We start from the raw sequence: 115343 nt of genomic DNA, 5'->3' as shown, positions 1-115343 counted from the left end.
TCCGGGAGCAAGGGTTGCCGCCGCTACCCGTTGCCCCAGCCCAAGACCCGACGCACTACCCAGCCCGAGATCGCGATGGCAGCCTGAAGCGCGACAAAGACGGGGCTCTGGTGCCCGCTTTTACCGGCAAGAACCCCAGTTTTTTGGATCAGCGTGGAATTCCTCACCTGATTCGGCATACCCAGTATCAGAATCGGTTGCCGACTGCGGCAGAGCTTCAGACCTGGTTTGCCCACCCTGATAACGGCATTGGCACCTTAGGTGGTTGGCACAATATTATTTGGATTGATGTGGATGTGAAGCAGTTTGAGTCGCAGCAGGCCTGTGATCAGCGGATTGCCGATTGGCTGGGCCAATCCCTGCTCTTACAGCAAACCTTTACCGAGCGTACCCACAGCGGCGGCTGGCGGTTGGCAGTGCGGGCTCACGAAAAGACCTTTACCAATTTCTCGCTGGATGGGGTGGGCGGCCACCACATGGGGGAGGCTCTGGGGCAGGGACGCTTCACGGTGCTCGCGCCGACAACTGGCCCGAGTGGGAATGCCTATGTCAATGTGCAGCGGGTGCCACCGGTTTGGGTGGAGCGGCTGGATGCAATCGGGCTGTATCCGGTGAGTGGTCGAAGAAAGCAGAAGCCATCCCGTCAGGCTCGCCCCCTAATTCAGTCGCAGCCTGCCCAACTGGGAGTCTTGCGGCTGGAGGAGCTGGCCGCAGCGAAGGCCCAGGCGGTGCTGCATGGAGATAGTCCGTTGGAATCGCGATCGCACTCGCTGACCTTTGCGCTGCGGGAGTTCTACGGGTGGGAAAACTGGACCGCTCAGAACCGGGTGCCGATTAGCGGCAATGCGGAAGAGCTGGCGCGAGCGGGTGGAGCAGCGTTAGGTATTGATGAAGATCGCATTGATCGCATTATCCAAAGTGTTCCAGATCCAGCAAACTGTTCTCCTGCTGTCGTCTTTACGGATGGCGAAGTCAGTGCTTGGAAACGTGTCTGGAAATTAGACCAACAAGCCTATCGTGATTTCTGCCCTAAAACAATTAAGCAAGATATTGTGGCATTTGCTGAGAAAACCTATGACCAGCTTCGGCAGTCTAGGTCGGCAAACAGCTATCAGCGTCAACACGATACCGGCTCTAAGGCAGTTGTGTCGGGAGGCCATGGCAATCAGAACATACTTACTTTATCTGCGGAGATTGAGGTATTTGCGAATTATGCCTGGCAGATTCTAAATCACACCAGAAGTCAATCGACTTCCTATAAAGATTGTTCTAGTTCAGAAAAGCCCAAGCAGTATGTACAGGGGCGAATTTACCAAATAGCAGCAGAAGGACAAGAGTTGACTGTCAAGGCCCAAGGACGGGGAATAATTCTGCGATCGCAGGGTAATGTGATTGCCTCATCGAAGCTGACTATGTCTGATTTGAGCCGATTTCGGGCTGAAACGGTGCGCCTTTGCCGCAAGACATGGGTTAGTCCCATGCATTCTCGTCCTATGAATACTCGAGAGCTAGAGTAAGAGGGATAGGATGATATCCGGAATCTGAAAAAAAGAATAACAGGGCACTGGCAGCAAAGATAGCAGTAGTTTGAGTGATGACAACGTATAGGTGCTGTCAAAAAATGGCTAGCTTCTGTTGTCCCAGGCTTTGTCCGATAGGAGATCTCGCATGATCAAATTTGCTTGCGCTTACTGGTGGGCGATTGTAGCCACATTAAGATGCCACTAATTAGCAGCGTCAAGAGACCCAACGCATTTAGAAATGGGTAAACAAGATCTAGATTGATTTGACCAAATTTGCCCCGATGCAACTCTAAAAGCCAAAGAAAGTCGTTAGCACGATCGCTCGCGACAGCTAGTTGAAACAACATTCCGGTTGTCAACGTCAACAATATCGGCAGTATCATCACTGGAACCAGGGCTCGATGTAGTTGTCGCAGACGAGCTTGATTAAATTTCATAGTCAAAGATAGCTATATGTCCTCAGACCAGAACGATAATACGACTACCACCAAGATCAAGATCGCAGTCGTTTCTTCAGAGACGCTATCAGAAAGGGGCCTGCAATAATGACTCCCAGCAAAGATTCTCCTAAGCCTATAGAAAACCCTTCAGATACACTCGCACGGGAAACGGGTTCTGATGGGGATGCCTGAGTCACTGGAACTTCCTGTTTGGGCGCTTCACTGCCAGCTTCCATGGGCATGTCAGAGGAAGCATCTGCCGCTGCTTCAGACGATGGCATATGATGTTCTCCTGCAGCTGGAGTGGCGGTCTGTTCAGCCTCATCACCATGGGAGCCAACATGAGCTAGAGCCTTCCGAGTCAGCAGCAACTGTGTACCTTGGGCCGTAGCACCGATTCCAGCTATTTTCCAGGACCGATTGTTGTTCTGAGCCATATATAAACTCCTTTACCTGTATATCGTTACACACACTTTACTAACCAGTACAGATCTTGTCTGTCGCTGCTAGATCATGAGCTTGCAGTCATGCCTTATCAAATATCAAAGCATTAACGGAATACCCCATTTGCCAGCCTCCTGCGAAACCGTTCGTACAGAGCTTTGCACCTGAAGATGAAATGGGGATGAAATTCAACTGGGTTCAATGCCATAAACAGTGTGTGAAGAGAACGATGCCTGAGTAACACACTTGAACTAAATCTAAGTGAAAAACTTCAATACTTTCTGCAAACAGTTAATTTATCAAAGCCTTGGAAGGTCTTAAAGACTACTTATATGATTATAGCGTCGCAAGAAAATAAATTTCTGCCATTGCTAAAAGCTCCTGAACAGGTTTTATTTCACTTCCATTTCACTATTGCTGAATATCATGCTTAATTGAACGCTAAAGGTTGTTGAGCCCGAAGCGTTGAATCTCCTAGCTTGATAGGATACTTAGATGGCGTTCCTTAATAGACGTAGTTTTTTGCGCTTTACAGCAGGCGCAGGTTTAGGTGTAGGTTTGAGTTCTCTCTTGCCAGCGTATGCGAGACAAGGAGCATCTCTAAGTGAGATCGGCGAGGACATAGTTTATCCTGGCGTAATCGACCTACAGGTTCAGGAAACGGCCATTAAACTTGGTGGCCAAAATGCAAAAGCCCTTACTACCAATGGCTCTATACCTGGCCCTTTAATTCGCTTACGGGAAGGACAAACCGTTTCTATTAACGTCACCAATCAGCTTAACGAAGATACTTCGATTCACTGGCACGGGATTATTCTGCCTCCTGAGATGGATGGTGTACCTGGAGTTAGTTTTGCTGGCATTAAAGCCAGACAAACTTTTACTTATCAATTTCCGGTCACCCAGAATGGCACATATTGGTACCACAGCCACAGCGGTTTGCAGGAACAACAAGGGCACTTTGGGCCAATTATTATCGATCCAACCGAACCAGAGCCCTTCGAGTATGACCAAGATTATGTGGTTATGCTTTCCGATTGGACCTTCGAAGATCCCCATAGCGTTCTGGCTAACCTGAAACGCATGTCTCCTTATTACAACTATCAAAGACGGACAGTAGCCAACCTGGCTGAAGATGGCGACTGGAGAAGGATGCGCATGGACCCAACAGACATTGCGGATGTCACTGGAGCAACGTATACCTATCTGATGAATGGAATCGAGCCAGATTCTAACTGGACAGCTCTATTTCAGCCAGGAGATAAGGTTCGGCTCCGGTTTATCAATGCCTCTGCAATGACTTATTTCGATGTGCGCATTCCTGGTCTCAAAATGACCGTTGTTCAAGCAGACGGGCAAAATATACAACCCGTAGCCGTCGATGAGTTTAGAATTGCCGTTGCAGAAACCTATGACGTTATTGTAGAGCCCCAAACTGAGCAGGCCTATACGATTTTTGCCGAAACGATGGATCGCAGCGGTTATGCTCGCGGTACTCTAGCCGTGCGTGCAGGGTTGGAAGCATCTCTACCCGAACGACGCGAACGGCCACTGCGTACGATGGCCGACATGGGAATGGATCATGGTTCAATGGGTGCCGATTCGCCGACCATGGATTCCAATATGTCTTGCATGAGTAGCGATGCCCCCATGAATAATGACATGAGTGGGATGAGTAGCGATGCCCCTATGAACCATGACATGAGTGGGATGAGTAGCGATGCTCCCATGAACCATGACATGTCTTGTCCGGGCAACAGTTCTATGGTGCCCCATGGTCCTGATAGCCATGGCTCAGGAAATTCTGGCGTTCCTATGATGGTAGGAAGTCGTTTGCATGAACCGGGGACAGGTCTAGAAAATACTGGAACTCGTGTTTTGGTTTACACCGACTTGCGAAGCGTCAACCCAGGATATGACCAGCGACAGCCAGAGCGAGAACTAGAGTTGCACCTTACCGGCAACATGGAGCGATATATGTGGTCCTTTGACGGTAAAAAATATTCTGAAGAGAAAGAACTTACCTTCTACAACGGCGAACGCCTACGGCTAGTATTTGTGAATGACACCATGATGGAACACCCCATTCACCTACATGGAATGTGGATGGAAGTAGATAATGGTGCAGGGGAATACAAACCTCGCAAGCATACTATTAACGTTAAACCAGCCGAAAGACTTCCCGTAGAGGTTAATGTTGATGCCCCTGGTAGATGGGCTTTTCACTGCCATTTGCTTTATCACATGGAAGTTGGCATGTTCCGCACCGTAGCGGTTATTGACCGCCCAGCGGAGGTGGGCTAAATGTTGAATAATATCCAGCGGAAATTATTTTTTGCTCTAGCTACATCGGTTGGACTCGCAGGTATCGCTGGTTTATCGCTTCAAGCGGTTGCGATGCCTCAGGGCATAAGCGGTACTACTACAGCTACGAGCCATTGTCGCTTCTGCACTCCTGTTCCAGATAAGCCGGACACGAGTGCAGAAGCGACAATGGCTCATGATACATCTTATCCGGCTAATTCCTCAACGGAATCTAATAGCTTCGAAGAGCTTCAATTAGAGAATTCTAGCGAGCTAATAATAACTGTTAGTGAGCAGACTGAAGTACTTAGTATCGATCAGTTTTCGCTGGTGCCTGCGATTGAATTATCTTCAGCAGCAAAGGCTACCATAAGTCAAGATTTAGATGCTCGTGTTCCCGAAATTAATCAGGCTTTACAGCAATCTCCATTATTGGGACAGTCTAATGCTCCAGAAGTAGACACAGACGAATGGCCTGAGCCTGTAGAAGACAGTCAAGTTTTCTCGTATTTCTTAATCGATCAGCTAGAGTATCGATTTAATGAAGGGGAAGATACATTCAATTGGGACGCTATCGGTTGGGTTGGGGGCGACTATCAGAGACTCTGGATTAAAACAGAGGGAGATGTCGGTCTGAACAGTGACGATGGAGAGGCAGAGCTACAGCTTTTATACGGTAGGCTAATTGCTCCTTTTTGGGACTTTCAGGCAGGGATTCGATACGATCAAGTGTACAGTTCCGAAGGTGGTCCGGGGCGTGCGTTTGGCGTAATTGGGTTTCAGGGATTAGCACCCTATCTTTTCGAAATAGATAGCTCTTTATTTGTCAGTCAAGAAGGAGATATTTCTGCAAGATTTACTGCTGAATATCAGTTTCTTTTGACCCAACAACTTATCCTGCAACCCGAGTTTGAAACAAATATTGCGCTTCAGAAGGTGGAGGAGTTTGGTGTCGGTTCAGGTCTTAATGATATTGAGCTAGGGCTGCGTCTACGTTACGAAATCAATCGCAGATTTGCGCCCTATTTAGGCATTAGTTGGACCCAGAAATTTGGTGAAACAGCAAATTTTGCTAGAGAAGATGGCGAAGAAGTGAGCAACTTCGCTGTTGTAGGGGGTTTTAGATTTCTCTTTTGAGAGGCTCTTTTAAGGCATTCAGCAAGCACTCTTGAACCACAGGAATTTCTTCGATAGTACTACTTTAAGATCATGGCACCAGTCTAGGACTCTACAGCTAGCTGCAATATCAAGCTTAGACGCGCTGATTGCCAAATGCGAAGGGTTGACCCTGTAAGTAGCTAGAGCGTTTAACGTGTATCTGGAGGTGTGTAGGAAGATTAACCCATGGATCGTTTTCAAGATCTGTCAAATCAACAACCTATCCAAGACCAACGTGGATGGCTATCTTTTGGAATTGGGATTCTCCTTGCGATCGCAACTGGTATCCTCCTTCATTGGGTACCGCCTCAACCAAGATTGGATGTGTATGCTGTTGCCTTTGCAGCAATTGGAGCCGTATATGTGGGCTCAGCGCTAGCTGAGAAACGAGGGCGAAGCATTTTCCTGGAAGCGGCGATCGCGATCGTCTGCATTGCCCTATCTCTCGTTGCTCTCTGGGTGTCTCCTCTGGCGCTGATGGTAGGCTACCTTCTGCATGGCGTGTGGGACTTCTTTCATCATCCCGTGCAAGTCAGTACGCAGATTACCCAGCGCTGGTATCCGCCGCTGTGCGTAGGGCTTGATTGGGCGATCGCGATCGTGATTTCGCTTCAATACCTTCTCTAAGGTGCCCTGTTCGCCAGTTCTACCGCACCGGATTCTCTGGTCCGCGCCCCCGATACTCATCCACAAACGTGGCTGCCGCCTGAGGAGAAAATTCAGGCATAACGAGCTTCTTGGTCCAGGCGGTGAGGACAATTTCTTCACCCAGTCCTGCTTTAGGCACAACCACAATGCCCTCCCAGGGGCCAGAAAACTGGTTGGCCCAGCTTTCCAACGCTGTCATCGTCTCGATGGCAGGTTGGTCGTAATAAATCACGATGTTGCCGTGCTCCAGAGAATGCACCAGCTGTTCGGGGCGCTGCGCTTCCGTGTAAACTCCCGGCATTGCTGGGGTGGGGTCGTGAGGGCCAGAAGTGGGGAAGTCGCTGTCGTAATTAACAGACTGCCCTGGAGTGACGTGAGTTTGACCCTGGTCAGGGAAGGTTTTAACGGCTGCGAGGGCCGCAGCTCCGGCCTCAGTATTGGGCTCGAAGGCGACTCGCTCAGGGCGATTGCGATACCAGAGCGTGCCAATCACCGCCACCATCAATATAGCCACGCCAATTGGCCCAAAAACGATTGTCCAAACATTTAGACTTTTAGTCGTGCGGCGTCTAGATTTTTTGTGAGATTTTGTTTGTTCAACCATGCATGTGAAATAAGTGTGTAAAACTATTCAGACAATGATGAAAATCGACGTGACTTAGATGTTCGGATTATGGGTTGCAGAAGGACTATGCCGGACATACAAGCTGATTACTGCGATCATAATCGCGATCGCAGACAAGATATGCACCATGTTGAACGGTGTGCCAGGAAAGAACCAGGAGTCAGTCCGCAGAAACTCGATGAAGAAGCGACCTAACGGGTACCAGATTAGATATAGCAGGGCAATATCCCCTTCTTTCAGATCTTTTTGAAACCGTCGCGAAATCCAAAAGAGAACGGCAAATCCTAGAAAATTCCAGAGAGATTCGTACAGAAAAAGGGGATGAAACCGGGTACTTTCGGGATAGGTACTCAAATCGTTGTAGGGTTGAATCCGCTGCTGTGGGTCAATTCGTAAGCCCCACGACAGTGTAGTTGGTGGCCCGTATAATTCCTGGTTGATGAAGTTGCCCCAGCGCCCGATCGCCTGGGCAAGGGGTAATCCCAGGGCGATCGCGTCTAAGTAAGGCAGCGGTCTTAAATGCCGGATACGAGTAAATAGCCAGAGCGCGACTCCGCCAGCAATAAAGCCACCAAAAATGTGGATGCCGCCACCCCAGATCTTGAGGATTTCGCTCGGATTTTGCAGATAGTAGCCAAGGCCCGACTCTCCCCGTGGAGACTGGATGAAGACGTAGTAGAGTCGCGCTCCAATAAATCCTGGAATCAGAATCCAAACAAGCATATCCCAGAGATTTTCGGGATCTTCTCCTTTGCGAGCAACTTCACGACTGGCAACCCAAGCTGCTACCAGAATGGCTGCTAACATTAACACCCCATACCACCGCAGCGCTAAGGGGCCGAATTGAAAAATAATGGGGTCAACAGGCGGATACATGGCCCTTTTTATGAATGTTCAGCGAAGGCAGCGGTGGTGCCATCTTCCAGGAAGGAGAAGACGGTGTAAGGTTCAACGTAGCTGCCAGATTCCATACCGGGAGAGCCAATGGGCATTCCGGGAACGGCGATACCCGTTACGTCAGGCTTTTCAGTTAGCAAACGTTGTACATCGGCTGCTGGAATATGGCCTTCTATCACATACTTATCCACAATTGTCGTGTGGCAGGAGGCTAGATTGGCCGGAACACCATACTGTTCTTTAACCGCTGTCATATCTTCAATGGTGTTGTCCTTCACCTGAAAGCCAGCGGCTTCCATGTGTTCAATCCATTGACCGCAACAGCTGCAGGTGGGGCTACGAAAAACGGTGATTTCAGAGGTTATAGCGGCCCGTTCAACCGAATCGTTGTTGACAGCTGACAATTCTGGGCCTTTGGAAAGGCTACAGCCTGTCACCACAAATCCTGTGACGACTAAACCAATAGCCAAAGCCCTAGACCGATATAAGTGGTGACTCATCCTTTCCTCCTGGGTAAAAATCGGCTTGAAACTCTACGAAGCCTAATAACATAGCGTAGACGTTCCTGTGGGATAGAGAATCAAGATAGTTAGTGTAATATTCAAAATATGGTGGAATCATTGTCGCCATACCTGGATGAAGCGATACTCAAAGCATTCTCGGCACTGTCTACACCTTGCGACAACATAAGGACACTCAGCAACAGTAGTGCTGAGAAGACATCCCCTCCCCAGCCTGCATGAAGCCAATCAAACAGACTGGTTTGGTCGGTACCATGAAAGAAGGTCAACAAGGTATTGCGAATGATGTTGCCAACAACACTGATAACCGCAGCACCAACCAAGAGCATTCCCGTCTTTGTGCGAGAGCGTAAATTACCTGTCCAGTGAAGCAGTATTAACGCTACATACAGAGAAGTCATCAGCATTTTTAGTCCGGCACAGTATGGGGCGACTTCCACAATCCGTTCATTTACCAATATATAAATCTGGTCAACTGTCACAGTCATTCCACCCTGAATCAAAATGAATCCAACAATTGTTGAAATCATTCGCTGTAGCGGCATCAAGTAAGGTGCAATCAAATAGGGCAGATCAGTTGGCGTCGCTAGCACTACCAAAAGGAGAGGGAATCCCATCAGCCTGAGCCCAGCCCAGCCTTTAGAAGTCAACACTAGGCTGCTGAGTAAGATGGGTAGCGATAGGTTTATCAGGTTTTGCAGCGGGCTGAGATAGCTTATGCTGCCTAGAATCAGTAGCGCTAGCCCAAAAAGATTGTTCCGTGCTGGCAGCTGATGCCAGCGTTGTCGCAACTGCCATGTTGCCAAGATTGCATACGGGAAGCCAATCAAGGCATAGGAAAAGTACTCGTGCTCTATGCTAATGGACTTATTCAGCCAGCCATCGACCCAGTACAACACCAGAGGGGCATAGAGCACAGCCAGAAGAACTGCGATCGCAGACTCCATCGAGTAACGCTTAAGCGGCGATAAAATCTTCAGACTCGCTTGCATGGTGGCGAAGAAACTACTTTAGCCAATCAGTATTACTGGTAATCATGAAATGGAAATGAAATAGTCGCGTGTGCAATCGCGTGCACGGTTATCCCTTGACTCTATAGCTAACTAGAAGGTTTAGGATTGAATTTAGAGTCGTCTATGAGGCAAAGCTCATGGTCGTTGCAGTACGGTTAAAAATTGGCGAGATTTCTAAGAAGACCGGAGTGGCTGTCGGAGCGTTGCGGTACTATGAGAGTCTGAGGCTAATTCAGTCAGAACGGGGCGAGAACAGCTATCGCTACTATTCGCCCGAAACGATACAACAGGTCCAGTTCATTAAAAAAGCGCAGTCTTTAGGGTTCTCGCTGGAAGATGTGGGTGAGGTGCTGACGGTGCATCATCGTGGCGATGTGCCCTGTGAGTTTGTGCAGTCGCTGCTGCAAGACAAAATTCAGCAGCTTGAGGCACAGATCCAGCAGATGAATGCCTTCAAAGCTGAACTCGAAAACTATCGCGATCGCTGGGCGATCGATCGCCCCCGGCCTGCGCCAGGGGATATCTGCCCGCTGATCGAGACGATGCTGCTCACGGCATAGGCATCGGCTTATTCTGCTTGTCTAAAGCTGCTGGACGTTTCATCCTGGTTTCACAATTGACTGATAACTTCGCAGAGAAGCTATCTCTCAATCTTGTAATCCGATGTCTTTGGAACCGCCTTCATCTCAATCAGATATTCACGATTCCAGCATCGACGCTTCAGACCAATCTTCTGAAGCGTCATCTTTTACAAATTTTAGTGGTGAGTCTGCAAAAGATAGTGCTTCCCAACCTGCCCACCGTCGATATGGCCGGGCTCTGCTGGGACTCGGAGTCTTTGCGGCGCTGAGCAGTGGCATCTTGCTGGTCACCCAGCAGATTAAACCAGCTAATTCCATGGCGGGCATGGAAGGTCACGATATGGGTGGCATGTCCCACGACGACATGATGCAAGTCGATGGGGCGTTTAATGCCGTTCCGGTCACCGTCGAAGTGGTGCAGCCGGGAGCCTTTGAGGCCGGGGTGTCTTACACGGGCTCGATCATGCCCTACCAGGAAGCGGTGGTGTATCCGCGAGTAGCCGGGCAGTTGACCAACTATTCGGTGTATCCAGGCGATCGCGTGCAGGCGGGTCAGGTCCTCGCAGACCTGATGGCCGATGAGCGTTCGACCGAACTGGCTGAGGCCAACGCCGAGGCCAACGCCATGACGACATCCCTACAGGTCAGCCAGGTAGAAATTGACGAGCAGGCGCAGGAAATCGCTCGCCTGCAAGCGGAGCTGGATTATCTGAAGCTTCAAGAAGAGCGCTTTGCCAAGCTGACGGCAGCAGGCGCAACCTCCCAAAATGAATATGACCTGGCCGCCACTGACGTGGCCGCTCAGGAAGCCGCTTTGGCCGGTGCAAAGGCGACGCTAACGCGCCTGAATTCTCAAGTTGAGCGGGAGCGCGCCCGCGTCGGGCAGGCCCAGGCCAAAGTTAACACGGCGGCGGTGATGCAGGGCTACACCACCCTGCAAGCGCCCATCAGCGGCATCGTGCAGGCCCGCCTGGTTGATCCGGGTGTGGTGGTGCAGCCGGGGATGGGCGTACTGAAGATCGGCGACTATTCGCGGGTGCGGCTCCAGGCCAATGTGGCCCAAAAAGACGCCGGGTACATCCGAGTCGGGACGCCGATTCGGGCTCAGGTGCCGGGGGCGACTGAGGAGCCTCTGACCAGCAGCGTGACCAGCATTTTCCCCCAGACCAACAGTGACACCCGCACCGTCATGGTAGAAGCACTGATCGACAATCCCCAGGGCCGCTTGCTGTCGGGACAGTATTTGGAAATGACGCTGTTAACCGAGAGCAAGGGTAGCACTCTGTCGGTGCCGCGCTCGGCGGTGATGGAGTTCAGCGGCGCACCCTCGGTTTGGGTGATGGCGGGCACGATGGCCGAGCGCCGACCGGTGGAAACGGGGATGGACAGTGGAGACCGGATCGAAATCACCCGCGGGCTGAGCCCTGGCGATCAGGTGATCACCTCGGGCCACAGTCAGCTTGTACCCGGTGTGTCGGTCGCCATCGTGGATGACGCGGGCAGCCCTGTACCGGTGCTGGGCGACAGCAGCCAGGGCAGCGTGGAGGTGGCGATTGTCGAGCCCGATCCAACAAAAAGATTTAAGCCGGGAGCTGCGGAACTCATGCTGGAAGTGCGCGACCCCGCCACTCAGGAACCATTACCGGTTAAGGATGTCGTGGTGGATGCCACCATGCCGATGCCCAACATGGCCCCGATGACCACCCTGGTGCAGCTGGAACCCACTGACCAACCGGGGCAGTTCCGGGTCAAGACTCACTTCGGCATGGCCGGGGATTGGCAAATTAAAGTCGAGGTCAATGACTCTGACCACGCGGGCCAAGCCCTGATCACCGTGCCGGTTGAGTAGTGCTGGGCAGGGCTTCGGTTCAGTTCACTTTTTCTCTACATCATTGAGGATTTCATGAAAAAACTGTTCTTTCTTTTGATTCCGGTTGTTTTTTTCACAGCGGCTTGCGGTGGCAGCAATCAGGCAGAGAGTGAGCCTGCAGCAGATATGGCCCCAATGACGGAGTCGGCAGCAACACCTGCCGATGAAGGCGTTGCGATCTCTCTGGTATCCCCTGAAGATGCCGCCCTGCCAATGGGGGATGCAGAGTTGGTCTTGCAAGTGATGGACCCCGCTACTGGAGACCCTGTGGCGGTAGAAAATTTGCAAGTTGATCTTTCCATGTCCATGGATGGCATGGAGCCGATGACCACGATGGCGCTCGTGGAACCCGGTGAGGAAACAGGGCAGTACAAGGTCATGACCAACCTGGGCATGCAAGGCATGTGGATGATGGAAGTGACCTCCGCAGATCCCGCTATGCAGGGTGAGGCCACCTTCAACCTGGAAGTGAAGTAGATTCCCCTCCCCTCCTCGGAGGGGTGCCCGTAGGGCGGGGTGGGTTCGACCGTGAGTACGCTACTGATAGGTTAGATTGCAGCGCTATGGGCTTGTCCCACCCCTGCCCCTCCCAGGCTACCGCTTATACACATCTCTGTTCTTGGCTAAATCCTCATCATGATCCCCCCAGATGCGCCCTTTCCAAGTTCCTCAATACCCCCCCTTGAGAAAAGGGGGCAGTTTTGCTCAAAAAGGGAGCCATTGCCCCCCTTTTTAAGGGGGGTTGGGGGGATCGACCTAGTGCAATACGGCTGAGATGTATTTGTGTATAAGCGGTGAGCCCTCCCAGAAGGGGATTATGTTTGCGCCCTTTTCCCCTGACTATTCCCCCCTTGTTTTGAGGGCACTTAGACGATGAAAAGTTTCCTAACCAACTGGTCGATCAAGCACCCGGTCATCGTTGCGGCTTTGTACATTGCAGTGCTGGTGCTCTCGATGCTGACGCTGTTCCTATTGCCAGTGCGGATGATGCCGTACGTGGAAAGTCCCCTGGTGTCCATTGTGACCATGGCACCGGGGTCATCTCCGACGGAGGTGGAAACCTACATCAGCAAACCGATCGAGCAGCGGATGACGGTGCTGGACGGCGTGCGGTTCATTCGCTCCAGTTCCCAGCAGGATATGTCGTTGGTGACGATTCAGTTTGCCTGGGGAGACGACATCAGTAAAGCGGTACAGTCCGTGCAGAGTGTGATGACGGCGGCAGAGGGAGACATTGAGCTCGATAGCTTCAACTCGCGCTCCTACTGGGTGCTGCCCATCGACCCCTTGAACCGTCCGGTGTTGACCCTGGCCCTACAGGGGGACGGCTGGGATTCGGTGCAGCTGAGGGAGTTTGCCGACAATGCCCTGGTCGATCGGCTAACCCAGGTGCCCAATGTGCAGGCGGTGTCGATCTTTGGCGGCTATCGGCGGCAGCTGCAGGTGGTGGTGGATCGGCAACAGCTAGCGGCCTATGGACTGTCGATTTTGCAGGTGCGGGATGCGATCGATGGCAACAACATCAGCCAGGGAGCGGGGGTACTCACCCAGGGAGATTCAGAGATTCTGGTGCGGGCAGACAAGCGGGCGCTGAGTGCCGCCGATGTGATGGACTATCCCATCCTGGAGCAGGACGGCCAGGTGGTCTACGTCCGCGATGTGGCGACGGTAAAAGATACCTTTGAGGAGCGCCGCAGCGGCTATCGCTACAACGGCGAGGCCGCCCTGGCGGTAAATATTATTCAAAAGCCGGACTCCAGTTCGCCCCAGGTAATTTGGCAGGTGCGGGCGGAGCTGGAGCAGATTCAGGCCGAAAATCCGGGGCTGAGTTTTGAGGAAGCCTACGACAACTCCTATCTGGTCAATATCATCCTCGACAGCACCTTTCAGGAGCTGATGATTAGTGTGCTGCTGGCCGGGATTGTGATTCTGGTCTTTTTGGAGGACTTCCGGGCGACGGCGATCATTATGATCTCTATCCCCACGTCCCTGGCGCTCTCGACCCTACCTTTCATTCCCATTGACATGTCGCTCAACTCGTCCACGTTGATCGGCATGATGATGGCGATCGGAAAGCTGGTGGATGACTCGATTATCGTCATCGACTCCATTGATCAAAAGCTGAGAGCAGGCTTGCGACCCATGCAGGCGGCGATTAAAGGCACCGGAGAAGTGTTTCTGGCTAGCGCAGCGGCCAGCTGCGTGATGATTGCGGCGCTATTGCCCACGATTCTGGCGGGGGGATTAACCGGGCTGATGTTTGTGGGCATCGTTTGGCCCATGGTGTTTGCCTTCATTGCCTCGCTGGTGGTGTCGGTGACGCTGATTCCGCTGATCGCGGCCTTTGTGCTGAAGCCGCCCCAGGAGCGACGGCAGCGGCAGACCTGGCTACAGTGGCTGATGACCCCGGTGCGGGTCGGGTTTCAGAAGCTGGAGCAGGGCTATAGCTGGCTGCTCGATCGCTGCATGAACAACCGAGAAATCACGCTAGCGATCGCGGGTTCTGCCATCGTCCTCGCCGTTGCCCTCTATCCCTTTGTGCCGCAAGAAATGATGCCTTTGGGAGATTCCGGCCAGTTCATGGCCTCTCTGGAAATGGAGGCCGGCACCTCCTTTGCCAAGACCGATGAGAGCGTTTACCAGCTAGAGCAGCTCTTGCTGGCCCAGCCCGATATTGCCAAGGTGTCTGCCCAGACGGGCTTTGAGCTGACCCGCAACAGCACCTACTTCAGCGGCTACAGCATGGGCAGCGTCAACTCGGCCTCGCTGATCGTGACGCTGGAGAACGATCGCGATCGCGACATCTGGGAAATTATGGACAGCGTTGAGGCCGAAGCCCGCCGCACCATCCCCGGCCTGCGCCGGATTGGGCTCAAAGAAATGGGAGTCGATGTGATGGCCACCTCTGCGGCCCCCATTCAGCTGGCGGTCTATGGCGAAGATTTGGAGGTGCTGCACCGATTAGCAGAAGGCGTGTTGCGCATTGCCGAAGATACCCCCGGCCTGGTGATGGCCCAAACCAGCTCGGCCCTGACTCAGCCGGAATACCAGCTCACAGTGGATCGCCGTCGCGCCGAAGAACTGGGGCTGGATGTGCGCATGGTGGCCCAACAGGCCCGCTATGCGTTGAATGGGGGCTTCACCCAGCGCTACTACAACCGCCCTAACCTGCGGCAGAACTCCATTTTGGTGCGCTACGACCAAGCAGATCGCGGCACCCTGGACAATCTGGCCGGGACTTACATCACCACGTCGATGGGGCAGCAGGTGCCGCTGAACACCGTCGCTACCCTGGAACGTCAGAGCGGCCCCACCCTGGTTGAGCATGTCAACGGTAAGCGGGTCGTCTACGTCAACGGCTACTACCGCAAGGGTGGGCCAGCGTCGATGGATCTTTCGATGGCGATCGCCATGCGAGCGGGGCAAGAACTCAGCTTTCCCCCCGGCTACGGTGTAGATTCCATGGGCGACATGACCGACATGATGATCGAGTTCGATCGCCTGCTGAAAGGGCTGCTGGTATCGCTGGTGCTGATCTACCTAATTCTGGTGATCCAGTTCGGCTCCTTCATTCAGCCGCTGGTGATGATGCTATCGGTGCCGTTGCAGCTCGTGGGCGTCTTCGGTGGTCTCATCCTGGCTCAGCAGACCCTGTCGAGTGTCTCAATTCTAGGCATTGTGATTTTGTCGGGTCTATCCCTATCCGCTGCAATCTTATTGCTAGAGCTGATTTTGGCCAAGCGAGCCGAAGGGGTGCCCCGCGATGTCGCCATTCGCATGGCAGGCCCGGTGCGGCTGAAGGCGATCACGATGACCACGCTCACCACCGTGATCGTGATCGTGCGACTGGCCTTTTTCCCGGAGATCGGCATGGATGCCTACTCGCCCATTGCCACGGTGATTCTGGGTGGGCTGCTGCTTTCAACCCTGCTGACGCTGGTGGTGGTGCCGGTGGTGTATTCCTTTATCGACGATGCCACGGTATGGCTGAAGCGACGGGGGCGACGGCGGACTCCGAAAAAGTTGGAAGCTGTTATCGGTAAGTAAAGTCTGGGATTGTGAGGCTCTCCTGGACTTGGTTTTGAAGAGTCGAAGCTACTAAGTGAAATCCGGAATTTTATGCACATTCATACCCTCGAACAGTGGCAGCATTCTCACGATTTCTCTGTTAACCAGGATCGTGCGGAGAAAAACACCAAGATCGTCATGTTACTGACCGCAATTACGATGATTGCGGAAATTGTAGCTGGAACCATTTTCGGTTCCATGGCCCTGCTAGCAGACGGTTGGCATATGGCAACTCACGTCGCCGCCTTCGGAATTACAATCTTTGCCTATCAGTATGCTCGCCGCCATGCGGTAGATCCTAAATATACCTTTGGGACTGGCAAAGTAAGTGTGCTTGGCGGCTTTGCTAGTGCTGTAGCCCTTGCTGTTATTGCATTTGTCATGGCGTTTGAATCAGTCACCCGTCTTTTCCAACCCCAAGCGATTCAATTCAATGAAGCGATTGGTGTGGCTGTGCTTGGGCTGGCCGTCAATTTAGCCAGTGCATGGTTATTGCGGGATCATCACGATCACGGCCATGATCACCACAGCGATGATCATGACCATCACCAGGATCACAATCTTCGGGCTGCTTACGTTCACGTTTTAGCAGATGCACTCACCTCTGTTCTGGCCATTATTGCCTTATTCGCCGGAAAGTTTTTAGGTTGGGTTTGGCTAGATGCTGTGATGGGCTTAGTCGGTGCAGGTTTGATTACAAGATGGGCTTACGGTTTGGTGAGTGATACGAGTTCAATCTTGCTGGATGGAGGTATTGATAAGCAAATTAAGCTAGATATCATGACCGCTATTGAGGACGATGCTGATAATCGAGTCACCGATTTACACCTCTGGTATGTGAGCCAAAATCATATAGCCGCAACCATCTCACTGGTCAGCCACTATCCTCAGGCTCCAGAACATTACAAAAGACTGCTCAACCATATTCCAGCCCTTTCTCATGTAATTGTTGAAGTCAATCATTGTCATGGTGAGCCTTGTATAGACTTTCAGCGTGACAAATCTTCGCACGTAAAAATCCAAGCTACTGATCGCCATGCGCATTCTGTTGGTTGAAGACGAACCCGACCTGGGCAAGGCCATCAAACGCACCCTCACCCAAGAAGCCTATGTGGTGGACTGGGTGCAATCAGGGGATGAGGCATTGACCTACCTGGAGCATGACCTGTCGCTTTACACCGTGGGCGTGTTCGACTGGATGCTGCCCGGGAAGTCAGGCATTGAGCTGTGCAATTGGCTCAGGTCAAACCGCCATGCCCTACCCGTCCTCATCCTCACCGCTAAAGACCAAATTGAAGACCGCATTACCGGGCTGGATGCCGGAGCCGATGACTATTTGGTGAAACCCTTCAGCATGGACGAACTGCTGGCCCGACTGCGAGCCCTGCGACGGCGATCGCCCGAAATTAAGCCCAGTAAACTACAGGTAGGGCCATTAATGCTAGATTGCGATCGCCGCATCGCCTTCCTCAACTCTAGCGATGCCGAAGAGCTCATCGAACTCACCCAAAAAGAGTTTCAGCTGCTGAAATACTTCATGGAGCACCCGAACCAGATTTTGACTCGCGACCAAGTGCTGAATCAGCTTTGGGAATTTGGAGCCGAACCCAACAGCAACGTTGTCGCGGCTCAGATACGGCTACTGCGACGTAAATTGGCTCAACATAGCTGCGATGATCTAATTGAGACTGTCTATGGCATGGGATACCGCCTCAACACCTAATAAGCTGTTCCGTCGCAGCCGTTGGCAGCTCACAGCCTGGTACACCGGGGTCATGGCTTTGGTGTTAAGTGTTTGTGGGCTGGCGGTTTACGAGGCCATTGCTCATGCCCATCGGGTAACTGCCGATCGTGAACTCAAGTCTGTTGCTGAAACGATTCACGATGCCTTAGAAAAGACGCTTACGACAGATGGGCAAATTGATGCAGTATCGCCTAATTTGTTGCCCAACCTATGTGTTGCGGGCGAAGGGTGCCCGGTCCCTTTTGAACTTTCTCGTGGCCATCACGGCGGGACGTTGTATCGAGGTAGTTATTACATTCGAGTGCTTGATCCGGCAGGAGAATTGATGGCAACTGCTGGAATTTATCCTGCAGGTTTACCGACTATAGATACTGAGCCTGCTTGGCAGACCCTACGAGATGATGAGGACAACGAGTATCGGCAGATCGCATTACCTATCAAGACGCTAGAAGGTGATGCCCTATTAGCCACTCTACTCGTGGGGCGATCTTTTGGTGACTTTGCTCACTACCTGGCAACCATTCGCTGGATTATTTTACTTAGCCTACCAATCACAATGGGCCTAATTGCGATCGCCAGCTGGTGGCTAGCAGAATTAGCACTCAAGCCTGTGCGAGCGTCGTACCAAAAAATTCAGCAATTTACGGCTGATGCGGCCCATGAACTGCGGACGCCGCTTACGGCTGTTCAGGCAACAGCAGAGTCTGTAATGCGACTCTCCACAATTTCGGATGCTGACGCCCGAGAAATGTTGCAGGTTACAACTCGTCAAACTCAGCGTCTGACGACATTAGTCAGCGATCTACTACTGCTCTCCCGATTGGACATTCAGAGACCAGCTAAGATGTCGCCTTGCTGCTTGCAAGACATTCTGAGTGACATTGAAGAAGAACTAGCGGCATTAGCCCTATCCAGTGACATCCGATTGGTCCTTGATCAACCGCTTGAGCCCCGCATAGTTGTCATAGGGCATGAAGCCCATCTTTACCGACTGGTACTCAATATCGTCAGCAATGCTCTGCAACATACTCCAGCAGGTGGCAAGGTGCTTGTTCAGCTACGACACAATGTCCGCAACACATTTCCTGAAGGAGAAAAGCGGCAGGTACTCATCACGGTAGAAGATACGGGGGTTGGCATTACCCCAGAAGAGCAACAGCGAATTTTTGACCGCTTCTACCGGGTCGAAAAAGACCGCTCACGACAAAGCGGTGGCTCAGGATTGGGGCTGTCGATCTCACTGGCGATCGCTCAAGCCCACGGCGGTAGTATTTGGGTACACAGTCAGCTCGGTCAAGGTAGCCTTTTCACAGTTAGCTTACCCATCTCAACAAGGGGGGCTTAACAATAAGGGGGAACTAGACTGTTGATGGATGATGCAGGTCGCAACATCGTACTGCATAAGTCTTTCCGTTTTTAATACTCAATTCTCTAAAATTCTCGTAAGACAGGGCTTTCAGGCTTCATCACCTCTTTGGAAATCAGCGCAAAATAAGAGGCTCAACGTAAATCGTCAGGAATTAGCTGATGAATAGTAATTAATTTCATCATGGTTTCATCACATCCTCTTAACCTGGATAGGAGAGCAAGCATAAAGCCCTGAATCTAGTACTGCTTGGCGGAAGTATCCCTATCATTGCCGCGCAAGTGTCACGCTTGTCGCAGAATAGAAGCTTGCTCAACAAGATGATGGCAAGATTTACGCCGCTGAGTACTAGCAATTTATGTGCTGATCTATTGATTTTTAGGAGTAGACAAAATGGACACTGATATTTTGGTTATTTCTAATGATGAGAAAATGAGTCAGCTCATGCAGATAGAACTTGAGCTAGAAGGTCATAGCGTTCTCACAGACACTGATAGCACGTCTGGCTTTATTATGTTGCGCAAGACTCAACCAAAACTGCTGATTTTAGATGTAGAAGCACCGGGTTTATCCGCGATCGAAGTTTGTCAGCGTCTACGTACTACGAATCCTTGTCTAAAAATCATTCTTATCATTGACAACGAAAGGGTACAAGCTTCTGACTGGGGAGCCGATGACTATATATTTAAGCCTCTAAACTTAACCGAATTCCTGTTGAGAGCTAAGTTAGCGATGTGCTCGAAAATTTCAAGAAAGGAAAACACTCTAACATTCGAAGACTTATCTTTAGATCTCGAAAGTCGCGATGTCTATCGCGGCGATCGCCTGATTGAACTAACCCCTAAGGAATTTGATTTACTAAGCTACTTGCTGCGTCATCCTAAACAGGTGATGGAACAGGATCGTCTGCTTGAGACCATCTGGGATTACGAATTTGTGGGTGGCACTAACGTACTGCATGTGTGCATTAGTAGCCTTAGGCATAAACTAGAAGCAGCTGGAGAACTTCGCTTAATTCAAACTGTTCGAGGGGTTGGTTATGTCCTTAGACTACCTGTTTCACACTGCTCTACTAGTAAGTTATCTCAAGTTAGCTAGAATAAGAGTATTTACAAGACACAGTATTGTTCTGATAGTCAAATTAAGATCAAATAAATAATAGGTTTTAATAGGACATCCTTAGTGGTGCAGAAAACTCCTGAACCCCTTATAAATCAAGGATTCTCACCGAGACAGCGATCTTGAGGTTTATCGGGCAAACGAACCAAGGCAATGGGTTTCAGCTGCTATTCTGACCGTTCAGGTTGTCCATCATGAGACTCAAAAAAGTTTTCTGCACCACTAAGATAGGACATCTAGGAATATCCTAAAATGCAGGAATCCTGCTAAAGATTCCTGCATCTATTTTTCACTTGATCTGCCTAAATCTACTTTTTAGCCACCACGATAATCACGATTGTGTTCTTTTAGTTCAAGCAGAGTGACAACTCCATCTCCATTCAAGTCTGCGCTTGAATTCTGAAGATTAGTTTGGCTAGTAGCACTAGCTAGAGGAGTCATCGCCAATAGGGCCATCGTAGCTGTCAAACTAGATAGTAAAAGCTGTTTCATCATTATTCTCCATAAGAGTAGATTTTTTGCAGAGTTAAGTATCTTTTACTCAACTCATACTCTTATGATAAAACGCCATGCTAAACAGCCCATTAAAGTATCCTGTTCTATACTTAAAAATTAGCTTAAGAACCTAAGGATTAGCTTTCTAAGCTGAGTGCTTAAATACTCCCGTCAGATAGAAAAAACCTGAATTTAATTTAAAAAATTCCAGAATTTTTTGGCAAACTCAATTTTTATTTTCTTTAGCTCATTGATGGCCTTATACTAACCAAATCGCCAAGAAAATTACCCTAGCTTATATCATTTGACTGAACTGACACTCGATAAGTCAGATGAAGTACAACGAGGGTCATAATGCACAATTAAAGGTGACATGCTTCACCTTACTTGCATGAGAATTGCTATATAAAATTTCATGGAGTCTTCCAGAAATCAAGTCGGATTTCAGTATCAGTCAACCAATAACGATGAAACTTGGAATTGCCATGACTTACTGGTTTATCCTTTCAGAGAGCAGTTTCTTAAGCTCAGCTTGCAAGCTTATCAGCGCCTCAATCTGATTATCAAGCATCAAGATTTTATCTTCTAGACGTCTCTTAGTCTCGTCAGTAAGAGTACTCTGCTGGTCATAGATTCTGAATAATTCTTTGATCTCTTGAAGGCTCAATCCAAAGCTCTGACATTGTTTTATAAATTCCAGGTATGACAAAACCTTTAGCGAAAACTGGCGAAAGCCACTATCAGTACGTCCTGATGCTTTGATTAGACCCAAATCTTCATAGTAGCGAATGGTTGTGATCGAGATGCCACTCAGTTTGGCAATTTGACCAATAAAGAAGAGTTTTTTATCTTGAGCTGACATGATATACGCTTGAATTCACTTACAGCTAAATATTCTTCCCTTCCTCTAGAACTCAAGTCAACCAAAGCACTATTTTAGTCAGCCGTGAATAATACTAGAGAATCGCAGCCAGGCAAGCAGCCTAAATACATGGCTGATATTCTCACACCTCTCAACAAAAACTTAAGAATACCACCGCAATAATCTTGGAGATTTGATGTAACCAAATCGACAGAAGATTGTCCGTTCAAATAATTTTTTACTGTCATAATTTAATTATTTTCCTGATTCTGACGCAAACCTCATCCATACATCATAAATCGTTATGAGTATTAACTAAATTGCTTTTTTAGAGACTAGAAATGTACGGGTCACTAATCGGTCGTTTTCAGTTCAACTAAATGATAAAGACTTATTGTCACGTTACTGAATGCTTTCTAAGAAATAAATGCTCTCCTAGGAATGTTAAGAGTAAACCCAATCCGGCGATTAGTAAAATTGTTGGATCAGAGCTTCCCTTTATAGCTAAGAATGCTCCCAATACAAAAATATCCAGTGCAATAGCAGTCAGTAGAATCGCACCACTCGCGTTTACGTCTTGCCTGAGATTACGGAAGATACCCCAGTGGATGGAAATGTCTATTACCAGGTAGAAAATAGCACCCAAGGATGCAATTCGGCTTAGATCGAAGAAGGCTGCTAGCGTTGCTGCCAAAACAACGGTGTAAACCAACGTATGCTTTTGAATATTGCCGGGCATCCCAAAATGCCGGTGAGGAATAAGGTTCATGTCAGTCAGCATTGCTAGCATTCGGGAAACTGCAAAAATGCTAGCAATGATGCCTGAAGCGGTAGCAATGATGGCGATTAACACAGTAAACCAAACACCATACTGACCAAATGCAGGTCTTGCTGCTTCTGCCAAGGCAAAATTCTTTGACTGAATAATCTGATCTAACGATAGATTAGAGGCCACTGCGAAGACCACCAATAGATAAACGACGACACAAATTAGTAGTGAAGCAATAATTGCTCGGCCTACGTTTTTGTGGGGATTTTTTACCTCACCACCACTATTTGTAATTGTTGTAAACCCTTTGTAAGATAAGATTGCGATCGCGACCCCAGCTAAGAAACCGCTTCCCGGAATAGCCCCTTCAGAATTGGTACCCATGCTAGGTTCAAAGGAAAATCCAGCAGCCCAGAGCGTTGCACTGGCAAAGGCAATAATTCCACCAATCTTTAAAGCCGCTGTGAGCTGCGATAAAGAGCTAATAACCTTATTGCCTGAGATATTGACCAAGAAGGCCACTATAACCAGCCCGACGGCTAGAATCGGTACCCAGGAGCTATTTTCTCCGGCATCAAATAGCTGTAGTGCATAGGTGCCAAAGGTGCGACTTACCAAGCTTTGATTGATCACCATGGAAAACACCATGAGCAGTGCACAGACCCCAGTCATAGTGCTGTGCCCGTAAATTTTCCTCAGATACATGGCAATCCCCCCTGCCGAGGGATAGGCATTGGACAGTTTGACATAGGAATAGGCACTGAAGCCGCTGATAATTGCAGCGACTAAGAAGGCTAGGGGGAACAGCGCACCCGCTAGCTCTGCCACCTGCCCCGTCAATGCGAAGATGCCAGCCCCAATCATCACGCCTGTTCCCATGGCGATCGCGCCCATCAGCGATAAACTGCCTGGCTTATATGCGTTATCCATTTTTAATTTCTGCTCCTGAACGTAATTTCTGCTCCTGGTAGCCCTCTTTAGCAAAAGGAGATGGGAGCGCTTGACTGCTGACTCCATCGGTTGTCCGTCCGCTCATTTCGCTGGGGTAAAGGCGATAGATGGCAATGACCTCCGCGCGTCCCCAGGAGTCTATCCAGGTTCGATTGATCGCAGGCGAAAGCTTTGGATTCCGAGCTTTGACCAATAGCATTGCTTGATCGATGTCTCGCTGCTCAGTGAGGCGCTCAACCTGCCCCGTCACAACAACACTGCGCCAGTGTAGGAGGTCGTGAATTTCTTCGATCTGTAAACAAACTTCTGGATTTGCATCCATGTACTGAGTTTTCATGCCGATCGTTGTGAAGATATATATTTCTGAGTCTTTGAGGTAATAGTGCATAGGCACAACGTATGGGCGTCCTTCGCCTATGCAGCCGAGATGTCCATGCCCTACTTTATGTAGCAGTTCGTGTATTTCTTTTTGCCCCATTTCATCTATATCTAGCATTGTTATTCTCCCGAAAGTTTGGTCAATCGTTATTATCAAAAGATTGCTGATGACTTATTTGAACGATCGCTGTTTACGTTCTTTATTTAAACCAATCCATTCGCTTTGGGCAGTCCTACCACCCCTGCATGTGAAATTCACCCAGCCCCAGCAATCCCTGCCTCAAGACTCTCTGACAAAGATCTGTATTGTGAACTTGCAGATCCCAAGGATGATCGCCATTAATCTCTATGTCCGCTGAAGCTAAGCTGTCCTGAATATAGCTTTGAAATTTGGGTTGAAGTAAGTTGATCAGCAGCATCAAAAACCTTGAATGAAAAATTGGTGGTTGAAGCCATAATTCGAAAAACTAGTATCCTACTTGCTGCTTTTTTCTGTTAATCAATTGGATAGAGTCAAGGCTTAACCAATCAATTGAGCAACTCGCAGGGCAGAGGTAATAGCCCCTTCATGAAGACCATCTCCCAGATAGGCTCCGGCATGGTAAGTATTATTCTCTCCGTTCGTGGCCACTATTTCATCTCGATATCGGAAAGCCTCAGTGGTGTACAACGGAGTATGATGTTCTTGAATATGAACAATACGATCCTTGGCAATCAACTCTTCCAGCTGAAACGATAAAAAGTGATGCTGCGGTGAGGAGATGCCGCAAAGCTGATTCAAGCAGCCGTTATATCCCCATTGGGTGTCTGTCTGGAAAAAATCAAATTCAGAGGGTTGGCGGATGCCATAATTGTCATACATAGAAGTATCTGTATGAACCGTAGTCTTGATGTAATTGGCTTGCCAAGCTGAGAAGCGTTTGATTTCAACATCGGTTGGGTCAGCCAACAACGCCATGACTTGGTCAGGTGGTGTGGCAAATACGACTTTACAAAACTCTTGGAGCGCACCTCCGGAAAGCTCAATTTTGATGGCATCTGGGCATCTGGAAATATTGGTAATCTCCACACCAAGTACAACATCACCTTGGAAACGATCCAGAATTTTTTCAATGTAAGTATATACACCGCCTTCCACCCTGAGCCACTTGACTGCGAGGTAGTCGCGCAACATTGGAATTGCCAACTCTGCTGGCACATTATCAATGAGTTCAAAGGGGATTGAGTAGCTATACATGGTCAGCAACTTGAGCCAGAGACTGCCAGTACTATCGTCTTTCAGATAGTGAGACAGCGGCTGGTCGTAAAAATCCTCCAGGTCAGAAAATTGTGCTTTCAGCCATAATCCAGCAGAACGGATATGGATGGCATTGAATCGGAGAAATTCGATCAGACGTTTGATACCCGTGAAATTCTTCTCAACCGCAACCTCAGACAAAAAGGGACTACCTTCTTTGGGAAACAACTCTGACCCAATGTTAACGGGTACGAGTTCGACCTCTAGCTCTTTCATGAACGCGACAAAATTATGAAATGTAGTGGGAAATTCAAGTGGTCCACTTTCCAAAATCTCATGGCACAAAACTTTATTGCATACAAAGTTGCTTGGCTTTACGTTTTTGTTCAAGGTTCGAATGTGTCCCCCTAATATGGGCTGCCGCTCAAATATAGTGACATGGTGCCCTTGTTTATTGAGCCAGTGGGCTGTTGCCATACCAGCCGCTCCGCCACCAATAACTGCAATTCTCATAGTTGACTCCTAAGTTAATGAAATAAAGGGTGCTAGCTTTTTGTTTAGCCATTGCCTAAAATCACGTCGCCAGATAATCGCTGATACAGCAATGTTCCGGTCCAAATGGTGGGAGCAAAGCCTGGATAGCCGGACGAGGCATTACAGAAATAGAAATGGTTGAGAGATGTTTTGTGGTTTAGTCGCCCTAGTCCCATATTGTTTGGTGTCAAACTGGAACCGTAGGAATTTCCATTTGGACTCCAGCAAAATCGCTCATTAGTAGTAGGACTCCCTGTAATATGGAAGACCATATGCTTTCTAAAATTCGGTACATAGTGTTTTTCCACAACATCGAGGATGGAATCTAAGATTTCTTGTTTTTTATGGTTATAAGCTTTGCGATCGCGCTCCCGTAATTGCTTAAAGTAGTCGTAATTTGCCACGGTAAGAAATTCGACAATTTGACAATTCTCTGGGCAATCTCCCCTTGCTTCTGTCAATAAAGTGGGCGTTGTGATAGCAAAACTAGGATTAGAAAAGTCATGTTGCTCATACATCTGCGCGAAGGCTTCATTGAGATCCTGGTGTCCGGTATGCGAGACATTCCACTTTCCAAAGCCGTAGTCTCGCAGGTCGATATCTTTGACGACGCAATAAGCCATAAAGTTAGATGCCGAATATTCATAGTTAAGTTTTCGACGCACTTTTTGAGAGAACTTTTCCTTGCCAATCATTTTGGCAGCCCTTTGAGGGTCAATATTGCAAATCACGCTATTACCTGTGAATTCATGGACCTGATGGGTGGTTAGATCCATAGCCTTCACGCCCATCACCGTTCGGTCTGTGACCTCAAAGTTCGTAACTTCATGGTTGAGCAGTACCTGCCCTCCATGGGATTCAATCACTTTGACCAACGAATTGATAACATGCTCAAAATGCTGAGTTGGGTAAAATGCACCTGTTTGGTAGCCTCTGAATAAGGCAACCCAGGCATAGAAGGACAGTTGATTAGGAGGCAATAAAAAATCAAGCCATTGCAGCGCTAATAGAGTTTGGGCTGCTTGGGGTAACTGAAACTTGTCAAAGACATCTTGAAGTGTGCTGTTAAGATATTGAGCGGCACAAAGCACTTCTCCTGCGTGATTTAGGAGCTCCATGGGCTTAACCGGGGGAGCGATCTTTTTTAAGCCTATACCTGTCTTTTCTACTTCGTTAATGAATTGGCGAACACGATCGCTATGGGCAGGAAACAGCGCAGATAATCGCTGGATTAAGTCCTCTGGCTCTGAGGGAATGTCCAACGCATATCCTGGCATTCTCATGTGGTCAAAGCCGTTCGAGTCATAACGCTCAAAAGTTACTTCTCGATCTAGGCCCAGTTTTTTGAGCACTCGATTCACGGTCTGCCCTTCACCGCAGTCCCAAACATAGTGAAATTGAGCGTTAAACGTATACTTTCTAGCCATCGTAAACGTATGCCCATAACCACCTGGGTGCTCATGGGCTTCAAGGATTTGCACAATCTTGCCAGAGTTTGCCATCAAAGCCCCAAAGGTCAATGCTGATAAACCACTACCGACAATCAGATAATCCGGTTTCATCAGATTGTTCCTCAAATAGTTGAATTGTAAGAGTCTTATCTCTCTGAAGCAGATCTCAATTCTGAAGGCATCAAAGATTTATACATCTTAAAGTTCTGTCAAAAAACTCATATTTCTGACTTCCGTTACGAGAGCTAGAAATAGCCTTGAGGACAAACCCATTACCTATCAAATACCCTACTTTGAAGCCATTCGATTGTAGTAATAGCTGATAAATGCAGCAGAGGCTCCTGTTCCTAGGGCGAAAAAGATCAAACCAACAAAGAAAGCACCCCAGGTAATCGGTTGAGCAATTTTAAGTAAGTCGAGGTGTGAGACATAGCCGAAGAAGGCCATGGTTGTCTGGGGCAGTATCGCAACGAAAAGAGCGCAGATTACATACAGAGCACCTGCAAGCACAGTTGTCGCAGTGAAGAGCGATCGAGTATTGAGTTTTATCACATGGTTTCTGCTACTATGGTGATTTTTTCGAGGATAAGAATTTGATTGCATAATAGGCCTCCTTGCTGAGTAGATTTTCGCATCCTTCTTGGTCTTTGAATCGTTGTTTGTAGGGCATTAAGTCATTGAGCGATGCTATGACTTAGAACTCTTTTCACTGGGCCTAACTATTTCATTGAAATTTGGAAAAAATGCTGGTGTTTTGGCTGTGTATCGAGCATATTCCTCACCAAATTCTGCCAAAGCTTCGCGTTCTTCTTGACGAGCTAGTCGAACATACATCCACACTAAAATTGGGAACATTGGCAACGTCAAGACCGTGGGCCACTGAAGCAAGAAGCCAAGCATAATTAGGATGAAGGCATCATACTGAGGATGCCGTACTTTTGAGTAAGGGCCGGAAACCGCTAGTTTGTGAGTCTGTTGAGCCCTATAAAGTACCCTCCAGGCAGCAGACAACAGAATAAAGCCACCCAAAATCACCAAATTGCTGAGTAGGTGAATTGGGTTGAAGTGGGGATTTCCTCCAAGTCCTAATATAGTCCACCAGAGATGTCCCGCATCGTGGGAAAGGGGATCTAAATTGGGGTAGTGGCTCTGCAACCATCCTGAAAGCAGGTAGATGGTTAAAGGAACACCATACATTTCGGTGAAGAGGGCAACAATGAAAGCTGAAAATGCCCCAAATGAACGCCAATCACGAGGGCTATTGGGCTTCGTAAAGCTGAACGCAAAAATAATGAACACGAGAGAGTTGATGATCACTAAAAACCAGAGACCGTAAGCAGGAGTATTGTTCATTATTTATCTCCTTGGTGAGCATTATGACCACCATGACCACCATGACCGCCATGCATAAATACATGCATCAAAGGGCACAGCAATAAAAACAGCCAGGGTAGAACAGGAATGACATGAGCCAAATGCTCGGTGAAAAGAAAAAAGGCTGCAATTCCTAAAAAGACCAACAGTGCGATTCCTGTGGGCGATCGCCATCGCCAACTTGTGTTAGATTTCTGAGTCATCGTTGTCTATTCTGTTAGATGGTTTGTCTCATTAATGGGCTCGGCAGAGTACCCAACCCCTTTCAAGGCTTTTTGAATTGTCTCTAGGCTCATAAGTTGAGGATCATATTCAATTTCAGCTCGTTCTAGATCAAGATTGACTTGACAGCGCCTTACGCCTGGAAGCTTTTGAGTTGCTCGCTCAATGATTTCACTGCACCCGTCACACATGAGCCCGTCTAATTTCAAGTAACTCGTTTTCATAGCTTGATCTCCTAGATAAAACCCGTCAAAGTTGGCTTTTTCAGTGGATTTTATGGCTTGACTTGATGCAATTAATTCCACTTATACTTTCATTTTGACAAAATCGTATTCACTACCATCGCGTATAGATTTAGCTTAGTCCCTACAGCTTGCTAGAGACTCCAGCGGATGCAATAAATGTTAACAGAACTGTGTGCAACATCATAGTTAGTCTGTCACTTTTGATTAGGTGACTGCTCCTAAGCATAAATAGACGCCGCTAAGGGGAAAATAATTGATCCTCAAGTTAAGTAAAGAGTAGAGTGGCTTTATTGCCTGAAGAGAAATATCCTAATATATTTTCTTTCTCCTAAGTATTTCAGAGAATTATGAAACTGAAATGAAATGACCGAATGCTCGTAACAAATATATGATGAATGGTTTTCTGTCGGCTAGCCAAACTTCAATTCGACTACATCTAGCTCTATGTTTACCTATAGGTCAAGCACTTAAGCCCTCAAGTGAGATGGGGTTATGAGTGGGGCTTACCTATTTCTTACGGTCCAACCGAGTTTGAGGCCAATTCCAAGCAAAATGACGCCAGTAAACAGGTAAGGTGCACCTGTTTGCCAAGCAAATAGAGTACCTCCCACTACTGGACCGCTCACCTGTCCCAGACTCTTGGCAGCATTTTGCATTCCTAATACTGTTCCCGTGTGTTGACCTCCCCGTTTTGAAATTAAGGCTGAGAGGTTTGGGGCAATTAAAGATACCCCGAAAGCTAATAACCCAACAGTGCTCAAAACATAAGGAAATGTTCGAGCGATTAACAGCAGAACGCTGCCAATTCCCATCAAGCTAAAGCCCAAAGCAATTTGCTTCGTTACGCTAAGTTTTCCCGAAAGATAGCTAACCGCGACGGTCTGAAAAATTGCCATCACTAACCCGCACACCATGAAAACGAGGCCAGTTTCAAGCGGTCCATAGCTTAACTTTTCCTGGGCATAGAGCGCGAAGGTGCCTTCAAATATTGCCAATCCTAACTGCCCGATTGTTGTCAAACCCAGCAGTATAAGCAGCTTATTGCCTAAACTTTGCCATCTGATATCTGATTGATTTGATTGATTGGCTGGGGTAGAAATTCGTCGCAGTGGTAGAGACTCTGGCAGCCAAAGCATAGCTGCAAAGAACATAATTAGCATTAATGCTGCTGCAATTAAGAAAGGTAGCGAGAAACTATCAATTTTGAGATGCCCAAAATTGACATCAAAGTGGAGATCTCTACGGGTTGTTAATCCTCCTACGGCTGGTCCAGCAACAACGCCCAGGCTGACAGCAGTACCGAACCATGCCATACCGCGACTGCGATCGTGCTCCGTTGTCACGTCAGCAATATAAGCTGTCGCTGCCGGTAGAGCCGCTGAAGATAAGAAGCCATCGATTCCTCGTACAATGTACAGCATGCCCAGAGAGGTTGCCATACTAAATAGTATCTGGGCAATCGCAGAGCCACCCAAACCTATTAACAACAATGGTTTTCTCCCAAATTGATCTGACCACTTTCCCCATAGCGGCGCAAAAATAAACTGCATCAAGGCATAAACACTGGTCAATAGACTGACGTGGATAACCATAGTTTCTCGGGATACCCTACCTGCTGAATCAAGACGTTCGGCATAATAGGGTAGCACTGGCAAAGTGATGCCAAAGCCCACCATAAGAACAAATAAACAGGCTAACAAGAGCAGCAGGTTTTTATTCACAACAAGCTAAATCGTACATGGTAACCTGTCTCAGGCTCAGTGCCGCAATGAGAGTGAGGGGAAAAACACATGTAACTGTAGCCCCAGTAGTTTTTCAAAGGTTTGCCATCAATAGACAAGAATTCTGTATCGTCAAAATCGACAACTGGCAAACGTTCAACTGCTGTAATTCCCAAGTCAATGAGCAGTTTATAATGGCCATTTCCACTGAGAAATTTCCGGCATATCCTGGCCGTATTGAGTGATGTACTGTTCATGTTCGATAAGTTTGTCGCGGATGAACTGTTGAGTGTATGCCGCCCTATAGCCAAGCTGGGGTACTCGGTCAATGACATCACCCATCAAGTGAAAGCGATCCAAGTCATTGCGGACGACCATGTCAAACGGTGTGGTCGTTGTTCCTTCTTCTTTGTATCCTCTGACATGGAGATTATTGTGGTTTGTTCGACGATAGGTGAAACGATGAATTAGCCAGGGGTAACCGTGATAAGCGAAGATTATAGGCTTGTCAGTGGTAAAAATCGTATCGAAGTCTTTGTCGGACAAGCCATGGGGATGTTCTTCCTCTGGCTGGAGTTTCATCAAGTCAACGATGTTGACAACGCGAACTTTCAAATCAGGAAAATGCTGGCGAAGCATCGCAACAGCAGCAAGCGTTTCTAGCGTCGGCACATCTCCCGCACAGGCCATCACTACGTCAGGTTCGCTATCGCGATCATTGCTGGCCCATTCCCAGATGCCGATACCCGCAGTACAGTGCTTGATAGCAGCATCTATATCTAGATACTGAAGTTCCGGCTGCTTTCCAGCCACAATGACATTGACATAATTTCGGCTGTGCAGGCAATGGTCAGTGACTGAAAGCAGGGTGTTGGCATCCGGGGGTAGGTAAACCCGAATAATGTCTGCCTTTTTATTGACAACATGATCGATGAAACCAGGGTCTTGATGAGAAAATCCATTGTGATCCTGTCGCCAAACGTGGGAAGTCAGGAGATAGTTAAGAGAAGCGATCGGTCTTCGCCAAGGAATTTCTTTACTGGTTGTTTTGAGCCATTTAGCATGCTGATTAACCATTGAATCCACAATATGAATAAAGGCTTCGTAACAGGAGAAGAAACCGTGGCGACCCGTCAGGAGATAGCCTTCTAGCCATCCCTGACAGGTATGTTCACTGAGGATTTCCATCACTCGACCGCTAGCCGCTAAGTGATCATCTTCAGCGATTGTTTCGGCTGACCAAGCCCGATCGGTTACTTCAAACAACGCACTCAACCGGTTCGATGCAGTTTCATCTGGGCCAAATACTCTAAAGTTTTTGCTCTCTAAGTTTGCCTTCATGACATCCCGCAAGAAAAGACCCATCACTCGGGTGGCTTCTGCGGTGAGCGTCCCAGGGCTAGGAACATCAACTGCAAAATCACGAAAATCGGGTATTTTGAGATCTTTTAGTAATGCGCCACCGTTAGCATGGGGGTTAGCTCCCATCCGCCGCTCCCCCTGAGGAGCCAATTCGGCTAGTTCAGGAATCAACGTACCGTTTTCGTCGAAAAGCTCTTCTGGCTGATAGCTTTTCATCCAGGTTTCCAGTAGCTTGATATGCGCTGGGTTAGCAGCCATCCCAGATAGAGGTACCTGGTGCGATCGCCAAGAGCCTTCAGTTTTCTTCCCATCGACTTCTTTGGGGCCTGTCCAACCTTTCGGTGTTTTCAGAATAATCATCGGCCACTGGGGACGTTGGGAACTTCCGGTGGTGCGAGCCTGATGTTGAATCTGCTTTATTTCAGCAACTATCGTATCGAGGGTAGCCGCCATTTTCTGGTGCATCACCGTAGGGTCAGATCCCTCTACAAAATAGGGCTTATAGCCGTAGCCGATAAATAAGCTTTCTAATTCCTGTTGACCAATCCGGGCTAATACTGTCGGGTTGGCAATCTTATAGCCGTTCAAGTGTAAAACGGGTAGCACCGCTCCATCTGTAGCAGGATTGAGGAATTTATTAGAGTGCCAAGCCGTAGCCAGCGGTCCCGTTTCTGCTTCTCCATCGCCGACCACGCAAGTAACTATGAGATCGGGGTTGTCAAAAGCAGCCCCATAGGCATGGGAAAGTGCATACCCAAGCTCACCACCTTCGTGGATCGAACCAGGGGTTTCAGGGGCTACATGACTGGGGATACCACCTGGGAAAGAAAACTGGTGAAAGAGGTTTTTGATTCCTGCTTCATCTTGAGAAATATTTGGATAATATTCGCTATAAGTTCCTTCTAGATAGGTGTTAGCAACTAAGCCAGGACCGCCGTGACCTGGCCCTGCAATGTAAATCATGTTCAAGTCTTGATTCTTAATTAATCGGTTGAGGTGAACATAGATGAAGTTTAGCCCTGGCGTAGTCCCCCAGTGGCCCAGCAACCTAGGCTTGACGTGCTCTAATTTCAGGGGTTCCTTTAGGAGGGGATTGTCATATAAATAGATTTGGCCTACGGAAAGATAGTTAGCTGCCCGCCAATAGGCGTTCATCTTGCACAATTCTGCACTATCAAGGGGTGCTTTCTGGGCTTCAGGGGCAGTTTGAATCATACTCAACTCCTATTGTTTTTAATCGCAATCGATAATGCTATTTGGGATGCGGATACCCTGTTGTTGCTCTAGATAATTTTCACCAAACCACTTGGTCAAGACAAGAGGCGCTGACCATTGTTATCTGTCCCATCTAAATGTTCGATTTCCTGTTCTAAAAGCTCTTTTTCGCTGGTGTAGGCTAAATCTTCTTGGGTAACGACAAATTGGGTAGAAAATTGCTGGGCAAACTGTATTTTGCGTTGTATATTAGCATCGGCTTGATTTAGAGTAGCTGCATATTCCTGCCGCTTTTGATTCCGCCGTTCAATTTGACGATTGCGGCCTCGAATCCAGAAATACCGAACCAGAGGGACGCCTAGGAAACCGACGCCATATCCTAAGAGTATCCAAAAGACTGATTGAGCAAAGGCCACTACCCCACCGAGTTGAAGGGCAATTGTGCCATCACTCAGAAGTGCCCTGAGAATTAATGCCCCAATCAGGTTAAGAAAACCAAGCCCAGCGACCAGCGAGAGCTGTCCTGGTCTTACTCGACTAAAGTTCCAGAAAGATTCTTGTAAGTAACTAGGTACAGCTTTTTGCCCCTCAGCAAGAGCGGTCGTTTGTAATACAGGAAAACGATAGATGATATCTCCTATAGAACTGACCTCTGGGTAACCATCAAAACGGATGAGGGTTGGCAGCATATAATCTTCATCAATCGCTTGAGTTTTTGCAATGTCGAGATAGGGCGCGATTTGTTCTGCGACGACTGCACCGCCTTGATTGTAAATAACAGTACCAATGATTTGCCAACGTCGTTCTTCTAAATTGGGATTGGGATTGCCATCTCCAAACAAAAACGAGAAAACCGCCTCAAAGAAGTTAAGCTGTCCGTCACCATGATCCTGCTGCTGCCTGTACTTTACTGAACCTTTTTGCGCATGTCTATGGTGATTTAGGCTAAAAAACCATAACAGGCCGGAACCAAATCTAAAATGGAGCAAGGACAAGGGAATACTACTTCCATGCTTGCGATTGTTTGAATTTCCCCCACGACTGTTACTCATAGCAATCAGAATTACGACAATCGTCACAAAAATGAGGACGATAGACATTATCAAAAAAATGCCAAAGGAAATTCGGATTAAATAGAATAAGATCTGCCAAGCTCTTGATCCCCAAGCCTGCAAACGCAGTCGAATAGACTTGTTGCGCAAAATGGTTCGGAAATTTTTGGGAAGAAGGTAGGCAATTTCACCTGCTTCAGATACTTGCAAATGACCGTTTGTTTCTGAAGCAAGGGCTAGTAAGCCTCGCTGTGCGAAATTGACTTCTAAACCAGCATGAGCAGCGATATCACCAACGGTCACCCGATAGTTCAGTTGCTCCACGGCCCGCATAATTTTAGGATCAAGTATCATTTGAAATGGCTCTAGGTGAAGGAAAAATGTAAGATTATTGTTACGGTTTTAGAGGTATCTACAAAATTCCAGCTAAAGTATTTTTTGATGCTTTTATTTTTCAAATTTAGTTGTCACTTTCAAGCTTTTCTTTGGCTTGGAGGAGGTGTGTCTTATGCGCTTTGCTGACCTTTGGATATGATAGTTTAAGTGAGATTAATCTGTCGCAAATAATGTCAGAAACGACAAGACGCGTAAACCACTTGTGATCGGCTGGGATGATATACCAAGGTGCCCATTCAGTACTGGTGTGATTAAAGACGTCTTGATAAGCTGCCATATAGTCATCCCAATAATATCTCTCGTTAAGATCGCTGGCAGAAAATTTCCAATTTTTTCCGGCCTATTAATACGATCCAGAAATCGTTTTTTCTGTTCTCCTTTAGAAACATTGAGAAAGAATTTGAGAATAATAATTCCATTTTGAGAAAGATATTTCTCAAGGTTATTGATCTCTTCAAATCGAGATTTCCAGATCTTGTTGGTCTTTATCCTCGGTGGTAACTGCTGTCTATCCAGTAATCCTGGATGAACGCGGACGACAAGGACTTCCTCATAATACGAACGATTGAAAATACCAATTCTTCCTCGTTCTGGCAATGCCTTTGTATAGCGCCAAAGATAGTCATGATCCAGTTCTTTAGCAGATGGGACTCCAAAGCTAAATACCTGGCATCCTTGTGGATTGACCCCTGACATCACATATTTGATCGTACTGTCTTTGCCAGCAGCATCCATAGCCTGAAAGATGATCAGCAGTGCAAAGGTATTTTGGGCATATAGAACCTCCTGATGCTTTGCTAGATGCTTAACATGCTCCTGTAATTTCTGCTGAGCATCAGACTTGTTTTTGAAATGTCCTATGTACGTTGAGTCATATTGCTTCAGCGCGATTTTTGTAGTCGGAGAAACAATAAAATCCTCGTGTTTCATTGAATTTACCAAATGATGATTCTATGATTTATAATCTTTGACTTCATCACTGAGCCTGATATCAACTAAGTTTTCAAAACAATACTTCAGGCAATTCTTAAAGAATGACACAGCGTACGCAGATACAGGTTCTCAGGAATAGAAAGTCTCATCTATGAACTCCCTGTAGAAAACAGCGACACGATACTAAGAATTGAGATTGGATGGCAGTTACAGTTTGATCCGCCGTAGCAACATGGCATTGATAGAAACGACAACCGTTGAAAGGCTCATAAATACGGCTCCTACTGCGGGGGAAAGGACAAAGCCTAGAGGATAAGCAACACCAGCTGCCAAGGGAATTGCTATAATGTTGTACCCCGTCGCCCAGAACAGATTTTGGATCATCTTATTGTTGGTTGCCTTGCCCAGCTTTAGGGCTCGTCCCACATCCAGTGGGTTATCTTTGACTAAAACCAAATCGGCGGATTCAATCGCTACATTCGTTCCCGCACCAATGGCAACCCCCAGGTCGGCTTCTAACAGTGCAGGTGCATCGTTGATTCCGTCCCCTGTGAAGACTGTGGCTCCTTCGGCTTTTAATTCTTTTACAATTCGGACTTTATCCTGGGGCAAAACCCGAGCATAATAACGCTCAATGTTTAAGTCACTTGCAACAGCTTGGGCGACTGCCTGAGCATCCCCTGTAATCATCACTGCTTGAACGCCAATTGCCTCTAGACTGTGGACTAATTTTCTGGCACTCTCTCGAATCTGATCTGCCAAGGCAAATAATGCCAGGGTTTTCTCGTCATCCATTAAGGCAATAACACTTTCTCCCCTGGCTTCTGCTCTTTCTAAACCGAGTTCGAGCTCGAGAGAGAAATCGAGGCCCAGTTCTTTAGGCCACTCGGGTCGCCCTACTCGGTAGGTTTTGCCGTTAATGATCCCCTCTACACCCATGCCCGGCACTGCCTTAAAGTCACTGACAGTGGCAGGTCGTACCTTGTGTTGTTGCGCGGCTTCTACAACTGCATGAGCGAGTGGATGTTCTGAGAGAGATTCTAAGGCCGTAGCAATTGATAAAGCTTGTTCGTCGCTCAAACCTTCAGTGTAAATCCGTTGGACGCCAAACCGTCCCTCTGTCAACGTGCCCGTTTTATCGAAAGCAGCATATTTAATGGTTTTAGCTCGCTCGAAAGCTTCGCGGTTACGGACGAGAATGCCATTTTTTGCCGCGATCGCAGTTCCATTGACAATTACCAGGGGGATTGCCAACCCCAAGGCATGAGGGCAGGCGATCACTAATACCGTCACTGTACGGTTGATGGCAAACACCAAATCGCCGAGTGCGATCCAAACCACAAAGGTCAGTGACCCAATGCCAATCGCAATCAAGGTCAACCAATAAGCGGCTTTGTCAGCCAAAACCTGATACTTACTTCGCGAATTCTGGGCTTCTTCCACCAGGCGCATAATCTGACTAAGGGCAGTCTTTTCACCTGTCCGGATCACTTGAGCTTTTAAGGCTCCCTCCCCGTTAACTGCCCCTGTAATAACTTCATCTCCTTCCTGTTTATTTACAGGACGAGATTCACCAGTGAGAAAAGCTTCGTTGGCACTTGAAGCTCCTTCAACCACGACCCCATCAATCGGAACCTGCTCACCAGGGCGAATCAAAATCAGGTCGCCTTCTCGAATTTGGTCTAGGGGAACATCTTCAACCTGCCCCTCTACTAGCCGATGCGCCATGGATGGCATTAGCTTAGCTAATTGCTCCAAAGCCCGACTAGCTCCCTGCACTGATGACATTTCAATCCAGTGCCCGAGCAGCATGATGTCGATTAAGGTGACCAATTCCCAGAAAAATGGCTCGCCTTCCAAACCAAATGTCACTGCCAAACTGTAAATAAAAGCAACTGTGATGGCTAGAGAAATCAGGGTCATCATGCCGATTTTACCCTTCATCTCCCGCCAGGCTCCTTTGATAAAGACCCAGCCACCGTAAAAGTAAATAACGATCGCCAGGACAGGATTTATCCAGGATGATCCAGAAAATTGAACAGCTTGATAGCCAAACCAAGACTGAAACGAAGGGGAAAAATAAAGTACGGGAATGGTGAGGATGAGGCAGATAAAAAATCGATTTTTGAACATCTCGGGACTATGCCCCGCGTGTTTATCGTGCCCTCCATGGCTTTCCTGAGTGTGGTTCTCGTGATGTGCGTGTTCCTGGCTATGTTGATGCTGCATTACTGAACCTGGTAGTGATCTTATTTATCTGGGAGTATTGGAAGCCTGTAAAGATTGCTCTCCAAGGGTGCTTGGAAATTCTTATAGGTTTTCTGCAAATCAAATACTCTTCGAAGTGTTCCGTCTAGTACTCGAAGGCGAAATATGCCCACTACTCCGGATCGCTTGGCTCCCTAGCTCCCCTGCTCCCTAGCGATTGGCAATAGTCCTCATACTTATGCCGCAGTCTACTAGGCTGTTTAGGCGATTTCTAATTCCCTTCATTCTGGCTATTTTTTTCTATATTTATGCCTTCAATTGCCTGGGCTGATGTATTGAAATTCTGTAGTGAAGCCATAGCCTCCGCTACGTTATGGGATGCTAACCAATCGTAAGTTTTGTCGAGTTGCTTTAGTGTAACTAGACCATATTTCCACAAAACGATAGGCAATAAGCCTAGATCTTGTTCTCCATGCCTTAGGGCTAGTTCTATAGAAGCTTCAGACAATGAAAGTTCATCTCGCAAAAAGTGAAGAAATTGGGGATTGGCGATCGTTGTCATGGGGTATGATCCTTTCTATGGGCTAAACGATGGCACGGGATCTTATCTGAAAGAATTGAACAAATCGGGTTGCCGGTGTGGATTTCTAAATAGTCGTCAAGATCAGCCTCAAAGAGGAGCCTTGTGCGTGGGAGCACGGCTCTTTCAAGGAAGTCACTTGAAGCACTAGAAATCCGTACGATCTGAAATTGAGCAGTTCGGTTAATGTAACAACACTGAATGCGATCGCCTCGCTGAGAAAACTGTGTTTGTGAGATTTTTTTGGGAGTTTTTGGTTGCAGAGATTTAGCATCGGGTTCCTTTGACCAAATGGTTTGAATCATTACCGTTCTCTCAGTAATTGCCAACCCAGAGCTTCCAGAGATTCAGGTGAGACATAAAGTGTAATGCCGTCCCCCAAAGAAATACAGATTGCACGACCTTCGTAGGGTAAAATCTTTCCTTTCTCTTGGGTATGAGAACACTTAATCCACTGTCCGGGCCGCAAGTTCATAGATCTTGCAATGAAATGATAAATATCGAATTGATTTCTGTTTTGCTGACTCTCTGTTTTGCTGACTCGATGGGAACTCTTTGGAAAGCTGGATTTCACGCTTCAAGTTACTTGAGTTTCTGCCGTATGTAAAAGCTTGGCTTTCTACTTATCTAATATCCTAAAGGAATTTTTGTTTGAGACTCTTGCCAACTTTGAAGGGAATTGATACTTAAATGGTATTAATGGCTGGTTACGACCTCCTCACGCTGAAGGGCATTGAAATTGTGAATTTTCTGTTCCTCTGATAATTGATGGGCAACCTGCTGCACTACTTCCAGGAAAGCTGGTAGTATAGGAGACTCATTTTCTGAACGCCATGCCATGGCTAAGTCAAGCCCTTCTAAGGGTGGATTGAAGGGGCGGTAAATGATGTGCGATCGCTGTAAATGCTCTACGGAAGCTGGTAACAGTGCGATCCCTAAACCTGCTGCAACAAAACCTAAAATACTATGCACTTCTTGAGTCTCCTGCATCAGCTTTGGACTAAATCCAGCTTGATGGCAGGCTACAATAATATGGTCATACAATCCGCACCGATAATGGCGCGGACAAATGATAAAGGTTTCATCTTGCAGAGTGCTCAGATTGAGACTGGGTTGACTTGCTAATACATGTTTTTGGGGTAAAACAGCAATCAGAGGTTCTTGCAAAATAGTCTTGACAGTTAAGTTATACCCGTTGAAGCGCAACGGTACCCCAAATCCAACCCCAATCTGTCCACCTTGAATTGCTGGTACTTGATCGCCTGTGGCCATTTCGTGCACAGATACACTGACCATGGGAAACTTTTCCTTAAAAACTCTGACTGAAACCGGCACGATGTCGTAGGCTGAAGAGCCTTCAAACCCAACAGTGAGATGACCGTGTTTGCCATGTTCGGCCAACTTTGCGAGAGCTGTGGCTTGCTGAACTTGGGTCAATATCTGTTTTGCTTCCCGTAGATAGATCGTTCCTGCCGCAGTTAACTCTATATGCCTTGTTGTTCGATGTAGCAACTCAACGCCTAGTGATTGCTCCAATTGACGAATCCGTCGGCTAAGAGGTGGCTGAGCAATGTGCAAACGCTCTGCTGCCCGGCGAAAGTTTAATTCTTCGGCTACGGCTATGAAGTATTCGATCTGTTGAAGTTCAACTGTCATATGCCACTATCAGTTGCAACCTGACTAACTCAGAACAGAGAAACAGAATAGACTGATATTCAAATTACTGCTCTGCTACTGATTTAATTGGTCTAGATCTCTTCTGCCCTACTGAGCAAGGGAAACGAGTTTAACCAACATATTTCCAGACTCACAGATAGGTATGAAATCAAAATGAAAGGCTCTTGATTAGGCAATATTTCTTGGTTTTGCTTAACCCAAGTACATACTCTGGTTTGTACTACTTCGTTGGCTAGATTGCCTTTGGTCAGAAGAATATTGATATAAGTATTGTTCTTAAGAGCAGTAGAAGTGAGCCGGGCTTCCCCAAAGTCAAACCGTCTCATAGTGAGCCTGTTTCCAAGCGCTCATGCCGCCTAAGACGTTAGCGACGTCACTCCAGCCGTGGTGCTGTAGCAGACTCGCCGCTACCGAAGCGCGATAGCCGCTGCCACAGATCACTGCGACGGGGCGATCGCGGGGCACCTCCTCCAGTCGTTTGGGCAGTTCCGCGCCGGTAATAAAGGTCGCCCCTTTGATATGTCCACTGTTCCACTCGCCCTTTTGGCGTACATCCAGCACGAACAACTGATCATCCTGCTGAAGCTGTTTCCGTAGGGTGTGGACAGTCCAGAGGGGCAAAAAGTCAATCTCCCGAGCGGCGGTACGCCAAGCTTTCATGCCGCCTGCCAGCCAGCCTTTGGGCAGGTCATAGCCAATACGAAGCAGCTGCCAGCAGACACCCCACAGGTCGTCGGGACGCTCCAGCAACAGCATCAGCGGCATATCGGGGGGCAGCACCGACCCCGCCCAGGTGGTGAAGGAGGAACTGAGGGCTACGTTGATGGCACCGGGAATATGGCTGGCAAAGGCTTCTGGAGAGCGGCAATCGACCACCAGGGCACCGTCTTTCTGCAGCTGGTCAAACTGGCCCAGGGTCAGCGGTGGCGGATCGGCTAAAACTCCCAGCAGCGGCGGGCCTGCCTGATTGGCTTGACGCATTCGGGGCCAGTAGGGGGGCACGGTGGGCAACTCGGACAAATCCACGCACTGCTTGGTAAATTCATCTTGGGACGCCAAATTTGCCAGCATCTGGTTCATGCGGCGTTCGTAGCCGATGGTGGTTGAGAGACGGCTGCCAATATTGCCGCCACAGAGGGAACCGGCCACATGGGTGGGGTAGACCTCGACATAATCCGGCAGCTTGAGAATTTTTTCCTGGAGGGTTTGGCAGAGCTGCCCGGCATGGTGGCGAATATCGTCATCGGAGCCCAGCAGGTCGGGGCGGCCCACATCATCGACCAGCAGGGCACCCCCAGAAAGCAGCATCACGAGTTCGTCCCCCCGGCCTCGATCGGTGACGAGAAAGCTCATGTGCTCGGGGGTATGTCCTGGGGTTTGCATCGCCTCAAACACAATTTCGCCCATCTCCAGGCGATCGCCATCCTTCATGCCACGGACGCTATAGCCCAGCTCAGCGCGGGCGCTGCCGATCAGCTGTACGTTGCCCCGCTCCGGCAGTTCGCAAATGCCGGTCAGGTAGTCGTTGTGCTGGTGGGTATCGGCGGCGTAGCGAATTTGCATTCCCTGCTTACGAGCCGTATCGAAGTAGGTATCCACATCCCGGCGCACGTCAAGCACCAGTGCTTCACCCGTTTTTTCAGAGCCAATGAAGTAAGAGGCGTGACCTAAACTTTCGAGGTAGAACTGTTTGAAAAACATGGCTTTAGTAGAAACTCAGTAGGTTTGGTGGACTCAGGCGGGCGCACTAGTTCCCGTATGGCTATCGATGTAGTGGATGAAAAACTGCTTCATTTGGGGATGGGCGTCGCAGTCAAAGCCGTTTTCTTTGCCTTTTTCTAGGGCAGCATCAGCGCTCATGCCGTTGCGCGTTGCCATATACATCAGCGCCATTGCTCCCGATCGCATACCGCTTTTGCAGTGGGTGAGTACGGGTTTAGGTAGTTCGTCCAATGCTTGAAGAACCTGGTCAGTCAGCTCATCGCTGATGTCGCTGGGCTTGACCGGAATGTTGGTATAGGTCAGTCCGGCCTGTTCAACGTGAGTCTGTTCGTCGGGCAGGGTGCCTTCTTCTTGGGGCGATCGCAAATTCAACACTGATCGAAACCCTGCCTTAGCAGCTTGCTGAATTTGCTCGGGAGTCAGTTGGCTATCTGCAACCGCCACTTCGGGAGTGATAGTTTTCATATCTTCCATTTTCATCTCTTCTCGGATAAACGTTCCAAATTTTGGATGCCTTAATCAGGCTCTTTACAGCGTGGATTCTGTGCTTCCGGTGACAAAAATCACTCCTTAAAAGACTATATTCTGGTATACTTTTCTGATCTAGATCTGGTGTCTTTAGGTTTCTCCAGGCTTGAGACCTACAATGTCACTCCAGTGATAGTCCATATAGGTTGAAAACGCTAAGACAGCCCCGTTCCACTGCCTACGACGCGCAACATATTCATCTGCACCCATTTCCAAATCTGGAACGATTTTGATGCCATAAGTTTGGAGCAGTGAACTCGCCCGCAAATAGTGCGATCGCCACTCTTTCTCAAACGCAGGCTGATCAAGTTTGTCCTGCTTTAGAAAAGAATTCGAAAGCTGAAATAGCAGATCAAGCCCGCTACTTTCTAGCTCATTGACAGCAGAAGAATCAATAAAAGGTCCATATTCTTGAGGATGGAGGGATGTTTTGACCAATGTTGCCAGGTCAAGACTTATCCAAGCGATACGAGCTAGAGAATACTGTACTTCTTGAAAGCGAAAATAGTGCAGGATGGGATAAGCATGGTGGGACTCTAACAGGAACAGCAAATCGCGGCTGATATTGGAAATATCCTGAAAAGCCGTTTCAAATCGATTGTAGCCCTTGAGTTGGGCCAAGAATAACCCAGCATCGGCTTCTCTTCCTGAGCGATGAAAGAGGCTCAATGCAAAGGTATTGCGCTTAGTGAGGGCGTTATAGACTGACAGTAAGTAGGTTAGCGAGGCTGTAAAAACGGAAAAACCAACCGCTGACTCGAAAATCGTAATTAGCTTCCAAAGATTAGTTTTCGGAACTAGATCCCCGACCCCCAATGTCGTCAAGGAAAAACCGCTGTAATAAAGCGCAGTAGAGAAATCCGTGGGTGTTTTACCCTGGCTAGCCTGGATGCCACTCCCCAAAGCAGGCCAAATCAGTAAGGCAAATCCCAAAAGCAGGCTGCACACCCAGACAGAGACAATCAAAATCAACAATGTTGGCCCACAATAGGACAAAATTTTGTCGCTCCCCCTGATCGGTAGGTGAGACAGACATCGAAATATCTCCCATGTGCTTTTGCAGAGCTTTAGGCTTATAGCACTTTTATAGGTTCGGGGATATAGCACCGTCAGATAGACATCGATAAGGGTAACAAGAATGATGCCGATGCCTAGAACTTGAGCGAACATGTGTGGTTAAAGATATTACAGCTTCAAGCTAGCTTTGCCCGACGCAGCATCACGGCGTTGATGGCAACAATTACGGTGGAAAGGCTCATCAGCAATGCCCCTACCGCTGGGGACAGCAGAATGCCCCAGGCATACAACACACCCGCTGCCAGCGGAATGGCAATGACGTTGTAGCCTGTCGCCCAGAATAGGTTTTGGATCATCTTGCTGTAGGTCTTCTTTGCCAACCTCAGGGCTTTTACGGCATCCAGGGGGTCATCATTGATCAATACCAGGTCAGCCGATTCGATCGCTACATTGGTTCCAGCCCCGATCGCCAGCCCCATGTTGGCTTCTAGCAACGCCGCTGCATCATTGATGCCGTCGCCCACAAAGGCAGTCGGCGCTTCTTTTTTCAGTTCCTTGATGCGGTTCACTTTGTCTTCCGGCAGCACACGAGCATAGTAGCGATCAATGCCCAAATCCGCCGCCACGGAACGGGCCACAGCTTCGGCGTCTCCCGTAATCATCACCGCCTGGATGTCCATGTCGTGGAGACGATCGATGGTGGTGCGAGCCCGTTCGCGCACTTGGTCGGCCATGGAAATTACAGCCACAGGTCGATCAGAGGTCATCAGCACTACGGCACTTTCGCCGCGATCATCTGCTCTGTCTAAAGCCTGCTGCAAGGACTTGGGAAAAGACAGATTTTGCTCCTGCACCCACTCCGGTCGTCCCACCCGGTAAGTCTGTCCGTCAACTTGGCCCTCTACACCATGCCCAGTAACGGTCTGAAAGTCCTTCATCTGGGGCAGGTCGAGTTGACGCTCTTTGGCTGAATCGACGATCGCCTTCGCTAGCGGGTGTTCTGAGGGCGTTTCCAGGGCGGCGGCGATCGCCAGTGCTTCTTCCTCCGACAGTCCATCAGCAGCCACCTGCTGCACGCCAAACTTTCCCTGGGTTAACGTGCCGGTCTTGTCGAAGGCGACGGTTTTAATATCCTTCGCCCGCTCCAGAGAATCACGATTCCTGACCAAAATGCCGTTGCGAGCCGCGAGCCCCGTCGAGTTGGCAATCACCAGCGGAATCGCCAGCCCGAGCGCGTGGGGACAGGTAATCACCAGCACCGTCACCGCCCGATTAATCGAAAAGACCAGATCTTCTAGAGTCAGCCAGACGATAAAGGTAAGCGTACCGACAGAGATAGCAATAATCGTTAGCCAGTAGGCCACCCTGTCCGCTAGCGCCTGATAGCGACTGCGGGAAGACTGGGCCTCTTCTACCAGGCGCATAATCTGGCTGATGGCGGTATCGTCGCCAACTCGCGTCACCTTCACCTGTACTGAGCCTTCGGTATTCACCGACCCGGCCACCACCTCATCCCCCTCATGCTTAGAAACGGGTTTGGATTCGCCCGTCAGAAACGACTCGTTGACGTTGGTATTACCCTCAATCACCTCGCCGTCGTTGGGAATCTGCTCGCCAGGACGAATCAGAATCACGTCACCCATCTGAATTTCACTGACAGATACATCCTCAATCTCCCCGTCCCGCATCCGGTGGGCTTCGTTAGGCACCAGCGAGGAAAGCTCCTCCAGGGCTTTGCTGGCTCCCTGCACCGAGGCCATCTCAACCCAGTGGCCCAGCAGCATGATGTCAATTAGCGTCGCCAGCTCCCAGTAAAAAGGCTTGCCCTCCAGCCCTAAAGACACCGCCAGACTATAGATAAACGCCACGGTAATCGCCAGGGCAATCAGCGTCATCATGCCGATCTTGCTCTGAAATTCGTGCCATGCCCCCTGCAAAAATGGCCAGCCACCATAGAAATACAGGGCGATACCCAAAACCGGGCTAATCCAGCCAGAACCAGAGAAGGCAACGGCCTCGTAGCCCAGCCAACTCTGAAGCTGAGGCGAAAAGTAGAGAATCGGCAGGGTCAAAATCAGCGACACGAAAAACCGCTGCTTAAACATGTCCGGACTGTGATGCCCATGATCGCCATGTCCGCTATGACTTTCCCGGCTGCTGTGCTGACTGTGGTCAACACCATGCTGGTGCTGCTGGTGCCCATTGTGAGAAGCCCGGTCAGCTTCTCGGCGATCGCTCTGGGTTGTTTGGTGAGAATGATTCATCGAAATTCTACTAGTAATAGGGCATTGACCTGGACGGCTTTAAAGTCACCGAAGTCCTTAAGTGCTTTCTGGCTGTGAGAGCCATTGTTCTATAGCAGCAGAGTGTTTTGCGCTTTGTGCCAAACACCCTTTCGCACAGCTTCAGACAACTATCTAGATGCAGGAGATGTAGCTTCTTATTCGACGGTGGGCTCAAACTCGGGTAGGGGTCTTTCCCCTAACTCGGGCTGTGTCGTAACCAAGCCGCCTTCTCGGATGTCGGCGATTAGCCACTCCATTTCTTTGATCTCGCGAAGCTGGGCGGCAATAATTTCATCGGCCAGTTCGCGGACGCGAAGATCTTGAATCTGGGCGCGCTCGCTTGTTAGAATTGCAATAGAGTGGTGCGGAATCATGGCTTCCATCCAGTCCACATCGGTTACCGTAATCTGACTTCGTACCAGCCATAAGGCTGAACCAAACAGCAGGATTGCACTTAAGAAAATAGCGGTGTTCGCTTTTTTGCTCTTATACATGTTCAGCATGTATAAGAGCATAATTATCATCATTGCAGCACCCATAATCAGTGCCATGTAAACCCGCGTTTCGCTAAACCAAGCATGGCCGAGAATCTGATAAGAATTCAGGTACGTCAAGAAAAACATCACCACAATTGAGGTGCCAATCATGGCAAAGTATCTGGCATAGCTACTTCGCATGCCACTGTGATGTTCGGTATTTTGATAACTGGCGATCGCGTTGTCTTGAGTATTCATTGCTCCTCCTGATGTGAACTGATACGACAAAAAGGAATTCCGAACTGAACAGTCTTTTCTGAAGCGTTTGCTAGTAATCTAAGGGTGGTAATCTTGACAGGTTCTGGCTTCTGGAGTTAAGGCACGGGCAGGATGAACAGCACACCTGAGATAACCATTGTCGTGAAAAAACTGGCATCGCTTGCACGGTGAAACCTGCCTGAGAGGTATTAGCGCCTGGAAATACAACCGCTTCTGAGACTTCAGTAGAACAGCAATACCCATAGACAGCACGATCGCCGGGATGAGCACTGCTACTGCCACGCCGACAGGCGGAAAAGCCGATACCGCTTCCCCTGAAGCGCTAATTTGAACCTCTTGAAGGAATCTTTCAGATGGTGAGTTATTCCTAAATCTGGCAGCTTCTGGCCGTAGGCTAGGCCAGTGGTTGTCAGTTAAGGTCGTTATTAACGAGGCTCCACCAGTATCTGTAGAGCTCCTAGAGGCGTATAACATTTTTTCACTTCGCAAGTCCTAGTTAAATCTAAGCGGTGACTGCGCCTACGCCTGCAATTTTGCGATAGGCTTCGGCTGCAGTGCGACAAGCTTGAGCACATTTCTTACAGTGCTCCATGTCGTACTTTTCACATTCGCTAGCGCAAGCCTCACAGATTTCTGCACAGGCATTGGCCATCGGAGCGATAAAATATGAACCACGCACCATGAGAGTCGCTAAGCTACGGCAGCTTTCCCCTGTGTCTAAACACATACGGGCACACTTGACCATATCTGGATTGCCCATGCAGGCTTCGGCGCAGTGCTCACACTCCACCGAACAAGCCATCGCTTTATCAAAGCTAGACTGGTATTTTTCGTGATTTAGAAGCATTGTTTTCTCTCGTAATCAATGACTAACTAAATATCGGAAAAACAATTGCTTCCACATCTATCAATGGAAATAGACCATATTTCAATCTTACAGAGTAGAGCCATTTCATCCTGATTTCATAATCTTGTGATACGTAATTGAGCTTCCTGGCAATAAGTCACAAACCGTTCACATTTCATTGTTGTTTCATAGTATGTCTGTAAGCTAAGTAACGCTGCCACGATTTTTCTGCTGCCACCTTTCTCCTAAAAATGACTAGAAACTTTGTGATAGCAGCTTGAAAAATTAAATCTTAAGGAAAGGAAATGATCATGAAGGAATTCTGGAAAAAAGCAAATTCAGCGATCGCGCTGACCGCTATTCTCGGGGTCGGGCTTCTGGGGACGCTGGCCAGACCTGCCTTTAGCCAAGACGTGCCACAAGAATCTGACTCCATCATGCCCGAAGGCATGATGGAGTCAGAACAGATGCCTATGGGGAACATGGGCATGCCTCACCAAGGCGTGCCCATGCAAATGTCAGGCAAAATGCTGGAACTGATGGGCGAAATGCAGCAGCTCATGTCAACGTTAACGCCAGAACAAATGCAGGAATTCCAGCCAGTGATGTTAGAGCACCAAAATCGCATGGTTGAGGAAATGGCGATCATGATTGAGCAGTTACGGGATATCACAGACCAGACTGAGGAGTCTGACCTCAGTGAGTAGGTCAACCCGTTTTATCTCACTCGCAGGCGCTGAATCGTTGCAGTTAATGCACAGCAAAGTCATGTTCCGCTTTTCTTAGTACAGGGTTTGGCTATAAAACTTAATGCTGCCCCCTTGACCCTGTAGTTGGCTAGAGACTTCAAGATAGAGTCATAACCTACTCGGAGGGCTTCCCATGAAACTCGATTTGAGCGTTCCTAATCTAGCCTGTTCAGCCTGTGTTGAGGCCGTCACCAAAGCAGTTCACACGGTCGATGCCACGGCCCAGGTGGCGGCTGACCCCAAAACTAAGCAGGTCAGCGTTGTCTCTAACGCCGCTGAAGCTGACATCAAAAACGCTATCACCACGGCGGGATACACAGTCGCCTGAGGAGCAAAAAATGGACAGTCAAACCTTTAAACTGCGGGGCATGAGCTGTGCCTCCTGTGCCAGCAACATTGAAATGGCTATTCAGTCAGTACCGGGGGTTGAAACCTGTAGTGTCAACTTTGGGGCTGAGCAAGCTGTTGTCGCCTATGACGCTAACCAAGTCAGTACTGCCGATATTCAATCAGCGGTAGATAAGGCGGGCTATGCTGCTCAGCCGATTGACGATAACCCACTAACGGCTGAAGACGACGCTGAGCGGCGCGAGCGAGCTGCTAGAGACCGAGAGCTCACGCGCAAAGTCATTTTTAGTCTGGTGATGAGTGTTGTACTCGTGATTGCGGCACTACCAATGATGACAGGGCTGGAAATTCCGCTGATTCCAGCCTGGTTGCACAACCCCTGGTTGCAGTTGGTGCTGACCTTGCCGGTCATGGTGTGGGCCGGAAGTGATTTTTTCATTAATACCTGGAAGGCTCTAAAACACCATTCGGCTACTATGGATACCCTGGTAGCTGTGGGTACCGGCACCGCCTACCTGTACTCGCTGTTCCCGACGGTGTATCCCCAGTGGTTTATTGATCAGGGCCTGCGCCCCGACGTCTATTACGAGATTGCGGCTATCATCATCGCCCTGATTTTGCTGGGCAATCTGTTGGAAAACCGGGCTAAAGGGCAAACCTCTGAAGCGATTCGTAAGCTGATGGGGCTGCAGGCGAAAACGGCACGAGTGATTCGCCAGGGTCAAACCATTGATGTCCCCATTTCTGAAGTAGTTTTGGGAGACATCGTGCTCGTTAGACCGGGTGAAAAGGTGCCGGTAGACGGGGAAATCATTGAGGGCTCCTCTACCTTGGATGAGGCGATGGTGACGGGTGAGAGTGTTCCGGTCCAAAAGCAGGTCGGCGATGAGGTCATTGGCGCTACGCTCAACAAGACAGGGAGCTTTAAATTTCGAGCGACACGGGTGGGAAAAGACACGTTCTTAGCTCAGATTGTCAAACTCGTGCAGCAGGCCCAGGGTTCCAAAGCGCCCATTCAACGATTGGCCGATCGCGTGACCGGCTGGTTTGTCCCAGCGGTTATTGCGATCGCGATTCTAACCTTTGTCACATGGTTCAACCTCATGGGCAACGTCAGCATAGCCCTGATCACCACTGTGGGCGTGCTGATTCTCGCCTGCCCCTGTGCATTAGGACTCGCCACCCCCACCTCCATCATGGTGGGAACTGGAAAAGGGGCCGAAAATGGCATTCTCATCAAAGGAGCCGATAGCCTGGAACTGGCTCACAAAATTCAAACCCTTGTGCTAGATAAAACCGGCACCGTAACCCAGGGCAAGCCTACTGTCACCAACTACATTACCGTTAGCGGCACCGCCAATGGCAATGAACTGGCCCTGCTCACGTTAGCGGGTTCCCTAGAGCAAAACTCCGAGCATCCCCTGGCAGAAGCGGTCGTGCAATATGCCCAAGAGCAAGGAGCAGCTTTGGCAGAACCTTCGGAATTTGAGGCTGTAGCCGGGAGCGGTGTTCAGGGCCAGGTGGATGGGAAATGGGTACAGATCGGTACCCATCGCTGGATGAACGAACTGGGTATCGACACCCAAAGCCTCAAACCCGAGTGGGATCGACTAGAGACCGAAGGAAAAACCGCTGTTTGGTTGGCGGTAGCGGGGCAGGTGGAAGCCATCATGGGCATTGCCGATGCTGTTAAGCCATCTTCGGTTAGTGCGATTCGCACCCTACAAAAAATGGGCCTAGAAGTCGTCATGCTCACTGGCGATAACCGCCGCACCGCTGAGGTAATTGCCCGCGAAGTCAACATTCAACGAGTCATGGCAGAGGTGCGGCCTGACCAAAAAGCGGATCAGATTGTGCAACTTCAGCAAGAAGGCAAGCTGGTAGCGATGGTGGGCGATGGGATTAACGATGCCCCTGCCCTAGCTCAAGCAGATGTCGGCATGGCCATCGGGACTGGCACCGATGTCGCGATCGCCGCTAGCGATATCACGCTAATTTCCGGGGATCTGTGGGGTATCGTTACCGCGATTCAACTCTCCCGCGCCACCATTCGCAACATTCGCCAAAACCTGTTTTTTGCCTTCATCTACAACGTGGCAGGCATTCCCATCGCGGCTGGGGTGCTATACCCGATCTTGGGTTGGCTGCTCAACCCGGTCATTGCCGGAGCGGCCATGGCCTTCAGCTCTTTCTCGGTGGTTACTAATGCACTGCGACTGCGTAACTTCCGCCCGAAAATTCAGGCTTAGGACTCTTTCACCCATCCACCCAGGAACCTTACCATGACCTACCCGCTCTCCTTCTTCGCCCTTCTAGTCGGTGCTGGCTTTTTAATCGGAGCCATATCCGGCATTCTGGGCAATTTGATCATCTTTGGAATCGTTAGCTAGCCCAGGAGGTCAGCCATGCTTTGTTATCGAAAACTAGCCTTGAGTGGTTTAACCAGTTTGGGGCTACTTCTAGCCGTGGCTACGGGTTCTCCGGCTCAAATGGCCCATGAGGCCATGTCTGAGTCCGGAAGCGGATTTCGCCGCATCGAACAGCCGCTGTGGGTAAAAGCCCTAGTGACGACAGGTGGTCTGGGTTTGATTGGGTTAGAACTGTGGTGGTTTGTCTTCAGTCAACCCAAATCGAGCCAAGCCAAGGCCCAAGACGGCATACAGGAAATCACCATAGCGGTTGATGGTGGCTACGACCCGAACCAAATTGTGGTGCAAGCCGGACTACCCGTACGGCTAAATTTCTACCGTACCGATCCCAGTAACTGTCTGGAAGAGGTTCGCCTTCCTGACTTTCGCATCGCTAAAGCCCTGCCGGTGAATCAGACTACCGAGATCGAGTTCACCCCTGATGAACCCGGACAGTATGAATTTGCCTGCGGCATGAATATGTTCCGAGGCACCATCAAAGTGGTGGCGAATTCCTCTGAGTCCAAGACCGCCAATTTAGCTACAACGGCTAAATCGACTTGATTCAGATACTTGGCCTTTTCATTCTGATTTCTTCTAAACTACATTTGCTTATCACCATCTATGAGGGATTGGCATTTCCACCCCATGAAGTAGGGGCATTTCATCTTGATTTCATCGCTCAGTGTTAGGCATTGTAAGCATCAGCAATTTGTCCCTTGTAGCCCCAATTTCATCGCCATTTCATCGTTACTCTTTAAGCTAGCGATGGTCAAAGACCGGCCCCAAGAGGCGATCGAAGTGTTGCGTTTCGTATCCCATCTTGACCCTATAGCCAGCTAGCGATTCTACGATCGCAGTATCGCTTTTCAGATCCCGAAAAGTGTCCTTTTGGAAACATGATGCAGGAGGTTCGACCATGGATGCCAAAGTCTTAGCGTCTGGAGCAGTTGGGTTTGCTGCCGGTATAGTTGTCACCCTGCTCGTTGGCGTGTTGTTAATGGGCGGCATGATGGGGCGCGGTGGTATGATGCGCGGCTGGGGATGCAGCAGCACTCATCCATTCGCCGCTCCCCTCAGTGAAGCTAGCCCGGCCACGACGACTCAACGGGCGTGATTGCAGTACAACGCTTCCCAACACATTTAGTTCCCGTATCTGTTTATGACCGTGATAAAAGCCATGAGGCGCAGAGAATTTCTGGGGTTGGGCCTCGGAACAACAGGAGCAATCTTGCTCTCTCAATGCTCTAGAGGAGCATCGCAATCTTCTGTGCCAGGTTCAGCGTTAGCGCAGGCTCCGGTACACAGCAGCGAAGGTGGTTTGCTCAGCTTCGACCTGGTAGCAGAGGCGCAGCAGGTGAAGCTGGGTAACCGCAACGCCAACCTGCTGACCTATAACGGTCAAGTTCCTGGCCCTCGTCTGGAAGCTAAACCCGGTGACACCGTTCAACTCCGCTTCACCAATCGACTGAACCAGTCCACCAATCTCCATTACCACGGGCTCCACATTCCGCCGACGGGCACCGGGGACAACGTCTTTCTCGAAATTCCACCTGGCGAAACCTACTCCTACGAATTTCAGATTCCGGCAAACCATCCGGCTGGTACCTTTTGGTATCACCCCCATTACCATGGACTCGTCGCCGAACAACTGTTTGGTGGACTCGCTGGACTGTTTGTAGTGCGCGGCGAACTGGACGAGATTCCCGAAGTTCAGGCGGCGCAGGAAGAATTCCTCATTCTCAAAGATTTTGCGTTAGATCGCAGCGGCAACATTCCTAATCCTGGCCACATGGCCCAGATGACCGGACGGATTGGCGATTTGCTGACCGCCAATGGCCAATTCAACCCCTCTCTGGAGATTCCGCAGGGAGGACTACTGCGGCTACGGCTGCTGAATGCCTCATCCTCCCGCTTCTTCTGGCTATCGCTGGAGGATCACCCGTTTTATCTGATTGCAACCGATGGAGGTGCGATCGCATCTCCCGTTGAACTCAATGATCTAGTATTGGCCCCCGGCGAACGGGTCGAGGTTCTGGTTAAAGGTGATCGTGAACCTGGACAGTATCGCTTGTTGAACCAGCCTTTCAACCCGGCTCAGGGCATGATGGGTGGCGGCAGAATGGGCGGTGGCATGATGGGCGGCGGCATGATGGGGAGTTCCCCAAATCGCAACTCTACCGAAACCGTAGCGACACTGACCTACAACGGCACTACCGATGCGCTTCCGTTACCCAATCAACTCTTAACCGTTGAGTCTCTGCCGGAACCTCAAGCTACCCGCCAGTTCACCTTCAACCACGGTATGGGCATGGGCATGGTGTTTTTGATCAACGGCAAAGCCTTCGACCATAACCGCATCGATACCCAGGTACTGCTCAACACCGTTGAAGACTGGGAAATTATCAACACAGGCACCATGGCCCATCCTTTTCATGTCCACATCAACAAGTTTCAGGTAATCAGTCGTAACGGCCAGCCTACGCCCTATGCCGCGTGGAAAGATGTCGCATCGGTGAGTCCAGGTGAAACCATTCGAATTCGCATCCCCTTCCGTGACTATGCCGGTAAAACGGTCTATCACTGTCATGTTCTAGACCACGAAGATCGAGGCATGATGGGGATTTTAGATATTCAGCAGACTTAAAATCGTGAGGAGATTTGAATCTCTCTATGAGTCGAAGGAAGCCGAAATATTTCTCAGTCAACCTCTGAATTTAAAGTAAGAGATCCTAGCGCATGACGAACAATGGACAACATTAGACAAGCCACCTGGAGTGATATTGATATTCTGACTGAATTAAGCAGACGTACTTTCTCTGATACGTTTGCCGCAGAGCATGACCCTGCAGATATCAGACAGTATTTAGAGGAAGTATTCTCGACAGAGCAAATTGAAGACGACCTATTAAGACCAGAATCAATCTTCTTTTTGGCCTATAACAATCCATCATTAAGCCATCAACCGATTGGATATGCGCATCTAGTTGGTAATTCCTCCATTCCTATTGTTGAAACTATTTCAAAACCGATAGAGCTAGTCCAACTATTTGTAGAACACCGTGAGCTTGGCAAAGGCCATGGTTCAAGCTTAATTCAGTCAAGTTTGAGGTATGCAGTGGAAAACAGTTTTGAAGCCCTTTGGCTAAAGGTTGGAGAGGACAATCATCGGGCTCAAGCTTTCTTTAATCGATGGGGATTCAATCAGATTGGAAATTTCTCTTTCAAATTGGGGCTAGAAACTCGAAACTACTACGTCTTGCTGCGCCCTGTGCCGACTAATTAAACAGAAATAGAGCTCTGAGTATTATCCAAATATAGTTTAGGAGTTTGTAAGCCTTGCTGCAAAATGTCAATCGAATCTGGAAATCTCCAGTGGGTATAGGATTGTTGTTTTGTCTCGGCTTGGTTGCAGCAGTCGCGATTCCTCAGTTCCGGATAGGTTTGCCAGCCTTCGCTCCTTATCTGCTCCTGCTGCTTTGCCCGTTAATGCACTTATTCATGAACGGTTATAGCAATCCCCATTCCCATCCTGCAGGCAAAAAAGAATAGTAATGCATCGAAAACGGCAACAACAATGGCCCTTCGGGGCCAGTCTCCGACCATCGCGACAGCTATGGAGACGACAAAATTTAATTGCCCTTGGGGTGCTAGGGCTTTCCCTCCTCGTGTATATCTGGGTTTTCCGCCAAGCTGACACGAATCCGCTGACACCTGAGGGCCTCAAGCAACTCATCGACGGCACAGGCATTTGGGGCATCTTGGCCTACATTGCCATCATTGCGCTGGCTGTGGTGATTAGTCCTATTCCGGGTGCGCCTCTCACAGTGGCGGCTGGAGCTGCATGGGGAGCGCTCCCAGCAACCCTCTATAGCGTTATCGGGGGGTTTTCAGGTGGCATCATTGCCTACTTCATTGGTCGTAGCTTAGGTCGTTCCACCGTGCATGCTCTCACCGGTAAAGCCATTTACTTCTCTAAGGAACGAGGAGAATGGCTGGTGGGCGGAGTCATTTTTATTAGCCGTCTGCTACCCGTTCTGTCGTTTGATTTGATCAGTTATGGGGCTGGACTCACAGATCTTTCTTTGCCGATTTATGCCTCGTCAACTCTATTAGGCATGGTTCCATCAACGCTCTTTCTGACCTTCATAGGCCAGTCTTTTACAATCGGTTTGCCATTAGGAATCGCCCTTTCAGTTGTATTCGTTACGCTGCTGATATTGCTGCCCTTGGGTATTCGTCGCTACGACTGGTTTGGACTGAAGGACATCATTCATATTGAATGATCTTTGTTTTGGACACCTCGAAAAATGCAAATATTATTGAGAATGAAAACGAGATTTCAACGGTTCTGGACTCCGACAATTCGCAATAAAGCAATCAATCGAGGTGCCTTTTTGAAAACTGTAAATTGAGCTCAAATATAGAAATCGAAAATGCAAGCCAAATCGCAACGAATAGTTCCTCCAGGGCCAAAAGGTATTCCCTTTGTAGGTGTTCTATTTGACTATATTAAAGATCCATTAGGATTCTCTCAACGCTGTGCTCAGGAATTTGGTGAAGTTGTTCTTTTACCTCTTGGACCGATAAAAGTTTATCTTTTGACCAATCCTGAGCATATTCATGAAGTATTTAGCCATCAAAATGACTGCTTCATAAAAGGAGTTTCAGTTCGAAGCTTGAAGAGTAGTTTGGGTAAAGGATTACTCACTAGCGAAGGAGATTTTTGGCAGCGTCATCGTCGGTTGATGCAGCCTGCATTTCATCGAGAAAGAGTTTCTGAATATGGCGAAATTATAGTCAATCAAACCGAGTCAATGATAGGCCATTGGCAAGATGGAAGCACACGTGATATTCACGATGACATGATGAAGCTGACGTTGCTAATTGTTGCCCAATCATTGTTTGGAGCAGATATCGCAGATAAAACGCCCATCATCGAATCAGCGCTTGACGCTATTTTGATACATTTTTCAAATCAGCTGAGTACTCTATTTTTGCTTCCAGAATGGATACCAACGTTGGGGAAATTGAGATTCTGGCGACAGCTCCGACAGATGGATAAGGCTATCTACGAGATTATTCATCAGCGTAGAGAGACACAGCAGGAAAATAGAGATTTATTGACAATGCTGCTGCAAGCAAAAGATGAAAGCGGCGAACAGATGAGCAACAAAGAGATTCGAGATGAAGTGGCCACTCTCATTATGGCGGGTCACGAAACTACTGCGCTTACTTTAACTTGGACATGGATGTTATTGGGACAAAATCCACAAGTCGAATTAAAACTCGTCGAAGAGATTCAAGCAGTACTTAAAGGACGTTCGCCTACAGTGAATGATATTGCTCAGCTTCACTATGCCAACTGGATTATCAAAGAATCGATGCGGTTGTATCCCCCGGCCTGGGGCACTAGTCGTCAAGTCGTCAAATCACTTCAAATTGGTGGCTATGTCTTAAAGCCTGGAGTGACTGTCTTTCTGAGCCAATGGCTTATGCATCGAGACTCTCGCTTTTTCGAGCATCCTGAACAATTTTGCCCTGAACGCTGGGCGGATGGCTTAGAGCATCATTTGCCAAAGGGAGTCTATTTTCCGTTTGGTGAGGGTCCTCGTACTTGTATCGGCAAGGGCTTTGCCCTGATGGAATCTGTGCTGATTCTAGTTGCGATCGCGCAAAGGTTCCATCTATCCTTGCACTCCAATTACTCTATTGAGTTAAATCCCTCTATTACGCTTCGTCCGAAACACGGCCTGAAGATATGTTTACAGGAAAGGCATAGGTTAACAGATGTTAAATAGGCTATTAGTGTTTTATCTCTCCAGGTAGCCCAGGTTAAATTGCTATATGAAATTCTCGAAAAGAAATTTTTTGTCATTCTATTATTTTATATGTCTGCATCAGTGCTCTAGCTCTGTCTCGGTGGCCATCTTCCTTCGCCTGACTTCTAACCTACTTAAATCCCAGAAAATTGGTATTTTATCTGAATTTTCGATGTGTACGGATTTCTTTCGATCTTCCTTTGTCTGATTTTGTAGCAGAATGTCACTGGGGTTTTCCTTTACTTTAGATTTTTCAGCGTGGTTAATCAGAGTATCCAAGGCTTCCGAAGAGTAAAGCCTTAAGTTCTGCTTCACTCGACTGACTGTCACATAAAAGCTCTCCCGACCTACATATTGATCAATTGCTCCGATTATTCGCTCTGCTGACTTCCCCTGAGCCGCATAGGTGGTGCTGACCAGCGCATAGTCTAGATGAGCCGGTTCCGAACTATCGAATTGTCCTGCCTCCCCATGGCTCCAGCGAATCAGCACCTGCCCATTCTTCAGGCCCACTACCTCAAACTCTTGGCCGTTACGTCGCCCCAGGGCATAGTCATTCCGCGTCCACCGAAGCCGCTCCCCGATGGCCAGTTCTATCTCTTCAGTCTCATAAACTGACTTCCGTCTGATCTGAGCTGGATCCACCTGCAACGCCGCCCCGGATTGCCCCCGTAGCGTCAGCCCATTGCTATGACTATCCGTCGCCAGCACTTCGTAACGTTGCCCCTTCTCCAACCCCAGCCGCTTGTAGCTGGCCTGGGGAATCAGCATATTCCCCGGCTGAAAGTGGTGGGCATAGTCCGCCTGGGTCTCCGTCAAATCCCTCGCCTTCAGCCGCTTGACCGACAGGCTCTGGCCCAGGGTTCCTTCTGTCTTTAGGCCCTCTCGTACCAGTTGGGTGATGGCCAGCCGCTCCTGGTTGGTGCCCGCTAGCAGTAAGGTCTTCTTGCGCTCGTCTGGGGCTAGGGCCAGATAGTCGTGGGCGATCGCCGCTGCCCTCGCCTCCTGACTACTCACCTGCTGAATGTAGGGCTTCAACTGCTGCACCCCCGCCGCAATTTCCCCTGCTGCAATCAGGTCAACCCCCGCCTTGATCTGCTGATTCTTCTGCCGGAGCGACTGGGTGAGGTAGGCCGTCGCCATCCCCGCCTGCTGCAAACTCTTGAACGGGTTCCCCGCCTCCACCGCCGACAGCTGCCGGGTATCTCCCACCAAAATCACTCGGGCCTTCTGCGTCTGAGCTTTGGTCACCAGGGCCAGCGCATCCTTCGCACTTAAGAGCCCGGCCTCGTCTACTACCCAAACCTCGGGTTGAGAGGGGTTGGGTTCCACCGGTTGAGCACACAGCAAGGCCGCCGCTGTTTCCACCGGCTGAATCTGGGCCGAGTCGCCCAGCGACTTTGCCGCCTCCGCACTGGGGGCAAAGCCCCGGACAGTATAGCCCTGGGACTCCGAAATCTGGCGAAACTGATTCAGGGCATAGCTCTTCCCCGCCCCCGCTACCCCCTGCCAGGCGATGACGCGATCGCGGGTGGTAGCCGCCAGCATCACCCCCTTCACCTGCCCCTCGGTTAGCCCCTGATCGCGCAGATGTGCTTCCACTAAGTCTGTCGAGGCGATCGCTCCCACACCCCCTCGCCCATCCAGCACCGTGCGAATGGTGTCCAGCTCCCGCAGCACCGCCGTCTGAGTGGTCAGCCGCTGGTCATGGGTGTGAATCACCTCCGGATCGGTGTCCAAGGTCTGCTGCACCTCATCAAAGAGCTGCTGCCCCAGATGGTTTTCTAGAGCAAACCGCTCCACCTGCTCGCGCTGGAACACCGCCTCCCGCTCGGCGCAGTGGGTCAGCCCGGCTTGCGTGGCCCGCTTCGGCTGGCTCTGCCAGTCCATCAGATGGGCTTGAGGGTGTTCCAGATTCAGCGCCTGGGCCTGCTGCTGCCAGTAGGTGCGCAGCTCTTCTCTAGGGATTTCTTTCCCCTTGGGGGCACGGGTCATCAACGTCGCCAGCTCTCGCTCCTGGGCGGTCGCATTCTCCTCCACCGCCGCTAAAATCTGCTCCCGCCGTTTGGAGAAGGTCTGGAGATCTTCGGGGCCATATCCCCTGAGTTCAAATTGACCGTTCGCCCTCGGCTCAATGCCATAGCCCAGGCGCTGTACCTCCACTGCCAACTCGTTCTGGTAAATCATCCCCAACAGCTTTTGCTGCTTAAAGAGGATGTCATTGTGGAGCGATTGCCAGCGGCCATTGTTCAGCTGCGTGGCATTGATCACCACGCAATGGGTATGCAGTTGCGGATCCTTCTCGCGGGAGGTGTCGTGGTGGAACTGGGCGACGATCAGGTTGCCGGTGCCAACTGCCTGCCGCCCCTCCGGTGTCCGCACCCGCGTTTGGGCATAGCGCTTCTCGATGATGGCCAGAGTTCGCACCACCGCTGTGCGATGGGCCTGCTCGATCGCCTCATTCCCCCCGACCAGGGCCGCCAGGCTAATGCTCTTAGGCGCACTAAAGGTCAAATCTAGCCCGGCTCGATGGCGCTCTGGGTCAATCTTTCGACCCGATAGGGTTTGGTGCCCCTGGGGATGAGAACCATGGAGCAGATTCTTGAAGTCGCTTCCCTGCACCTGACCCAATAGCCCCAGGCTCTTGGCCCCCTGGCCCCACCAACTTGAGTGGGCCTGGTTCTCTTCGCTGGTGTAGTAGTTCTCGGCGGTGTAGTAAGTTTCGCCCTGGTTGGCGCTGATCACCGTCAGGCTGAGCATGGCTGACCTCCTATCCCTCTACCAATCCCTGGCGCTTGCGAATTTCTTGAATCAGCGCCTTGCGATTTTCCAGCGCTTGCGGCCCTCGGGCATTGGCCTGTTCTAGGGCAATGGTCTCTAGCAAAATCTGGAGCCCCTGAAACTGCACTTGCAGCAGCTCCATCCGAGCCTTGAGGTCATCCACCTGCCGTTCCAGTTCGCGGCGCTGCTGACCGTCACGCATCATCAAGCGAATAATGCTGGCGGCGGGTAGACCCAGCCGATTGGCCTCTTTCTCGACGATCGCCGCCTCTTCGAGGGGCAGCGAGACGCTAAATCCTTTACCCATGAGCTTTTCCGTGAATTCGTCAGTGATTCGTAAACGACCGGCCACTGGCTCCCATGCTCGAAACCCCTGATAATGCTGGGTTTCGGCAACCCCCTGGCCCAGGGCTGGGCGTGGTGTGTGAAACGCGGAGCGACGAAACGCAGTGGAGTGGCGTAGCCCCCAGGGCAGCCTATCTGGCTTTCGCCAGGGCATTTCCTGGGGAGAATACAAGGGGCAATAATCTCTGTTTTAGCCCACAGCTATTACTAGTTCTGTTCAGTCCAGCGGGCTGCAAAATTTGTTTTTATTCATCACTTAAATGATTGATTTTCGCCTCTCCTAGAAAGGCCTCAATCAGCAAGTCGCGATTAAGTCGTTATCAAGTCGTGAATGATTCAGTGATTCCAGCGTTCTCTCAGAGTCCTCGCAAGCAAGTCGTTATCAAGTCGTGAATAAGGCGTGAATGAAATTTGTCAGCCATCAAAGTCATGATGGATTTTACTGAAGATGACAATTCAGTCGTTATTAAGTCGTGAATAAAACCGGCGATTCAGAATACAGATAGTCATCAACAAACCAGAAGGCATTCTTACGTCTTCATGGTGTTGATTAAACGCTGTCATTGGCATTCAAACTATGACCCAAATCATCCAGACCTACATCGACATGGGCAGCTCTGCCACCAAGTGTCTCTACTGGCAGGGCCAGCCTTACCTGCTGCACCTCGACCCCCAGGTGGCTCGGTTGAACCCCGCTCGCCTCGACCGGCTGATGCTCGGCGGGCTGACCAGCCAGGAACCGGAGGACAGTGCCTATGTGATGGTGGGGAGTAGCGCCTATGCGATTGGGGCCTTAGCGATCGCCCAAAAAGGCGACTCGGGTCTGGCTCTGCCGAAACGCGATCGCGCCGTCTATAAAATCTTGGCCACCTTGGGGGTGATCGCTGAGAAGACTCTGACAGAACAGGACTCCGACAGCTCAGGTTGTGAGTTCACCGCTCAACTGGGTCTGCTGCTGCCGCTGGAGGAATACTGGCAAGACCGCAAGGAACTGAAGGCCCAGATCCTGGGGGCGATCTCAGACTTCAGCTTTCGGGGTAGGTCTCTGTTTGGGCAGCTAGAGCGCATTGAGATGCAGCCAGAGGGGGCCGGGCTTTACCTGGCCAAGGGGTTGCAGCTGGCCAGAGCTGGGGTGGGGATTCGCGACTCCACCGTCGTCGTTCTTATGTTTGGTCACCGAAATCTCTCCATCCTCACCTTCGAGAAGGGCAGCACCCCGCAAGAAACCAACAGTACTTCCCAGGGGCCAGGGTTTGTGGAATACCTGAAGCAGTGTGCCACCGAGCTGCCGGGTGTTGCTCCCGATGACCCGGCTCTGCTGGAAGCAGTTTTGCAGGGGCATCCCACCTTCCACGTCCCAGGCCGTAAGGAAGCCCTCGACCTGGCGAAGGCCTGTAGCTATGCTCGGGAGTTTTATCTGGATCGGGTGAACCAGTTCTTGGTGGAGTGGCTGCCCTCCGCTGAGGTGGAGGTGATTGTCGGCGGGGGTGCCGCCTATTTCATTCGGCCAGAACTGGAGCAGTTTTTTGACCAGCGCGGGCTGGCTCAGCAGATCACCTGGGCCGAAACCCTGAGACAGGAGATGACCGACGTACTGCGAGGCCAGGATGGCACGGCTGAACCCGACTTGATCACCAGCGTCCGCTGGGCCGATGTCTATGGGTTGTTCAAGACCTTTATGTACAGCGCCAAGCCAAGCCAAACTCGCTAGCACCAAACTCTCCCCAGTTGCAGCAACGATAAGGACTCAGAGGAATGACCCAAACGTCAGAAACAAAGGCCAGGATTCAATACTCCAGCCGGGATGAGCTGGATGTGGCAGTGATTGGCTACTGCCGGGGAAAGTCTCGCCATGACCTCCATGCCCGGATGCGATCGGCTCTGAATGGGTGCTATGGGCCGTTTGCCATGGCAGCAGTTCAAGCCCCCAAGAATGAGATCCGGCGGCAGGCTTTGCGATCAATTCAGCAGTTGACGACTCAGATTCTAGAAATCAGAGAGCGGTTTCTGCCGGAGTGGGAAGCCTTCGATGATTCGATAACGCCACCCCAAACAGCTCTCCCACTGGTTAGGCCAAACCCACGACATCTACCATCGGCCAATAGCTCCATGGCATCCACCCCAGCATCCGTCAAAACGGTGACTGACCCAGGGCCGGTGGATCAGCCCCTGCGAGAGTTCTTGGGCGACGATGCCGCCATCATGGCGGGGCTCAACCCTTTCATCAATGACTTGACGTGAACCCGCCGCGACCCAGAACACCGGTCCTCGTTGACCGTCAGACCCAGGAGCAGATTGCGGGGACGGCGGTGCTGTTGCTGGAGCGGTTTTGCCACGACCAAGCTCGGGGGCAGCGGGTGTTTGAGGGCAAGCAGTTCTATACGATTGTGGAGCGGGGGCGCGATCTGAATATCGAGTTCAGGGGCGATGGTCACCACCTGCCGGAGACGATTCTGACGTTAAGGACGAATCGGCAGGGTGGGCAAACGTTTTACGAGATTGACGCCTGGCTGACTCAGGCAGATGTGCAGCGGTTTGCCCTGATTCGGCAGGAGCTACAGAAAGATCTAGGGAATAGCCAAATATCCTCAAGGCAAACTAACGGATCAGTTCTAAATTGACGTATCATGACCTAAAAGTTGTCACCCGTGCATACTCACATTCTTGCCATGATAGCCGCTAAAACCCCAACCAGACGACACTGGGAACTGTTCAAGGCTTACAAGGCTAGGATTTCGAGACAAATGGAGCCGGAAGAGTTCCTAGAGTACTGGGTTGTCACCTACGACGAATTAGCGGAATTGTGCGGGCGCTCTAAGAGCACAGTAGCCCACTGGTTCTCGCAGGGAGAGCATCGTCGCGAGCCATCCGAGGCAGATAAGCGGCGGCTGGCCGAAGTTCATGCTCTCTGGAGCCAGTTTGAAAACGAGCCCGCCCACCTCCGGGAGATTTGGGAACGAAAGCGGAAGCGAAAACGAGATTAGATGTTGTCATGTGTGCATTAATTTATTGCCCTGATGGCAACTTCAAAATTATCGTGGTCTTAAAGCGACTTGGTCTGCTGGGCATCGCCAGAACGCTTAGTCTCCTCAAGCCCATTTAGTACTTCTCATGTGGTGAACCACAATGACTCAATCTCCGGCAAGCTATTCACAGGATCCCCGCTCTCCGCTTTTGCCTATTGAGATAGAAGATGTACCATCTGGGCGGGAGCCGTTACGCCATCTGCTGATCGGCTCCCCGAGGGGGGTTACAAGTACCATCCATAATCTCTATGGGCTCGGCTATGCCGAAGTGGGAATATGGAGTCCCCTCCTACCTACCCCTAATCCTGGGGAGGTCATGTCTATTCTGACTCGGTATATTCTTCCCTAAGAAAGCATGTAAAAGGAAGCACTCTTGCTAAATATCGTTCAATACTCAGTCAAGGCATGATTAGGTTAGTCCACCAAATGCTGGGCTAGAAACGGTAGTAGAAAGGCCAGTGCTTTCTCCGAATATTCTTCTCCCAGGCCCAAAGAGCCTGGTGCTATGGCAGACTCTACTCCGGTCATAGCGCTCAACATCTCCATCTCGGCTTTAGACTTGGGTGGGCTTTGTTGCCCAACAATGACTAGCTTAGGTACCGTCACCACCTGCATCAAATCTAGCCAGTCAGTGCGCTGCTGCACTGGGTCGAGACCCCCAGTTACAAAGGCTACGGAGGCAAATCTGGCTTCCTTAGCTTGGGTTGTTTGGTGCTTAGCCTGCATCAACTCTGGGGTAATGTGGACGGCATCGCTGTAGACATGGCGACCCATCATCCATCGTAAAAAAGTTGGGTGGGCATTCAAGGCATACAGGGCTTGCCTCACCACCGGGCATCATACTAACCAACGCAGCAGGCTATAGGCCCAGCGATGATTGCCCATCGCTGTGGGCAGTGGCCCATGCCAGGTTGGTGCCACCAACGCGATCGCTCGTAACTGGTGTATGGTACTTCCGTCAGTAGCCAGGGCCAGGGCGTACCCCGCACTATGGCCGACCGCTACCAACCCGGCCAACCCTGGCACGATATCCTGGACAAAATCCTTCAGCAGGGCGTGGTAAATCGCTGGGCGAGTTCGCCAGGCTGGGCGATCAGACTTTCCAAAACCTGGCCAATCTAGGGTAACCGCCTCATAGTGCTGAGCCAACGTTGCCGCTACAGCATTGAACTCGACACGGGTAGAGATGCTGCTGAGGGCAGGTAGCAAGAGTATAAGCGGCCCTTCCCCGCGCAGGTCGTAGGCTATGGTGGTTGACTGGTCATGCCATTGCCAGGGGTAGTATCGCGTTTCGACAGGTGCCTGTGCCTGATCTAAAAGCTTGACTTCAGCCACGCCAGTGTCCTTGTCCTTCTGACAACATCATTTCCAACATATTAATGCCCAGAATGTGCGGATTGCTTATTCGTAGTTGATCTTAAGAACCAGCATTTCATCTCGTTTTCATCGCATAACTGCCAGAATGAAAAGTTGATTCTCATCTTGATGACTAGATTTACCTGTATGATTCTGACCTCCCGCAATAGTAAAACCTCTAAGGGTTACACAATCCCTTCTTTTGAACGCCGCAGGGTTGGTAGTCATCCTCGATCACTGCTTATCATTTTGACTCTCTCTGTAGTTTTTTTGGGCGTGATTGGTAGCCGTTTGTTTTATTTGCAGTTAGTTGAAGGCAGCCGCTACCACCAATTTGCAATCAGTAATCGAATTCGTCTGATTTCTAATCAGCCTACTCGGGGCAGGATTTTAGACCGTGATGGACAGGAACTAGCAGGAAGTCGCCTATCTTATGCAGTATACGTATGGGCATTTGCAGTTCGCGAGTCGAGCTGGGAAAATACTCGAAAACAGGTTGCTCGGCTGCTTAATATTCCTGAAATTGAAATTCAAAAACGGTTAGAACAAGTCGATCAAGAGTCTCCATTTTTGTTTCGTATTGCTCAGGATATTAGCCCTGCCCAAGTAACAGCATTTCAAGAACGTATGACAGATCTGCCTGGTGTAGTGGTAAACACTGAAACAGTACGCTACTACCCCAATAATGAATTGGCTGCACATGCGTTGGGATATCTCGGCGAAATTTCTGGAGAAGAACTGCAACAACGTACCAATGAGGGGTATCGCCTGGGTGATATTGTAGGGCAGATGGGTGTAGAGGCAGCCTTTGAACAACAGTTACGTGGCGATCGCGGCGGGCAGCAGGTTGAAATTGATGGGACAGGGCAGGTTATTCGCGTTTTAGGCGAAAAACTGGCTCGGCCAGGGCAAGATGTACAGCTTACTTTAGACTTGGATTTGCAAAAAGCAGCGGAAGCTGCCTTGGGAAGTAGAGCAGGAGCGATCGTCGCGCTTGCTTCCGAAACAGGCGAAGTTTTAGCCATGGTTAGTCACCCTGCGTTTAATCCTAATTTGTTTACAAGCCAGATTAACGCAACCCAGTGGCAGCAGCTTCAAAGCAAAAAATTTCCATTTGTTAATCGTGCTTTGCAAGGCTATCCGCCTGCTAGTACGTTCAAAATTGTTACTACTACAGCAGCTTTAGAGTCGGGTCGCTATTCTCGGAGTACTGTATTGCCAACTTCACCCTACCTTAATTTAGGTGGCATCAAGTTTTGGGAGTGGAATAGATCGGGGTTTGGTCAACTAGATTTTATTGGCGCGATGGCAAACAGTAGCAATACCTTTTTTGGCAGCGTAGGTATGGGTGTGGGTGAAACGACCCTTATTCGATGGGCACGGAAGTTTGGTTTAGGGCAAAAGACAGGCATTGAGCTAAGCGGAGAGGCGCACGGATTGGTGCCAGATACGGCGTGGAAGCAGGAAAACTTCAATGAAGATTGGTACCCAGGTGACACGGTCAATTTCTCCCTAGGGCAGGGAGCGATTCAGGCGACACCACTCCAGGTGGCAGTCATGTTTGCTTCTATTGCCAACGGTGGTGCTCGGGTTACGCCGCATCTGCAAAAGGGTTCAGGGGCATCGACTCAGCGCCAGTCTGTCGATCTTAGTCCCGAAACGTTACAGGTGATTCAGGAGGGACTGAGGGCAGTTGTTGTGCGAGGTACGGGGCAAGCGTTAAACAGTTCTTCTCTACCGCCCATTGCGGGCAAAAGCGGTACTGCCGAAGACCCGCCGCGTCAGTCTCATGCCTGGTTTGGGGCCTATGCTCCGGCTGACAGCCCTGAAATTGTTGTCGTAGCCTTTGCTGAAAATTCTGGTAGTGGCGGTGGCTCGATCGCGGGGCCAATGGTAAAACAAGTCTTGGCAGACTACTTTGAACCTGAACTGGCATTACAGCCTTAATCAATTGCTGTCTATCAGTACCTCGGAACTTTTGCTAATGGGAAATAGTAGCTAATCGTAAGGTGAAGACACTGCCCTCTCCGAGTTGGCTTGCAACGGTTAACTGCCCCCCGTGGCTCTTGGCGATCGCCTTGGCAATTGCCAACCCCAACCCAGTGCCACCGGTTTTGCGAGAGCGATCGCCATCGACCCGATAAAATCGTTCAAAAATGCGGCTTTGTTCAGTCAGGGAAATGCCAATGCCCGTATCTTTGACGGCAATGATAGCCATGCGATCGCGAGCATCTAAACTCACCAGTACCGATCCCCCAGGGGATGTGTACTGAATGGCATTGGCGATCAAATTAGAGACGAGCCGATAGAGTTGAGACTCGTGGCCTAAAACATAAATCTCATTATTGAGAAGGTGACGGACTAGATGAATGTCTGAGGCGGAGGCTAGTTCTGAGAGTTCTTCGGTTAAATCAGCAATCAAATCATTTAGGCAGCAGGGCTTAAACGATTGGGGTGAAGCGTTTTGCTCTAGGCTGGTCAGCAACAGTAAGTCGGTGACCAAGTGGCTAAGTCGACGGCCCTGGCGCTCTACCGTCTGGAGCATGGGAGGAACATTCTGCTGCTGAGCGGGTGGTAGCCGAAGGATGGCTTCCACGGTCGCAAGCAAACTGGCCAGAGGCGATCGCAGTTCGTGGGCGGCATCGGCGGTGAACTGCTGCTGCCGTTGATAAGATCGGTAAATGGGCTGCATGGCCAGACCTGACAGCCACCAGCTAGAGGCCCCCACTAGGGCTAAAGCCAGAGGCAACCCTATCGCTAGTACCCACTGAATGCGTTCTACCTCGGCATCAAAGGGAGCCAGGGTGCGCCCAATTTGCATGTAGCCCCAGGAGGGATGATCATGGCCATTGGTACTGGTGGGATGGGCATCGGCACTGTGCAAAATGGTGGTGAACTGGCGATAGCGAGTACCGCTGTCGCTTTGTAGAGTTTGCCACAGGGTAGGGTTTACGGTTTGGGGCAGAGGCAAGGGCTGGTTGGGCGAAAAGGCCAGCAGGTCGCCGTGGTGGTTGAACAGGCGAATGTAGTAGCTGCTGCGATCGCTGATGCCAATAGTATGGCGCTGAATTACCGTAGATTGGGGCGCACAGACCTGTCCTGCCACACACAGATCCGGAAAAATTTGCTGCAAAACAACGGTCGGGTCTACCGACGGGGGCAGCATGGGTTCCAGGCTATCGTGGAGCGTCCCGGCGATCGATTCAATTTCTCGCTCCAGGGCAGCCCAGTTTGACTGAATCAGCGCCCGGTAGATTCCCAGCCCCGATAGACTCAGAATCATCGCCATGACCCCGGCATACCAGAGTGCTAAACGGGTGCGACTGCGACGAAAGAGTTGCTGGCTATTCATGGGCGGCTACAGGGAGGAGTTAAAACGATAGCCCTGTCCAGGAATAGTTTCGATCGGGCAGGCACAGCCATGCTTGGAAAGCTTGCGGCGCAACAGGCGAATTTGGGCGGCCACCACATTGCTCACCGGCTCGTCATCAAGATCCCACAGTTGATAGCGAATTTTGCTGCCGGAAATGATGCGATCGCAGTTTTGCATTAGATACGCCAACACCTGAAACTCCTTCAGCGTTAATGGAATGGTCTGAGCAGGCTGGTCGCCATATCCGACCTGAAGTGTTGTATTGGCATTATCCAGGGAAAACCGGCCCACTGTCAGGGTCTGAGGCTGTAGCTGGGGCGATCGCCGCTGCAAGGCCCGCAGCCGGGCCAGCAGTTCCTCCATCACAAAGGGTTTAACCAGATAGTCATCCGCTCCAGCATCTAGCCCGGCGACACGGTTTTCAGGCTGGCCTAGGGCGGTCAGCATCAGTACAGGCAGAGAGTTTTGACACGATCTAAGCCGCTGGCATAGCTCTAGCCCAGACAGCTCGGGCAACAACCAATCAATGATCGCCACCGTGTAGTCTGTCCACTGATTTTCCAGACAGTACCAGGCCTGGGCACCATCGGTTACCCAGTCCACAACATACTTCTCGCCCATCAAGACTTGCTTGATGGCCAGTCCCAAATCCTCCTCATCTTCCACCAGCAAAATTCGCATAGCCCCAGGCACAACGGGTCACGATGTTGATCTTACAGAACGACCCGCCGTTTCACCTCGATTTCATCGGTTCTCTGGCAGACTACGACCGACCATCCCAAAACTTGGAGTGAGGAATCATGCGTTACACCCCAAAGCCCGTTCTAGAGGCAGTTTTAATTACCGTTCTGTTGCTAGCAGTGCCCAAAGCCGCGATCTCCCACGTGGGCCACGGCGATGAATTTCAGGCCGAAGGCGGTGTCAACCGAGTCGAGGTCAAGGCTGAGACTGACTCCCTACTGGGGATTGAAGTCACCCCCATTGAGTCCATCGCCGATGGCAGTGCCACCGTACTCATCCCGGTTACGGCTTTGGTAGATGATGCGGGTCAGCAGCTCGTTTTTGTGCAGTACGAGAATTTTTACGAGCCAGTGCCGGTGACTACCGGCACCACCCAGGGCGACCTGATTGAAGTCACCGATGGACTGTCGGTAGGCGAGCAACTGGTTACCCAGGGCAGCCTGTCGCTCTATGCCGAATCGCGCAAAACCCAGACCGCTGAAGCGGCTCCTTCCACAGCCGTTCCGGCAACCGATGCTACTCACGCCCAGGCCGATGCCCAAGGCGTTCCCCACAGCCACGATGCGGCAGGCAACCTGGTCGAATCCGGTGAAGCCGCTCCCCCAGCAGGTGATCTGGCCCAGGCGAGCGAAACCGCTACACCCTCCAGAGGTTTCCCCTGGGGGATTGTGGTCGGTATAACGGCCGCAACTGCTGTAGTGACTGGGGCAATGACCTTTTTAAGCGGTGGTCGCAAAAAGAAGAGCCGCTTTTCCGATGGCACCTATTCCGGCAAACGAGGGGGCTACTAACCTGGGTCGTTTCTCTGAATCAATGTCTCAGCAATAGATGGTCGCGCCGCTCTCGGAACTGCGGTGCAAACGAGACGCTGGCGCGATGGGCGGTATTTTTTTTCTCAGAAATTACCTTCGATGTTTAATTTACTTCTTGACCAGACCCTCAAAAATTCCATTGCCCAGCGGTGGCTGATCGTGGCTGCGGCCATTGCGGTCACGATCTGGGGCGTTTTCAGCCTCAACCAAATGCCGCTGGATGTGTTTCCCGAATTTGCACCGCCCCAGGTCGATATCCACACCGAAGCCCCCGGCCTAGCTCCTGAAGAAGTTGAAACTCAAATCACTGTGCCCATTGAAAGCGTAGTGAACGGCCTGCCGGGGGTGACTACCGTGCGCTCATCCTCAAAGGTGGGGCTGTCGATGGTGCAGGTGGTATTCGACCAGGATGCCGACATTGCCCAGGCGCGGCAGTCGGTTACCGAACGGCTGCAACAGGTCACGGGTCAACTGCCGGAGGGTGCCCACACCCCCGAGCTATCGCCCCTGGCTTCGCCCCTGGGCACGATTTTGATATATGCCTTTACGCTCAATGGCCAGGGTCAGACCTCAATGATGGATCTGCGCCGCCTGGCAGAAAGCACCCTCAGCCAGCAAATTTTGTCGGTGCCAGGGGTCACGCAGGTGACCGTCTACGGCGGCGATGAACGGCAAGAGCAGGTGCTGGTAGATCCCGATCAACTGCGAACCCGCAATGTCGCCCTCAGCGAGGTCACCGATGCCGCCCGAGGGGCTAACTCCAACGCGCCAGGCGGCTTTTTGATTGGCGGCGGTCAAGAACTGCTGGTGCGTGGCCTGGGTCAGATGCAATCCATCGCAGACCTGAAGCAGTCGGTGGTGAAGGTTGAGAACGGCGAACCCATTCTGCTGCAAGATGTGGCCGAGGTGCAGACCGGAGCCGCCCTCAAGCGGGGCGATGCCAGCTTTAATGGTGCTCCCGCCGTGGTGCTGATGATCACCAAGCAGCCCGATGTGGACACGCCCACGGTAACGAAAGCCGTAGAAGCGGTGGTGGCCGATTTACAGCAAACCTTCCCCGCCGATGTGCAAATGGCCCGCACCTTTCGTCAGTCGAACTTTATCGACTCGGCCATTCGCAACGTCAGCGGATCGTTGATTCAAGGCATCGTCATTGTATCGATCATCATGCTGCTGTTTTTGATGAACTGGCGCACCGCCATCATCACCCTCAGCGCCATTCCCCTCTCATTGTTGATCGGCCTGCTGTTGATGAAAGCCTTTGGCCTGGGTATCAACACGATGACTCTGGGTGGCCTGGTGGTGGCCATTGGCTCGGTGGTGGATGACGCCATTGTGGATATGGAAAACTGCTATCGCGGCCTGCGCACCAACCAGGCCCAGGGCAACCCCAAGCACCCTTTCCAGGTGGTGTACGACACGTCGGTGCAGGTGCGGCTGGCGGTGATTTTTTCCACGGTGATCATCATCGTGGTGTTTGCGCCCATCTTTAGTCTGATCGGGGTAGAAGGGCGAATTTTTGCGCCAATGGGCCTGGCCTATTTGCTCTCCATCGCCGCCTCTACCCTGGTGGCGATGACCATCTCGCCTGCGCTCTGTGCGATTCTGCTGGCCCACCAAACCTTGCCCCAGGAAGGTACCTTTGTGTCGCGCTGGGCTGAGCGGCTCTATCGTCCGCTGTTGAATGTGTCTCTGCGGGCTCCCCAGGTGATTCTGGCGCTATCGCTGGCGGCGTTGGTAGTGGCATTGGCGATTGTGCCCTCCCTCGGACGAGTATTTTTGCCAGAATTTCAGGAAAAGTCGCTGGTCAACTCTATGGTGCTGTTCCCCGGCGTGTCGCTAGACATCACTAATCGAGCTGGGATAGCGCTGGCCACAACGCTGCAAGACAATCCCCTCTACGAGTGGGTGCAGGTGCGGGCGGGCCGTGCCCCTGGCGATGCCGATGGGGCCGGGGTGAATATGGCCCACGTCGATGTGGAACTCAGTGACCTGGCGCTGGAAGACCGCGAAGCTAGCGTACAACAACTGCGGGAGGCGTTCTTGGCGTTGCCTGGTGTAGCCCCAAATATTGGCGGATTCATCTCTCACCGCATGGATGAGGTGCTGTCGGGGGTACGGAGCGCGATCGCGATCAAAATCTTCGGCCCCGACCTGGCGGAACTGCGGCGCATCGGCGAACAGGTGCGCGATACCATCGAACCCATTGAAGGCGTGGTGGATTTACAGCTTGAGCCGCAACTCCCCATTCGCCAGGTGCAAATCCAGTATGACCGCAGGGCTGCCGCCACCTATGGCCTGACCATGGAGCAGCTCTCCGGTGTCGTGGAAACGGCGCTGAACGGTCGTGTTGTCTCCCAGGTGCCGGAAAATCAGCAGCTGATCGACATTGTAGTTTCGCTGCCCGAGGCCGCCCGCAGTAATCTAGATGCCATTCGCGCCATCCCCATTTCGACCCCTACGGACGAGATGATTGCGCTAGGGGATGTGGCCACGGTCGATTACGGCATGGGGGCCAACGTGGTAAACCGGGAAGATGTCTCCCGCCTGATTGTGGTCTCGGCCAACGTGGCCGAGCGCGACCTGGGCAGCGTGGTGGGCGATATTCAGGCCCAAATTCAGCAGAATGTGCCGCTGCCCAATGGCTACTTTATTCAGTACGGCGGTCAGTTTGAGTCAGAGCAACGGGCCACCAGCAGCCTGCTGATTTACAGTCTCTTGGCGGCGATCGCGATCGCGGTGCTGATGTTCTTCTCGGTGAAATCGCTACCTGCCACCATTGCCATCATGATCAACCTGCCGTTAGCACTGGTGGGTGGCATTATTTCCATTGCGTTAACCGGCGGCGTGATTTCGATTGCCTCGTTGATCGGCTTCATCACCCTGTTTGGCGTGGCGGTGCGCAATGGCCTGCTGCTGGTGGATAACTACAACGGCAAATTTGCCCAGGGTATGCCGCTCAAAGAGGTAATCGTCACCGGGTCGCTCGACCGGGTCAACGCCATCTTGATGACGGCGCTGACCTCGGCCTTAGGAATGCTGCCCTTGGCGATCGCCAGCGGGGCCGGGAATGAGATTCTGCAACCGCTAGCCATTGTTGTGTTGGGTGGTCTCTTCACCTCCACAGCGCTGACGCTGCTGGTGATTCCGGCTCTCTACGCTAAGTTTGGCAAGTGGCTAATGCCGAAACGAAAGCAGACTCCCCTTGAGGTGGCTATAGCTGTCAATGCTACCTCGCAATCTGCCGTTGGTTCGCGGCAGTAGTTCGGATGGCATTCAATTTGGGGCGCGGTTAACTTGCCCAATATGGGAGGAGATGATCGCGCCTCAAAGCATAAGACTTATGGAGTCAGTCCATTTAATAGCAAAGTAATTACATCAGAAATTGCGCGGTTGATATCAGTGGAGGGATGTGATTCGATTGTTTCAGATAGCGCTAAGTGATGCAGGTATGAAATTAGAAGATCCGTCATCGGTTCAATACTATCTTTACGAATTCGACCTAGGCCTGCTTCAGCATTCAGGTATGCTGTCAGCTCATACTCAATTTGTGTCGCAGGCATTGTATGACGCTGCAAAAAAGTCTTTAAATCAAAGGATGGATGACTAATCAGAGACAAAAAAACGGGCATTATCTCACGAAAGTAGGCAACAATCTGAAAACTAATCAGTTCTAGATTTCTTGCGACCTGTTGCATTCCGGGGTGAACATCAAACATTGCCTTAAGTTGAGATTCTGGGGGCACCATCGCTGCAAAGAAGAGATCTTCTTTCGTGCCAAATCGCTGAAAAATAACGGCCTCAGAGATTCCGACCATCTTAGCGAGGGTTCGCGTTGAAGCTCTTGGCCCTTCTTCTAGAAAGAGCGGACGTGCTACGGCGAGAATTTCATCATCAGAAATCGTTTTATTGCGGGGCATTCGGCATGTTTTTAATTTAGGGTTTATCGTGCAATATTTAGAATTTTGGGCTTGCGCTAGCAATCACAAGACAATACCGTGTTCTCGGCGGATTTCAAATATGAACTGTCCTTTTAGTCCAGAAAGCTCTTCCATCGCGATTCTCTTTTTCATCTTTAAGCTCTTCAAAAGGATCCCAATGATGCGCGGCAGACTTAAAACCCAGACACTTATTAACTTGAGATGTCCCATTCCAGATAAAGCAGTGCGATGCTCCTGATTGGCAACGGCGCGGTGCATGTCGCTCATGCTTGCTGTTGTAGCAAAGATCATCCAAACATGTACTGCTATTTCGTCTTGAATCGAGGTACCACAGTCAAACAAGATGTGTACTGCATCATGCTGCTCTACTAACTGCACAACGTCTATCGATGTTTTACCTACGAAGTCCTCGGGTTCCAATGCACGCATTTTTTGGATTGCTTCACCAAGGGTTAATGAAGAATCAGCGTCGATATACTCTTGCATGACAAAGTTCCCACTTTAAAGAGGATGTAATAAATAAGCAAGTGCTTGCTTATTTATTACATCTAAAATACACTAGTGTTGCGTAATAAGCAAGTGCTTACTCATTATTGGTGCGTGCCCATCAAGAAGGATTGGTGATGCGCAGCATGTGGCTTATCTCGAAATCCCGTAAGGATATGTTGAAAACCCTAGCTCAGGGGCAGCCGTCCCTCTTCAACCTATTTAACCATTCTGATTTATCCCACCAGTGGGATAAATCAGAATGGTAGACCAAACGTCATCGCCCGCCTCATCAAGCCCTGTAAGCCAGATGATTTCAACTCCTCGGTTATTCCAGTGTCTCAGAAACCCTACCTTTGCCCGCCTCTACGCAGCCCAGACCATTAACCTGGTTGGCGATGCGCTGACCTGGCTGGGGTTGGCGCTACTCGCCTTTGAACTAGCGGGCGAAAACGCTGGGCTGATTTTATCAGGAGCGCTCACCCTGCGAGTTGCGGCCTACGTAGTACTCTCACCGCTAGCCGGGGCGATCGCCGATCGGGTTGACCGCAAGCGCATCATGGTCATTACCCATTTGGCGCGGATGGTAATTGTGTGTCTACTGCCCTTTGTCACCCAGATCTGGCAGATCTATGCGATCGTGTTGGCCTTGAACCTCTTCTCTGCCTTTTTCACCCCTACATATACCGCTACCATTCCCTTGATCGCAACCCAGGAGGAGACCCCACCGCGATCGCCCTTTCCAGTGCTACCTACCAGCTTCTGGGCGTTCTTGGCCCTGGATTGGCCGGGAGCGCGGCTGCCTTTGTGGGCACCCGGCAGGTATTTTTTCTGGATGGCTTCACGTTTCTAGTCGCCGCCATTTTGGTCATTTCGCCGGTTGGTATACCAGAGCTAGCCGCAGATCTACCCTAGCGACTGCGACGCTTCAATTATGAAACAATTATGAAAAGGCTTCACTATCGACTATGCTTGTAATTATGAGGCAATTATGAAAAATAATGGGCTGGCAGGTACAACGGCGATCGCTCCTTGGAGCAGGGCTTTTAGGGGCTGGCACCTGGTTGGGTAGACGGTTTAGCCAACTGGCGCTGGCTCAGGAGAGTGCCCCGACTGCTCCGGCTCTCCATCACCAGAGAATGACCACTCTAGGGGAGGTTGACCACCTTAGAAATGGCTTTGATCCTCACGTACTGCTGACCCAGTGGAATGGAGGAAGTATCTCAATGCTCCCTAGTGGGCAGCGGTTGCGGGAATACGACATTGCCGCAGTCGAGCGAGAGATTGAGGTGGCTCCAGGGGTGTTCTATCCCGCCTGGACCTACAACGGCCAGGTGCCGGGGCCAACGATTCGGGCCACGGAGGGGGATCGCATCCGCATTCGCTTTGCCAACCGGGGCTCGCATATGCACACCCTGCATTTCCACGGCATCCACGGAGCCAGGCAAGATGGTATTCCCGGTACCTTGGAAGCCGCACCGGGGCAGACCGTGACCTACGAGTTTGACGCCAAACCCTTTGGTTGCCATCTCTATCACTGCCATTCTCTGCCATTTAAACGCCATCTGCACAAGGGGCTATACGGCGCATTCATTGTTGATCCTGACCCAGAGCGGCATCCAGAACAGGTAGAGGTGGCCCGGTCGCGGGTATTGGGAACGCCGGAAAACCAGCGCTGGCAGGAGTTGCTGATGGTGATGAATGGCTTCGATACCAACTTCGATGAGGAAAATGAGGTCTACGCGGTCAACTCCATTCCTCACGCCTACATGAAGCAGCCAATTCGCATCGAGCGCGATCGCCCCGTCCGCATCTATCTCATCAACGTCACCGAATTTGACCCGATTAACTCTTTTCACCTGCACGCCAACTTTTTTGATTACTACGACCACGGCACTACGCTGACTCCGACCCTGCGCACGGTCGATACGGTGATGCTGTGTCAGGGGCAACGAGGAATTATCGAATGCTCTTTTGCCGACTTTGAACCAGGACTCTACATGTTTCATGCCCATCAGGCAGAATTTGCCGAACTCGGCTGGATGAGCGCTTTTGAGGTGGTGGCATGAAGTGGCGCTGGATTTTGCCCCCTGTTTTGCTGGCTGGATTAATCGCCCTCCTGTTGAGTATCAATCCGGCTCAGCTTCTGAATCTAAATGCTCCGCCACTGGAATCGCTCACGGTTGAGCGCACCGTTCTGAATCACGATGGCATGACTCTACAGGTGCGGGCTGAAGGGTCAGAACCTATGAAAATTGCCCAGGTGCAGGTGGATGGCGCGTATTGGGAGTTTGACCAGCAGCCTCCTGGTGCGATACGGCGCTTGGCGACAGCGACGGTGCAAATTCCCTATCCCTGGGTGGAAGGGGAAGCTCATCACGTGGTGTTTTTGACGAATACAGGCGTAACCATTGACCATTTGATTGAGGTGGCGCTGCCGACGCCTGGGTTTTCTCTCTCAACGCTATTGGGTTATGGCTGGCTCGGACTCTATGTGGGCTTGGTGCCGGTTAGTCTGGGAATGCTGTGCTATCCCTATTTGAAAGTGTTGCGGCAGCGAGGGCTCATGTTCATGCTCACGCTGACCCTGGGGATGCTGGCGTTTTTGCTCGTAGATACTCTGCAAGAGGGACTGGAACTGGCGACAGAAGCCGCGATCGCTTTTCAGGGGCAAGCCTTAGTCTGGTTAGCGGCGACGGTGGCGTTTCTAGCCTTACTCGCGGTGGGTCGTCGTCGAGGCAAGTCGCCTGAAGGCACTGCCCTGTCTACCTACATGGCGCTTGGCATTGGTCTACATAATCTGGGAGAAGGGCTCGCGATCGGGACGGCTTTTGCCCTGGGAGAAATTGCCTTAGGCTCATTTCTAGTGGTGGGCTTTACCCTCCACAATCTCACCGAAGGACTGGGCATCGTCGCTCCCCTGCTCAAATACAAACTGCGCTGGACAACATTCCTCTCGCTAGCTGCTCTGGCGGGACTTCCCGCTGTAGTGGGAATTTGGGTCGGGGCCTTTGCTTTTTCGCCCCATTGGGCGGCCCTGTTTCTCGGCATTGGGGCTGGAGCAATTTTGCAAGTCATTGTCGAGGTGGGGACCTACCTGCAACGGCGATTATCTCAGCCCGACGGTTCTGAACTCTCTAGTCTGGGAATAGCTGGATTCACCATTGGTCTGATGGTGATGTACGGCACCGCCTTCCTGGTGAAGTTTTGAAACTTTCGTGCTGGAACCCTTGACCTTGAAGTTGGGTATAAGGCTTAGACTAAATCCAGCGTTTAGGAGACAGACAAAATGTCTAAGCGAACTGTGGAAGTATTCACCGCCGGATGCCCGCTTTGCGACGAGACCGTCAAGCTGGTTCGAGATCTGGCCTGCTCGAATTGCGACGTACAGGTTTGGGATTTACGCACAGGATGTGCAACGGATGAATGTCGCGAAAAGGCTGCCCAGTATGGCATCTATCGCGTTCCAGCAGTGGTCGTAAATGGTCAACTGGCAGAATGCTGCCAGAACCAACAGCCGATTTCGCGAGAGCACCTGATCGCGGCGGGTATTGGGCAAGGATAAACCAGTATGGCTGGGAGTACACTGCCATGAAAGAGGGATTATTAATCGGTGAACTGAGCCGTCGGATCAACCTTCCTGCTCAAACCATTCGCTATTACGAGCGACTGGGGTTGCTGTCTCCCCCAAAGCGCACGGCCTCTCACTATCGCATCTACTCGGAAGCGGCAGCAGAGAGACTCGATTTTATCCAGAAGGCCAAACGATTTGGCTTATCTCTGGATGAGATTAAGCGGTTGATTGATCTCAGGCAGGATGGCGTGCCTCCTTGCGCTGACCTCAAAGCTATGGTGAAGCAGCACCTAGCAGAACTTGATCAGCACATTCGAGACATGCTGAGCCTTCGCCGAGAGTTAGCCCATCGCTATGAGCACATCGAAGCCGCACTGCCTGACTCTTCTGACCTGACCGATGAAGCTATCTGTAACGGCAAAATCTGCGGCTTCATCGAGCAAGATATTGGAGAAAATTCAACCTCGATTTAGGAAATCTGCTTGAGGAATAGAGATGCCTCGATCTTTGCGGCTAACAGCACGCTTTGTCAATTTAAACGAAAGACTGTCATGAACAAAACTCACTTTGACCTAGTCATTTTAGGCTCAGGCTCAACCGCTTTTGCCGCCGCCCTGAGAGCGCAGGAACTCGGTAAAACGGCTGTGATGACTGAAGAGCGAACTCCGGGCGGCACCTGTGTAAACCGGGGATGCCTGCCCTCCAAAAACCTGATTGAAGCGGCTAAGCTTCTATATGATGCTCAGCATCCGCGCTATCCCGGCTTGACGCCCACCTCGATAAATCTAGATTTCTCCGCTCTAATCCAGCAAAAGGATGAAGTGATTGCTAGCTACCGTAACAAGAAGTACGACAGTTTGTTGGGAAGTAGTTTTCACATTGAGGAAGGCCACGCGGAATTGGTCGATGCTCACACGGTGCGAGTAGGAGATAAGCACCTAACCGGTGAGGCAATTTTAATAGCAACTGGATCGCATCCGGTTGCGCCTGCGATTGAAGGGCTAAATGAAGTGCCCTATCTAACCAGCGATTTGCTGACTCGCCATGAATCGATGGAACTCACCGAATGTCCGCGATCGCTTTTGATCATCGGTGGGGGATACATTGCGCTGGAGCTAGGGCAAATGTTTCACCGCTTTGGAACCCAAGTCACGATTTTGGAGCGTAGCGGTCAAGTGCTGGCTCATGGCTATGAATCCCAGGTCGGTCAAACGATTGGCGCGATTTTGCGAGAAGAAGGTATTCAGATCGTTACCGATGCCTCGATTCAGTCTATTCGCCAAGCAGAGCGGGATGTTGTGGCAGAGGTGCAGATCAACGGTTCTTTCCAATCTTTTCAAGCTGAAAAGTTACTAGTAGCAACCGGGCGTGCCCCCAACACTAGTGCCATTGGCGCAGAGAAGGCGGGCGTTACTCTAGGCGATCGCGGCCAGGTGCAGGTGAATGAATACTTGCAGACCAATATTCCCCACATCTTTGCCGCTGGAGATGTGATTGGCCGTGAGCAGGGCAGCCAGATGGCGACTCCGGTAGGCAGCCACGATGGTGGCATTGCCGCCCTCAACGCGCTGTCGGGTGAAACGCGAAGAGCTGTGAACCATCGAGTAATTCCACGCGCAATTTTCACCGATCCTCAAATCGGCATTGTGGGTATGACAGAGAAAGAAGCGATCGCCGCTGGACATCGTTGCTGGTGTCGCACGGTGCCGATGTCGCTAGTGCCCCGTGCAGGAGCAATCCGCGATCCAAGGGGCATCGTCAAAATGGTAGCCGATGCAGATACCGACGAGGTTTTAGGCGTTTCGATGGTCGGTCACAGCGCTGCCGAAGTGATTCATGAGGCAGCAATGGCGATGCGGTTTCATGCCAAGATTCAGGATTTTATTGACCTGATTCATATCTATCCCACAATGGCAGAAGCCCTCAAGATTGCCGCCATCTCTCGCTATAAAGACCCGGCTAAACTATCGTGCTGTGCTGAGTAGAGGTAGGAAGATATTGTGAGTATTCCATCGAAGTCTGGATTTTGGCAGCGTTATGCCGATAAAGTCGGCGTTGGCGGCTCTATTTTTGCAGCGCTGTGCTGTTTAGGGTTTCCGGCACTGCTCTCGCTTTTGGGAGCCATTGGTCTCGGCTTTTTGATTAACGATGCTATTCTGCTGCCGCTCCTGGCAATCTTTCTGGTCGTATCACTAGGCGGACTCTATACTGGAATGCGTCATCACGGTCAGCCCTGGGCCTTCGGTTTAGGATTGCTCAGTGCTTTAGTGCTGTTTGTCTTTTTGTTTATCAATACCGCGATCTCCTACATCGGGTTGGCCGGGCTGATTGTTTCTGGTGGTCTGAATATTTGGCTACGTTCTCGGCAACTCAAATCGTCCTAGGAGTTTAACGTGACCTGGTTTGAGCGCTTTCAGCCCCTATTGATTCTTCTATCAGTAGCGCTTGGACTCGGATTGTCGCTGATTGAAGAAACTGCTGCCATTGCAGACCGTTGGATTTTGCCGCTGCTGGCGGTCATGCTCTACGCGGCATTTTTGTCGATTTCTCTACGACACTTTGGCAGCGCCTTTAATGACTATCGAGTCACTGTTGCCAGCTTGGCGATCAACTTTCTGTGGACACCGCTGCTGACCTGGGGATTGGGAGCGCTCTTTTTCCCGGATGCGCCGGATTTGCGGGTGGGACTATTAATGCTATTGGTCACCCCCTGCACTGATTGGTATCTGGTGTTTACCGGCATCGCCAAAGGCAATGTGGGGCTGGCAACGGCTCTGTTACCGCTGAACTTTGTCTTGCAGATGGGGCTGCTACCCGTTTATCTGGCGGTGTTTGCCCAATCCCTGGTCGGATTGAATCTATGGGTACTGGGGGGCAGAGTCGTGACGGTACTGTTCGTGCCGCTGACTCTGGCGCTGTTGTCACGGGTCTTCCTGGTGAGACTGAAGGGAAGCGCTTGGTTAGCGCAGCATTTGCCGAAGGTTGCTAGCGTCCAACTCCTCTGTCTTAATCTGGCGATCGCCGCTATCTTTGCTGCTGAGGGAGCGACCCTCTTACAACGCCCAAACCTGTTGCTGCGGTTACTGCTGCCGATTAGTCTATTTTTTGTGATCAATTTTTTCTTGGCACAACAAGTGGGACGGGCATTGAGATTAGCTTATCCCGATGTTGTTTGCCTGACCTGTACGACCCTGGCCCGTAACTCTCCAGTCGCGCTGGCGGTGGCAGCAGCGGCCTTTAGCGATCGCCCCCTGATTGCCTTAACCCTGGTAATCGGCCCGCTGCTAGAGCTGCCGATCATGGCGCTGGTGACGCAGATCCTCTTGCGACTCCACCCTCAAACTTCTCGTGATTGTTAAGTAAACCCACAATCATGCTTTCCTGGGTACTGGCCCCCCTTACTCTCCAACTAGAGGATCTAGACTTAAGATATGAGTCTCACGAGGGGTAATCCTATGCGACTGGCCACTAAATCTTTTGCTGCAATCGCAGGTCTCAGCGTTGCGATCGCAGGCACTATCACCATTCCCTATCTCACCTCACCCTCCAGTGCCGATCCCTTACAGCAACCTGGTCGATCCGGTTGGCAGATGCCCATGAATCAAGGCCACATGCCCATGCACCAGAGTGGCAGGCAAGGGCATTACGGGCAGATGATGCACATGATGCAGGCCAATAACGAGTTTGAGTTCTTAAGCCTGATGATTCCCCACCATGAGGAAGCCATTGTCACCGCTCAACGGGTGTTGGAGTACAGCGATCGCCCTGAGATGCGAGAGTTTGCTCAGGACATTATCGACGTGCAAACGGCTGAAATCGAGCAGATGGAAGCCTGGTTAGACGAGTGGTATCCCGGTCAGGACTCTAACCTCACTTACGCTCCCATGATGCGTGACCTCAGCCAGCTCGAAGAGGATGCCCTAGATCAGGCGTTTCTAGAAGATATGATCATGCACCACATGGGAGCTGTGATGATGTCACAACGCTTGGTAAACCTCGGTCTGGTCGAGCACCAGGCAGTCCAGCCCTTTGCTCAAAATATTGCCGATACCCAGCGGCAAGAAATTTGGCAAATGCAAGCTTGGTTGCAGGATTGGTATGGAGTCGCAGGGATGCCAATGGGCAACGGCATGATGCCTTGTGGAATGACTTATTAAATGATTTTGTCTAGCTTATTGCATTTGAGATTTGCTATGAATCAGCGAAAAAAGATGCTTGAATGACTAACCATAGTCAGCGCTCAGTTTTCTAATTGGCTTTGCCCTCTTTATTGTTGATATCAGGAGGAGTGGGCTAGCTGAATTGCACTTTTTATTAGAGCGATCGCTGGGCGTACTGCATAATGCCTGCGGCGATGCCCTGGGCCATGCGAGTGCGCCAAGCTGGGTCGTTAAAATTACGGGCATCTTGAGCCCCGGTGATAAACCCGGTCTCGACCAAAACCGCTGGCATAGAGGTGTTTACGAGTACATGAAAACGAGCCTGGCGCACCCCGCGATCGGGCATGGTCACCAGACGCAAAATAGATTGATGAATCACCTGGGCGAGACGATTTCCTGAGCTGTGGTAGTAGGTCTCTAGCCCGTTTACCTCGGGCCTACTCAGGCTGATGGAGTTGGCATGAATGCTGACGAATAGGTCGGCATTGGCCCGCTCGGCAATTTGTACCCGAGGTGCCAAATCAATCTCCCGATCATCGGAGCGAGTCAGAATCACCTGCGCCCCGCTTTGTTCTAAGATTCTGGCGACTTCGTAGGCGATCGCAGAGGTCACATCTTTTTCGCGCAGGCCGCCCACGCCGATTGCCCCCGGATCGCGCCCGCCATGGCCTGGGTCAATCGCAATAGTGACGGCCTGCTTGGGGATGCCACTATCCGGTGGGGGCACTGCTGGGGTCGCGGGTACGGCGGGCTGAGGCTGGGGTGGCACTACTGGCGCGGGGGTCGGCGATTGTACGGCAATAGGAGGCGACGCCGCAGTGGGTGCCTGAGCCGATGCTACAGATGGGCTGGCTGGAACGGCGGCGATGGCGACTCCCCTGGGCGGCAAAATTACAATGCCGCTGCCGTTGCTGACCGAGGCTTGCCAGTCGGCGCTGTTGGCGGGCACCGTGAGGGTAATTTGCAGGGTCGGCACTGCTGCGCTCACCGGCTGAATATCCCAAGCGGTGACCCCAAACCCATTGGTGGGTAGGGTTTGCCCAGTGAGGGCCGCTGCCACTGTAGCATTTTCAAGCTGAAGCACTACCTGGGTATCACTGACTCGCTCCACAGTCAGGTTCGGGCTTGTCCCAGAGGTACGGATGAAAAAGCCATCGGGGGTAGTGCGTACGCCTTCAACCTGGGTAGCAGCTCCAGAGATTGGGGTGGCATTGACCCGATTGGTGCTGGCGCTGGGCGCTGTTCCACCCTGGGTTGGGGGCAGTTGCACCACCCACTGCTGCGGCGTTTCCCCCCGCACCACAACTTGGTCTGGGTTGAGCGTGTATCCAGGGGCTAGCTCAATGACTAGCCGGGTGGTTTGGGCATCGAACTGCCCGATGCGAACGGCTTGAACAGCGCCGCCAACGGCCTGGTTAATCGTCCGCTGCTCTAGGGTTGTGCCGGGCAAGTCCACCACAATGCGGGTGGGGTTAAACAAAAGCTGCGCCCTGGGCTGCACGGGGGCATCGGTCGAAAACTCTAGTCGGTTTTGCTGGGGGTCAAAGCGCCAAGTTCTAAACTGAGCGGCTTCGACTGGAAGCATCAGCAGTAGCCCACCTACCATGCCGATTAGGCTCACCAGAGGTCGGTATTGTTTCATGCAGCATCTCACAGTGCATTGGGTCAGCTTTTGATTTTGCCTGATTTTACGGCATCCAGATCGCCCCTTTCATCTGGTTTCAGAGAAAATCGTATCCCCAAAACGGTCGCTACACTAGAAGAGATATGGTCTCTACCCCAAGCGTGAAGGCTCGCCTCAGGCATGCCACAATCTCGGATTCATGGGGCTCGGATTCATAGGGTTAGCTCAGCTTGTAAAGCGTCACAAGGCACTGGTTTGGAGTCGAGCCTGGGGCTTACGGTACAGGCTCACGGTAAGACCCATAGCTCAGTCGTGCGGTTAGGAAAGAAGCCATGCAGATCCAAAGAATATTAGCGATAGCTCTAGGAATGGCCGTTGTGGTAGCCCCTGGAATTACCGTGGGGATGAGGCCTGCCCACGCGGTGGAGCAAGCTGCCGTCAATCTCCTAAATCAGGGCCGACAGCAGGCAGAGCAGGGGCAGCTAGAGGCGGCGATCGCCACCTACAGCCAGGCGATTCAAGCCGATGCCACCAGTGCCGAGGCCTATTTTCATCGCGGCATTGCCTACCACGACCTGGGCGATTACCAGCTCGCCATCGCTGACTTTTCCACGGCGCTTCAGCTTCGCCCCGACCATCCAGAAACCTTGTATAACCGGGGCGAAGCCCACGCTCACATGACCAATGCCGAGGCGGCGATCGCCGATCTGACCCAGGCCATTGAGCTAGCCCCTGAGGTTGTGCAACCATATCTAGATCGTGGTCTTGTCTTTGCGGCTACCGGCAATTTACCCCAGGCCCTCAGCGACCTAGATGCGGCTATTGCCTTGGCCCCTGAGAACGCCGATGCCCACTACAACCGAGGCAAAATCTATACCGAACTGGGCAATGCCGAAGCCGCCCTCTCAGACTTCAACACCGCGCTCAGCCTCAATCCTGAGCTGGCTGAAGCCTACGGCAATCGCGGTATTTTGCAGTACCAGCTCGGCGACCCCCAAGCCGCCATAGCCGACTTGCGTCAGGCGGCGGCGCTGTTTCAGGCCCAGGGTGATCGCCAAGGCTATCAGCAAACCCTGTACTTCATGCAGCAGGTACAGCAGGGTAGCGAGCAAACCCCGTGAGCCTAGCGCTCTCAATCCTCTGAGCAGGTGTTCAGTGGTAACGATTCTCAGTATCATAGAGAAAAAGCCAGGAAACCGAATTGATGGCTAGTTCTCGCTCTACAGAGAAACCCTCCATTCAAGCGGCTGACTCACCGACCTGTGACAAACCGCTGGTGCATTTAGACAACGTGCGCCAGGTGCAGCCTGAGGTGCTCAGCACCGCCAAGGCTCAGCGGATGGCGGAGTTTTTTAGCGCTCTTTCTGACCCTCACCGGCTTAAGCTGCTGTCGGCCCTGGCCCGGCAAGAACTCTGTGTGTGCGACCTGGCTGCTGCGGTGAAGATGGGTGAATCGGCGGTGTCGCACCAGCTGCGGGTGCTCAAATCTCAGCGTTTAGTCAAGTACCGACGCCAGGGCCGCAATGTGTTCTACAGCCTGGCAGACAGCCACATTACAGCGGTTTATCGAGAAGTAGCCGACCACCTGGACGAGTAACTTACTCTTAGACTGGATTAATTAATTTCTAGAGCAATAAACCAAACAGCTAAAATTATGAAAGAATTATGAAAACTCTTTAGGGGTTTAGCCCCTTTCCACTATGATGCGTTTGCGTTTGTTCTTTCAGGCCCTCTGGGAACGTTTTCCCGTTTTACAAAGGCTCTTTGGGTTGGGGTGGAAGGTTGTACTGACAGAAGCGCTGATCGAAATCCCGTTTACGATTCTAGAATCATCGTTTCTAATTCGATTCCTGTTCGGCATAACGCTAGGATTAACCCTTTGGCAATATCTCGTTATTGCAGCCACGCTCTATCTGCTAATCGAGTTGGGGCGATGGGCATTTTCACGTTTTGTCAGCAAGTCTAATGACTATCGGTTCTGGAAGCATGAACTGGAAATGTTAGAAATTCTGCTTGGTTGGCTCAGTCAGCTCCGAAGGACGAAGAAGGATAGGCGATTGAAGAATCAAGAGGAGAACTAATGAGAGAGCATTTTCTTAGCCTGCATAGCGGCTGTTGTCTTGAAACCCTCTACAGCCATCGACGTACCGACGCCATGTAGTCAGCGAAGAGGCTCCCGAATCTTTGTAGCAGTGCCCGCTCCTCCGGCTTGATCTGAAACTGGGTCAAATTTCGCCATCTAGCTGTCGTAATAGTGCTGCTATGACAGACAGAAATACTACTCCCACAGCTCCAGCTAAGGGATTCTGGTTAATTCCGGTGACCCATTCCGGCACTCGCTCGGTGTAGATCGCCAAATCGACCACATCGATCAGGTAATACCCCGCCACCAGCCCCCCATGCAGCCCAATAGCCAGCCCCAGCCTTCCTTGAGTGCGCTGTCGTGCCCAACCCAGGGTCAGCCCCAGTAGCAGCAGGCCCGGAAAGCTGGGCAATTCCCGCACAATAGCTTCCCAAGGCTTGATGAAGTGCAGGGCTGCATAGATTCCGCCACTGGCCCACAGTGCCAGGGTAAAGCCCCAGTCGTAGCGCAGTTCATCCAGCAGCCAGCCGCGAAAGAGCAGCTCCTCAGCTAGACCAACACCTAGGCCCACCAACAACCCCTCCAGGGCAATGCGCCCTAGGGTGGGCGGTGCCGGTTGCCAGGTGAGCCAGCCCAACCAACCCTCCAGGGTAAACAGCAGCCCCAGGCTCACCAGGCCCACGACTACCCCAATCGCCAACTCTCTCCCATAGTGGGCCGATGCCTCTAGACCATGGGCGCGCAGCGGTTGAGCCTGCCCATGCACGCGGCGACCCCACGGCACCAGCCAAACCATAAACAAGGCGTAGAGCAAAATTAAGGGAATAACGCTAAGGGAGCCATCGGTGCCCAGCCATGCATAGAGAGGCAGGGCAATCGGTACCCAAACCAGCGCTAGCAAGAGCAGAAAGTAGAAAACCCTCACCGGGGCAGGATAGCGAACTAGCTTATGCAGTTGAATCATGCCAAAGGTGCCAGTTTAACCCGTGCGCTGAGCGTCATACATGGCCCTTAGGACTAACCCAGGGTCAACCCAATTGCCGTCGTATTTCAGCATCCAGTGGAGATGAGGGCCAGTGGTGCGCCCCGTCATGCCGACGCGGCCCAATCGTACCCCAGTGGGCAAGTCTTGCCCCTGCTCATAGCGAATGCCTCCATCCGGGTCAACCAAGTAGCGCTTGCCGTTTGAGACTTCGACCCGACCGCTCATATGACAGTAGCGGTGCTCCCACTGGCCCGACCGAATGACGGCAGAGGTGCCACAGGTGGTGTGGTCTGACACCTCGATCACCTTGCCGTTCCACCAGTTGCGCACAAAGCTACCCTGGGGCGCGGCCAAGTCTAGTCCGTAATGAAATTGTGACCCCCCGCCGCCGGTAGGGGAGGTTCTGTAACCAAACGCAGAGGTGTAAGCCTGAAAATTTTCGACTGGGAAAGAAGCCTGTCGCCAGAACATAAGGGGATCTTGAGCAAGAGCAGCGTTGGATGAACCAGGCCAATGTAGGGCAAACACTAGCCCCATGCCAAAACAAAAGGCTATTACTGAAATGCTGACGCGATGCCAACGACGACCCAGCTTTCTCAATGTTTCCATGACGTATACATTCCTTACCAGCGGAGGCAATTGCGTATTCACCGCCCAATTATGCACCAGGATGAAGCCGTGAGTCAGACGGTTGGAGGCAGTGATTTTATTTCTACTGGCTAATGAATAGGTAAGGTATATTGTGTATCATCTGAATAATCTTTCATTTGTTCAGTATATCTCTCGGCAGGTGACTTTATGGCAGAACCTCACACCCAAGCTAGCTGCGATACTCATGCGCCATCGAGCAGCCCTCAGGCTAAAACTCAGGACCATGGCGACTGTTGTGGTCATGACCACGGTCACAGCCACGGCGGCGAAGACTTTGATCTGCGCCGGGAACTGACGCCGATCGCCATTTCTGCGGTCCTCTTTTTGATTGGGCTAATTTTCAATGAGCCGCTGCACAATACCCCCTTTGCCGTTGCTGAATATGCCGTCCTGATTCCGGCCTATCTGATCAGCGGCTGGGGCGTGCTTACCACAGCAGGACGCAACATTCTGCGGGGACAGATTTTTGACGAAAACTTTCTGATGACGATCGCCACCCTGGGGGCGATCGCCATTCACGAAATCCCTGAAGGCGTCGCAGTGATGCTGTTTTTCCAAATTGGGGAACTATTTCAGGATTACGCCGTGGGGCGATCGCGTCGTTCCATCAAAGCCTTACTGGAAGTTCGACCTGACACAGCCAATCTGAAGGTGAACGGCGACATACAGGAAGTGTCGCCAGAATCCGTCAGCGTGGGAGACGTAATTTTGGTGCGCCCCGGTGAAAAAGTGCCGCTGGATGGCGACATTCTGGAGGGCAAGTCCCTGGTGGATACCTCTGCCCTAACGGGAGAATCGGTGCCGCGTACCGTCACATCCGGGGCAACCGTGCTGGCAGGCATGATTAACCAGACAGGGGCGCTAACGGTACGAGTGACCAAACTCTTCGGCGAATCCTCCATTTCCCGAATCTTGGAACTGGTGGAAAACGCCAGCAGCAAAAAGGCCGATACCGAAAAATTCATCACCCGCTTTGCCCGGTATTACACTCCGGTAGTGGTGTTTCTGTCTCTAGCAGTGGCGATTCTGCCGCCCCTGTTCATTGTCGGAGCCTCCCAGGCTGAGTGGACCTACCGTGCCCTGGTGTTACTGGTGATCTCCTGTCCCTGCGGACTGGTGATCAGCATTCCCTTGGGCTACTTTGGCGGCGTCGGGGGGGCGGCCAAACGCGGCATTTTGGTGAAAGGCTCCACCTTTCTAGATGCTCTTACCCAGGTGAAGACCGTCGTATTCGATAAAACGGGTACCCTGACCCAGGGCAACTTCCGGGTTACAAACGTGGTAACCCACAACGGATTGAACAAGCATCAAGTGCTAGAACTAGCGGCTCAGGTCGAATCTCAGTCTAACCATCCAGTAGCCCAGTCGATTCGACAAGCCTATGGTCAGGCCATAGACAAATCTGGCATACAAGACTACGAAGAGATATCCGGTCACGGCATTCGCGCCCGGGTGAATGGCCGCATGGTGCTAGCCGGTAATGACCGACTCCTGCACCGAGAAAAGATTCCTCATGATGTCTGTGTTGTGAACGGTACGGTGGTTCACATGGCTATTGATGGTGACTATAGCGGACGCATCCTCATTGCCGATGAGCTCAAAGCAGATGCGGCTGAAGCGATTCGGGCGCTTCATGCTCAAGGTATCGAAACCGCTATGTTGACCGGGGATAGTCAGTCAGTCGCTGACAGCATCGCCAAAACGTTGGGGCTTGACCAATACCGGGCCGAACTCCTGCCCGAAGACAAGGTAGAGGCACTAGAGGAATTTTTGCAGCGCGCTGGTCAGACTAAGGGCAAAGTTGCCTTTGTCGGCGATGGCATTAACGATGCCCCTGTGATTGCCAGAGCCGATGTCGGTATGGCAATGGGCGGCTTGGGTTCCGATGCCGCCATTGAAACCGCTGATGTGGTGATCATGACCGATGCCCCCTCGAAAGTGGCGGAGGCGATTCAAATTGCTCACAAAACCCTGCGTATTGTCTGGCAAAACATTATTCTTGCCATGGCGGTGAAAGCGATCTTTATTGCGCTAGGTGCGATCGGCCTGGCGACTCTTTGGGAAGCGGTATTTGCCGATGTCGGGGTAGCGCTGCTGGCCATCCTGAATGCCAGTCGCATTATCCGTAATCCGCATTAAATAATGAGTGCTTATCTATGGGGAGTCGTTTTGATTGCCGCTGTTTGGGCAGCCCATTGGGGCGCAGATCGGTTGGGCAAGCCCTTGAAAAAACTGCGATCGCGGTGGGGCCTGACTCAGGTCGCTGGGGCCGCATTAGTAGGCATTGCTGCTGCTAGTCCTGAAATCGGCATCAACACAACCAGCGCCCTCAAACAGGTCGCCGATATCGGCTTAGGCACCATGCTGGGGTCAAATATCATTGCCATTCCAATGGTGGTGACAACCGCCTACATTGCGTCTCGTTAGGCTCAGCTAGGCGAAGGTGAACAGGCTGAATCTGGAGAGGATTTCACAGCTCATCGCCGTCATCGCCAGCAGCGGTTTCTGAAAGTTGATCGACAAGCCGTAACGGTACAAGCCATTCCTTACATAACCATTATTGCCATGATGGCTTTGCTAACCCTGCCCGCTCCGTGGCGCGGACTTCAACCTATCGATGGCTGGCTCATGTTAACGGTCTATGGCGTTTACCTGGCTCAAGCGGTGTTCAGAGGTCGTCAAACCGGACAGAAAACTCAGTGGAGTAAGCAAGAAATTGAAGTTGCGATCGCCGGAGTTCTTGCCCTCGCGATCGGGGCCTATTTCACCGTCACTGCCACTGAAAATATCGTCTCAGCGCTGGGGATTCCAAAGATTATTGGGGGGCTTTTTATCACCGCTCCGATGGCGATGCTGCCAGAGCTGTTTGCCACCTGGAGTATTACCCGCAGCGGCCAAATTACCGCCGCGATCGCCAGCGTCATCGGCGACCATGCCGTCACCATGACTGTGGCTTTCTTTCCCTTGGCCCTGGCTACCGTCCCTATTAGCAACCTGCCGCTGTTTATCACCAACCTGGTATTTGTGGCACTAGTGCCAACTGCGTATGCAGCCCTTATTCACTGGGGTACCCCAGAGCACGGTTTTGCCCTCTGGCAAGTGCTGGGCTTAGACAGTCTGGTTTTGGTCTATCTGGCGATCGTGCTAGGAGGAATTCTCAATGTTGTTTGATTACCAGCATCCACCATATCCACCATGGCCGCCGTGGTGGGTGCCACCATGGCCACCATGATGGCTTGGCGTCACAGTATCCGTAAGGTCTGTGTTACGGAAAATAGGGGAATTGGTTTGAGCCAATGCGATCGCGGGAACCGAAAGCGCAATAGCAGTTGCCACAACTGCTGCAATCATAGAAGTCCATTTCATGATGACCTCCTTATCTGTTGAGTATTTATACTCTGATCCTAACGACCAGATGTGGGCAAACCCGCCCCTCTTGCAATTCGTTACCAGATGTCACCCCAGTTCAAGTTTTGCCCAAGACAAATCTCTATTTATGTCTGCCCCCCTGCAAATCGTGCTGGGCACCTTAGCCCTGAGCCTGATTCATGCTTTGATTCCAGGGCACTGGCTGCCGTTAGTGACGGTGGGCAAGGCCGAAGGATGGTCGCGGCAAGAAACTCTATGGATTACGGCCCTGACCGGATCGGCCCACACTGTCAGCACTCTCTTGATTGGGGTAGCCGTAGGGCTGTTGGGATACCAGTTTGCCGACTACTACGACATCGTGACGCATCTAGTCGCTCCGGCGGTGCTGATTGGGCTAGGGCTGGTTTACCTGGGCAAGGCCCTGCGTCAGCACTTCTCTCAAACCCGTTTTCAGGATAAACATGCCCCTATTGCTGCCGTAGCTGGCAGCTCTGATCGCAGTAAATGGGTAATTATTGTCACTCTGGCAACCGCCATGCTCTTTTCCCCGTGCATCGAAATCGGCGCATTCTACCTATCCGCAGGCGCACTTGGATGGCTTGGGATTGCCCTGGTTTCTGGAGTCTATCCAGTCGTCACCGTGCTGGGCATGGTGCTGGTGGTGAACTGGAGCTGGCAGCGAGCGAAATCATTTTCTGCCACGATCACTACATGGAATCTCAGTGGCCATGCCCTAACAGGCCTGATCCTCGTAGTTCTGGGTTTTTTAACGTTTTTTATTGATATGTAGTCATGCCGCGTAAACAAGCTACTCCCTGGATTCATCGCTATGCCCGCCCCCTGATGGCGGGGTTAGCAGCGGTTGGCGCTGTCGTCACCGCTTACTTAACGATCAATAAACTCACGGGTAGCGCCACGGCCTGCCCTACTAGGGGCTGTGATATCGTGCTCTCTAGCCCCTATGCCACGGTATTTGGCCAGCCGCTGGCCCTGTTTGGCTTTTTGGCCTACGTAGGCATGGCGGTCATCGCGATCGCTCCCCTGCTGGTCAACGGGGCTGAGCAAAAAGACCTCAGAGAGAAATTTACTCGCCTGACCCAACCCCTGCTGCTAATCGGCGGCACCGCCATGATGGTCTTTAGCGGCTACCTGATGTATCTGCTCACCGCAGAAATCAAGGCCGTTTGCCTCTACTGCGTCGGGTCGGCGCTGCTATCAACCAGCCTGTTTTTGCTTGCCCTCATCGGCCAAAATTGGTCTGATCTATCTCAACCCTTCTTCATCGGTAGCATTACAGCATTTCTGGTGGTGGTAGGTACCCTAGGCGTCTATGCCAATGTCAATAACCCAGTCACTGCTGAAGGTTCGGGCGACCAGCTGGGGCCTGCCATTACCACCCAGTCTGGCCCGGCTGAAATGGCCCTGGCTCAGCACTTGGCCGATACAGGCGCTATTTTCTACGGAGCCTGGTGGTGCCCCCACTGCCACGACCAAAAGCAGCTTTTTGGCCAGGAAGCTAGCCAGGTCATACCCTACGTAGAGTGCGCTACCCCCGAGGGGCAAGAGCAAACCCCCGAGTGCCAGGAAGCTGGCATTACCGGCTATCCCACCTGGGAAATTAACGGTGAACGCCTATCGGGGACGCAAACCCTGGAGGAACTCGCCCAGCTCTCGGGCTATACCGGCCCCACCACCTTTCAAAATTCGATTTAGCGCAAAGGAGAACCCCTTGAGACGTACAGCTAAAATAGTCAGCCTAGTCGGTGTGGCGATGGGAGGACTGCTAGCAGTGGCTTCCCCAGTAGGTGCCCATAGCGCTGACCAAGCGTTGAGCGAGCAGGCCCAGCTCGACGAACTCGTTGACTTGCTAGAGTCAGGAGAAGAACTGGTCGAAGCTGGTGATCTGGTTGAAGCGCTAGCTCGCTACCAGCACGCGGTTAGCTTGGATGGAGATAATGCCAAAATCTTCTCAGCTATTGGCTACCTCCAGTCTCGCCAGGGCAACTTTCAAGCCGCGATCGCCGCCTTTCAATCCGCCATCGAGCTAGAGTCTGACAATCTGGCCTTTTATTTCGGCTTGGCCTATGCCCACAGCAGTATGGGCGAGTACGAGGCAGCGAGCAACGCCTACCGACAAATCCTGCGATTGCAGCCCGATAACCGGGCGGCTCGACAGGGGCTAGGCGCGGCGCTGTTTCAAACCGCAGCCTTTGAAGAGGCTCTGGCGATCTACACCAAGCTTTTGCAGCAAGACTCTAACAACCTACAAGCCGCCGAATCTATCGGCCTGATTTTGCTCCAGCAGGGCAATACCGATGCCGCGATCGCGGCTTTAGAACGAGCCGCTGCTCTGGCCCCCCAGGCCAGCCAAATTCAGATGAACCTGGGCATTGCCCACCTCAAAGCAGGGGATATGGCCTCGGCGCTAACCGCGTTTAGAACAGCAGCGGCAGAAGAGCCCCGCAACGCCGATATTCGCATGCAGATTGGCTACCTGCTCTGGCAACAAGGAAACCTAGACGCCGCTCTAGAAAGCTATCAGCAGGCGGCCCGGCTTCAGCCCGACTCGGTGATTGCCCACGATGCGATCGCCGATCTCTACTTCGAGCAGCAAGAGGTACTGATGACCATTGTCGCCCATCGCGAGGTGCTCGAACTAGATCCCGATCATGCCCCTGGTTACTACCATCTAGGCGTTGCGCTAGAGGCGCGGGGCCGCCGAGCAGAGGCGATCGAGGCGCTGCAACGGGCAAAGACGTTACTCCTGGAGCAAGAAAACAGTGAAGACGCCCAGATTGTGGATCAGCTGCTGCAAAAACTCCAATCGTCGTAGCTTGCCACAATGTAAACAGACTGCACTTTCCACAAACTCTGCCGATAACGACATTGCTGTACTACGGAACGTTTAACCATGGCGACTGACAGTAGCAAAAGAGAATTCAACCCGTTCTTGGGGTACAGCTACTCTAGGCGGCTGGTAGAGCTAGGGCGTGTCGTCCTGCTTGTGGGTGGGTTGGGCAGCGGGTTGGCGGTTGTACCGGTCCTGGCCACAACCGACATAGACCCACCCGCCCCCATTCCAGCAGAGGCGTTGCTCCCTGTCGCAGCCAGTCCGTCTGGAGTCGAAAGCGTACCCCAATCTTCAGCCCCCGCTTCAATACAGAGTCCGGTAGAAGCGTTGCCCAGTGCGAGCGTTAGCGCACCTGCTCAGATATCCGAACGGACTGTACCCAATCAATTGCCTGCTAGTGCCCCTGCTCCGACTGGGTATAATAGCGTCTTTATTGACCCAACTGACTACAGCCTTGGGGCGACAGCGGCTCCAGGGGCTTCTCCTAATCTCGTGTTTGCAGAACGAGCAACGGGCTGTCAAATCACCGTAGCAGGATCGCAAACCCCTCCCCAGTCTTCCTGTCAAGCCACCGCCCCCGACTCTACCAGCCCACCTGCGGATAGTGGCGATGGCATTCAAGTGGGGCCTGTTTCTATCAGCTCGCGCGGCGTTAGCTTAGGCGACACCACCATCGTTAGCCGAGCTCAGTTAAATGAAAAGCTGCGGCCCTTAAACATCCTCCGGCGCGGCAATCAGGAATATGTTTTCCCCCTATCTATTCCAGCCCCGATCACCTCGCTGTTCGGCTGGCGGATGCATCCTGTTCATCAAAACTGGCGGTTTCACTCTGGCACCGACTTGGGGTCTCCTGCTGGCACCCCTGTATTAGCGACCCGCTCAGGCAAGGTTGCGGTGGCCGATCACCTTGGCGGCTATGGCCTAATGGTAATTCTGCGCCACGATGATGGGGATTTGGAATCTCGCTATGCCCATTTGTCTAAGCTGGCTGTGCAAGCCGGAGAATGGGTTGAGCAGGGGGAGGTTGTTGGTCTGGTGGGCAGCACCGGCACGGCGACCGGCCCCAACCTGCATTTTGAAATCCGCCAGCTAACCAGTCAGGGCTGGGCAGCAGCAGATGCCAGAGATATCTTGGACGATGGCATTGCTGACCTCCTCAATGTTATCAACAACCCCTTGCAGGCATTGGGATCAGATTTCGCTAGTGGAGCCAGTGCTGCAGAGTCTCCCGCCAACTATCCCTTCCGCCCGGCCCAGCCAAACGCTAGTTAGTGCTTTAGCTACAGCATCTGTCATGTCCAAAAGCCCTTTCTCCCCTTTGCAGCGATGGCCACCCCTCCTCGTGCTTCTGCTCGGCGCAACCAGAGACTAGCTCAGCAACGTCAACTGTTGGCCGTCAAAATCCAGGTGGTGACCTGGCGGCGGGTCGTTGTCGTCTGGCTGCTGTTGATGCTGGCCTTAGTCGGGATTGGCGGGCGGCTAGTCTACTTACAACTGCTGCAAGGGAAGACCCTGAGCGCTCTAGCCGAACAGCAGCGAACACTGCCGACGCTGATTCGCCAAGCTCGTTACCCAATTGTCGATCGTCTTGGTGGCGTGTTGGCTACCGACCAAGTTGCCTATACCCTTTACATGCATCCCAAGCTGTTTAAGCAGTCTGTCACCGAGGTAACCGAGGCACTATCCCCTGTGGTGGCTATGCCACAGAATGAACTCTTGAATCTACTTAACCAGCAACCCACTGGTATTCGGTTTCCGGGTCAACTGTCAGAAGCGGTGGGCGATCGCATTCGGACGTTACGCATTGACGGCTTAGAGTTGGTGCCTCAGCAACAGCGGTTTTACCCCCAGCAGGAACTCTTTGCCCCAATCGTAGGGTTCATCAATCTCGATGGGAAACCCCAGGCCGGGTTAGAGATGGCCTACGCCGAACAACTCGCGATCGCTGCGCCCCCATCGGTCGATCCAGCAGTGCCGTCGTTAGCGGGTGGGGCATCCCCGAACGCAAGCCTGCGCCTGACCCTTGACAGTCGCCTGCAGCGAATTGCCCAGCAAGAACTAGAGGCGGTGGTCCAGGCCTATGACGCCCAGCGAGGCACTGTCATGGTGATGGACGCCCCTACTGGAGAAATCTTAACCCTGGCCAGCGTGCCCACCTATGACCCCAATCGCTACTACGAAGCCGACATCAGCGCCTTTCGTACTTGGCCAGTGAGCGATACCTACGAACCCGGCTCGACCTTTAAGCCGATCAATGTTGCGATCGCCCTAGAAGATCAAGTAATTTCCCCTGATGACGTAATTAATGACAGCGGGCGCATACAGTTTGGTAAGTGGTTGATCAAAAACAGCGACTACAGCGAGGTCGGTGCCCGAGGCCCCATTTCAATTACCGATATCCTCAAATATTCCAGCAATGTAGGCATGGTGCAGATCATGCAAAAAATGGCCGTCTCCAACTATTTCAACTGGCTAGAACGCCTGACCCTAGGGCAGCCTACAGAAATCGACTTGCCATCGGAAGCCTCTGGGCAAATGAAACCCCGAGCCAAATTCATCAACAGTCAGGTCGAAACGGCCACTACTTCATTTGGTCAAGGGTTTGCGCTGACACCGGTAAAAATGCTGCAACTGCTGGCCACCTTAGCCAATGGTGGCAACCTGGTAACGCCTCACATTGTCGAGGGTATGGTGGCAAAAAACGGTACCTATTTGTGGCAGACCAAACACGCTGATCCTAAAGCCGTCTTTTCTCCCCAAACCACCCAACAGGTGCTTGCCATGATGGAGGCGGTGGTCGCTGAGGGAACCGGTAAGCCTGCCCAAATTGAGGGATACCGGGTTGCTGGCAAAACGGGCACAGCCCAAAAAGTTAACAACTCAACGGGTTATAGTTCTGCCCGTATCACTAGCTTCGTCGGCATCGCGCCCGTAGAAGCTCCCCGCTATGTGGTATTAGCGGTCATTGATGAGCCCACTGGCGAGAACGCCTACGGTTCAACAGTAGCAGCTCCGTTGGTTAAACGGGTGATGGAGTCGCTGTTGGTGCTCCAGGGAGTATCTCCGAGTCGCTCTATCGAGATGCAGTGATGACCAGGTCAGTGCCTCGACCATGCTGGTGCATCTACTTTTCCAGAGGCTTCTGAGTATCCCTGTTCTCGGTACTAAGAAATCTGGCGCTGTACGCTACGCCGCTGGACTCTTTGTCTTGATCTGGAGTCAAACTGACTGAAGCTCACTTTGTCTAGCAATAATTTTGGTACGAGAATAGAACCTGCCACAGAAAGGCGAATTTGAATACCCCTCAGGGACACGGTAGCCGAGCTCACGCGAGTATGTGAGGTCTTGTTTGGCAGGTAGTTGGTAGGACGGTTTATTGAGAATCGCTATAATCGAGATGCAGAGAGGGTTAGAAGATTTTCTGAACTTCGTTTGAGACGAAGCAGATTCGCACCTTACTCCATTTACCTAGGATATAAAAGTACCAAGACGTTCTCAACCATGTTGAATGGATTAGGTTTAGGTAGTGAGAGTGGGAACCGCTGCTTTTGGCCCCATCTGTAGAATGTCTTTCGCCATTGTTTGAGAGGCAACATTCGCGATCGCCTGCCAGTCTTCTGTAGTGAACATCTGAGCGAGCATAGCGATCGCTTCAGCCCGAATCACCTTCTGTTCGTTGGGTAACGCCTGCTCTCCCTCTGCCAACAGCGCCTCAACCCAGGCCGTTTGTTCAGAGGTGAGATGCCTCAGATGATCGTATAAGCATTTTTGCGCCTCCATGTAGACAGCCTCTAGACTCCGCCCGAGCTGCCACGACTCTAACCACCCTTTCAGCTCTGGTAACAAGATGGATAGCACTCGCACATACCACCGCTGTCGCTGCAGAGCTTCTGGCGAAGCATTTTTGAGTAAGTCCACATAAGGCTGTAGCCCCAGTCCAGACTCAACCATCCCTTCCTCATTGGCGTGATCGGCATCTGCTTCCCGAACCCAAGTCTCGTCATTGAGTAAGTCCATCAGGTTGCCCGTTTTTCTCAGTTGCTCAGCCAGGATTGCATCATTCATAAGCGATTGGATGAGTTAAAGCGTTAATGCAGCGTACTCGAAGTATACCAATCCGTCTTTGTCCGGGTCGGAGCCGTAGTCCGGCATATCGTAACGTCGATAGAAGGCTTCCGCGCCCGGTAGCGCATGTAGACCGACGCGACCACCGTAACCCAACTCCACACTGCGCTGACGGGTAAAGAGTAAGAGCGCCCGTCCGACTCCAATCAGATAAGGAGGATTTTCGAGTAATCGGCGATTCCACGGCGCAGAGGCTAAGTATTCGACATAGACCAGAGGAAACCGTTGCGGCAACCAGGAACGGTGCCATTGCGTTTCGAGCAAGATGACGCCTTGAAGTAGCGCCTCAAACTCGATGCCGTAGGCCTCATAGCGATCATCATTGACAGCCAGACGTAACTTATAGGCTCAGTCCCAACTGGCGTCAGGCTGCTGTGTCTCCCGTAGAATGCCCTCCCAGATGTCATCGATTTGCCCGACCTGTTCCTGAGTTAACAAGCCGATTGTCGCCGTGACGATTTCGTTTGGGGGTTTCGTTAATCGAATAGGACGGTTCATGGGCATCACATCGGAATGCCCTAAAGCTCAGCAATGCCTGTCCCTAGCTCAATCAGCGGAGAGCGAGATAACCTCTCCCCCATGACTCATCTCGGTGGGGAAACCAAGCTGAAAAGACCGCATCCAATGCAAACTATGGATCCAATAAAGCAAGAGCATTTACCTCAAGATCTGCCTTCCAGCGGTGAGTTTCTGGCTAGCATTGAGTAATTTTGGATCGAAAATGGATCGAGGACTTTTTTGTAAAGACTGCAACCATTCAATGGCATAGCTTATAGAGTTCAGATACCTACCATCGCACCGCAGAGGTCAGGAGTTCGAATCTCCTATTCTCCATTCTCTCAAACCTATATAGGTCAAGGGTTGTATCGCCCATCAACAAAGTGATTCAGAGCCTTGCTGAGTTCCTGGGGCTAGACGCTGTTATGCCACTTTTGGCCATTTTGGTTAGAATTTGGATCGAAATTGGATCGAAAGATTTCTCGATCCATTCGAGCCATTCTCTGTAGGGCTTTCACCATGGCCAATGCTGCTAGAGCGAAGAAGGGCACCGTCTCAGTGACAAGTGACCGAGATCGGTTGCGTCTGGGCTGGCGTTACAAAGGGGAACGCTATTTTCTGTTTATCGGGCTCCCTGACACCGTCACGAATCGGAGAGTGGCCGAGGCCAAGGCGTCTCAAATCGAACTCGACATGATGTCAGGGCATTTCGATCCAACGCTTCGAGCCTATAAATTGCAGCTTCCTAACCGCAGTCAGCTGACTGTCACCGGCCTATTCAACAAATTCATCCAGCACAAATCAAAGACGGTCGTTTCGGCCACCCTGGATAAATATCGTGGACTACTGAATTATTTGGAGGAATTCTTTAAGACTCGTTCGGTTGCTGAAGTCAGCGTAGCCGAGGCCGAAAAATTCACCAGCTGGTATGACTCTCAAGATTTATCCAAGGTTGTCATTCGAGAGCGCCTGGGCCTTTTGAAGGCGTGCTGGGAGTGGGGGATTGAGCAGGCTTTAGTTGAGTCTAATCCTTGGGTAGATATGCCTTTAAGAATTAAGGTTCCGCCAAAACAAATGCCTAAGCCTTTCACCGAGGCAGAAATCAAATCAATCGTTGAGGCGTTTAAAGCTAATCGTTATTATCGCCACTACGTCAATTTTGTGGAGTTTCGCTTTGGCAGTGGTTGCCACACTGGAGAGATCGTGGGCCTACGCTGGAAACATATCTCTGAGGATTGCTCAACCATTTGGATTGGTGAGGCTTTAGTCAAAGGCAAGCAGAAAGCTACGAAAACGAATCGATCGCGGTATATCACCCTGACACCTAAGTTGCAGAAAATGCTTCAGGGATTGAGACGAGCTGATAGTGATCCTAATGATTTGGTTTTTAAGGGGCCAAAAGGAGCTCCTATCGATGCAAAAAACTTTGCCCAACGAGGCTGGCAGAAAATTTTAACTAAGTTAGGTATTGATTACCAAAGACCTTACAATACCCGACATGCCTTGATTTCTCATGCCCTAGATAAAGGTATGAATCCGGTGGAAGTAGCTCAGTTAACAGGACACGATGTGCAGACGCTTTACCGAAATTATGCAGGTAACGTCAACAGCCGCCCTCGCTTACCAGAAATATAAGCACCAAGCGTAGGTCTTAGGATAGGTTGCGCCCGAACCAGACCACTTTCCCCATGAGGTTGAGGCCGCTGGATGTCTCAGATAGCTGAATTGAGAAGGCTTCATAGGCAGGGTGATCACTGAGCACCCTGAGCGTGTCATCGGCTATATACTGCAAGCGCTTGATGAGCAGCCGATTATCGAGTTTGATCAGGTAGATGCCGTGACTCACGGTTTCTAAGTCACGATCATTGGTGTCCACCAGCGCTAAATCTCCCTGCTGAAGGGTCGGTTCCATGCTTTCATCGACCACTTGGGTGAGCAGCAAATTTTCAAAGGCGTTGGGGAACTCTGCTCGGAGCCAGCCCGTCTCAAAGGCCAGCGGATCCTTATAAACGTAATCTTCGGCTGACGCTTTGGATGAGTCTTTGGCCCCCGCAATAAGTTGACCGGTTGCCAGCCACTCAACGCTGACCTTGGCTGTGCGTGCTATAGCGAGCAGTGCCGGTCTTGTGGGTTCGCTTTGGCCATTGAGATATTGGCGGAGCACGGTGTCAGAAAAGCCACAATCTCTAGCAAAGCCCCGTATACTCTTGTCTCCAACCGCCTGTTTCAAACGGACTGGAAACTGATCAACTTCTGTGGCATCCGCCTGCGCCTCGTCAGGTAATGGATTAGTCATAGAGTTACATTAATCGCAGATGCAAATTATAACACTTGACATGCAAGTTATTTGTTGCTAACTTCATCGATATATTGATGGAGCTAAGACAATTCTATGCATGTAGAAGACATTAAAGCAGCTCTACGCAAGCAGGGCTGGACTTTAACCAGCATCGCAAAAGAACTGAATATTGGCACCTCGGCAGTCTCCCATGCCTTGACTCGACAGCGATCGCGCCGAATCGAGCAGGTCGTGGCGGGCAAGCTTGGCCTGCCACCCCATGAGATTTGGCCTCAACGGTATAAGCGAGGAAGGATGACCCATGGTTCAATTTGTCAGCAAACAGGAAGCTACCCAGTCGCCGAAGCTCAGCGGTACAACCTTAAGGCGCTATCGGGTGCAGGGGCTGTTGATCGAGGGCGTTCATTGGGTTCGAGTGAATAGCCGTTGCATCCGCTACAACCTAGAACTGATCAAGGACTGGCTCCACAACCGCCACGACCCAGCGGCTCACCAACGGGCCATTGAGATCTACCAGGCTAGTTTGTTAAGCAACCAGCGCAGGATTCCTAAACGATCTGGACATCAATAAAAAGAGATGTTGAACCAGCTATAGGGCTTCAAGGCTTAATCAAGTCTGTGATTAAGAATCTCGCTTGAAACCTTAGTCTCAAAACCTATGAAAAAACACCCCAGCCATTGACTGGCAAGGGTGCTGAATCTTTTCGTTTGTTTTCTAAGCCAGGCCAATCAACATCCTGATGTGGTTTTCGCCGAACCGCCCAGGGCATTAATCTGCTGCTAGAAGTGGTGTCTTCAACTATAGCAAAAACATCGAAAATGTCTACTCTGGGCATAGCTAACGGTTAACAGTAGCCGGTTGATTGTGATGGCCTGGCTCCTAACCTCAGGAGCTAACCATGGCACAGTACATTTACTCGGGGCGATCGCGCCCCTGTCCAATCTGTGGACGCACCAAAGACCAGGACTGCCGCTGGAATGAGGAGGTAGTGTTCTGCCACACCCACGTAGACCAGGATGGGGCGGTAGATGGCTACGTCTATCGAGGCGCAACAGCCGATGGCATGTGGGGGCAATACTTTGCAGCTACAGCCTCACCCGAGAAGCCGGTTCGGCCCCAGCAGCGGCAGGACTACTTCTATCCCAGCCGGGCGGGGCAGCCCTTGGTAAAGGTGACTCGGGTAGATCGGGGCAATGGTGCGAAGTTTTTTGTGCAGTACCACTGGAACGGGCAGCAGTGGGTCAAAGGGCTGACCCCTGAGATCAGAGCCCAGGTGCCGATCTACCGCTACCGGGATGTCCAGAATGCGATCGCCATCAGTCAACCCATCTGGATGGTGGAGGGGGAAGGCTGCGCTGATGCCCTGTGGAACATTGGCATTCCCGCGACCACTACTCTGGGTGGCTCCAAGAAGTACCGCAGCTATGGCGATTACCGTCAGGACTTGCAGTCGGCCCAGCTGGTGCTGTGCCCAGATCGCGATCAGGTCGGCATTGCTCATATGGAAGAAATAGCCCAGGACTTCCCCTCGGCCCAGTGGTGCTACCCCTACCCTAACAGCCTGCGCTGGCAAAACCTGCCGAAGCATGGCGGGCTGGATGTGGTGGACTGGATTCACGATGGGGCCACAGCGGAGCAGATTCGAGCGGTGGTGCAAGACCGGCGGCAGTTGGAGGTCAGCTCTACTCAAGGCCCCGAGCGACTGACGGTGCAGGCCCTGCAAGACCAGATTCGCACCTACCTGGGCACCAGCCCCACCGAACTGGCACTGGCGGCGCAGGTGGTTCAATGGCACCAGGAGACGGGGCTATCAGCCAGGGATATCGGTAACCTGGTCACCCTGGTGCAGGCAGAATTGGAGCAAACCGAGGAGCGGGACGATTCTCCTATCGGAGAGGCTACGCCAACGCCGAGCCGAGATTCATCAGCTACTCAAAATTGGCGATTACCAGCTGTGTCTGGGGGAGTATCTCCATGCCGACCTGGCGGAACCCCTAGAACAGATCGCTGACTGGATTGGGGCTACTCCAGCGGCGATGTTGGTGACGCTGCTGCCGGTGGCGGCGTCTTTGCTGCGGGTGGGTACGGAGCTAGAGATTGATGCTGGGATGGGGTTCTCGGTGCCGCCGATTGTGTTCACGGGATTGGTGGCCCCCTCGGGCAGCAAGAAAAGCCCGATTCAGCGGCAGATTTTGGGGCCGCTCTCGCTGCTCCAGGCGGAGGCGGATCAGGAGTATGAGTATGCCGCCTCGGAGTATGAGGTTGACCTGCGGGATTGGGAGCAGACCAGGGTCGAGGATAGAGGCATTCGCCCCAGGAAGCCGATGCCACGGGAGTATCACACCTCGGATGCGACGCGGGAGGCGATTGTTCTTTCAGAACACGCTTCGCGAACGCCCGCATTCAGTCCCAGCAGCCAGAGCGGGGCATTTTGGTGACGCCGGATGAGCTGGCGGGTTTGTTCAAGGGGCAGAACCAGTACTGCAATGGCCGAGGCAATGACAAGGAGTCGCTGCTGACGGCCTTCGATGGCTCGGGGCTGAAGGTGGATCGAGCTAGCGGCCTGCGCATTAGCCTGCCGCGCACCAGCCTGAGCCTGACGGGGACAATTCAGCCGGATATTCTGCGGGAGATGATGGGGGATTGCTCGGATGCCAGTGGCCAATGGGCACGGTTCTTGTGGTGTTTGCTGCCGCTGAAGCCTGCGCCGTTTCCCCGACGGACGGTGCGCCATGACGTATCGGAGCGGCTCTATGGCCTCTACCAGCAGCTGGAGGGGTTGACGGCCCAGTGCTACCGACTCAACCCTGAGGCCAAGGTGCTATTTGCGGATTGGTATGACCAGTTGGATCAGCTGCGGGTGACGGAGACGCACCTCGGCTTGCAGGCGGTGTATTCCAAGATGCAGGGCTACACGGGGCGTCTGGCGCTGATTCTTCACTGCCTGAATGCAGCGGTGGAGGGGCGTTTGCCGACCCATGCGGTGGATGCAGGCCAGATGCAGGCGGCAATTAAGCTGGGGCGTTGGTTCATTGGCCAGGTGAAGCTGCTCTATGCGGACGGGAATACGGTGGATGGGGCGCTGGAGCCGGTCTATACAAAGCTGATACAGCTGTCGCGGGTGCGGGGCTGGCTGCGGGCAAAGGATGTGCGGAACTATGAGCGCAGTTTACGGAAGGCGGGGGTGGAGGTGATTCGCGCTCATTTTCTGGAGCTGGAGGCGATGGGATATGGGGAAACTCAGGGGATGGGGAATCGGCTGCGGTGGCGGGCAACGGTAGACGCGGTAGACAGATTTGAAGAAACGGTAGACGGGGTGTCTACCGCTGAAAGGTTTGATGGGCAAGGGTTATAGCGAAACGGTAGACAAGTAGACAGGGTTTGCCAATGGGGAATTGCTAGGAAAGTGTCTACCGTCTACCGAAATGGCTGAAGGGCTTATAGATAAAGGCTTTTGTCCGGTAGACACCCTGTCTACCGGGCGTCTACCGTGTCTACCGATAGAAGAAGGTAAGGCCAAAATATCGCGGCTTAGAGAAGGGCTAGCGAGACCGCAGATTTTCTCGAATCTGGGCCATGGCAGTGGGGCCTTCGACGAGGTCGCCGCGCTGGACTGCTTCCCAGCCGATTTGGGCATCTTGCTGGAGTTCGGGGAGTCGCCCTTGATAGATGTCGTCTTGCTGGTCGAGCAGGTGGATGCCTGCTGTGATGACCTCCAGGGCAGATTGGTATTTGCCAGATGCAAGCTGGCGTTGGATGAGTTGCTCTAGTTCAGGGGCGAGGACGATTTTCATGGAGAGCTAAGGAACACAACCATTGTTGTCTTTGATTTTAGAGCTGAGGCTTGCTTCCGAAGATCATCGTGAAGTAGCTCCCCCAATAGGCATCAATGCATCATGAGCTAAGGGGGTGTGAAGTAGAATGGCAGCATATTGATGCATCTTTATGCGCCCAGGTGTTCAGGCTGACGCCACCACGGACTGATCAAAAGTGCCATGATGATCCCGACTGTCACGCGAGACCTGACGTTTGAAGCGTTCATTGACGTTGAGGATGGCAATGAACTGAATGAATTTGAACTGGTCGATGGGAGGCTAGTGCTCATGCCCGAGCCGGATGATTGGCATGAGGAGATTTTAGAGTTCCTCTCGTTTATGTTTGAACTCCAGTATCGGCGTAGGGCGCTGAGATACTCCGTGCGAAAGCGCAATGCGTTGATGATCGACACCGTGAGAGGACGCCGACCCGATATTGCGGTGATTGACCGCCCTGCAACACGTCGGGAGGATCGGCAACCAGGTATTCGTACCATTCCCCGGATGATTGTGGAGATCGCCTCGGGAAACTGGAGTACAGATCTTGTGGAGAAGCAGGAGGAGTATGAAGCGCTGCAGGTACCGGAATACTGGATTGTAGACTACCGGGGGCAGATTCCGGCGAAGTATTGCCTGCGGGGGAAGGGGAAGAAGGTGATTGTACTGACGCTGGAGGATGGGAGTTATCGGAAGGCGGAATATGTAGAAGGAGAGAAGGTGCCGTGTCTGACGTTTCCGGAGTTGGAGTTGACGGTGGAGCAGATTTTGGCAGCTGAGGAGGTATAACACCAAATCCTATCTGTATACCCCCGGTTTGTAGGGGCATTGCACTGCAATGCTCCCTACGAGGTATCGGTTTCGAATCGGGGTTGTATGACTCGGATTTGGTATAACTTCGTTGAATCGGGCTTTGAGAGAAAGCGCTCGGCTTGGTGGAGCCTAGTTTGACGGGCGATGTAGTCTGCAATGGCCTCGATGTCTTGAATGCCTGGCTGGGTTAGCTAAAACTGAGGGGCCATTATTCGGCGGAGGCGTGGCGAGACCGCAGGTTTTCTCGAATCTGGGCCATGGCGGTGGGGCCTTCAGCGAGGTCGCCGCGCTGGGCTGCTTCCCAGCCGACCTGGGCATCTTGCTGGAGTTCGGGGAGTCGCCCTTGATAGATGTTGTCTTGCTGGTCGAGCAGGTGGATGCCTGCTGTGATGACGTCTAGGGCAGATTGGTATTTGCCAGCGGCGAGTTGGCGTTGGATGAGTTGTTCTAGTTCAGGGGGAAGGACAATTTCCATCGTGGTTTTTGCAAAGCAACAACTCTTAATCTCTAATCTTAGCCTTTAAAGTTTGGTCATAATTACAATTTACAACTTTTCTAGCTCGATAATTTTCTGGATTAGTGGACGATAAATTGTGTTGTCTAGATGATTTGGATACCAATCTTTATAGTCACCCGCAAGAAGATGCTCTTGAATTAAACGAGCTTCTTCAAGAAGAACCCAGAGATTATGGGTTGCACGATTGCGGAATCCATGGACTAGATTAGCTTTTAGCCCTTCAACTCCATATTGTTTGCAAGCCGGGCATTGACACTCAGCTAGGGCTTCCCATTCCTTATCATCAGGTTTGCGACCGCGCCAACTGCCTAACTCTGCCACCATACGGTCTCCGGTACCGGGTAGCTGTACTATGCCTCGCGCTGCTCGATTACGCCAACCGCTAGAATCTACTGAGTTAATACCAAGTAGCGCTGCAACATGGAGAGTAGATGTTCCTCCTATGCCAAAAACATGCAGCTTTTTATCTTTAAATTCTTGCCGCACATGAATAAGGCTTTCAAGAATCTTATGGGGATGCATTGCCTTAGAGGCTTTAAGTAGGTTTGGAACAATGCCACCTAATGCAATAGAATCTTTCTCAACAAGAAATTGATGTGATTTGAAAAGATCTGTATACTCTTCCAAGACTGAACTAACATGCAGTACAGGTACATAATTTCCTTCGCTATATGAGCGATTCATGCTCATAGTGAGCTTTAGACACTCTTGTTGTTCTTCAAGCGTCATTTTAGGGGTAGGAATAAAGTCTTGCGGAATTGGAAACCAATCTGGTTTCGCAATTTCCACAAACTCAGTATATTCTTCTGTCGGTGTTGTGCCGCCGTGAGTAATGAAATAGAAAGCTCCATTATCTAGATAGATTTTGATATGACTTGGTACACCTAAATAATCATGTAAGCCATGCTCCATGGCTTTTTGTCTGCGGCTAGGCATTTTATGAAAATCAGCATAAGAAACCATAATTGCCTGTAGTCCAGGCATATAATAATCAGCCTGAGGATCCCAAGCACAAGGCCTGAGAGCTTTTAGGGTTATCCCAGCAACTATTTCCAAATATTTTATTTCCTCGAATCACTGGTGGAAATATTATCACGATAAGCTTCTTCAAGAGCCACAAAAGCGTCCTTTTCCTCACGCTCCCCCTGTGATTTTGGAGGCTTCATTTTCACTAAAACTGGAAAATTGATTAGTTGACCCGATAAAATTGCTTCTCCTTTATCTAAATCAGGCAATAATTTTGCTTCATCTTCGCCTAAACTCTCAATCACCTTTCGTACAAAGTTCTGATCGGCTGGGTTAACCATGCGCATGATGACAAATGAATTACACATTGCAAGAGTAGTTTCATCAAGTCGAGAAGGACGTTGACTGATTAGAAGTAACCCAACACCAAATTTCCGCCCTTCTTGAGCAATCTGCTTGGTAGTTGCAATTGAGTTCTGCTCTGCGTTTGTATTAGCACGGCCTGGAATAAAATTATGAGCTTCTTCCAATACAAGAAGGACAGGAAGTTTAAGATTGTTTTGAACACGATCGCTGAATATATCACTGGCAATTAAACTATATATCGTAGCTTGAAAATCGCTAGTGTATCCAGACAGTGCAACTATGCTAATTTTGCCATACTGCACAAGTTTAGATCTTTCATTTGGAAGAGGAGATGTAGCTTTCGAGATCCTTTTGCTGATATCCTCCATCTGTCTAATGCGTTTTGCAGCAACTCGTAGGTTATTGGGTAAACCTTCTAAATTGCCTGCTGTCTTTTTGTCGATACTCTGAAGATCTTCATAGCCACTCAATTCAATTATCTTGTCAAGTGCATCCTCTTGTTGATCAAGATGATCATCTCCATCTTGATTCTCTACACTCTTACTTTTTCCTCTTGCTGATCTTTGCCTTTTCGCCTCTTCTGATTGCCTTTCGGCCCTTTCCCTTGCAGCTTTAACCACCGCCTGGACAAAATCCGCAAAGAAATATAGGTTGGGTTCCGCCCTGTACTCTAGCAATTGACTATGGCCAAGATATTCACTGAGCCACTCTAAATTTCGACGAGACTTACCTGAATCCTGCCCCGATATAAATCTAAAAGCACTTTTGAACAGGTCATCAAACTTACTAATATGTGTGTTTGCTAGTTTCCAGCCTAGAGATTCAATTATAGTAATAACTGTTTCGGGAGATTGTTCAAAGATTGGGAGCCTAGCATAGTATCTATCTACTCGTCCGTTTAACTCAGGCAGATCCGCCAAACCCGTATAGTCTCCATGTGGATCAAAAATAACTATTGGATAATTTTTAGCTGCCAGTTCTTCAATAACACGCCTAGAAGCCCAGCTTTTACCGGCTCCAGTCATTGCTAAAATCGCAAGATGACGACTAACAATTGCATGTCCATCAACATTTACATCAACTTCGCGACGATTAGCAAGCCAAGCTACGTCTAATGCTCGGTTTTTCCTTTCTTGTAACTCGCCTACGACAACGCGCGCAATATCTGAAGAATCAGGACGATAAGCACTAGAAGCTGGTTGAGGTGGATAGCGAAGTTGATCTAACTTTCCTCCTCCACTTCCATCAAGAGGTTCAACCCCAAGCACCTGGCAAACAGCAGTAACCATCTCTCGACTTAGCGAAAGTACAGTATCAAAAGGGTTTGTACGAGTTGCAGCCAGTTCATGTCCTGCTTCTGAGGGGAAGAGGGGATTCAAACGTTCAATACGCTGCACTTTTGCCCAAATACGAATCTTTTCAGTTGAAGATTGATTTCCTGGCTGACGCAGTTCAGCATCAACACCAATGATATCTTGTTCACGAATTTCTTCATGCGCTACAGCTAATCGAAACTCACGGCTAGTACTTTCACCAACTAAAGTTCCTACATATCGATTAATTATTGACGCCTCTTCTTGATTCTGCTTTGGCTGTTGTCTTTGTTCGGAAGCTACCATCTTTAAAAACTCCTTTTAAGCCTGTGGTCGAAATAGCCAATCGCGCTTGGTCATATAAATTGCTTGTACTAATATTCGACGCATTTCAGCATCATTAATTTCTCCACGTTGAAGACTAACACCTAGCTGATATCTAATAATCTTGCTGTAGGCATCAGTCATCCAGTTTGGAATATGAGCATATTTATCGACGATATCTAAACCTACTGGAAAGCCATAGCCAGGTAGTAAACGTGCGTACAAATAGGTTCGCCTTGCTGCTTCTTCAAGCTGTTTGGAACCAAGCTCGCTAAACACTTCAACTCTAACTGGCTCAGTTGTTTCGGAAACATTGACATAACAACCTAAAACCTTCGGGAATGATATAGGGCTAGATGGCCTTAAACATCCCCAGTCGGCATCGCTTACAAAAGACTCGCCAGGCAAAGTGATTTTCCCTTTACCTAATCCTCCATACTTATTAATATGCCAAGGCTCTGAACATTGGCCAGGTGATAATAGCATTGAAAGCAATAAGCCGTCTGTATAAGCCAATCTATCCAACAAAGCTTTCGGCGACTTAAGATCTGTACGTCCATATATTTCATTAAAATAATTTTCTTTGTTGTTTTTGCGAAGACCTTTAAAGACCCTTTCTAATAAGATTTTTTCACTGAATTCTCTTAGCTGACCACGCTCAACGACGCCAACTATAATAGGCACAGGATCACGTTTTTGTGCTTCTTTTACTAGACGACGATACAGGAATGAGATCCACGATAACGGTTCAAAAAGCTTCCGATCTGTCCATTCATCTGCACGTTCAGGAGCAATCTTAGGATAAATTTCAATTTTGGCTTCTTCTAAAAACTCGTCTTTAACTCGCTGAGCTAAATCACCATCCTGCGCATAGTGGCTCAAGAAAAGATCGATGTCTTTCTCCGTAAAGGGTGTATGACCAGCATAAGCATTCATTAAATAAACTAGGGGGCCATGAAACATTAGAAGCCCTAGATTTGGAGTTCTTTCTAATGCTGAAAGTCCCCCAAGCAATTCAGCAGTTATCCTAACAATATCTGGAAAGTCTTTCCGTTCTTTGCTTCCTCCCTCAATGTCACCTAAAATAACTGGGTAATATCCAAACTGCTCACGCTCAGAAATATTACGCTCTCCAGTTTTGACACAGTATGAGCCGACCCGCAGGAGGATAGGGATTTGACTTGATATTTGTACTTGCCCAAGACCTCCATCAATAAATGTAACGACTTCGCCTTGAACTTCTGACCATTCAATGTCACCAACCGATTTAACTTCTAAAATTGGTTCAGGTCGTTTTCCCGTCTCATATTGGTTGACTGCTTGGCGTAAATTTGCAACAAACTTAGCAGTGTTTTTAAAGTAGTTATCTCGTAGGCTCTCAGCTACAGTCAGTGCATTTTCAGCTAACTTTGTGAATATATGAGGTTGTCGCTGAATCTCTTCGCGTACGCCTTCCTCTGTAAATCGGCGATTTTGCCCATTATTTTGGCTCATACTCTTTTTGCTTCAACTCCTAACTGAGCTAAGACACGACGTGCCTCACTAGTAGCAAATGCATTCACTGGTAAACCAGCAATCTCGCTAACCAGCCACTTTAGAGCCACCCGCTGCTCATCCACTGAGACATACCAAGTTTGATAACAACTTGCTCTGCCGCTCTCAATACTAATTCCTTGTCTAGCAACATCAAGAATTTGTGCAGGCGTCAGACAAACCTCTACACCCCGAATCTTAGCTGTATCTTTTGGCACTGTTCTAATCTCATCTTTCCGAACCTTAGGGAAATCTTCATAGAGCCAGTCATGCAAAATAGAAAGTTTCCGACCAATGCCACCAGCAGCGATTTGAACTTCCATTTCCGACGGAATGATAGCCTCGTACCCATAGACTGGCACAAGATAATCTTTTCCTAAGCAAATCAAAAGATTTGTGTAATTTTTTCTACCAAGAAGCCGCTCCAACTCAGCAAGAACACTTTGTCGCAACGCTCGAGCCTTCTCTCGTGTCATTCGGCAATCGTAGTAAGGAAGTGGAAAATCGGCAGAAATCAGCCCATATTGTGCAGAAAGCACAACCACATCGACAGGCTTGGCTGTGTCCTGCTTAAAGTACCGGCGAAGCACCCGAAACGTGGGGCCATCATAACGCTCGATTGCAGGCAGTTCCTCAGTATCAGTCCGCTTGCTTTGAGAGCAGCTCAGTAGAAGTAGCTTTGACAACTAGCTCACCAACCTCGTTAACCCATCACCACCGTAATGCTAGTGCAACAAAGAAGCTTAGAGGCACGTAGGATCAGCTCAAAGCAGAATATCCAGCAGTAGAGTAAGTATTGTGTTGACTAGGGTGGGGGCGATTCCTTGGCCTTGCTAACATACACCTAAACATTGCTCATGCCTTCGCCATGCCTCCCCTCGATATTCGACAGCGGGCGATCGCCCTCCTCGACCAGCTTCCGCAAGACAAGCTGGCCGCAGTAGTGCAACTGCTGGAGGTACTGGCCGAACCTGCCCCCCGAACCCCAGCCAGCCCAGCCGAGGCCCCGTTGTTAGCCACCATTCAATGGCAGCTACCTGCCCCAGAGCAAACCCACCTTGATGACCTGCGCGACAAATGCGAGTGGGGCGAACTAACCGACGCCGAGCATCAAGAGCTGCTGCATTACGAAGATCGCCTAGAGCAACACCGTGTCGAGCGTCTCGAAGCCCTCATAGCGCTAGCTAAGCTCCGAAACCTTGACCTAATCAGCCTCAACCAACAGTTTTCATCCCACGCGCAGCCCTTCAATGCCGCCTGCTCAACGCTATTGCTTTAGCAAGATAGCTAACAGGCTTTCAAGAGACTGACAATCTGGCAAAGCAAGCCTGCCAAGCTTCTGAATGACTAAATCCTTCTGAATCGTTGTAATGACAGGTTTTATCACCGAAGCTTTCAGCAAACCTGCCGTCTGCCAGTCAGCGATCATAATCTCGCCAAACAGAAGCGGAGTCTTTACCTGGCTGGTCACGGCCATAAGAATCAAATCGGGCCGAGCTACATTGTAATCTTGAGAGCTGATTACCGCTGCGGGTCGCTTTTTTAGCGCGTTTTGGTTGGTAAACGGAAACGGCACCAATACGATCTTGCCAAACTCATAGGTCATCGTAGGCGGCATCCTCAGGGTTATCCCATACCTCAGCAAACGATGCTTCTGCCGCCTTAGCTGCCATTGCAACCAACGACTGATCGGAATAGGGGTGCCCGATATCCTCGTGAGCCGACATTTTTACCTCAGCCCATTGCAGTAAACGGGCTGCTAAGTGAAACTGCTCTTGCCAACTTAGGTGCTGGGCTTCTTGAATTAACTCTTGCAGTGTCATAGCTACGACCTCCTCCCTCAATTGTGGCACGAGAGGCTTTGTCGCAAAGGCCCCTGGGTTCGCACAGAATCCAGGGGCCGAATTCATCGCTAACCTAGCTGCCTATGCCGCAGCAGATAGCTAAACACCTCCCCCTGCTCCGGCGTAATCAAAATCCCAGACGGCGGGATCGTAATCAACTGGCTCCAGGTCGCCTGCTCTGCATAGGTCAACACATGCAGCAGGTTAATGGTTGCCCGCACCCCTTCCGGCGAGCCAATCACCAAATGACGCAATCGCTCCCGCCCCGGCTGGGGGCTGGGGGCTGCTAGGTACAGCGAATTTAGATCCCTGGGTTCTTGAAGAACCCAGGGATCTGGACGGGTAAAACACAACATAATCGGGTTCCTTTCCGATGAAACGACGGGGAAGAAACCCAAAAACTTGGCCGCCCCAGACGTAGTGCAGTTCAGGGCGGCCAGGTAAAATCACCTTAGCCTCCGAGACAGCTCGCTCTGTCGACGGGGTTAGCCACTGGTTGGTGTTACCAGCACCTTCCAGTGGCGCTTGACCAAATTTTTGGGACGCTCAGACTGCACGCACACAGTCTTAGCTCAGTAATTTAGTCCAACCGCGCACCGGACGCAAGTAAGAATTGTTACCGTCTGCCAGAAACCTTGAGCTTAGAAACCGGGTTTCTTTGCCTGGTTGCATTTATCCTTGTACACCTCCAAGAAACCCGGTTTCTGGCCTCATACCCTTACTTGCGTCACGGCTCAAGTTCATCCGTTACCCCAAACCCTTCATCAGTCCCTGCGATCCCTTCCTTCGCTCCCGTGAAACCTTTATTTCACCCGCTGAAAGGTTCTTCGGTTCTCTTGGTAGCAGCTTCAGCCCGCTCAAACCTTTCCTTCACCCACCCAAAAGGTTCCTCCACCCAGTCAGATCATCCCTTCGACCTCGCGTAGGCTTCCTCCAGCACTACAGATCATTCCTCCACCCCTGCAAACCTTTCCTTCACGGGCACGAATCTTTCTTCCAAACCCGCGAATGATTCCGCTGCCCCAGCGAACCTTTCCTCCCAACCCGAAAATGATTCCGCCATCAATGCGAAACGTTGTTTTCATAGAGCAGAGTCTTGTATTTGGGTCGCAAATGATTCTGCCATCAATCTAAAACACCCTGATCCCTCAGCAAACTCAATGATGCAGCGCACCCATCCACCGTTCGTCTGCAACATCACTTTCCCCGCCCTGCCCGATTCATCTTTTCTTCATCAAAATCCTTCATCTCGGGTCACAATCTTGCTAAATCTCCCGAGTTCAAGCCCTTTCTACTGGGCAATCTGCCCTTAGGCGAGACACACAGACGCCAACCCCTGCCGTCGTCTCGGTTTTGCCGCAATTCAACCCGCTCTTTAGGTCATCGCCCCAGATCTGCGGCTGCGTTGCACACAACTCAACTTAACCCACTTATCCACCCCTATTCAGGGCGTATCGATCATGAACACCGTTGATTTTTCCCGTCGCGTTCCTGCCAAAACCATCGAGGCCGATATTGACTCCTTCCACGGCATGAACTTCATCAAAAACTATATCCCCGTCCGCAGTGAAGCCACCCCCGAAGCCCTCAAAGCTGGGTACGAAGCCATGCGGGCCAAACAGCAACAAGAGACTGAACTCTTAGCCGCCATCAAAGCCGCCTCCGATGCGGCCCGCCTGGCCGAAGTCGAATTTCACGACATGGTGATGGCCATGAAAGAAACCGTGCGCGGCCAGTATGGCCCCAACAGCGACGAGGCCCAGGCCGTTGGCTACAAGAAAAAGTCTGAATACAAGCGCCGCCGCCGCACCCCCAAAGCCAACGCTTCGTAAGCCATTCTCAAAACTCAATTCTCAAGGCTCGTGAGCACCGCTTACGGGCCTTCTTTCATGACGCTAAAGCGTGCAAGCATTCCTGAGTCGGATAGACAGGGCAGGCCAGGGATTAGGTAAAACCATGCAGCACGCTAGGATGAGAACAACGTCTGCGGGGAAAAGGCTATGACCCAGGCTAAGGTAAAGCTCGCTTCCTTTGAAGAGTATCTTGCCTACAGTGATGAGACGCCGCTAGAGGGGCGTTTTGAATTAGTGCATGGGGAGTTAGTCGAATTGCCACCCGAGTCAGAACCGAATAATTGGCTGGCTAATTACCTGCAATTTCTACTGGTCGCGGCCAACGTCGCTTCCCTGCGGTTAATCAAAATCCACGCGTTAGAACTGCAAGTGCCGGTCTTGCAACCGAACGATGCGGCCAACCGCTACCCCGACCTGGTCATTCTCCGCCCCGAGCATCTGGAACTAACTCAGAGGCGGTTAACGATCACCCACAATATGCCACCCCCTCGGTTGGTGGTTGAGATTGTCAGTTCTGGCAAAACCAATCGAGACCGCGATTATGTCTCCAAACGGGCTCAGTACGCAGCCATTGGAGTGCCGGAGTACTGGCTAGTTGACCCCGCAGCACAAACCGTCATGGTGCTGTCGCTAGCCGGTGAGACCTATCAAGAGGTTGGAGTATTTGGGTTGCAGAGGGCCATTGCCTCAGTCGAGTTTCCAGATCTGACTCTGAAAGCAAGCCAGATTTTTGAGGCTGACCAATAGATTTGGCTAATCCCCTATCGTTCAAAGCCTCTACCTCGCCTGTCAGAACTATTACCATGATTTGTGTGAGTCAGGTTTGCCTGTTGACTCGCCATAGCAACTAAATCGTCCAAATTGGTCGGTAGTGGCAAATCAGGGGGCTGAGGTCTGCCACTACCAATACCCACAACATTCCCAGGGTTTTCCTTCGCCTGCGATCGCTCCACCCGCTCAATCAACCGTTCCAGATCTTCCGAGGCATATAGCCGCAGCTCCCGTTTCACCCGGCTCACAGCCACATAAAAGCTCTCCCGCGCCACATGGCGATCTAGCGCCCCAATCACCCGCTCCGCCGACTTGCCCTGGGCTGCATAGGTGGTGCTGACCAGCGCATAATCCAGATGCGCCAGCTCCGAACTCTCGAAGCACCCCACCGCCAGCTCATCCCCCAAATTCAGCAAGTTCACCTGCCGAGCCAGCAGGCACCCAGCCACCAGAGCCACCACCATCGCAGGCCCCACCAGTCGCACCTCTGCCCAGCCGCGCCCGTTAAAACTGCCAATTAGCCAGTTCAGCGCCGCCTGAATGCGCCCGTCCCGCGCCATCAGCAGCATCAGCGACTGGATGGCCCCAAAGAACGAGCTAAACGCGACCCCGCCTAGGATTAATCGCTCAACGGAAAGCCCGCCCCGACTGTAGGCCAGCAGGTAGACCAAAGCCGTGGTGGCGATCGCCCCCAGCCAGGCCCCCAACGGCACCCACACCTGCCATAGGCCCAGAGTCACCATCAGCACCACCACCAGCCCTGCCCCCGAGGATATTCCCAGCAAAAAGGGACTGGCCAACCCGTTGCGTAATATACCCTGCAAAAGCGCCCCGGAGACACCCAGGGATGCGCCCACCAGCATCGCCGCCACCAGCCGGGGCAGCCGCAGAGCCCACAGGATCACCTGGTGGGTGGCACTGCCCTGGCGCAGCAGTGCCGCCCATAGCTCTGGCCCCGTCATCGCTACCGACCCTTGGGTAAGCGAGAGGCTCACCACCAGGGCCAGCCCCAGGAGCAGCAGACCCAGAGCGAGGGACGTTCGGTAGGGCGATCGTGCAGGCTGCACAATCTGTACGGGTGGTTTTCTCAACGTCACCATCAGCTCAAGTCCTGTAGCATTTTCTGGATTTCTGGTTGTACAGATTCGCCTAGCTGATCTTGGCGGGAGCGCATTTCTTAAAAAGCAGGGTTCAATGCGAAGCAAAGTTGATTGCCAAAGGTACAAACTTTGGCTGCCTATGCACCCTATTAACCCATCTTCCCTATTCACCCCGGTCGGTCGCCATCCCCAGCGTTGCACCCTCTATTTCCCTCAACTCATCCATTACGGCAACTACACGACCATGGCTAACCGCTTCATCAGCGTTGATCACAATCACTGACTCCTGGGTTTCTCCCATCAGGTCACGCACGTCCGCTTGCAGGCTTTCTAAGGCGATCGCCTCTCGGTTCAGGGCAATCTCCCCCGACTCGTCTACCGAGACCGTAATCCGGGTTCGCTTTTGCAGCTCAGCGGTGGTCGCCTTTGGCAGATTCACAGGCAGCGACTCTGATCGGGTGAGAAACAGGCTGGAGATAATGAGCTGGTATTTATCGGGCGGAATTTGGAAGAGATGCGGTTGGAGGAGTCGTTTAGGGAGTGTTTGGTGGGCGGTGAGCGGTGAGCGGTTAGGGGGGTGGGGGTT

The 115343-nt window shown here is 51.1% G+C and carries 111 protein-coding genes and 5 pseudogenes (1 of these 116 running past the window's edge); 61 read left to right on the top strand and 55 right to left on the bottom strand.

Annotated elements, in window-relative coordinates; genetic code table 11:
- The 4 genes from IQ254_RS00565 to IQ254_RS31260 all read left to right on the top strand — a co-directional run.
- Positions 1–1517: the 3' portion of a bifunctional DNA primase/polymerase gene (locus IQ254_RS00565; RefSeq protein WP_193963212.1), read on the top strand. Its footprint begins 34 nt before the window's first position; the window shows 1517 of its 1551 coding nt (coding positions 35–1551); the start codon falls outside the window, past its left edge; its stop codon occupies positions 1515–1517.
- A 1385-nt stretch (positions 1518–2902) separates the two neighbouring features.
- Entirely contained in the window at positions 2903–4711 is a 1809-nt protein-coding gene (locus tag IQ254_RS00560) for a copper resistance system multicopper oxidase (protein ID WP_193963211.1), read from the top strand.
- Entirely contained in the window at positions 4712–5848 is a 1137-nt protein-coding gene (locus IQ254_RS00555) for a copper resistance protein B (protein ID WP_228039850.1), read from the top strand.
- A 207-nt stretch (positions 5849–6055) separates the two neighbouring features.
- The gene (locus IQ254_RS31260) at positions 6056–6496 is read left to right on the top strand and encodes a DUF6010 family protein (RefSeq protein WP_228039848.1); all 441 of its coding nucleotides are present in this window, start codon (positions 6056–6058) and stop codon (positions 6494–6496) included.
- Positions 6497–6515: 19 nt separating this feature from the next.
- Here the strand turns inward: IQ254_RS31260 and IQ254_RS00545 are convergent, their stop codons facing one another.
- The 4 genes from IQ254_RS00545 to crtB form a co-directional block, all read right to left on the bottom strand.
- Positions 6516–7031 (bottom strand): DUF3105 domain-containing protein, encoded by a 516-nt coding sequence (locus IQ254_RS00545; RefSeq protein WP_193963209.1) that lies wholly within the window; start codon positions 7029–7031, stop codon positions 6516–6518.
- 144 nt (positions 7032–7175) lie between these two features.
- On the bottom strand, positions 7176–8018 hold the full coding sequence (gene lgt / locus IQ254_RS00540) for a prolipoprotein diacylglyceryl transferase (RefSeq protein ID WP_193963207.1): 843 nt from the start codon (positions 8016–8018) through the stop codon (positions 7176–7178).
- An 8-nt stretch (positions 8019–8026) separates the two neighbouring features.
- Positions 8027–8509, bottom strand: a complete 483-nt coding sequence (locus tag IQ254_RS00535; RefSeq protein ID WP_228039846.1) for a DUF411 domain-containing protein — start codon at positions 8507–8509, stop codon at positions 8027–8029.
- A 131-nt stretch (positions 8510–8640) separates the two neighbouring features.
- Positions 8641–9552 carry a cyanoexosortase B gene (gene crtB / locus IQ254_RS00530; protein ID WP_193963203.1) on the bottom strand — a complete coding sequence of 304 codons (912 nt, stop codon included), beginning with the start codon at positions 9550–9552 and terminating at the stop codon, positions 8641–8643.
- A gap of 158 nt (positions 9553–9710) precedes the next feature.
- Between crtB and IQ254_RS00525 the strand changes: the two genes are divergently transcribed.
- The 8 genes from IQ254_RS00525 to IQ254_RS00490 all read left to right on the top strand — a co-directional run bounded on the left by IQ254_RS00525 (position 9711) and on the right by IQ254_RS00490 (position 20300).
- The gene (locus IQ254_RS00525) at positions 9711–10133 is read left to right on the top strand and encodes a heavy metal-responsive transcriptional regulator (protein WP_193963202.1); all 423 of its coding nucleotides are present in this window, start codon (positions 9711–9713) and stop codon (positions 10131–10133) included.
- A 103-nt stretch (positions 10134–10236) separates the two neighbouring features.
- Complete coding sequence (locus IQ254_RS00520) at positions 10237–12003, top strand: efflux RND transporter periplasmic adaptor subunit (RefSeq protein ID WP_193963201.1); 1767 nt, start codon at positions 10237–10239, stop codon at positions 12001–12003.
- A 54-nt stretch (positions 12004–12057) separates the two neighbouring features.
- On the top strand, positions 12058–12501 hold the full coding sequence (locus IQ254_RS00515; protein WP_193963200.1) for a FixH family protein: 444 nt from the start codon (positions 12058–12060) through the stop codon (positions 12499–12501).
- Between the two features lie 396 nt (positions 12502–12897).
- Positions 12898–16071, top strand: coding sequence for an efflux RND transporter permease subunit (locus tag IQ254_RS00510; protein WP_193963199.1), 3174 nt, complete (start codon positions 12898–12900; stop codon positions 16069–16071).
- Between the two features lie 72 nt (positions 16072–16143).
- A complete protein-coding gene (dmeF, locus tag IQ254_RS00505; RefSeq protein WP_193963198.1) occupies positions 16144–17148 on the top strand; it encodes a CDF family Co(II)/Ni(II) efflux transporter DmeF in 1005 nt (334 codons plus the stop codon).
- Positions 17129–17815: a two-component system response regulator RppA gene (gene rppA, locus IQ254_RS00500; RefSeq protein WP_193963190.1), complete on the top strand. Its 687-nt coding sequence runs from the start codon at positions 17129–17131 to the stop codon at positions 17813–17815. Before dmeF ends, rppA (IQ254_RS00500) begins: the two co-directional genes overlap by 20 nt.
- On the top strand, positions 17787–19181 hold the full coding sequence (gene rppB, locus IQ254_RS00495; protein ID WP_193963188.1) for a two-component system sensor histidine kinase RppB: 1395 nt from the start codon (positions 17787–17789) through the stop codon (positions 19179–19181). The genes rppA (IQ254_RS00500) and rppB (IQ254_RS00495) overlap by 29 nt, the downstream gene beginning before the upstream one ends.
- 414 nt (positions 19182–19595) lie before the next feature.
- A complete protein-coding gene (locus tag IQ254_RS00490) occupies positions 19596–20300 on the top strand; it encodes a response regulator transcription factor (protein WP_193963186.1) in 705 nt (234 codons plus the stop codon).
- Positions 20301–21306: 1006 nt separating this feature from the next.
- On the opposite strand, the gene IQ254_RS00485 is transcribed toward IQ254_RS00490, so the two are convergent.
- From IQ254_RS00485 to IQ254_RS00370, 24 genes and pseudogenes are all read right to left on the bottom strand, one after another.
- The gene (locus tag IQ254_RS00485) at positions 21307–21678 is read right to left on the bottom strand and encodes a MerR family DNA-binding protein (RefSeq protein WP_193963184.1); all 372 of its coding nucleotides are present in this window, start codon (positions 21676–21678) and stop codon (positions 21307–21309) included.
- Between the two features lie 397 nt (positions 21679–22075).
- Entirely contained in the window at positions 22076–23377 is a 1302-nt protein-coding gene (locus IQ254_RS00480) for an APC family permease (protein ID WP_193963182.1), read from the bottom strand.
- Positions 23378–23447: 70 nt separating this feature from the next.
- Positions 23448–23894: pseudogene (locus IQ254_RS00475) on the bottom strand (pyridoxamine 5'-phosphate oxidase family protein); the annotation flags it as partial.
- Positions 23895–24009: 115 nt separating this feature from the next.
- Positions 24010–24195, bottom strand: coding sequence for a hypothetical protein (locus tag IQ254_RS00470; RefSeq protein ID WP_193963179.1), 186 nt, complete (start codon positions 24193–24195; stop codon positions 24010–24012).
- A gap of 101 nt (positions 24196–24296) precedes the next feature.
- Positions 24297–25526: an FAD-dependent oxidoreductase gene (locus tag IQ254_RS00465; RefSeq protein WP_193963177.1), complete on the bottom strand. Its 1230-nt coding sequence runs from the start codon at positions 25524–25526 to the stop codon at positions 24297–24299.
- A 44-nt stretch (positions 25527–25570) separates the two neighbouring features.
- Complete coding sequence (locus IQ254_RS00460) at positions 25571–27109, bottom strand: NAD(P)/FAD-dependent oxidoreductase (RefSeq protein ID WP_193963175.1); 1539 nt, start codon at positions 27107–27109, stop codon at positions 25571–25573.
- A 177-nt stretch (positions 27110–27286) separates the two neighbouring features.
- Positions 27287–27601 (bottom strand): DUF5676 family membrane protein, encoded by a 315-nt coding sequence (locus IQ254_RS00455; RefSeq protein ID WP_193963173.1) that lies wholly within the window; start codon positions 27599–27601, stop codon positions 27287–27289.
- Positions 27602–27685: 84 nt separating this feature from the next.
- Positions 27686–28351: an isoprenylcysteine carboxylmethyltransferase family protein gene (locus tag IQ254_RS00450; protein ID WP_193963171.1), complete on the bottom strand. Its 666-nt coding sequence runs from the start codon at positions 28349–28351 to the stop codon at positions 27686–27688.
- Positions 28351–28575: a DUF2933 domain-containing protein gene (locus IQ254_RS00445; RefSeq protein WP_193963170.1), complete on the bottom strand. Its 225-nt coding sequence runs from the start codon at positions 28573–28575 to the stop codon at positions 28351–28353. Before IQ254_RS00445 ends, IQ254_RS00450 begins: the two co-directional genes overlap by 1 nt.
- 6 nt (positions 28576–28581) lie before the next feature.
- The gene (locus IQ254_RS00440; protein ID WP_313887323.1) at positions 28582–28899 is read right to left on the bottom strand and encodes a heavy metal-associated domain-containing protein; all 318 of its coding nucleotides are present in this window, start codon (positions 28897–28899) and stop codon (positions 28582–28584) included.
- Positions 28900–29342: 443 nt separating this feature from the next.
- Positions 29343–30560, bottom strand: a complete 1218-nt coding sequence (locus IQ254_RS00435) for an MFS transporter (protein WP_193963169.1) — start codon at positions 30558–30560, stop codon at positions 29343–29345.
- 189 nt (positions 30561–30749) lie between these two features.
- Positions 30750–33137, bottom strand: coding sequence for a phosphoketolase (locus tag IQ254_RS00430; protein ID WP_193963167.1), 2388 nt, complete (start codon positions 33135–33137; stop codon positions 30750–30752).
- 95 nt (positions 33138–33232) lie between these two features.
- Entirely contained in the window at positions 33233–34543 is a 1311-nt protein-coding gene (locus tag IQ254_RS00425) for a hypothetical protein (RefSeq protein ID WP_193963165.1), read from the bottom strand.
- Between the two features lie 106 nt (positions 34544–34649).
- A pseudogene (locus tag IQ254_RS00420) lies at positions 34650–35515 on the bottom strand (polyphosphate kinase 2 family protein).
- Positions 35516–35725: 210 nt separating this feature from the next.
- A complete protein-coding gene (locus tag IQ254_RS00415; protein WP_228039845.1) occupies positions 35726–37651 on the bottom strand; it encodes a heavy metal translocating P-type ATPase in 1926 nt (641 codons plus the stop codon).
- A gap of 346 nt (positions 37652–37997) precedes the next feature.
- Positions 37998–38288, bottom strand: a complete 291-nt coding sequence (locus tag IQ254_RS32975; protein WP_193963161.1) for a DUF2949 domain-containing protein — start codon at positions 38286–38288, stop codon at positions 37998–38000.
- Positions 38285–38611: a DUF1830 domain-containing protein gene (locus IQ254_RS33380; RefSeq protein ID WP_193963159.1), complete on the bottom strand. Its 327-nt coding sequence runs from the start codon at positions 38609–38611 to the stop codon at positions 38285–38287. Before IQ254_RS33380 ends, IQ254_RS32975 begins: the two co-directional genes overlap by 4 nt.
- Positions 38612–39002: 391 nt before the next feature.
- Positions 39003–39962: a LysR family transcriptional regulator gene (locus IQ254_RS00400; RefSeq protein ID WP_193963157.1), complete on the bottom strand. Its 960-nt coding sequence runs from the start codon at positions 39960–39962 to the stop codon at positions 39003–39005.
- Positions 39963–40295: 333 nt separating this feature from the next.
- Positions 40296–41684, bottom strand: a complete 1389-nt coding sequence (locus IQ254_RS00395) for an MBL fold metallo-hydrolase (protein WP_193963155.1) — start codon at positions 41682–41684, stop codon at positions 40296–40298.
- A gap of 33 nt (positions 41685–41717) precedes the next feature.
- Entirely contained in the window at positions 41718–42170 is a 453-nt protein-coding gene (locus tag IQ254_RS00390; protein ID WP_228039844.1) for a sulfur transferase domain-containing protein, read from the bottom strand.
- A 153-nt stretch (positions 42171–42323) separates the two neighbouring features.
- The gene (locus IQ254_RS00385) at positions 42324–43403 is read right to left on the bottom strand and encodes a potassium channel family protein (RefSeq protein ID WP_193963151.1); all 1080 of its coding nucleotides are present in this window, start codon (positions 43401–43403) and stop codon (positions 42324–42326) included.
- A 23-nt stretch (positions 43404–43426) separates the two neighbouring features.
- Positions 43427–45514, bottom strand: a complete 2088-nt coding sequence (locus tag IQ254_RS00380; RefSeq protein ID WP_193963149.1) for a heavy metal translocating P-type ATPase — start codon at positions 45512–45514, stop codon at positions 43427–43429.
- 176 nt (positions 45515–45690) lie between these two features.
- Positions 45691–46212 (bottom strand): DUF305 domain-containing protein, encoded by a 522-nt coding sequence (locus IQ254_RS00375; RefSeq protein ID WP_193963280.1) that lies wholly within the window; start codon positions 46210–46212, stop codon positions 45691–45693.
- A 580-nt stretch (positions 46213–46792) separates the two neighbouring features.
- A complete protein-coding gene (locus tag IQ254_RS00370; protein WP_193963147.1) occupies positions 46793–47137 on the bottom strand; it encodes a four-helix bundle copper-binding protein in 345 nt (114 codons plus the stop codon).
- 311 nt (positions 47138–47448) lie between these two features.
- Here IQ254_RS00370 and IQ254_RS00365 point away from each other — a divergent pair, with 311 nt between their 5' ends.
- The 10 genes from IQ254_RS00365 (at position 47449) to IQ254_RS00320 (ending at position 56443) form a co-directional block, all read left to right on the top strand.
- A complete protein-coding gene (locus IQ254_RS00365) occupies positions 47449–47844 on the top strand; it encodes a hypothetical protein (RefSeq protein WP_193963145.1) in 396 nt (131 codons plus the stop codon).
- A gap of 175 nt (positions 47845–48019) precedes the next feature.
- On the top strand, positions 48020–48214 hold the full coding sequence (locus IQ254_RS00360; RefSeq protein WP_193963143.1) for a heavy-metal-associated domain-containing protein: 195 nt from the start codon (positions 48020–48022) through the stop codon (positions 48212–48214).
- A gap of 10 nt (positions 48215–48224) precedes the next feature.
- The gene (locus IQ254_RS00355; RefSeq protein WP_193963141.1) at positions 48225–50483 is read left to right on the top strand and encodes a heavy metal translocating P-type ATPase; all 2259 of its coding nucleotides are present in this window, start codon (positions 48225–48227) and stop codon (positions 50481–50483) included.
- A gap of 156 nt (positions 50484–50639) precedes the next feature.
- Entirely contained in the window at positions 50640–51206 is a 567-nt protein-coding gene (locus tag IQ254_RS00350) for a cupredoxin domain-containing protein (protein WP_193963140.1), read from the top strand.
- Between the two features lie 355 nt (positions 51207–51561).
- On the top strand, positions 51562–51759 hold the full coding sequence (locus IQ254_RS00345; RefSeq protein WP_193963139.1) for a hypothetical protein: 198 nt from the start codon (positions 51562–51564) through the stop codon (positions 51757–51759).
- A gap of 63 nt (positions 51760–51822) precedes the next feature.
- Entirely contained in the window at positions 51823–53289 is a 1467-nt protein-coding gene (locus IQ254_RS00340) for a multicopper oxidase family protein (protein WP_193963278.1), read from the top strand.
- Positions 53290–53391: 102 nt separating this feature from the next.
- On the top strand, positions 53392–53928 hold the full coding sequence (locus IQ254_RS00335) for a GNAT family N-acetyltransferase (protein WP_193963138.1): 537 nt from the start codon (positions 53392–53394) through the stop codon (positions 53926–53928).
- Positions 53929–53981: 53 nt separating this feature from the next.
- Complete coding sequence (locus IQ254_RS00330) at positions 53982–54194, top strand: DUF2933 domain-containing protein (protein WP_193963137.1); 213 nt, start codon at positions 53982–53984, stop codon at positions 54192–54194.
- A gap of 116 nt (positions 54195–54310) precedes the next feature.
- On the top strand, positions 54311–54928 hold the full coding sequence (locus IQ254_RS00325; protein WP_313887321.1) for a TVP38/TMEM64 family protein: 618 nt from the start codon (positions 54311–54313) through the stop codon (positions 54926–54928).
- Positions 54929–55078: 150 nt separating this feature from the next.
- Positions 55079–56443 carry a cytochrome P450 gene (locus IQ254_RS00320; RefSeq protein ID WP_193963135.1) on the top strand — a complete coding sequence of 455 codons (1365 nt, stop codon included), beginning with the start codon at positions 55079–55081 and terminating at the stop codon, positions 56441–56443.
- A gap of 99 nt (positions 56444–56542) precedes the next feature.
- Here the strand turns inward: IQ254_RS00320 and mobF are convergent, their stop codons facing one another.
- On the bottom strand, positions 56543–59224 hold the full coding sequence (gene mobF, locus IQ254_RS00315) for a MobF family relaxase (RefSeq protein WP_193963133.1): 2682 nt from the start codon (positions 59222–59224) through the stop codon (positions 56543–56545).
- 10 nt (positions 59225–59234) lie between these two features.
- Positions 59235–59552, bottom strand: coding sequence for a hypothetical protein (locus IQ254_RS31250; RefSeq protein ID WP_035985554.1), 318 nt, complete (start codon positions 59550–59552; stop codon positions 59235–59237).
- A 615-nt stretch (positions 59553–60167) separates the two neighbouring features.
- On the opposite strand from IQ254_RS31250, the gene IQ254_RS00305 reads away from it, so the two are divergent.
- The 5 genes from IQ254_RS00305 to IQ254_RS33375 all read left to right on the top strand — a co-directional run bounded on the left by IQ254_RS00305 (position 60168) and on the right by IQ254_RS33375 (position 62965).
- Positions 60168–61301, top strand: coding sequence for a ParM/StbA family protein (locus tag IQ254_RS00305; protein ID WP_193963122.1), 1134 nt, complete (start codon positions 60168–60170; stop codon positions 61299–61301).
- 44 nt (positions 61302–61345) lie between these two features.
- Positions 61346–61831 (top strand): hypothetical protein, encoded by a 486-nt coding sequence (locus IQ254_RS00300; RefSeq protein WP_193963120.1) that lies wholly within the window; start codon positions 61346–61348, stop codon positions 61829–61831.
- A complete protein-coding gene (locus IQ254_RS00295; protein ID WP_193963117.1) occupies positions 61828–62211 on the top strand; it encodes a hypothetical protein in 384 nt (127 codons plus the stop codon). Before IQ254_RS00300 ends, IQ254_RS00295 begins: the two co-directional genes overlap by 4 nt.
- A 123-nt stretch (positions 62212–62334) precedes the next feature.
- A complete protein-coding gene (locus tag IQ254_RS00290) occupies positions 62335–62574 on the top strand; it encodes a hypothetical protein (RefSeq protein WP_193963115.1) in 240 nt (79 codons plus the stop codon).
- A 142-nt stretch (positions 62575–62716) separates the two neighbouring features.
- On the top strand, positions 62717–62965 hold the full coding sequence (locus IQ254_RS33375) for a hypothetical protein (RefSeq protein WP_278000279.1): 249 nt from the start codon (positions 62717–62719) through the stop codon (positions 62963–62965).
- A 65-nt stretch (positions 62966–63030) separates the two neighbouring features.
- Here the strand turns inward: IQ254_RS33375 and IQ254_RS00285 are convergent, their stop codons facing one another.
- Both IQ254_RS00285 and IQ254_RS00280 read right to left on the bottom strand, forming a co-directional pair.
- Positions 63031–63447, bottom strand: coding sequence for a hypothetical protein (locus IQ254_RS00285; protein WP_228039841.1), 417 nt, complete (start codon positions 63445–63447; stop codon positions 63031–63033).
- Positions 63448–63453: 6 nt separating this feature from the next.
- Complete coding sequence (locus IQ254_RS00280; protein ID WP_193963112.1) at positions 63454–63951, bottom strand: alpha/beta fold hydrolase; 498 nt, start codon at positions 63949–63951, stop codon at positions 63454–63456.
- Positions 63952–64119: 168 nt separating this feature from the next.
- Here IQ254_RS00280 and mrdA point away from each other — a divergent pair, with 168 nt between their 5' ends.
- Positions 64120–65919 (top strand): penicillin-binding protein 2, encoded by a 1800-nt coding sequence (gene mrdA / locus IQ254_RS00275; RefSeq protein WP_193963109.1) that lies wholly within the window; start codon positions 64120–64122, stop codon positions 65917–65919.
- Positions 65920–65953: 34 nt separating this feature from the next.
- On the opposite strand, the gene rppB (IQ254_RS00270) is transcribed toward mrdA, so the two are convergent.
- Together rppB (IQ254_RS00270) and rppA (IQ254_RS00265) are read right to left on the bottom strand one after the other, a co-directional pair.
- Positions 65954–67324 carry a two-component system sensor histidine kinase RppB gene (gene rppB / locus IQ254_RS00270; protein ID WP_193963107.1) on the bottom strand — a complete coding sequence of 457 codons (1371 nt, stop codon included), beginning with the start codon at positions 67322–67324 and terminating at the stop codon, positions 65954–65956.
- A 6-nt stretch (positions 67325–67330) separates the two neighbouring features.
- Entirely contained in the window at positions 67331–68026 is a 696-nt protein-coding gene (gene rppA, locus IQ254_RS00265) for a two-component system response regulator RppA (RefSeq protein ID WP_193963106.1), read from the bottom strand.
- Positions 68027–68145: 119 nt separating this feature from the next.
- Between rppA (IQ254_RS00265) and IQ254_RS00260 the strand changes: the two genes are divergently transcribed.
- Both IQ254_RS00260 and IQ254_RS00255 read left to right on the top strand, forming a co-directional pair.
- Positions 68146–68877, top strand: coding sequence for an efflux RND transporter periplasmic adaptor subunit (locus tag IQ254_RS00260; protein WP_193963105.1), 732 nt, complete (start codon positions 68146–68148; stop codon positions 68875–68877).
- Between the two features lie 120 nt (positions 68878–68997).
- Positions 68998–72162, top strand: coding sequence for an efflux RND transporter permease subunit (locus tag IQ254_RS00255; RefSeq protein WP_193963104.1), 3165 nt, complete (start codon positions 68998–69000; stop codon positions 72160–72162).
- Between the two features lie 77 nt (positions 72163–72239).
- Here IQ254_RS00255 and IQ254_RS00250 read toward each other — a convergent pair whose 3' ends face one another.
- Positions 72240–72818, bottom strand: a complete 579-nt coding sequence (locus IQ254_RS00250) for a TetR/AcrR family transcriptional regulator (RefSeq protein ID WP_193963103.1) — start codon at positions 72816–72818, stop codon at positions 72240–72242.
- A gap of 63 nt (positions 72819–72881) precedes the next feature.
- On the bottom strand, positions 72882–73325 hold the full coding sequence (locus tag IQ254_RS00245; protein WP_193963102.1) for a hypothetical protein: 444 nt from the start codon (positions 73323–73325) through the stop codon (positions 72882–72884).
- A gap of 310 nt (positions 73326–73635) precedes the next feature.
- On the opposite strand from IQ254_RS00245, the pseudogene IQ254_RS00240 reads away from it, so the two are divergent.
- The 9 genes and pseudogenes from IQ254_RS00240 to IQ254_RS00200 form a co-directional block, all read left to right on the top strand.
- A pseudogene (locus tag IQ254_RS00240) lies at positions 73636–74201 on the top strand (MFS transporter); the annotation flags it as partial.
- A gap of 125 nt (positions 74202–74326) precedes the next feature.
- On the top strand, positions 74327–75394 hold the full coding sequence (locus tag IQ254_RS00235; protein ID WP_193963100.1) for a multicopper oxidase domain-containing protein: 1068 nt from the start codon (positions 74327–74329) through the stop codon (positions 75392–75394).
- Complete coding sequence (locus tag IQ254_RS00230; protein ID WP_193963092.1) at positions 75391–76536, top strand: ZIP family metal transporter; 1146 nt, start codon at positions 75391–75393, stop codon at positions 76534–76536. The genes IQ254_RS00235 and IQ254_RS00230 overlap by 4 nt, the downstream gene beginning before the upstream one ends.
- A 78-nt stretch (positions 76537–76614) precedes the next feature.
- Entirely contained in the window at positions 76615–76890 is a 276-nt protein-coding gene (locus IQ254_RS00225) for a thioredoxin family protein (protein ID WP_193963090.1), read from the top strand.
- Positions 76891–76916: 26 nt separating this feature from the next.
- Entirely contained in the window at positions 76917–77372 is a 456-nt protein-coding gene (locus tag IQ254_RS00220; RefSeq protein WP_193963088.1) for a heavy metal-responsive transcriptional regulator, read from the top strand.
- A 78-nt stretch (positions 77373–77450) separates the two neighbouring features.
- Entirely contained in the window at positions 77451–78884 is a 1434-nt protein-coding gene (gene merA, locus IQ254_RS00215; protein WP_193963086.1) for a mercury(II) reductase, read from the top strand.
- A 15-nt stretch (positions 78885–78899) separates the two neighbouring features.
- On the top strand, positions 78900–79283 hold the full coding sequence (locus IQ254_RS00210) for a MerC domain-containing protein (RefSeq protein WP_193963084.1): 384 nt from the start codon (positions 78900–78902) through the stop codon (positions 79281–79283).
- Between the two features lie 9 nt (positions 79284–79292).
- Positions 79293–80258, top strand: a complete 966-nt coding sequence (locus tag IQ254_RS00205) for an arsenic resistance protein (RefSeq protein ID WP_193963083.1) — start codon at positions 79293–79295, stop codon at positions 80256–80258.
- A gap of 96 nt (positions 80259–80354) precedes the next feature.
- A complete protein-coding gene (locus tag IQ254_RS00200) occupies positions 80355–81056 on the top strand; it encodes a DUF305 domain-containing protein (protein WP_228039837.1) in 702 nt (233 codons plus the stop codon).
- Between the two features lie 157 nt (positions 81057–81213).
- Here the strand turns inward: IQ254_RS00200 and IQ254_RS00195 are convergent, their stop codons facing one another.
- Entirely contained in the window at positions 81214–82701 is a 1488-nt protein-coding gene (locus IQ254_RS00195) for an N-acetylmuramoyl-L-alanine amidase (protein WP_228039835.1), read from the bottom strand.
- A 350-nt stretch (positions 82702–83051) separates the two neighbouring features.
- On the opposite strand from IQ254_RS00195, the gene IQ254_RS00190 reads away from it, so the two are divergent.
- From IQ254_RS00190 to IQ254_RS00180, 3 genes are all read left to right on the top strand, one after another.
- Positions 83052–83804, top strand: a complete 753-nt coding sequence (locus IQ254_RS00190; protein ID WP_228039834.1) for a tetratricopeptide repeat protein — start codon at positions 83052–83054, stop codon at positions 83802–83804.
- A gap of 83 nt (positions 83805–83887) precedes the next feature.
- Entirely contained in the window at positions 83888–84280 is a 393-nt protein-coding gene (locus IQ254_RS00185) for a helix-turn-helix transcriptional regulator (protein ID WP_193963079.1), read from the top strand.
- 103 nt (positions 84281–84383) lie between these two features.
- Positions 84384–84764, top strand: coding sequence for a hypothetical protein (locus IQ254_RS00180; RefSeq protein WP_193963078.1), 381 nt, complete (start codon positions 84384–84386; stop codon positions 84762–84764).
- A 49-nt stretch (positions 84765–84813) separates the two neighbouring features.
- Here IQ254_RS00180 and IQ254_RS33370 read toward each other — a convergent pair.
- From IQ254_RS33370 to IQ254_RS00170, 3 genes and pseudogenes are all read right to left on the bottom strand, one after another.
- A pseudogene (locus IQ254_RS33370) lies at positions 84814–84912 on the bottom strand (isoprenylcysteine carboxylmethyltransferase family protein); the annotation flags it as partial.
- Positions 84909–85730, bottom strand: a complete 822-nt coding sequence (locus IQ254_RS00175; RefSeq protein ID WP_193963076.1) for a CPBP family intramembrane glutamic endopeptidase — start codon at positions 85728–85730, stop codon at positions 84909–84911. The gene IQ254_RS00175 and the pseudogene IQ254_RS33370, both read right to left, overlap by 4 nt.
- Positions 85731–85745: 15 nt before the next feature.
- On the bottom strand, positions 85746–86222 hold the full coding sequence (locus tag IQ254_RS00170) for a M23 family metallopeptidase (RefSeq protein WP_278000281.1): 477 nt from the start codon (positions 86220–86222) through the stop codon (positions 85746–85748).
- A 327-nt stretch (positions 86223–86549) separates the two neighbouring features.
- Here IQ254_RS00170 and IQ254_RS00165 point away from each other — a divergent pair, with 327 nt between their 5' ends.
- From IQ254_RS00165 to IQ254_RS32965, 3 genes are all read left to right on the top strand, one after another.
- The gene (locus tag IQ254_RS00165) at positions 86550–88541 is read left to right on the top strand and encodes a heavy metal translocating P-type ATPase (RefSeq protein WP_193963074.1); all 1992 of its coding nucleotides are present in this window, start codon (positions 86550–86552) and stop codon (positions 88539–88541) included.
- 3 nt (positions 88542–88544) lie between these two features.
- Positions 88545–88829, top strand: a complete 285-nt coding sequence (locus IQ254_RS32970) for a hypothetical protein (protein ID WP_228039832.1) — start codon at positions 88545–88547, stop codon at positions 88827–88829.
- A 138-nt stretch (positions 88830–88967) separates the two neighbouring features.
- Positions 88968–89573, top strand: a complete 606-nt coding sequence (locus IQ254_RS32965) for a hypothetical protein (RefSeq protein WP_228039825.1) — start codon at positions 88968–88970, stop codon at positions 89571–89573.
- On the opposite strand, the gene IQ254_RS00155 is transcribed toward IQ254_RS32965, so the two are convergent.
- A complete protein-coding gene (locus IQ254_RS00155) occupies positions 89574–89768 on the bottom strand; it encodes a hypothetical protein (protein WP_193963073.1) in 195 nt (64 codons plus the stop codon).
- A 130-nt stretch (positions 89769–89898) separates the two neighbouring features.
- Here IQ254_RS00155 and IQ254_RS00150 point away from each other — a divergent pair, with 130 nt between their 5' ends.
- The 5 genes from IQ254_RS00150 to IQ254_RS00130 all read left to right on the top strand — a co-directional run bounded on the left by IQ254_RS00150 (position 89899) and on the right by IQ254_RS00130 (position 95712).
- Positions 89899–90561, top strand: coding sequence for a hypothetical protein (locus tag IQ254_RS00150; RefSeq protein WP_193963072.1), 663 nt, complete (start codon positions 89899–89901; stop codon positions 90559–90561).
- Positions 90562–90563: 2 nt separating this feature from the next.
- Positions 90564–91484 (top strand): vitamin K epoxide reductase family protein, encoded by a 921-nt coding sequence (locus tag IQ254_RS00145; RefSeq protein ID WP_193963071.1) that lies wholly within the window; start codon positions 90564–90566, stop codon positions 91482–91484.
- Positions 91485–91500: 16 nt separating this feature from the next.
- Entirely contained in the window at positions 91501–92604 is a 1104-nt protein-coding gene (locus IQ254_RS00140) for a tetratricopeptide repeat protein (RefSeq protein ID WP_193963069.1), read from the top strand.
- A gap of 78 nt (positions 92605–92682) precedes the next feature.
- Positions 92683–93894, top strand: coding sequence for a M23 family metallopeptidase (locus IQ254_RS00135; protein WP_193963067.1), 1212 nt, complete (start codon positions 92683–92685; stop codon positions 93892–93894).
- A gap of 54 nt (positions 93895–93948) precedes the next feature.
- Positions 93949–95712 carry a penicillin-binding protein 2 gene (locus tag IQ254_RS00130; RefSeq protein ID WP_193963065.1) on the top strand — a complete coding sequence of 588 codons (1764 nt, stop codon included), beginning with the start codon at positions 93949–93951 and terminating at the stop codon, positions 95710–95712.
- 429 nt (positions 95713–96141) lie between these two features.
- Here IQ254_RS00130 and IQ254_RS00125 read toward each other — a convergent pair whose 3' ends face one another.
- Both IQ254_RS00125 and IQ254_RS00120 read right to left on the bottom strand, forming a co-directional pair.
- Complete coding sequence (locus IQ254_RS00125; RefSeq protein ID WP_193963063.1) at positions 96142–96687, bottom strand: hypothetical protein; 546 nt, start codon at positions 96685–96687, stop codon at positions 96142–96144.
- A gap of 15 nt (positions 96688–96702) precedes the next feature.
- Complete coding sequence (locus IQ254_RS00120) at positions 96703–97011, bottom strand: hypothetical protein (protein ID WP_228039823.1); 309 nt, start codon at positions 97009–97011, stop codon at positions 96703–96705.
- A gap of 753 nt (positions 97012–97764) precedes the next feature.
- On the opposite strand from IQ254_RS00120, the gene IQ254_RS00115 reads away from it, so the two are divergent.
- Positions 97765–98880, top strand: a complete 1116-nt coding sequence (locus IQ254_RS00115; protein ID WP_228039821.1) for a tyrosine-type recombinase/integrase — start codon at positions 97765–97767, stop codon at positions 98878–98880.
- A gap of 16 nt (positions 98881–98896) precedes the next feature.
- On the opposite strand, the gene IQ254_RS00110 is transcribed toward IQ254_RS00115, so the two are convergent.
- Positions 98897–99541: a LexA family transcriptional regulator gene (locus IQ254_RS00110; RefSeq protein WP_193963060.1), complete on the bottom strand. Its 645-nt coding sequence runs from the start codon at positions 99539–99541 to the stop codon at positions 98897–98899.
- Between the two features lie 96 nt (positions 99542–99637).
- Between IQ254_RS00110 and IQ254_RS33365 the strand changes: the two are divergent.
- The 5 genes and pseudogenes from IQ254_RS33365 to IQ254_RS00085 all read left to right on the top strand — a co-directional run.
- A pseudogene (locus tag IQ254_RS33365) lies at positions 99638–99775 on the top strand (transcriptional regulator); the annotation flags it as partial.
- Between the two features lie 70 nt (positions 99776–99845).
- Positions 99846–100115 (top strand): hypothetical protein, encoded by a 270-nt coding sequence (locus tag IQ254_RS00100; protein WP_193963059.1) that lies wholly within the window; start codon positions 99846–99848, stop codon positions 100113–100115.
- A 328-nt stretch (positions 100116–100443) separates the two neighbouring features.
- Positions 100444–101556 (top strand): hypothetical protein, encoded by a 1113-nt coding sequence (locus IQ254_RS00095; protein WP_193963058.1) that lies wholly within the window; start codon positions 100444–100446, stop codon positions 101554–101556.
- 31 nt (positions 101557–101587) lie between these two features.
- A complete protein-coding gene (locus tag IQ254_RS31955; protein ID WP_313887320.1) occupies positions 101588–101983 on the top strand; it encodes a DUF3987 domain-containing protein in 396 nt (131 codons plus the stop codon).
- The gene (locus tag IQ254_RS00085) at positions 101980–102900 is read left to right on the top strand and encodes a DUF3987 domain-containing protein (protein ID WP_313887324.1); all 921 of its coding nucleotides are present in this window, start codon (positions 101980–101982) and stop codon (positions 102898–102900) included. The genes IQ254_RS31955 and IQ254_RS00085 overlap by 4 nt, the downstream gene beginning before the upstream one ends.
- Before the next feature lie 187 nt (positions 102901–103087).
- Here the strand turns inward: IQ254_RS00085 and IQ254_RS00080 are convergent, their stop codons facing one another.
- Positions 103088–103339 carry a type II toxin-antitoxin system ParD family antitoxin gene (locus IQ254_RS00080; protein WP_193963055.1) on the bottom strand — a complete coding sequence of 84 codons (252 nt, stop codon included), beginning with the start codon at positions 103337–103339 and terminating at the stop codon, positions 103088–103090.
- A 201-nt stretch (positions 103340–103540) separates the two neighbouring features.
- Here IQ254_RS00080 and IQ254_RS00075 point away from each other — a divergent pair, with 201 nt between their 5' ends.
- A complete protein-coding gene (locus tag IQ254_RS00075) occupies positions 103541–104146 on the top strand; it encodes a Uma2 family endonuclease (RefSeq protein ID WP_193963053.1) in 606 nt (201 codons plus the stop codon).
- Between the two features lie 232 nt (positions 104147–104378).
- Here IQ254_RS00075 and IQ254_RS00070 read toward each other — a convergent pair whose 3' ends face one another.
- From IQ254_RS00070 to IQ254_RS00050, 5 genes are all read right to left on the bottom strand, one after another.
- On the bottom strand, positions 104379–104645 hold the full coding sequence (locus tag IQ254_RS00070; RefSeq protein WP_193963051.1) for a type II toxin-antitoxin system ParD family antitoxin: 267 nt from the start codon (positions 104643–104645) through the stop codon (positions 104379–104381).
- A 69-nt stretch (positions 104646–104714) separates the two neighbouring features.
- On the bottom strand, positions 104715–105743 hold the full coding sequence (locus IQ254_RS00065; RefSeq protein WP_193963044.1) for a hypothetical protein: 1029 nt from the start codon (positions 105741–105743) through the stop codon (positions 104715–104717).
- A 5-nt stretch (positions 105744–105748) separates the two neighbouring features.
- Entirely contained in the window at positions 105749–107638 is a 1890-nt protein-coding gene (locus tag IQ254_RS00060; RefSeq protein ID WP_193963043.1) for an ATP-binding protein, read from the bottom strand.
- Positions 107639–107653: 15 nt separating this feature from the next.
- Positions 107654–109150 (bottom strand): DNA double-strand break repair nuclease NurA, encoded by a 1497-nt coding sequence (locus IQ254_RS00055; protein WP_193963042.1) that lies wholly within the window; start codon positions 109148–109150, stop codon positions 107654–107656.
- Entirely contained in the window at positions 109147–109875 is a 729-nt protein-coding gene (locus tag IQ254_RS00050; RefSeq protein ID WP_193963041.1) for a DUF6884 domain-containing protein, read from the bottom strand. Before IQ254_RS00050 ends, IQ254_RS00055 begins: the two co-directional genes overlap by 4 nt.
- 182 nt (positions 109876–110057) lie before the next feature.
- Here IQ254_RS00050 and IQ254_RS00045 point away from each other — a divergent pair, with 182 nt between their 5' ends.
- Positions 110058–110468, top strand: coding sequence for a hypothetical protein (locus IQ254_RS00045; protein ID WP_193963039.1), 411 nt, complete (start codon positions 110058–110060; stop codon positions 110466–110468).
- Here IQ254_RS00045 and IQ254_RS00040 read toward each other — a convergent pair.
- The 3 genes from IQ254_RS00040 to IQ254_RS00030 form a co-directional block, all read right to left on the bottom strand.
- The gene (locus IQ254_RS00040) at positions 110457–110795 is read right to left on the bottom strand and encodes a type II toxin-antitoxin system PemK/MazF family toxin (RefSeq protein WP_228039819.1); all 339 of its coding nucleotides are present in this window, start codon (positions 110793–110795) and stop codon (positions 110457–110459) included. The genes IQ254_RS00045 and IQ254_RS00040 overlap by 12 nt on opposite strands.
- Positions 110785–111012: a toxin-antitoxin system, antitoxin component, Xre family protein gene (locus IQ254_RS00035; protein ID WP_193963029.1), complete on the bottom strand. Its 228-nt coding sequence runs from the start codon at positions 111010–111012 to the stop codon at positions 110785–110787. Before IQ254_RS00035 ends, IQ254_RS00040 begins: the two co-directional genes overlap by 11 nt.
- Positions 111013–111101: 89 nt before the next feature.
- On the bottom strand, positions 111102–111389 hold the full coding sequence (locus IQ254_RS00030; RefSeq protein WP_228039817.1) for a hypothetical protein: 288 nt from the start codon (positions 111387–111389) through the stop codon (positions 111102–111104).
- Positions 111390–112493: 1104 nt separating this feature from the next.
- Here IQ254_RS00030 and IQ254_RS00025 point away from each other — a divergent pair.
- Both IQ254_RS00025 and IQ254_RS00020 read left to right on the top strand, forming a co-directional pair.
- Positions 112494–112865, top strand: coding sequence for a hypothetical protein (locus tag IQ254_RS00025; protein ID WP_193963027.1), 372 nt, complete (start codon positions 112494–112496; stop codon positions 112863–112865).
- A 168-nt stretch (positions 112866–113033) separates the two neighbouring features.
- On the top strand, positions 113034–113633 hold the full coding sequence (locus tag IQ254_RS00020) for a Uma2 family endonuclease (RefSeq protein ID WP_193963025.1): 600 nt from the start codon (positions 113034–113036) through the stop codon (positions 113631–113633).
- Positions 113634–113647: 14 nt separating this feature from the next.
- Here the strand turns inward: IQ254_RS00020 and IQ254_RS00015 are convergent, their stop codons facing one another.
- Both IQ254_RS00015 and IQ254_RS00010 read right to left on the bottom strand, forming a co-directional pair.
- Positions 113648–114757 carry an iron ABC transporter permease gene (locus tag IQ254_RS00015; protein ID WP_193963023.1) on the bottom strand — a complete coding sequence of 370 codons (1110 nt, stop codon included), beginning with the start codon at positions 114755–114757 and terminating at the stop codon, positions 113648–113650.
- Between the two features lie 163 nt (positions 114758–114920).
- The gene (locus IQ254_RS00010; protein WP_228039862.1) at positions 114921–115226 is read right to left on the bottom strand and encodes a biopolymer transporter ExbD; all 306 of its coding nucleotides are present in this window, start codon (positions 115224–115226) and stop codon (positions 114921–114923) included.
- A gap of 15 nt (positions 115227–115241) precedes the next feature.
- Here IQ254_RS00010 and IQ254_RS33360 point away from each other — a divergent pair, with 15 nt between their 5' ends.
- Positions 115242–115322, top strand: a complete 81-nt coding sequence (locus tag IQ254_RS33360) for a hypothetical protein (RefSeq protein WP_193963270.1) — start codon at positions 115242–115244, stop codon at positions 115320–115322.
- Positions 115323–115343: the final 21 nt, after the last annotated feature.

This window comes from Nodosilinea sp. LEGE 07088 (genome assembly GCF_015207395.1).
In the GTDB taxonomy this organism is placed as follows: domain Bacteria; phylum Cyanobacteriota; class Cyanobacteriia; order Phormidesmidales; family Phormidesmidaceae; genus Nodosilinea.
This window is presented reverse-complemented; position numbering and strand designations above follow the sequence as displayed.

What these genes read in the sequence shown, in the direction of transcription:
- IQ254_RS00560 (WP_193963211.1), top strand. Translation starts at nt 2,903, where the DNA reads ATGGCGTTCCTTAATAGACGTAGTTTTTTGCGCTTTACAGCAGGCGCA.
- IQ254_RS00555 (WP_228039850.1), top strand. Translation starts at nt 4,712, where the DNA reads ATGTTGAATAATATCCAGCGGAAATTATTTTTTGCTCTAGCTACATCG.
- IQ254_RS31260 (WP_228039848.1), top strand. Translation starts at nt 6,056, where the DNA reads ATGGATCGTTTTCAAGATCTGTCAAATCAACAACCTATCCAAGACCAA.
- lgt (WP_193963207.1), bottom strand. Translation starts at nt 8,018, where the DNA reads ATGTATCCGCCTGTTGACCCCATTATTTTTCAATTCGGCCCCTTAGCG.
- crtB (WP_193963203.1), bottom strand. Translation starts at nt 9,552, where the DNA reads ATGCAAGCGAGTCTGAAGATTTTATCGCCGCTTAAGCGTTACTCGATG.
- IQ254_RS00525 (WP_193963202.1), top strand. Translation starts at nt 9,711, where the DNA reads ATGGTCGTTGCAGTACGGTTAAAAATTGGCGAGATTTCTAAGAAGACC.
- IQ254_RS00520 (WP_193963201.1), top strand. Translation starts at nt 10,237, where the DNA reads ATGTCTTTGGAACCGCCTTCATCTCAATCAGATATTCACGATTCCAGC.
- IQ254_RS00515 (WP_193963200.1), top strand. Translation starts at nt 12,058, where the DNA reads ATGAAAAAACTGTTCTTTCTTTTGATTCCGGTTGTTTTTTTCACAGCG.
- IQ254_RS00510 (WP_193963199.1), top strand. Translation starts at nt 12,898, where the DNA reads ATGAAAAGTTTCCTAACCAACTGGTCGATCAAGCACCCGGTCATCGTT.
- dmeF (WP_193963198.1), top strand. Translation starts at nt 16,144, where the DNA reads ATGCACATTCATACCCTCGAACAGTGGCAGCATTCTCACGATTTCTCT.
- rppA (WP_193963190.1), top strand. Translation starts at nt 17,129, where the DNA reads ATGCGCATTCTGTTGGTTGAAGACGAACCCGACCTGGGCAAGGCCATC.
- rppB (WP_193963188.1), top strand. Translation starts at nt 17,787, where the DNA reads ATGGCATGGGATACCGCCTCAACACCTAATAAGCTGTTCCGTCGCAGC.
- IQ254_RS00490 (WP_193963186.1), top strand. Translation starts at nt 19,596, where the DNA reads ATGGACACTGATATTTTGGTTATTTCTAATGATGAGAAAATGAGTCAG.
- IQ254_RS00485 (WP_193963184.1), bottom strand. Translation starts at nt 21,678, where the DNA reads ATGTCAGCTCAAGATAAAAAACTCTTCTTTATTGGTCAAATTGCCAAA.
- IQ254_RS00480 (WP_193963182.1), bottom strand. Translation starts at nt 23,377, where the DNA reads ATGGATAACGCATATAAGCCAGGCAGTTTATCGCTGATGGGCGCGATC.
- IQ254_RS00470 (WP_193963179.1), bottom strand. Translation starts at nt 24,195, where the DNA reads ATGCTGCTGATCAACTTACTTCAACCCAAATTTCAAAGCTATATTCAG.
- IQ254_RS00465 (WP_193963177.1), bottom strand. Translation starts at nt 25,526, where the DNA reads ATGAGAATTGCAGTTATTGGTGGCGGAGCGGCTGGTATGGCAACAGCC.
- IQ254_RS00460 (WP_193963175.1), bottom strand. Translation starts at nt 27,109, where the DNA reads ATGAAACCGGATTATCTGATTGTCGGTAGTGGTTTATCAGCATTGACC.
- IQ254_RS00455 (WP_193963173.1), bottom strand. Translation starts at nt 27,601, where the DNA reads ATGCAATCAAATTCTTATCCTCGAAAAAATCACCATAGTAGCAGAAAC.
- IQ254_RS00450 (WP_193963171.1), bottom strand. Translation starts at nt 28,351, where the DNA reads ATGAACAATACTCCTGCTTACGGTCTCTGGTTTTTAGTGATCATCAAC.
- IQ254_RS00445 (WP_193963170.1), bottom strand. Translation starts at nt 28,575, where the DNA reads ATGACTCAGAAATCTAACACAAGTTGGCGATGGCGATCGCCCACAGGA.
- IQ254_RS00430 (WP_193963167.1), bottom strand. Translation starts at nt 33,137, where the DNA reads ATGATTCAAACTGCCCCTGAAGCCCAGAAAGCACCCCTTGATAGTGCA.
- IQ254_RS00425 (WP_193963165.1), bottom strand. Translation starts at nt 34,543, where the DNA reads ATGATACTTGATCCTAAAATTATGCGGGCCGTGGAGCAACTGAACTAT.
- IQ254_RS00415 (WP_228039845.1), bottom strand. Translation starts at nt 37,651, where the DNA reads ATGTTCAAAAATCGATTTTTTATCTGCCTCATCCTCACCATTCCCGTA.
- IQ254_RS32975 (WP_193963161.1), bottom strand. Translation starts at nt 38,288, where the DNA reads ATGACAACGATCGCCAATCCCCAATTTCTTCACTTTTTGCGAGATGAA.
- IQ254_RS33380 (WP_193963159.1), bottom strand. Translation starts at nt 38,611, where the DNA reads ATGATTCAAACCATTTGGTCAAAGGAACCCGATGCTAAATCTCTGCAA.
- IQ254_RS00400 (WP_193963157.1), bottom strand. Translation starts at nt 39,962, where the DNA reads ATGACAGTTGAACTTCAACAGATCGAATACTTCATAGCCGTAGCCGAA.
- IQ254_RS00395 (WP_193963155.1), bottom strand. Translation starts at nt 41,684, where the DNA reads ATGTTTTTCAAACAGTTCTACCTCGAAAGTTTAGGTCACGCCTCTTAC.
- IQ254_RS00390 (WP_228039844.1), bottom strand. Translation starts at nt 42,170, where the DNA reads ATGAAAACTATCACTCCCGAAGTGGCGGTTGCAGATAGCCAACTGACT.
- IQ254_RS00385 (WP_193963151.1), bottom strand. Translation starts at nt 43,403, where the DNA reads ATGTTCGCTCAAGTTCTAGGCATCGGCATCATTCTTGTTACCCTTATC.
- IQ254_RS00380 (WP_193963149.1), bottom strand. Translation starts at nt 45,514, where the DNA reads ATGAATCATTCTCACCAAACAACCCAGAGCGATCGCCGAGAAGCTGAC.
- IQ254_RS00375 (WP_193963280.1), bottom strand. Translation starts at nt 46,212, where the DNA reads ATGCGAAGTAGCTATGCCAGATACTTTGCCATGATTGGCACCTCAATT.
- IQ254_RS00370 (WP_193963147.1), bottom strand. Translation starts at nt 47,137, where the DNA reads ATGCTTCTAAATCACGAAAAATACCAGTCTAGCTTTGATAAAGCGATG.
- IQ254_RS00365 (WP_193963145.1), top strand. Translation starts at nt 47,449, where the DNA reads ATGAAGGAATTCTGGAAAAAAGCAAATTCAGCGATCGCGCTGACCGCT.
- IQ254_RS00360 (WP_193963143.1), top strand. Translation starts at nt 48,020, where the DNA reads ATGAAACTCGATTTGAGCGTTCCTAATCTAGCCTGTTCAGCCTGTGTT.
- IQ254_RS00355 (WP_193963141.1), top strand. Translation starts at nt 48,225, where the DNA reads ATGGACAGTCAAACCTTTAAACTGCGGGGCATGAGCTGTGCCTCCTGT.
- IQ254_RS00350 (WP_193963140.1), top strand. Translation starts at nt 50,640, where the DNA reads ATGCTTTGTTATCGAAAACTAGCCTTGAGTGGTTTAACCAGTTTGGGG.
- IQ254_RS00345 (WP_193963139.1), top strand. Translation starts at nt 51,562, where the DNA reads ATGGATGCCAAAGTCTTAGCGTCTGGAGCAGTTGGGTTTGCTGCCGGT.
- IQ254_RS00340 (WP_193963278.1), top strand. Translation starts at nt 51,823, where the DNA reads ATGAGGCGCAGAGAATTTCTGGGGTTGGGCCTCGGAACAACAGGAGCA.
- IQ254_RS00335 (WP_193963138.1), top strand. Translation starts at nt 53,392, where the DNA reads ATGGACAACATTAGACAAGCCACCTGGAGTGATATTGATATTCTGACT.
- IQ254_RS00320 (WP_193963135.1), top strand. Translation starts at nt 55,079, where the DNA reads ATGCAAGCCAAATCGCAACGAATAGTTCCTCCAGGGCCAAAAGGTATT.
- mobF (WP_193963133.1), bottom strand. Translation starts at nt 59,224, where the DNA reads ATGCTCAGCCTGACGGTGATCAGCGCCAACCAGGGCGAAACTTACTAC.
- IQ254_RS31250 (WP_035985554.1), bottom strand. Translation starts at nt 59,552, where the DNA reads ATGGGTAAAGGATTTAGCGTCTCGCTGCCCCTCGAAGAGGCGGCGATC.
- IQ254_RS00305 (WP_193963122.1), top strand. Translation starts at nt 60,168, where the DNA reads ATGACCCAAATCATCCAGACCTACATCGACATGGGCAGCTCTGCCACC.
- IQ254_RS00300 (WP_193963120.1), top strand. Translation starts at nt 61,346, where the DNA reads ATGACCCAAACGTCAGAAACAAAGGCCAGGATTCAATACTCCAGCCGG.
- IQ254_RS00290 (WP_193963115.1), top strand. Translation starts at nt 62,335, where the DNA reads ATGGAGCCGGAAGAGTTCCTAGAGTACTGGGTTGTCACCTACGACGAA.
- IQ254_RS33375 (WP_278000279.1), top strand. Translation starts at nt 62,717, where the DNA reads ATGACTCAATCTCCGGCAAGCTATTCACAGGATCCCCGCTCTCCGCTT.
- mrdA (WP_193963109.1), top strand. Translation starts at nt 64,120, where the DNA reads ATGATTCTGACCTCCCGCAATAGTAAAACCTCTAAGGGTTACACAATC.
- rppB (WP_193963107.1), bottom strand. Translation starts at nt 67,324, where the DNA reads ATGAATAGCCAGCAACTCTTTCGTCGCAGTCGCACCCGTTTAGCACTC.
- rppA (WP_193963106.1), bottom strand. Translation starts at nt 68,026, where the DNA reads ATGCGAATTTTGCTGGTGGAAGATGAGGAGGATTTGGGACTGGCCATC.
- IQ254_RS00260 (WP_193963105.1), top strand. Translation starts at nt 68,146, where the DNA reads ATGCGTTACACCCCAAAGCCCGTTCTAGAGGCAGTTTTAATTACCGTT.
- IQ254_RS00255 (WP_193963104.1), top strand. Translation starts at nt 68,998, where the DNA reads ATGTTTAATTTACTTCTTGACCAGACCCTCAAAAATTCCATTGCCCAG.
- IQ254_RS00250 (WP_193963103.1), bottom strand. Translation starts at nt 72,818, where the DNA reads ATGCCCCGCAATAAAACGATTTCTGATGATGAAATTCTCGCCGTAGCA.
- IQ254_RS00245 (WP_193963102.1), bottom strand. Translation starts at nt 73,325, where the DNA reads ATGCAAGAGTATATCGACGCTGATTCTTCATTAACCCTTGGTGAAGCA.
- IQ254_RS00235 (WP_193963100.1), top strand. Translation starts at nt 74,327, where the DNA reads ATGGGCTGGCAGGTACAACGGCGATCGCTCCTTGGAGCAGGGCTTTTA.
- IQ254_RS00230 (WP_193963092.1), top strand. Translation starts at nt 75,391, where the DNA reads ATGAAGTGGCGCTGGATTTTGCCCCCTGTTTTGCTGGCTGGATTAATC.
- IQ254_RS00225 (WP_193963090.1), top strand. Translation starts at nt 76,615, where the DNA reads ATGTCTAAGCGAACTGTGGAAGTATTCACCGCCGGATGCCCGCTTTGC.
- IQ254_RS00220 (WP_193963088.1), top strand. Translation starts at nt 76,917, where the DNA reads ATGAAAGAGGGATTATTAATCGGTGAACTGAGCCGTCGGATCAACCTT.
- merA (WP_193963086.1), top strand. Translation starts at nt 77,451, where the DNA reads ATGAACAAAACTCACTTTGACCTAGTCATTTTAGGCTCAGGCTCAACC.
- IQ254_RS00200 (WP_228039837.1), top strand. Translation starts at nt 80,355, where the DNA reads ATGCGACTGGCCACTAAATCTTTTGCTGCAATCGCAGGTCTCAGCGTT.
- IQ254_RS00195 (WP_228039835.1), bottom strand. Translation starts at nt 82,701, where the DNA reads ATGAAACAATACCGACCTCTGGTGAGCCTAATCGGCATGGTAGGTGGG.
- IQ254_RS00190 (WP_228039834.1), top strand. Translation starts at nt 83,052, where the DNA reads ATGGCCGTTGTGGTAGCCCCTGGAATTACCGTGGGGATGAGGCCTGCC.
- IQ254_RS00185 (WP_193963079.1), top strand. Translation starts at nt 83,888, where the DNA reads ATGGCTAGTTCTCGCTCTACAGAGAAACCCTCCATTCAAGCGGCTGAC.
- IQ254_RS00180 (WP_193963078.1), top strand. Translation starts at nt 84,384, where the DNA reads ATGATGCGTTTGCGTTTGTTCTTTCAGGCCCTCTGGGAACGTTTTCCC.
- IQ254_RS00175 (WP_193963076.1), bottom strand. Translation starts at nt 85,730, where the DNA reads ATGATTCAACTGCATAAGCTAGTTCGCTATCCTGCCCCGGTGAGGGTT.
- IQ254_RS00170 (WP_278000281.1), bottom strand. Translation starts at nt 86,222, where the DNA reads ATGTTCTGGCGACAGGCTTCTTTCCCAGTCGAAAATTTTCAGGCTTAC.
- IQ254_RS00165 (WP_193963074.1), top strand. Translation starts at nt 86,550, where the DNA reads ATGGCAGAACCTCACACCCAAGCTAGCTGCGATACTCATGCGCCATCG.
- IQ254_RS32970 (WP_228039832.1), top strand. Translation starts at nt 88,545, where the DNA reads ATGAGTGCTTATCTATGGGGAGTCGTTTTGATTGCCGCTGTTTGGGCA.
- IQ254_RS32965 (WP_228039825.1), top strand. Translation starts at nt 88,968, where the DNA reads ATGATGGCTTTGCTAACCCTGCCCGCTCCGTGGCGCGGACTTCAACCT.
- IQ254_RS00155 (WP_193963073.1), bottom strand. Translation starts at nt 89,768, where the DNA reads ATGAAATGGACTTCTATGATTGCAGCAGTTGTGGCAACTGCTATTGCG.
- IQ254_RS00150 (WP_193963072.1), top strand. Translation starts at nt 89,899, where the DNA reads ATGTCTGCCCCCCTGCAAATCGTGCTGGGCACCTTAGCCCTGAGCCTG.
- IQ254_RS00145 (WP_193963071.1), top strand. Translation starts at nt 90,564, where the DNA reads ATGCCGCGTAAACAAGCTACTCCCTGGATTCATCGCTATGCCCGCCCC.
- IQ254_RS00135 (WP_193963067.1), top strand. Translation starts at nt 92,683, where the DNA reads ATGGCGACTGACAGTAGCAAAAGAGAATTCAACCCGTTCTTGGGGTAC.
- IQ254_RS00130 (WP_193963065.1), top strand. Translation starts at nt 93,949, where the DNA reads ATGGCCACCCCTCCTCGTGCTTCTGCTCGGCGCAACCAGAGACTAGCT.
- IQ254_RS00125 (WP_193963063.1), bottom strand. Translation starts at nt 96,687, where the DNA reads ATGAATGATGCAATCCTGGCTGAGCAACTGAGAAAAACGGGCAACCTG.
- IQ254_RS00115 (WP_228039821.1), top strand. Translation starts at nt 97,765, where the DNA reads ATGGCCAATGCTGCTAGAGCGAAGAAGGGCACCGTCTCAGTGACAAGT.
- IQ254_RS00110 (WP_193963060.1), bottom strand. Translation starts at nt 99,541, where the DNA reads ATGACTAATCCATTACCTGACGAGGCGCAGGCGGATGCCACAGAAGTT.
- IQ254_RS00100 (WP_193963059.1), top strand. Translation starts at nt 99,846, where the DNA reads ATGGTTCAATTTGTCAGCAAACAGGAAGCTACCCAGTCGCCGAAGCTC.
- IQ254_RS00095 (WP_193963058.1), top strand. Translation starts at nt 100,444, where the DNA reads ATGGCACAGTACATTTACTCGGGGCGATCGCGCCCCTGTCCAATCTGT.
- IQ254_RS00080 (WP_193963055.1), bottom strand. Translation starts at nt 103,339, where the DNA reads ATGAAAATCGTCCTCGCCCCTGAACTAGAGCAACTCATCCAACGCCAG.
- IQ254_RS00075 (WP_193963053.1), top strand. Translation starts at nt 103,541, where the DNA reads ATGATGATCCCGACTGTCACGCGAGACCTGACGTTTGAAGCGTTCATT.
- IQ254_RS00070 (WP_193963051.1), bottom strand. Translation starts at nt 104,645, where the DNA reads ATGGAAATTGTCCTTCCCCCTGAACTAGAACAACTCATCCAACGCCAA.
- IQ254_RS00060 (WP_193963043.1), bottom strand. Translation starts at nt 107,638, where the DNA reads ATGGTAGCTTCCGAACAAAGACAACAGCCAAAGCAGAATCAAGAAGAG.
- IQ254_RS00055 (WP_193963042.1), bottom strand. Translation starts at nt 109,150, where the DNA reads ATGAGCCAAAATAATGGGCAAAATCGCCGATTTACAGAGGAAGGCGTA.
- IQ254_RS00045 (WP_193963039.1), top strand. Translation starts at nt 110,058, where the DNA reads ATGCCTCCCCTCGATATTCGACAGCGGGCGATCGCCCTCCTCGACCAG.
- IQ254_RS00040 (WP_228039819.1), bottom strand. Translation starts at nt 110,795, where the DNA reads ATGACCTATGAGTTTGGCAAGATCGTATTGGTGCCGTTTCCGTTTACC.
- IQ254_RS00035 (WP_193963029.1), bottom strand. Translation starts at nt 111,012, where the DNA reads ATGACACTGCAAGAGTTAATTCAAGAAGCCCAGCACCTAAGTTGGCAA.
- IQ254_RS00030 (WP_228039817.1), bottom strand. Translation starts at nt 111,389, where the DNA reads ATGTTGTGTTTTACCCGTCCAGATCCCTGGGTTCTTCAAGAACCCAGG.
- IQ254_RS00025 (WP_193963027.1), top strand. Translation starts at nt 112,494, where the DNA reads ATGAACACCGTTGATTTTTCCCGTCGCGTTCCTGCCAAAACCATCGAG.
- IQ254_RS00020 (WP_193963025.1), top strand. Translation starts at nt 113,034, where the DNA reads ATGACCCAGGCTAAGGTAAAGCTCGCTTCCTTTGAAGAGTATCTTGCC.
- IQ254_RS00015 (WP_193963023.1), bottom strand. Translation starts at nt 114,757, where the DNA reads ATGGTGACGTTGAGAAAACCACCCGTACAGATTGTGCAGCCTGCACGA.